This window comes from Amycolatopsis roodepoortensis (assembly GCF_014873915.1).
GTDB lineage: Bacteria > Actinomycetota > Actinomycetes > Mycobacteriales > Pseudonocardiaceae > Amycolatopsis > Amycolatopsis roodepoortensis.
In genome coordinates this window covers 111,991-226,069 of record NZ_JADBEJ010000004.1, presented here as the reverse complement: position 1 = coordinate 226,069, position 114,079 = coordinate 111,991, and the positions used below count along the sequence as shown (strand labels likewise).

106 protein-coding genes (2 of these 106 running past the window's edge) are annotated in these 114,079 nt (G+C 69.7%); 57 read left to right on the top strand and 49 right to left on the bottom strand.

Features of this window, described 5'->3' with window-relative positions; translation table 11 throughout:
* Nucleotides 1-303, top strand: partial view of an STAS domain-containing protein gene (locus tag H4W30_RS11525; RefSeq protein ID WP_192742840.1) — the 3' portion only. 42 nt of this gene lie to the left of the window's left edge; only the last 303 of its 345 coding nucleotides appear in the window; its start codon lies off the left edge, out of view; it ends in the stop codon at nt 301-303.
* Here the strand turns inward: H4W30_RS11525 and H4W30_RS11520 are convergent.
* Nucleotides 300-1,742: an aminotransferase class I/II-fold pyridoxal phosphate-dependent enzyme gene (locus tag H4W30_RS11520; RefSeq protein ID WP_192742839.1), complete on the bottom strand. Its 1,443-nt coding sequence runs from the start codon at nt 1,740-1,742 to the stop codon at nt 300-302. The genes H4W30_RS11525 and H4W30_RS11520 overlap by 4 nt on opposite strands.
* An 11-nt stretch (nt 1,743-1,753) precedes the next feature.
* Nucleotides 1,754-2,086: a plasmid stabilization protein gene (locus tag H4W30_RS11515; protein ID WP_125673425.1), complete on the bottom strand. Its 333-nt coding sequence runs from the start codon at nt 2,084-2,086 to the stop codon at nt 1,754-1,756.
* Between the two features lie 197 nt (nt 2,087-2,283).
* Here H4W30_RS11515 and H4W30_RS11510 point away from each other — a divergent pair, with 197 nt between their 5' ends.
* Nucleotides 2,284-3,069 (top strand): SigB/SigF/SigG family RNA polymerase sigma factor, encoded by a 786-nt coding sequence (locus H4W30_RS11510; RefSeq protein WP_192744057.1) that lies wholly within the window; start codon nt 2,284-2,286, stop codon nt 3,067-3,069.
* On the opposite strand, the gene H4W30_RS11505 is transcribed toward H4W30_RS11510, so the two are convergent.
* From H4W30_RS11505 to H4W30_RS11495, 3 genes are all read right to left on the bottom strand, one after another.
* The gene (locus tag H4W30_RS11505) at nt 3,059-3,796 is read right to left on the bottom strand and encodes a maleate cis-trans isomerase family protein (protein ID WP_192742838.1); all 738 of its coding nucleotides are present in this window, start codon (nt 3,794-3,796) and stop codon (nt 3,059-3,061) included. The two genes, H4W30_RS11510 and H4W30_RS11505, sit on opposite strands and share 11 nt — an antisense overlap.
* 52 nt (nt 3,797-3,848) lie before the next feature.
* Complete coding sequence (locus tag H4W30_RS11500; RefSeq protein ID WP_192742837.1) at nt 3,849-4,229, bottom strand: DUF6292 family protein; 381 nt, start codon at nt 4,227-4,229, stop codon at nt 3,849-3,851.
* A 73-nt stretch (nt 4,230-4,302) separates the two neighbouring features.
* On the bottom strand, nt 4,303-4,743 hold the full coding sequence (locus tag H4W30_RS11495) for an Hsp20/alpha crystallin family protein (protein ID WP_192742836.1): 441 nt from the start codon (nt 4,741-4,743) through the stop codon (nt 4,303-4,305).
* A gap of 105 nt (nt 4,744-4,848) precedes the next feature.
* On the opposite strand from H4W30_RS11495, the gene H4W30_RS11490 reads away from it, so the two are divergent.
* A complete protein-coding gene (locus H4W30_RS11490; protein WP_192742835.1) occupies nt 4,849-5,463 on the top strand; it encodes an HSP18 transcriptional regulator in 615 nt (204 codons plus the stop codon).
* A 63-nt stretch (nt 5,464-5,526) separates the two neighbouring features.
* Entirely contained in the window at nt 5,527-5,715 is a 189-nt protein-coding gene (locus tag H4W30_RS11485) for a hypothetical protein (RefSeq protein ID WP_192742834.1), read from the top strand.
* 213 nt (nt 5,716-5,928) lie between these two features.
* Here the strand turns inward: H4W30_RS11485 and H4W30_RS44175 are convergent, their stop codons facing one another.
* The gene (locus tag H4W30_RS44175; protein WP_007031507.1) at nt 5,929-6,054 is read right to left on the bottom strand and encodes a hypothetical protein; all 126 of its coding nucleotides are present in this window, start codon (nt 6,052-6,054) and stop codon (nt 5,929-5,931) included.
* A 56-nt stretch (nt 6,055-6,110) separates the two neighbouring features.
* Nucleotides 6,111-6,869: a nucleotidyltransferase domain-containing protein gene (locus H4W30_RS11480; RefSeq protein ID WP_192742833.1), complete on the bottom strand. Its 759-nt coding sequence runs from the start codon at nt 6,867-6,869 to the stop codon at nt 6,111-6,113.
* An 86-nt stretch (nt 6,870-6,955) separates the two neighbouring features.
* On the opposite strand from H4W30_RS11480, the gene H4W30_RS11475 reads away from it, so the two are divergent.
* Nucleotides 6,956-7,432, top strand: coding sequence for a TspO/MBR family protein (locus H4W30_RS11475; protein WP_192742832.1), 477 nt, complete (start codon nt 6,956-6,958; stop codon nt 7,430-7,432).
* Here H4W30_RS11475 and H4W30_RS11470 read toward each other — a convergent pair.
* Nucleotides 7,425-8,741: a type VII secretion protein EccE gene (locus tag H4W30_RS11470; protein ID WP_192742831.1), complete on the bottom strand. Its 1,317-nt coding sequence runs from the start codon at nt 8,739-8,741 to the stop codon at nt 7,425-7,427. The genes H4W30_RS11475 and H4W30_RS11470 overlap by 8 nt on opposite strands.
* A 127-nt stretch (nt 8,742-8,868) precedes the next feature.
* Here H4W30_RS11470 and H4W30_RS11465 point away from each other — a divergent pair, with 127 nt between their 5' ends.
* The 4 genes from H4W30_RS11465 to H4W30_RS11450 are packed head-to-tail and all read left to right on the top strand — an operon-like array spanning nt 8,869 to nt 15,246.
* Nucleotides 8,869-10,986 carry a fibronectin type III domain-containing protein gene (locus H4W30_RS11465; RefSeq protein WP_192742830.1) on the top strand — a complete coding sequence of 706 codons (2,118 nt, stop codon included), beginning with the start codon at nt 8,869-8,871 and terminating at the stop codon, nt 10,984-10,986.
* On the top strand, nt 10,983-11,936 hold the full coding sequence (locus H4W30_RS11460) for an AAA family ATPase (protein ID WP_126734414.1): 954 nt from the start codon (nt 10,983-10,985) through the stop codon (nt 11,934-11,936). The genes H4W30_RS11465 and H4W30_RS11460 overlap by 4 nt, the downstream gene beginning before the upstream one ends.
* 2 nt (nt 11,937-11,938) lie before the next feature.
* The gene (locus tag H4W30_RS11455) at nt 11,939-13,066 is read left to right on the top strand and encodes a DUF58 domain-containing protein (protein ID WP_192742829.1); all 1,128 of its coding nucleotides are present in this window, start codon (nt 11,939-11,941) and stop codon (nt 13,064-13,066) included.
* Entirely contained in the window at nt 13,063-15,246 is a 2,184-nt protein-coding gene (locus tag H4W30_RS11450) for a transglutaminase TgpA family protein (protein WP_192742828.1), read from the top strand. The genes H4W30_RS11455 and H4W30_RS11450 overlap by 4 nt, the downstream gene beginning before the upstream one ends.
* 48 nt (nt 15,247-15,294) lie before the next feature.
* Here H4W30_RS11450 and H4W30_RS11445 read toward each other — a convergent pair whose 3' ends face one another.
* Nucleotides 15,295-16,704 carry a serine/threonine protein kinase gene (locus H4W30_RS11445; protein WP_192742827.1) on the bottom strand — a complete coding sequence of 470 codons (1,410 nt, stop codon included), beginning with the start codon at nt 16,702-16,704 and terminating at the stop codon, nt 15,295-15,297.
* Between the two features lie 102 nt (nt 16,705-16,806).
* On the opposite strand from H4W30_RS11445, the gene eccD reads away from it, so the two are divergent.
* Nucleotides 16,807-18,189 carry a type VII secretion integral membrane protein EccD gene (gene eccD / locus H4W30_RS11440; protein ID WP_192742826.1) on the top strand — a complete coding sequence of 461 codons (1,383 nt, stop codon included), beginning with the start codon at nt 16,807-16,809 and terminating at the stop codon, nt 18,187-18,189.
* Nucleotides 18,190-18,193: 4 nt separating this feature from the next.
* Complete coding sequence (gene eccB / locus H4W30_RS11435; protein WP_192742825.1) at nt 18,194-19,627, top strand: type VII secretion protein EccB; 1,434 nt, start codon at nt 18,194-18,196, stop codon at nt 19,625-19,627.
* Between the two features lie 168 nt (nt 19,628-19,795).
* Here eccB and H4W30_RS11430 read toward each other — a convergent pair whose 3' ends face one another.
* The 5 genes from H4W30_RS11430 to eccCa all read right to left on the bottom strand — a co-directional run bounded on the left by H4W30_RS11430 (nt 19,796) and on the right by eccCa (nt 27,328).
* Nucleotides 19,796-21,001, bottom strand: coding sequence for a hypothetical protein (locus H4W30_RS11430; protein ID WP_192742824.1), 1,206 nt, complete (start codon nt 20,999-21,001; stop codon nt 19,796-19,798).
* A gap of 11 nt (nt 21,002-21,012) precedes the next feature.
* Nucleotides 21,013-21,423, bottom strand: coding sequence for a hypothetical protein (locus H4W30_RS11425; RefSeq protein ID WP_192742823.1), 411 nt, complete (start codon nt 21,421-21,423; stop codon nt 21,013-21,015).
* 11 nt (nt 21,424-21,434) lie between these two features.
* Complete coding sequence (locus H4W30_RS11420) at nt 21,435-22,811, bottom strand: hypothetical protein (protein WP_192742822.1); 1,377 nt, start codon at nt 22,809-22,811, stop codon at nt 21,435-21,437.
* A 31-nt stretch (nt 22,812-22,842) separates the two neighbouring features.
* Nucleotides 22,843-23,253 (bottom strand): hypothetical protein, encoded by a 411-nt coding sequence (locus H4W30_RS11415; RefSeq protein WP_192742821.1) that lies wholly within the window; start codon nt 23,251-23,253, stop codon nt 22,843-22,845.
* Between the two features lie 97 nt (nt 23,254-23,350).
* A complete protein-coding gene (eccCa, locus tag H4W30_RS11410; RefSeq protein ID WP_192742820.1) occupies nt 23,351-27,328 on the bottom strand; it encodes a type VII secretion protein EccCa in 3,978 nt (1,325 codons plus the stop codon).
* 132 nt (nt 27,329-27,460) lie between these two features.
* On the opposite strand from eccCa, the gene H4W30_RS11405 reads away from it, so the two are divergent.
* Both H4W30_RS11405 and H4W30_RS11400 read left to right on the top strand, forming a co-directional pair.
* The gene (locus tag H4W30_RS11405; protein ID WP_192742819.1) at nt 27,461-27,808 is read left to right on the top strand and encodes a hypothetical protein; all 348 of its coding nucleotides are present in this window, start codon (nt 27,461-27,463) and stop codon (nt 27,806-27,808) included.
* An 18-nt stretch (nt 27,809-27,826) separates the two neighbouring features.
* Nucleotides 27,827-28,129, top strand: a complete 303-nt coding sequence (locus H4W30_RS11400; protein ID WP_192742818.1) for a hypothetical protein — start codon at nt 27,827-27,829, stop codon at nt 28,127-28,129.
* Nucleotides 28,130-28,191: 62 nt separating this feature from the next.
* On the opposite strand, the gene mycP is transcribed toward H4W30_RS11400, so the two are convergent.
* Complete coding sequence (gene mycP / locus H4W30_RS11395) at nt 28,192-29,478, bottom strand: type VII secretion-associated serine protease mycosin (protein WP_225949284.1); 1,287 nt, start codon at nt 29,476-29,478, stop codon at nt 28,192-28,194.
* A 115-nt stretch (nt 29,479-29,593) separates the two neighbouring features.
* Between mycP and H4W30_RS11390 the strand changes: the two genes are divergently transcribed.
* Genes H4W30_RS11390 through H4W30_RS11375 form a run of 4 tightly spaced genes read left to right on the top strand, consistent with a single transcriptional unit; the run spans nt 29,594 to nt 37,139 of the window.
* Entirely contained in the window at nt 29,594-29,968 is a 375-nt protein-coding gene (locus H4W30_RS11390; protein ID WP_318780583.1) for a YbaB/EbfC family nucleoid-associated protein, read from the top strand.
* A gap of 5 nt (nt 29,969-29,973) precedes the next feature.
* Nucleotides 29,974-30,297 (top strand): hypothetical protein, encoded by a 324-nt coding sequence (locus H4W30_RS11385; RefSeq protein ID WP_192742817.1) that lies wholly within the window; start codon nt 29,974-29,976, stop codon nt 30,295-30,297.
* 28 nt (nt 30,298-30,325) lie between these two features.
* Nucleotides 30,326-36,676 carry a WXG100-like domain-containing protein gene (locus tag H4W30_RS11380; RefSeq protein ID WP_192742816.1) on the top strand — a complete coding sequence of 2,117 codons (6,351 nt, stop codon included), beginning with the start codon at nt 30,326-30,328 and terminating at the stop codon, nt 36,674-36,676.
* Nucleotides 36,669-37,139, top strand: a complete 471-nt coding sequence (locus H4W30_RS11375; RefSeq protein ID WP_091599085.1) for a hypothetical protein — start codon at nt 36,669-36,671, stop codon at nt 37,137-37,139. The genes H4W30_RS11380 and H4W30_RS11375 overlap by 8 nt, the downstream gene beginning before the upstream one ends.
* Before the next feature lie 5 nt (nt 37,140-37,144).
* On the opposite strand, the gene H4W30_RS11370 is transcribed toward H4W30_RS11375, so the two are convergent.
* Both H4W30_RS11370 and H4W30_RS11365 read right to left on the bottom strand, forming a co-directional pair.
* Complete coding sequence (locus tag H4W30_RS11370; protein ID WP_192742815.1) at nt 37,145-38,401, bottom strand: sensor histidine kinase; 1,257 nt, start codon at nt 38,399-38,401, stop codon at nt 37,145-37,147.
* Nucleotides 38,398-39,063, bottom strand: coding sequence for a response regulator transcription factor (locus H4W30_RS11365; RefSeq protein ID WP_185927194.1), 666 nt, complete (start codon nt 39,061-39,063; stop codon nt 38,398-38,400). Before H4W30_RS11365 ends, H4W30_RS11370 begins: the two co-directional genes overlap by 4 nt.
* A 159-nt stretch (nt 39,064-39,222) precedes the next feature.
* Between H4W30_RS11365 and H4W30_RS11360 the strand changes: the two genes are divergently transcribed.
* From H4W30_RS11360 to H4W30_RS11345, 4 genes are all read left to right on the top strand, one after another.
* Nucleotides 39,223-39,876, top strand: coding sequence for a helix-turn-helix transcriptional regulator (locus H4W30_RS11360; protein ID WP_192742814.1), 654 nt, complete (start codon nt 39,223-39,225; stop codon nt 39,874-39,876).
* Complete coding sequence (locus tag H4W30_RS11355; protein ID WP_192742813.1) at nt 39,876-41,525, top strand: right-handed parallel beta-helix repeat-containing protein; 1,650 nt, start codon at nt 39,876-39,878, stop codon at nt 41,523-41,525. Before H4W30_RS11360 ends, H4W30_RS11355 begins: the two co-directional genes overlap by 1 nt.
* A gap of 9 nt (nt 41,526-41,534) precedes the next feature.
* Nucleotides 41,535-42,197 (top strand): winged helix-turn-helix domain-containing protein, encoded by a 663-nt coding sequence (locus tag H4W30_RS11350; protein WP_192742812.1) that lies wholly within the window; start codon nt 41,535-41,537, stop codon nt 42,195-42,197.
* Nucleotides 42,198-42,300: 103 nt separating this feature from the next.
* A complete protein-coding gene (locus tag H4W30_RS11345; protein WP_192742811.1) occupies nt 42,301-42,693 on the top strand; it encodes a hypothetical protein in 393 nt (130 codons plus the stop codon).
* An 81-nt stretch (nt 42,694-42,774) separates the two neighbouring features.
* On the opposite strand, the gene H4W30_RS11340 is transcribed toward H4W30_RS11345, so the two are convergent.
* Nucleotides 42,775-43,476 carry an IclR family transcriptional regulator gene (locus H4W30_RS11340; RefSeq protein WP_007031477.1) on the bottom strand — a complete coding sequence of 234 codons (702 nt, stop codon included), beginning with the start codon at nt 43,474-43,476 and terminating at the stop codon, nt 42,775-42,777.
* A 79-nt stretch (nt 43,477-43,555) separates the two neighbouring features.
* On the opposite strand from H4W30_RS11340, the gene leuC reads away from it, so the two are divergent.
* From leuC to H4W30_RS11325, 3 genes are all read left to right on the top strand, one after another.
* Complete coding sequence (leuC, locus tag H4W30_RS11335) at nt 43,556-44,974, top strand: 3-isopropylmalate dehydratase large subunit (protein ID WP_192742810.1); 1,419 nt, start codon at nt 43,556-43,558, stop codon at nt 44,972-44,974.
* 49 nt (nt 44,975-45,023) lie between these two features.
* The gene (leuD, locus tag H4W30_RS11330; RefSeq protein ID WP_192742809.1) at nt 45,024-45,626 is read left to right on the top strand and encodes a 3-isopropylmalate dehydratase small subunit; all 603 of its coding nucleotides are present in this window, start codon (nt 45,024-45,026) and stop codon (nt 45,624-45,626) included.
* A 253-nt stretch (nt 45,627-45,879) separates the two neighbouring features.
* Entirely contained in the window at nt 45,880-46,545 is a 666-nt protein-coding gene (locus H4W30_RS11325; RefSeq protein ID WP_192742808.1) for an HU family DNA-binding protein, read from the top strand.
* A 734-nt stretch (nt 46,546-47,279) separates the two neighbouring features.
* Here the strand turns inward: H4W30_RS11325 and H4W30_RS11320 are convergent.
* From H4W30_RS11320 to cofC, 3 genes are all read right to left on the bottom strand, one after another.
* On the bottom strand, nt 47,280-48,215 hold the full coding sequence (locus H4W30_RS11320) for an NUDIX hydrolase (protein WP_192742807.1): 936 nt from the start codon (nt 48,213-48,215) through the stop codon (nt 47,280-47,282).
* Nucleotides 48,212-50,503 carry an RNA degradosome polyphosphate kinase gene (locus H4W30_RS11315; RefSeq protein ID WP_192742806.1) on the bottom strand — a complete coding sequence of 764 codons (2,292 nt, stop codon included), beginning with the start codon at nt 50,501-50,503 and terminating at the stop codon, nt 48,212-48,214. Before H4W30_RS11315 ends, H4W30_RS11320 begins: the two co-directional genes overlap by 4 nt.
* Before the next feature lie 66 nt (nt 50,504-50,569).
* Entirely contained in the window at nt 50,570-51,199 is a 630-nt protein-coding gene (cofC, locus tag H4W30_RS11310) for a 2-phospho-L-lactate guanylyltransferase (protein WP_192742805.1), read from the bottom strand.
* A gap of 57 nt (nt 51,200-51,256) precedes the next feature.
* Here cofC and H4W30_RS11305 point away from each other — a divergent pair, with 57 nt between their 5' ends.
* The 3 genes from H4W30_RS11305 to H4W30_RS11295 all read left to right on the top strand — a co-directional run bounded on the left by H4W30_RS11305 (nt 51,257) and on the right by H4W30_RS11295 (nt 53,752).
* The gene (locus H4W30_RS11305; protein ID WP_192742804.1) at nt 51,257-52,000 is read left to right on the top strand and encodes a lysophospholipid acyltransferase family protein; all 744 of its coding nucleotides are present in this window, start codon (nt 51,257-51,259) and stop codon (nt 51,998-52,000) included.
* Nucleotides 52,000-53,013: an NAD(P)H-dependent glycerol-3-phosphate dehydrogenase gene (locus H4W30_RS11300; protein WP_185927144.1), complete on the top strand. Its 1,014-nt coding sequence runs from the start codon at nt 52,000-52,002 to the stop codon at nt 53,011-53,013. The genes H4W30_RS11305 and H4W30_RS11300 overlap by 1 nt, the downstream gene beginning before the upstream one ends.
* Before the next feature lie 259 nt (nt 53,014-53,272).
* A complete protein-coding gene (locus H4W30_RS11295; RefSeq protein ID WP_192742803.1) occupies nt 53,273-53,752 on the top strand; it encodes a cysteine dioxygenase in 480 nt (159 codons plus the stop codon).
* A 73-nt stretch (nt 53,753-53,825) separates the two neighbouring features.
* Here H4W30_RS11295 and H4W30_RS11290 read toward each other — a convergent pair whose 3' ends face one another.
* The 6 genes from H4W30_RS11290 to H4W30_RS11265 form a co-directional block, all read right to left on the bottom strand.
* On the bottom strand, nt 53,826-54,839 hold the full coding sequence (locus H4W30_RS11290; RefSeq protein ID WP_192742802.1) for an asparaginase: 1,014 nt from the start codon (nt 54,837-54,839) through the stop codon (nt 53,826-53,828).
* Nucleotides 54,840-55,083: 244 nt separating this feature from the next.
* Nucleotides 55,084-55,905, bottom strand: a complete 822-nt coding sequence (locus H4W30_RS11285; RefSeq protein WP_192742801.1) for a class I SAM-dependent methyltransferase — start codon at nt 55,903-55,905, stop codon at nt 55,084-55,086.
* Nucleotides 55,902-56,282 carry a VOC family protein gene (locus tag H4W30_RS11280; RefSeq protein ID WP_192742800.1) on the bottom strand — a complete coding sequence of 127 codons (381 nt, stop codon included), beginning with the start codon at nt 56,280-56,282 and terminating at the stop codon, nt 55,902-55,904. The genes H4W30_RS11285 and H4W30_RS11280 overlap by 4 nt, the downstream gene beginning before the upstream one ends.
* A 42-nt stretch (nt 56,283-56,324) precedes the next feature.
* Nucleotides 56,325-57,062 (bottom strand): FAD:protein FMN transferase, encoded by a 738-nt coding sequence (locus H4W30_RS11275; RefSeq protein ID WP_192742799.1) that lies wholly within the window; start codon nt 57,060-57,062, stop codon nt 56,325-56,327.
* On the bottom strand, nt 57,059-57,469 hold the full coding sequence (locus tag H4W30_RS11270; RefSeq protein ID WP_192742798.1) for an FMN-binding protein: 411 nt from the start codon (nt 57,467-57,469) through the stop codon (nt 57,059-57,061). The genes H4W30_RS11275 and H4W30_RS11270 overlap by 4 nt, the downstream gene beginning before the upstream one ends.
* Before the next feature lie 17 nt (nt 57,470-57,486).
* Nucleotides 57,487-58,824: a ferredoxin reductase family protein gene (locus H4W30_RS11265; RefSeq protein WP_225949425.1), complete on the bottom strand. Its 1,338-nt coding sequence runs from the start codon at nt 58,822-58,824 to the stop codon at nt 57,487-57,489.
* A 145-nt stretch (nt 58,825-58,969) separates the two neighbouring features.
* Here H4W30_RS11265 and H4W30_RS11260 point away from each other — a divergent pair, with 145 nt between their 5' ends.
* Nucleotides 58,970-59,665 (top strand): response regulator transcription factor, encoded by a 696-nt coding sequence (locus H4W30_RS11260; protein ID WP_192744054.1) that lies wholly within the window; start codon nt 58,970-58,972, stop codon nt 59,663-59,665.
* Complete coding sequence (locus H4W30_RS11255; protein ID WP_192742796.1) at nt 59,662-61,098, top strand: sensor histidine kinase; 1,437 nt, start codon at nt 59,662-59,664, stop codon at nt 61,096-61,098. Before H4W30_RS11260 ends, H4W30_RS11255 begins: the two co-directional genes overlap by 4 nt.
* 44 nt (nt 61,099-61,142) lie before the next feature.
* Here H4W30_RS11255 and H4W30_RS11250 read toward each other — a convergent pair whose 3' ends face one another.
* A complete protein-coding gene (locus H4W30_RS11250) occupies nt 61,143-61,796 on the bottom strand; it encodes a pyridoxamine 5'-phosphate oxidase family protein (RefSeq protein ID WP_192742795.1) in 654 nt (217 codons plus the stop codon).
* 90 nt (nt 61,797-61,886) lie between these two features.
* On the opposite strand from H4W30_RS11250, the gene pdxR reads away from it, so the two are divergent.
* Both pdxR and H4W30_RS11240 read left to right on the top strand, forming a co-directional pair.
* Nucleotides 61,887-63,245 carry a MocR-like pyridoxine biosynthesis transcription factor PdxR gene (gene pdxR / locus H4W30_RS11245; protein ID WP_192742794.1) on the top strand — a complete coding sequence of 453 codons (1,359 nt, stop codon included), beginning with the start codon at nt 61,887-61,889 and terminating at the stop codon, nt 63,243-63,245.
* A 33-nt stretch (nt 63,246-63,278) separates the two neighbouring features.
* Nucleotides 63,279-64,247, top strand: a complete 969-nt coding sequence (locus H4W30_RS11240) for a zinc-binding dehydrogenase (protein ID WP_192742793.1) — start codon at nt 63,279-63,281, stop codon at nt 64,245-64,247.
* Here H4W30_RS11240 and H4W30_RS11235 read toward each other — a convergent pair whose 3' ends face one another.
* Together H4W30_RS11235 and H4W30_RS11230 are read right to left on the bottom strand one after the other, a co-directional pair.
* Nucleotides 64,248-64,790: a DUF3515 domain-containing protein gene (locus tag H4W30_RS11235; RefSeq protein WP_192742792.1), complete on the bottom strand. Its 543-nt coding sequence runs from the start codon at nt 64,788-64,790 to the stop codon at nt 64,248-64,250.
* Nucleotides 64,791-64,809: 19 nt separating this feature from the next.
* The gene (locus H4W30_RS11230; protein WP_007031456.1) at nt 64,810-65,043 is read right to left on the bottom strand and encodes an Lrp/AsnC family transcriptional regulator; all 234 of its coding nucleotides are present in this window, start codon (nt 65,041-65,043) and stop codon (nt 64,810-64,812) included.
* A gap of 133 nt (nt 65,044-65,176) precedes the next feature.
* Between H4W30_RS11230 and H4W30_RS11225 the strand changes: the two genes are divergently transcribed.
* The 4 genes from H4W30_RS11225 to H4W30_RS11210 are packed head-to-tail and all read left to right on the top strand — an operon-like array spanning nt 65,177 to nt 67,882.
* Nucleotides 65,177-66,133 (top strand): thiamine-phosphate kinase, encoded by a 957-nt coding sequence (locus tag H4W30_RS11225; RefSeq protein ID WP_126733582.1) that lies wholly within the window; start codon nt 65,177-65,179, stop codon nt 66,131-66,133.
* Between the two features lie 50 nt (nt 66,134-66,183).
* On the top strand, nt 66,184-66,654 hold the full coding sequence (locus H4W30_RS11220) for a GNAT family N-acetyltransferase (RefSeq protein WP_192742791.1): 471 nt from the start codon (nt 66,184-66,186) through the stop codon (nt 66,652-66,654).
* Nucleotides 66,655-66,662: 8 nt separating this feature from the next.
* Nucleotides 66,663-67,184: a gamma carbonic anhydrase family protein gene (locus H4W30_RS11215; protein WP_192742790.1), complete on the top strand. Its 522-nt coding sequence runs from the start codon at nt 66,663-66,665 to the stop codon at nt 67,182-67,184.
* Nucleotides 67,185-67,204: 20 nt separating this feature from the next.
* Nucleotides 67,205-67,882: a uracil-DNA glycosylase gene (locus H4W30_RS11210; protein WP_192742789.1), complete on the top strand. Its 678-nt coding sequence runs from the start codon at nt 67,205-67,207 to the stop codon at nt 67,880-67,882.
* A 341-nt stretch (nt 67,883-68,223) separates the two neighbouring features.
* Here H4W30_RS11210 and rpmB read toward each other — a convergent pair whose 3' ends face one another.
* Complete coding sequence (gene rpmB / locus H4W30_RS11205) at nt 68,224-68,415, bottom strand: 50S ribosomal protein L28 (RefSeq protein WP_007031450.1); 192 nt, start codon at nt 68,413-68,415, stop codon at nt 68,224-68,226.
* A 133-nt stretch (nt 68,416-68,548) separates the two neighbouring features.
* Here rpmB and H4W30_RS11200 point away from each other — a divergent pair, with 133 nt between their 5' ends.
* The 5 genes from H4W30_RS11200 to H4W30_RS11180 all read left to right on the top strand — a co-directional run bounded on the left by H4W30_RS11200 (nt 68,549) and on the right by H4W30_RS11180 (nt 75,268).
* Nucleotides 68,549-70,135, top strand: a complete 1,587-nt coding sequence (locus H4W30_RS11200) for a DAK2 domain-containing protein (RefSeq protein ID WP_192742788.1) — start codon at nt 68,549-68,551, stop codon at nt 70,133-70,135.
* Between the two features lie 4 nt (nt 70,136-70,139).
* Complete coding sequence (gene recG / locus H4W30_RS11195; protein WP_192742787.1) at nt 70,140-72,293, top strand: ATP-dependent DNA helicase RecG; 2,154 nt, start codon at nt 70,140-70,142, stop codon at nt 72,291-72,293.
* An 82-nt stretch (nt 72,294-72,375) separates the two neighbouring features.
* Complete coding sequence (locus tag H4W30_RS11190; protein ID WP_192742786.1) at nt 72,376-72,756, top strand: hypothetical protein; 381 nt, start codon at nt 72,376-72,378, stop codon at nt 72,754-72,756.
* Nucleotides 72,753-74,774 (top strand): caspase family protein, encoded by a 2,022-nt coding sequence (locus H4W30_RS11185; protein WP_192742785.1) that lies wholly within the window; start codon nt 72,753-72,755, stop codon nt 74,772-74,774. The genes H4W30_RS11190 and H4W30_RS11185 overlap by 4 nt, the downstream gene beginning before the upstream one ends.
* Nucleotides 74,771-75,268 carry a GNAT family N-acetyltransferase gene (locus tag H4W30_RS11180; RefSeq protein ID WP_225949281.1) on the top strand — a complete coding sequence of 166 codons (498 nt, stop codon included), beginning with the start codon at nt 74,771-74,773 and terminating at the stop codon, nt 75,266-75,268. The genes H4W30_RS11185 and H4W30_RS11180 overlap by 4 nt, the downstream gene beginning before the upstream one ends.
* Here H4W30_RS11180 and H4W30_RS11175 read toward each other — a convergent pair.
* On the bottom strand, nt 75,258-75,665 hold the full coding sequence (locus H4W30_RS11175) for a hypothetical protein (RefSeq protein ID WP_192742783.1): 408 nt from the start codon (nt 75,663-75,665) through the stop codon (nt 75,258-75,260). The genes H4W30_RS11180 and H4W30_RS11175 overlap by 11 nt on opposite strands.
* 205 nt (nt 75,666-75,870) lie before the next feature.
* Here H4W30_RS11175 and H4W30_RS11170 point away from each other — a divergent pair, with 205 nt between their 5' ends.
* On the top strand, nt 75,871-77,124 hold the full coding sequence (locus H4W30_RS11170) for an HNH endonuclease signature motif containing protein (RefSeq protein ID WP_192742782.1): 1,254 nt from the start codon (nt 75,871-75,873) through the stop codon (nt 77,122-77,124).
* A gap of 341 nt (nt 77,125-77,465) precedes the next feature.
* Here H4W30_RS11170 and H4W30_RS11165 read toward each other — a convergent pair whose 3' ends face one another.
* On the bottom strand, nt 77,466-78,074 hold the full coding sequence (locus H4W30_RS11165; protein WP_192742781.1) for a TetR/AcrR family transcriptional regulator: 609 nt from the start codon (nt 78,072-78,074) through the stop codon (nt 77,466-77,468).
* Between the two features lie 31 nt (nt 78,075-78,105).
* Here H4W30_RS11165 and H4W30_RS11160 point away from each other — a divergent pair, with 31 nt between their 5' ends.
* The 5 genes from H4W30_RS11160 to H4W30_RS11140 all read left to right on the top strand — a co-directional run bounded on the left by H4W30_RS11160 (nt 78,106) and on the right by H4W30_RS11140 (nt 86,222).
* Nucleotides 78,106-79,263, top strand: coding sequence for an erythromycin esterase family protein (locus tag H4W30_RS11160; protein WP_192742780.1), 1,158 nt, complete (start codon nt 78,106-78,108; stop codon nt 79,261-79,263).
* Between the two features lie 220 nt (nt 79,264-79,483).
* Entirely contained in the window at nt 79,484-80,383 is a 900-nt protein-coding gene (locus H4W30_RS11155; RefSeq protein WP_192744053.1) for a S8 family peptidase, read from the top strand.
* Between the two features lie 88 nt (nt 80,384-80,471).
* Nucleotides 80,472-83,849 (top strand): pyruvate carboxylase, encoded by a 3,378-nt coding sequence (locus tag H4W30_RS11150; protein WP_192742779.1) that lies wholly within the window; start codon nt 80,472-80,474, stop codon nt 83,847-83,849.
* 86 nt (nt 83,850-83,935) lie between these two features.
* Nucleotides 83,936-84,730: an arginase family protein gene (locus H4W30_RS11145; RefSeq protein WP_192742778.1), complete on the top strand. Its 795-nt coding sequence runs from the start codon at nt 83,936-83,938 to the stop codon at nt 84,728-84,730.
* Nucleotides 84,731-84,950: 220 nt separating this feature from the next.
* A complete protein-coding gene (locus H4W30_RS11140) occupies nt 84,951-86,222 on the top strand; it encodes a PucR family transcriptional regulator (RefSeq protein WP_192742777.1) in 1,272 nt (423 codons plus the stop codon).
* A gap of 23 nt (nt 86,223-86,245) precedes the next feature.
* Here the strand turns inward: H4W30_RS11140 and H4W30_RS11135 are convergent, their stop codons facing one another.
* The 3 genes from H4W30_RS11135 to H4W30_RS11125 form a co-directional block, all read right to left on the bottom strand.
* Nucleotides 86,246-86,758, bottom strand: a complete 513-nt coding sequence (locus tag H4W30_RS11135) for a hypothetical protein (protein WP_192742776.1) — start codon at nt 86,756-86,758, stop codon at nt 86,246-86,248.
* 68 nt (nt 86,759-86,826) lie between these two features.
* Complete coding sequence (locus H4W30_RS11130; RefSeq protein WP_192742775.1) at nt 86,827-88,203, bottom strand: DUF6801 domain-containing protein; 1,377 nt, start codon at nt 88,201-88,203, stop codon at nt 86,827-86,829.
* A gap of 70 nt (nt 88,204-88,273) precedes the next feature.
* Complete coding sequence (locus tag H4W30_RS11125) at nt 88,274-88,900, bottom strand: DUF6801 domain-containing protein (protein ID WP_192742774.1); 627 nt, start codon at nt 88,898-88,900, stop codon at nt 88,274-88,276.
* Nucleotides 88,901-89,245: 345 nt separating this feature from the next.
* Here H4W30_RS11125 and H4W30_RS11120 point away from each other — a divergent pair, with 345 nt between their 5' ends.
* Nucleotides 89,246-90,160 (top strand): RCC1 domain-containing protein, encoded by a 915-nt coding sequence (locus H4W30_RS11120; RefSeq protein WP_192742773.1) that lies wholly within the window; start codon nt 89,246-89,248, stop codon nt 90,158-90,160.
* Between the two features lie 216 nt (nt 90,161-90,376).
* Here H4W30_RS11120 and H4W30_RS11115 read toward each other — a convergent pair whose 3' ends face one another.
* The 12 genes from H4W30_RS11115 to H4W30_RS11060 form a co-directional block, all read right to left on the bottom strand.
* Nucleotides 90,377-91,033: a hypothetical protein gene (locus H4W30_RS11115; protein ID WP_192742772.1), complete on the bottom strand. Its 657-nt coding sequence runs from the start codon at nt 91,031-91,033 to the stop codon at nt 90,377-90,379.
* Nucleotides 91,034-91,083: 50 nt separating this feature from the next.
* On the bottom strand, nt 91,084-91,653 hold the full coding sequence (locus tag H4W30_RS11110; protein WP_192742771.1) for a hypothetical protein: 570 nt from the start codon (nt 91,651-91,653) through the stop codon (nt 91,084-91,086).
* Entirely contained in the window at nt 91,650-92,153 is a 504-nt protein-coding gene (locus tag H4W30_RS11105) for a hypothetical protein (RefSeq protein WP_192742770.1), read from the bottom strand. The genes H4W30_RS11110 and H4W30_RS11105 overlap by 4 nt, the downstream gene beginning before the upstream one ends.
* Nucleotides 92,138-93,331 (bottom strand): MCE family protein, encoded by a 1,194-nt coding sequence (locus H4W30_RS11100; protein WP_192742769.1) that lies wholly within the window; start codon nt 93,329-93,331, stop codon nt 92,138-92,140. The genes H4W30_RS11105 and H4W30_RS11100 overlap by 16 nt, the downstream gene beginning before the upstream one ends.
* Nucleotides 93,331-94,386 (bottom strand): MCE family protein, encoded by a 1,056-nt coding sequence (locus H4W30_RS11095; RefSeq protein ID WP_192742768.1) that lies wholly within the window; start codon nt 94,384-94,386, stop codon nt 93,331-93,333. The genes H4W30_RS11100 and H4W30_RS11095 overlap by 1 nt, the downstream gene beginning before the upstream one ends.
* Nucleotides 94,386-95,378 carry an MCE family protein gene (locus tag H4W30_RS11090; RefSeq protein ID WP_192742767.1) on the bottom strand — a complete coding sequence of 331 codons (993 nt, stop codon included), beginning with the start codon at nt 95,376-95,378 and terminating at the stop codon, nt 94,386-94,388. Before H4W30_RS11090 ends, H4W30_RS11095 begins: the two co-directional genes overlap by 1 nt.
* Nucleotides 95,375-96,364 carry an MCE family protein gene (locus H4W30_RS11085; protein ID WP_192742766.1) on the bottom strand — a complete coding sequence of 330 codons (990 nt, stop codon included), beginning with the start codon at nt 96,362-96,364 and terminating at the stop codon, nt 95,375-95,377. Before H4W30_RS11085 ends, H4W30_RS11090 begins: the two co-directional genes overlap by 4 nt.
* Nucleotides 96,361-97,368 carry an MCE family protein gene (locus tag H4W30_RS11080; protein ID WP_192742765.1) on the bottom strand — a complete coding sequence of 336 codons (1,008 nt, stop codon included), beginning with the start codon at nt 97,366-97,368 and terminating at the stop codon, nt 96,361-96,363. Before H4W30_RS11080 ends, H4W30_RS11085 begins: the two co-directional genes overlap by 4 nt.
* Entirely contained in the window at nt 97,365-98,630 is a 1,266-nt protein-coding gene (locus H4W30_RS11075) for an MCE family protein (RefSeq protein WP_192742764.1), read from the bottom strand. Before H4W30_RS11075 ends, H4W30_RS11080 begins: the two co-directional genes overlap by 4 nt.
* On the bottom strand, nt 98,627-99,490 hold the full coding sequence (locus tag H4W30_RS11070; protein ID WP_034320451.1) for an MlaE family ABC transporter permease: 864 nt from the start codon (nt 99,488-99,490) through the stop codon (nt 98,627-98,629). The genes H4W30_RS11075 and H4W30_RS11070 overlap by 4 nt, the downstream gene beginning before the upstream one ends.
* Nucleotides 99,490-100,284 (bottom strand): MlaE family ABC transporter permease, encoded by a 795-nt coding sequence (locus H4W30_RS11065; RefSeq protein WP_126733552.1) that lies wholly within the window; start codon nt 100,282-100,284, stop codon nt 99,490-99,492. The genes H4W30_RS11070 and H4W30_RS11065 overlap by 1 nt, the downstream gene beginning before the upstream one ends.
* A 358-nt stretch (nt 100,285-100,642) precedes the next feature.
* The gene (locus H4W30_RS11060; RefSeq protein WP_192742763.1) at nt 100,643-101,638 is read right to left on the bottom strand and encodes an LLM class flavin-dependent oxidoreductase; all 996 of its coding nucleotides are present in this window, start codon (nt 101,636-101,638) and stop codon (nt 100,643-100,645) included.
* Between the two features lie 165 nt (nt 101,639-101,803).
* On the opposite strand from H4W30_RS11060, the gene H4W30_RS11055 reads away from it, so the two are divergent.
* The gene (locus H4W30_RS11055; RefSeq protein ID WP_455423569.1) at nt 101,804-105,619 is read left to right on the top strand and encodes an nSTAND1 domain-containing NTPase; all 3,816 of its coding nucleotides are present in this window, start codon (nt 101,804-101,806) and stop codon (nt 105,617-105,619) included.
* A 493-nt stretch (nt 105,620-106,112) separates the two neighbouring features.
* Here the strand turns inward: H4W30_RS11055 and H4W30_RS11050 are convergent, their stop codons facing one another.
* The gene (locus H4W30_RS11050; protein WP_192742762.1) at nt 106,113-108,227 is read right to left on the bottom strand and encodes a HelD family protein; all 2,115 of its coding nucleotides are present in this window, start codon (nt 108,225-108,227) and stop codon (nt 106,113-106,115) included.
* Between the two features lie 122 nt (nt 108,228-108,349).
* Here H4W30_RS11050 and rsmD point away from each other — a divergent pair, with 122 nt between their 5' ends.
* The 9 genes from rsmD to rnc all read left to right on the top strand — a co-directional run.
* Nucleotides 108,350-108,904, top strand: a complete 555-nt coding sequence (gene rsmD / locus H4W30_RS11045) for a 16S rRNA (guanine(966)-N(2))-methyltransferase RsmD (RefSeq protein ID WP_192742761.1) — start codon at nt 108,350-108,352, stop codon at nt 108,902-108,904.
* Nucleotides 108,905-108,957: 53 nt separating this feature from the next.
* Nucleotides 108,958-109,440, top strand: a complete 483-nt coding sequence (coaD, locus tag H4W30_RS11040) for a pantetheine-phosphate adenylyltransferase (RefSeq protein ID WP_126733550.1) — start codon at nt 108,958-108,960, stop codon at nt 109,438-109,440.
* 89 nt (nt 109,441-109,529) lie between these two features.
* Nucleotides 109,530-110,216 carry a ribonuclease domain-containing protein gene (locus H4W30_RS11035; protein WP_192742760.1) on the top strand — a complete coding sequence of 229 codons (687 nt, stop codon included), beginning with the start codon at nt 109,530-109,532 and terminating at the stop codon, nt 110,214-110,216.
* A gap of 67 nt (nt 110,217-110,283) precedes the next feature.
* The gene (locus tag H4W30_RS11030) at nt 110,284-110,799 is read left to right on the top strand and encodes an RNA polymerase sigma factor (RefSeq protein ID WP_192742759.1); all 516 of its coding nucleotides are present in this window, start codon (nt 110,284-110,286) and stop codon (nt 110,797-110,799) included.
* Nucleotides 110,799-111,581, top strand: coding sequence for a hypothetical protein (locus tag H4W30_RS11025; protein WP_192742758.1), 783 nt, complete (start codon nt 110,799-110,801; stop codon nt 111,579-111,581). Before H4W30_RS11030 ends, H4W30_RS11025 begins: the two co-directional genes overlap by 1 nt.
* 117 nt (nt 111,582-111,698) lie before the next feature.
* Nucleotides 111,699-112,424 (top strand): DivIVA domain-containing protein, encoded by a 726-nt coding sequence (locus tag H4W30_RS11020; protein ID WP_034323487.1) that lies wholly within the window; start codon nt 111,699-111,701, stop codon nt 112,422-112,424.
* 125 nt (nt 112,425-112,549) lie between these two features.
* Complete coding sequence (locus tag H4W30_RS11015; RefSeq protein ID WP_126733546.1) at nt 112,550-113,167, top strand: YceD family protein; 618 nt, start codon at nt 112,550-112,552, stop codon at nt 113,165-113,167.
* A gap of 72 nt (nt 113,168-113,239) precedes the next feature.
* Entirely contained in the window at nt 113,240-113,422 is a 183-nt protein-coding gene (rpmF, locus tag H4W30_RS11010) for a 50S ribosomal protein L32 (protein ID WP_005160412.1), read from the top strand.
* A gap of 15 nt (nt 113,423-113,437) precedes the next feature.
* On the top strand, nt 113,438-114,079 hold the 5' portion of the coding sequence (rnc, locus tag H4W30_RS11005; RefSeq protein WP_192742757.1) for a ribonuclease III. The gene runs 105 nt beyond the window's last position; 642 of the gene's 747 nt are visible here — the first part of the coding sequence; it begins with the start codon at nt 113,438-113,440; the stop codon falls past the right edge of the window.

The window sequence follows — 114,079 nt, the reverse complement described above, 5'->3', positions numbered from 1 at the left end:
GTGGTCGAGGCGGCCCGCTCGAAAGCAGCGATCACCGTCCTGGTGGCGGGTGACATCGATATTTCGACCAGTTCCAGGCTCCGGACCGAGCTCTTCGAGCTACTGGGCGAGGCCCCGGGCGCCGCGGTGATCGACATGACCGGCGTCCGCTTCTGTGATTCCTCGGGCCTTTCCGTGCTGGTGCAGCTGAATCGTCACTGCCAGGAAGCCGGGATCGACCTGAGTTTCGCGCCGTCCAAGGTCCTGCGCCGGGCACTGGAGCTCACCGGGCTGCTGCCCACCTTGAAGGTGACCGGCGCCTAGGCGACAACGCGGACCGTGCCCAGCTCCGGATCCGCGGCGTCGTAGACGAACATGCCCGCACGGATGCCGGTGTGGAGATAATCGATGATCGCGTCGGTGAACACCTCACCGGGAGCGATCGCCGGGACACCCGGCGGGTAGGGGCTGACCATCTCCGCGCTCACGCGGCCCTCGGCCTTGTCGAGCGGCACATGCTCGGCGTCGGCGAAGAACGCGTCGCGGGGCAGCATCCGCATTTCCAGGGTCAGCTCGGCGGCCGAGGGCAGGTCGACCGCCGGCCGCCGCTCGAAATCGTGGCGGGTGAGCCCGCGTAGGCCGCGTACCAGCGCGGACACCGTCTCCTCGTCGTCGGCGTGGGTGATCTGCACCGCGATCCGCCGGTGGTCGGACAGCCCGGTGTGCAGATGGCGTTCGGCGAGATGGTCGGCCGCCTGGTAACCGGTGATGCCGAGCCCGGCGACGTCGATCACGATCTTGAGGGGGTCGTGTTCGAAGGCGAGCGGGTGGAATTCCCCGGCGAGCGCGTGCAGGCCGGGGATGTCTTCGATCTTCGCCCGCACGCGGGCGGCCAACGCCAGCGCGTCGCCCAGCAGTTCCTCGCCGTGCTCGACCATCTGCCTGCGCCAGCCGTCGAGGGAGGCGTACAGCAGGGCGGAAGTGCTCGTGGTGCCGAGAAGATCCTCCCTGGCCTTGAGCACGTCGGGGGAGACCCGCTCGCCTTGCAGGTGGAACACCGACGCCTGTTCGAGCCCGCCGCCCATCTTGTGCGTGCTCGTGACGCAGAGGTCGGCTTCGCCGTCCATCGCCCAGGTCGGCAGGTCGTCGTGGAACGGGTAGTGGGCGCCCCACGCCTCGTCGACGATCAGCGGCTTGTCCACCGCGTGGCAGGCGCGGGCGACACCGCGGATGTCGGCGCAGGTGCCGTAGTCGGTCGGGGTGATCAGCAACATGCCCTTGACGTCGGGCGCGTCCGCCAACGCGGCCTCGACCTCCTCCGGGCCGGGAGGATGCGCGAGATGGTGCTCCTCGTCGTACCGGGGGCGGACCCAGACCGGGTGCACACCGCTGATCACCAGCCCGGCGACGACCGATTTGTGAGCGTTGCGGGACACGAGGAGACGTTCACCCGGCCCGGCGACGGCGAGCATGGCGCTCTTGACCGAGAGTGAACTCCCGCAGGTGGAGAAGAAGGTGTGCTCGGCGTCCACCGCGTCGGCCATCAGTTCCTGCGCCTGGCTGAGGGTGCCGCGGGACATCCTGCGGTCGTCCAAACCGTTGAGGGTGAGCAGATCCGACGCGAACGCGTCACGGCCGAGCAGTTCCAGGACGCGCGGATCCGCGCCCCGCCCCTGTTTGTGACCTGGTGGGGTGAAGGCGAGCCCGCCCGCGCGGCGGTAGGCGTCGATGGCTTCCAGTACCGGTGCGCGCGAGTGGTCCATCCTGTCTCCGATCAGCGGCCGAGCGCGTTCTGCAGTTCCTTCTTGGTCATGCTGGACCGGCCCTTGATGTTGCGCTTCTTCGCTTCGTTGTAGAGCTGGTCCTTGGTCGGCCCGCCGGGACCCTTCCGGTTGCCGGACCGTTCGCCGCCGCGTTTCTGCGGCGACTTGTCCTTGGTCGAGCTCTTGCTCGCGGTCTTGGATTCACCGGACTGGGCGCGGTTCTTGTTCACCGTGCGGGCGGCGATCTCCTCGGCGCGGCCGCTGCTCGCGCCGCGTTTCTTCTGAGAGGACTTGATGTGCTCGTACTGACGTTCGCGTTTGTCGCTCCAGCTCTGTTCAGGCACGGTTCCTCCTTCGCTCGTGACCTGCGGATACCCGTTCGGCTCCCCGGTCAATCGCAAGATCACCCGTCCAGGGCAGGGGCGATGTTTACCGATTCCGCAGGCCGGGTATCGGTACGGCGACACGGGGAGAGGTGACTTTGGTGAACGCGACGTCGCTCATGGAAGACATCGATCACGCCGTCCTGCGGGAGGACGTGATGCCGGCTCCTCGCGCCCGCCGCACGCGGCGCAAGGACGATTACTCCCATTGCCGTCCCCTGTTCGACGAGCTGGCGGCTCTGCCCGCCGGTCACCCGGAACGGGGGCGTCTTCGGGAACGCCTGATCCTCGAACTGCTGCCGATCGCGGAGCACATCGCCGTCCGGTTCAGTGGACGAGGACAGCCGCGGGAAGACCTGATCCAAGTGGCGCGGATCGGCCTGATGAAGGCCGTGGACCGGTTCGATTCGGGGCAGGGCGGGGAATTCCTGGCGTACGCGGTGCCGACGGTGATGGGCGAGGTGCGGCGGTTCTTCCGTGACACCGGCTGGGCGGTCCACGTCCCGCGCGGGATGCAGGAACTGCGCACCCGGCTTTCGCGGGCGACCACGGAACTGACCCAGACCCTCGGCCGCGCGCCGACCCCCACCGAACTCGCCGGGCATCTCGACGTGCACGTCGACCAAGTCCGCGAAGGCCTGCTCGCCGCGAACAGCTACCAGACGTCGTCCCTCGACCGGCCGGTCAACGACGGCGAGGGTTCGCTTCCGCTGTCCGATGTGGTGGGGGAACTGGATTCCCGCTTCGAACACATCGAAGACCGGCACACCGTGGTCCCGCTGCTCGAAAAGCTGCCGGAGCGGGAGCGGGCGATCGTCACGATGCGGTTCTTCGAGGGGATGACCCAGTCGCAGATCGCCGAACGCATCGGGATCTCCCAGATGCACGTTTCCCGCCTGCTCACGAAGATCCTGCAGGATCTGCGCGGCAGGCTCAGCGGCTGAACAACGCGCCGAGCCCCGGCCGGACCGGCGGGGTGCCCAGTGCGTGCAAGGAATCCCAGAGGGTGACGGCGGTGGCCGTCAAGACGGGTTTGCCGAGGGCCGTTTCGAGGTCTTCGAGCAACGGCGTCGTGTGCAGGGCCGTTTCGGGGATCAGCAGCACCTCGGCCTCGTCATGGTCGGCCGCCGCGGCGAGTTCGGTGATGCGGTCGCCGTCCCAGGCCGCGAGCGCCCGGTCCGAAGGCGCGTCGGCGGACACCGAACGAACGGTGGAGACACCCGCCTCCGCGAGGAAATCGGCGAAAGTCGCGGTCGTGTCGCGGTGATAGACCGAGGCGAGCGCCACGCGCCCGGCACCCAGGTGGGCGAGCGCGGTGAGGTACGCCAACGAAGTGCTGCGCGCGGGAACGCCGAGCCGTTCGCCGAGTACACGCGACTGTTCGAGCGCGCCGTCGAGGCCGCGCGTGAAGCTGCAACTGGAACAGGCCCAGCTGACGACGGCCGGCGCCGGATCGAACCGTGCGGCGCTCACCAGACGGTCCGGTGCGCCGAGTTCGCGGACGGCCTCGTGTTTTCCGGCCGCGTCGAGGTCTTCGACGCGGCCGATGCCGGCTCCCCACGGGACGTAGGCGAAGTCCACGGCGAGATCCGGATTCAGTTTTCCCGCCAGGGCGAGGAAATCGTCCTCACCGCAGTCCCGCGTCGGGTACAGCAGGCCGATCCTGGTCACGGCTCACTCCTTCGGGTCGATGCCCTTCGGAGGTACCCGACGCGAGCCGCGGTCACTCGTGCGAGGCGGGCAGGACGCCGAAATCCGGCGGGGTGAGCTGCCCGACGCTGTGGTCGTCCTCGCGGACCGCCGTGAGGAAACGCGCGACCTGGGCCGGGCGCGGGGTGGCGGTCTTCCCGCCGAGGTAACGGAGAACGATGAGATCCTCGCCGGAGTGGGTCTCGATCGCCACGGCCCAGCCGTGGATCTCGTCCCACAGCAGGGCGACGTCGCGCTCCGGATGGGTGGGGAGCCGCTCGTCGAGCGCGACGTACGCCGAGACCGGGCTGTCGTGGTCGACGGTGCAGGATTCGAGGCCGACGCCGAGGGCCTCGGTGACTTCGGCGAGATACCCCCACACGGCGTCGCGGGTGTGCGGGTGACGGACAGGCATGGTGAGCAACGAGGACTTCCCTTCCTCCCCGGCCTCGTCCGGTGCGGGCGCGGGCCCGCACCGGACGGGACACTCAGGCCTGGATCTCCTTGCGGTCGGACGCGGAGCCGGTGATTTCGATGCGCCGGGGCTTGGCCTTCTCGGCGATCGGGATGCGCAGGGTCAGCACGCCCGCTTCGTAGCCGGCCGCGATGTGGTCGGTGTCGAGCGCGTCGCCGAGGAACAGTTGGCGGGAGAAGACGCCGAGCGGACGTTCGGAGACCTGCATCTGGACGTCTTTCCCGGCGAACGGCCGCCGCTCCGCCTTGACGGTCAGGACGTTGCGTTCGACGTCCAGCTCGATCGCGTCGGCGGAGACGCCGGGAAGATCGAAGCAGACGACGAACTCGTCGCCTTCGCGGTACGCGTCCATCGGCATGGTGGCCGGCTTGGACCAGGTGCCCGGATTCGCGGCGCCGAACATGTGCTGGGTCAGCCTGTCCAGTTCGCGGAACGGGTCGGTGCGCATCAACATCGGGTTCCACCTCCTGGGTCGTCGTCTCTGGTGTCAACACGCACTACTGTTCTAACATGTCATCGAAACGATGACAACCACCAAGTCGTCGATTGGATGACAACCATGGACGAAGACCCCACTCTGACCGTTCGCAGCGTGCGTGACGTGGTGGCCGAGGCCCGTTCCGGTGTCGCGGAGCCGCAGCGGGTCCTGGCGGCGCTGACCGCGTTGAAGACTGTCCGCGAGCAGCTGGCGGCTTGGGAGCCGGAGCTGATCGCGGCCGCTCGCGCGGGCGGCACCAGCTGGACGGCGCTCGCCCCGGCGCTGGGGGTCGCGAGCCGTCAGGCGGCGGAGCGGCGGTTCCTGCGGTTGCGGCCGTCCGACGGCGGGGAGAGCACGGGGGAGGCGCGGGTCGACGCGGAACGCGACCGGCGGGCGGGTGATCGCGCGGTGGCCGAGTGGGCGCGGCGCAACTCGGCGATCCTGCGGCAGCTGGCGGGCCAGGCGGGCGCGCTCGACGGGTTGAACGCCAAGGCCAGGGAAAGCGCCGAAAGGCTGAACGCGGTGCTCGGCGAGGACGATGTCACCGGACTCCTGGCGCCGCTCGCGGACCTGCGCGCCCATCTGCCCCGCGAGCACACCGGCTTCGCCGAACGGCTCGGCGAGATCGGCATGCACACCGAACAGGTCCGGCGGTCCGCCGTCGACGACCGGAGGGATCGCCATTCTTCACGGTGAGGTGTGAACACGGCGCGGGGCGGGTACTCGCTGCCGTCCCGCCGAGTGAGCCGGAGGTCTTCGATGCTGGTCCGACCCGATTCCCAGCCGGCCGCCGACGTCGTCGAGCTGGCGCTGAAAGTGCTCGCCGCGGAAGGGTTGCACGGACGAGCCGCGCAGGCGGCCCTTGAGGCGATGGCGCGGGAACGGGGTCTGCCGGTCAAGCGGTGCGCCGCGCTCATCGTGGCGGCCGTGGACGGGCGGGTGAACTGACGCCTGGCTCGCCGTCGGTGGTGGGGGCGCGATGTTGCGAAAGCCACTTTCGTAACCTTCAACGTTGCGAAAGTGGCTTTCGCAACCTCCGGTGGTGGCGTGCGGGGCCTCGGGTGCTGGTGCGGATGTCGCCACCCCGCCCCAAGTACGTGAAGGACCCCTTCCTTGCGTCAGGCGCAATGAAGGGGTCCTTCACGTACTCGGGCGGCCGCCCTACTGGCAGGCTTCGCAGTCCGGATCGTCGATGCGGCACGCGGCACCATCGGTGAGCGGGAAGTCGAAGTCGTCGAGAGCGGGGACGGCCAGAGCGGTTTCTTCCGGCGTGGCGGTGGCGGACATGTCACTCCCTTGGTACGGAACGGGTCTTATCTCTCTGTAGCGCTGAAGATCGCCCGTCATTCCGTGACGCGCGCCACATGGAGCAGCGCTTCCGCGTCGTCGACCGCCCTGGCGAGGGCGTCTGGATCCGCGCGCAGACCCGCGACGACCGTGTCGATCTCGCGCAATCCCGCGCGCTGCAGCAGCCGTTTCTCGTTGGTGACCCACTCGCCGCGGGCCGCGAGGATCGCGTGCGCGGTCTCCAACGCGGCGGTGGCCAGCGCGCCCGCGACCTCCGTGGCCTGCCCGCGCGGGACGAAGGCGCCGCGGGTGTACCGCAGGGTCAGGCCGGCGCGGCCTCGCCACATCGCCGGGGCCGTTTCCCGCAACGCTTCCGGGTAGTCCGGCCGCGGCAGGTCGCCGCGCAGCACGCGGTTGACCGCGAGTTCGGCGACGGGCAGGTAACTCGGGACGCCCGCGAGGTGGAACATCAGCGGTTCCCAGTGGAACCGGCCTTCCCGCGCCTCGGCGAGATGATGCTCGACGGAGCCGAGGTCGCGGTAGTGGACGTCGACGTGCCTGCCGTCGATCGTGAGCCAGGCGCCGCCGTTGAACACGCCGCCGCCCCACGCGCCGAGTTCGGAGACCTCGCCGTCCCAGCCGACGGCCCGCAGGTCGGCCGGGTCGAAGCCGCCGCGGTAGTAGACGGCGAAATCCCAGTCGCTTTCGGGGCTGTGGGTGCCTTGCGCGCGGGACCCGCCGAGGGTGACGGCGTGCACCGCGGGGAGTGCGGCCAGCGTGTCGGCCACGTGGGTAAGGAAAGTGTCGTCGTTCATCGCGCGGACGAGTTTAGGGTCGGGCGCGCGCGGGTGCGACCGGTTTTGAGCGCGCGAGAGCGTGTTCCCGGCCGTACGCTCGAAGGATGACCGCGATCCCAGGACGATTCCGCGCGCCGCTCGCGTTCCTCCCGTTCCTGGCCGCGGTCGCGGTGGTCGCGCTCGTCGGCGGGCTCGCCGCGGCCGGCGCCCGCTCTGTCTACAGTGGACTCGACCTGCCGTCCTTCGCGCCGCCCGCGTGGCTGTTCGGTCCGGTGTGGACGGTCCTGTACCTCGCCATCGCGGTGTCCGGCTGGCTGTACTGGAAATCCGGCGGCGCACGCGCGGGGCTGACCTGGTACGCCGTACAGCTGGCCCTGAACGCCGCGTGGACGCCCCTGTTCTTCGCGGCAGGCGCCTACGGCCTTGCCCTCGCCGACATCGTCCTGCTCGACGCAGCGATCGTCGTCACCGCCCTGTACTTCCGCCGGTCTTCCCGGGTTTCGGCCGCATTGCTGGTGCCGTACCTCGCCTGGACGCTGTACGCGACCGCGCTCACCGCGGCGATCGTCGTGCTCAACTGACCCCGAGCGGCAGCGTGGCCGCCACTCCCTTGGCGTGCCTGCCGTCGAGCCGGTCGAGGGTGAGCCCGCCCCGGCGGGCGGCGAGTTCCAGATCCCGCACCGCGTGTTCCACCGCGTGCGTCCCCGCGGCGGCGATCCGGATCGAGGCACTGACGTAGGGTTCGGTCTCGGCGGCGCTCCGGCGGGCGGTCACGGCGAGCGTCACCGCGGCTCCGGGGGCGGCGGCGAGCAGACGGCGCGAGAGATCCGCCGCGAGTACCGGGGAAAGCGCGTCCCAGCCGTCGAGGCGGAACGTCGCCTGGCAGATCGGTCCGCTGTGCCAGTACCGCCAGTCCTCGCGGATACGCGCCCGGCCCGCCGTGACGTGCGCCAGCGAGGCGAGTACGCCGAGGACCTCGTTTTCGGCGAGCGCCCGCACCGGCAGGCCGCCGCGACGGAGTTGCCGCCGCACCCGCCGGACCGTGTTCCCGAGCGCCTGCCGCACGTCCGCGTCGCGGTGGACGTCGACGGTGCGCAGCGCCTGCAACGCGACCCAGCCCCGCGGCGGCCGTGAACGGTCCGCGCCGACATGGTGGATGACCTGCGCGGCGACATCCGACGCCTGTTCGCGGGCAGGCGGCACCAACGTGAGCGGCGACGGCATCGGTAGCTCGCGTGCGGCCGATCTCGGTTGCAGCACAGCGGTGATCCCGTCGGCGCGGCTGACCATGAACACCGTCTCGTCGCCGATCTCACCGGCGGTCCCCGTCGCTTCCGGCGACAGCAGGCGCAGCAGCGCCCGGCCCGCCTCGCCCGCGTTCCGGAGATCCCGGTCCCGGTCACGCGTCAGATAGCCGGACGCCGAACCGAGCCAGGCGTAGAGCCAGCGTCCGCGGATCCGCACGGCGGTCAGTGCGAGGACCACGACGGCGGCGGTGACCACCGCGGCCGCCAGCGGCCATGGCCTTCCCGCGACCAGGACGAGCGCGACGAGGACGAGTTGCCAGCAGACGATCTGCGCCACCCCGATCCCCCCGAACCGGCCGGAACGCCGCGCTGGGACGGGTTCCGGTGGATTCGGCCGTGGCGCACCGGGCATCGGGGCGGGGACGGGTACCGCCGCGAACCCTCGCGGCCGCTGCTCCGCCTGGCGAGCGGCGGTGAGCGCGGCCAGCGCGGCCTCACGGGCGGCGGCCCGCGCGGCGGGGGCGGCGTAGGCGAGCGGATCGGGTGCGGCCGCGGTCCGCGGTACGGCAGGCCCCGCTTGGGGAAGCGGTGGAGGCGGCGCCTGGTACCGCCCGCCCGTCCTGGCCGCGCCGAGATCGGTCATCGTCGTGCCTCCTCAAGCCGTGTCGCCTCAGCGTCCCCGGCGAACATGAGGTTTCGATGACAAGCCACCGCGAGGCCGCGACAGGCTGTTTCATCGAAATTTCATGGTCGCTCTCTAGCTTGATCGCGTGAACACCGAGAAGCGGTTCAGCGCGGTGGCCAGGACGCGGATGGCCGTGGCGCTGGTGGTCGCGGGCTGCCTGGCGCTGGTCGGCCTCGCCGTGACCGGGCAGGCGGCGACCCCGGAACGGCTGGAGTTCGTCCAGGTCGGGCACTGGGTCTACAACGACGCCGCGCAGTCCGCGTTCCACGTCGACGGTTCGACCAACCGCGTCGACGCGCGCGCGGACGTGCCCGGCGCGAACGGCAGCCAGGTCGCGCAGGGGGACGGTTCCGGTTACGTGGTCGAGCGGAACCGCATCACGGAGTTCGACAAGGCGACCTTGAGCGTCGAGGAGTCCGTGCCGCCGCCCGCGCCGGAGACGCCGTTCGTGCTGGAGATCGCGGGCGGCCCGTACCTGGTCTACCGCAACGCCGGCCAGATCGTGCGGCTCGGGGACCCGGCCGCGACAGTGCCCGCAGGGGGGCCACTGTCCCGGCCGGTCGCGACGACCGAGGGAACCGTGTGGACGCATCGCGTCGACAACGGCTCGGTCTGCGAGCTCCCCAAGGGCGCCGCCGTCATGGCCTGCCCCGCGCAGCTCCCGCCCGGGCACGGTGGCGGGCTCACGCTCGTCGGCGACCGGCCGGTCGTGCTCGACACCACCGGCGACAGCCTCCACCGCGTCGGCCCGGACGGGCTCGGCGACGCGCTTCCGCTCGGTATCAAGCTTTCGCCGTCGGCGCAGGTCGCGAACAGCGCCGTCGGCGACCGGCTGGCCATCGCCGACCCGGAGCGCAACCAGCTCCACCTCATCGACATCAGCGGCCTCGACGAGGATCGCCCGTCCGCGAAGCCGATTTCGGTCGAGCTGTCCAAGGGCAGCCGGTTCAACGGCCCGCTCTCCTCGTCGAACGTGGTCGCCATGGTCGACGAGACCCGGGGCGAGGTGCTGACCTACGACGCCACCGGCAAGCTCCGGTCCACCACGAAGGTGCCGGGACAGGGAACGGCGCCGAGGCTGGCCAAGGGCGAGGACAACCGGATCTACGTCGACAGCTCCGACGGGTCGCACGTCCTGGTCGTCAACGGCGAGGACGGCACGGTGGTCGACGTCGACGTCGACAAGGCGGCCAGCAGCCAGACCGCGGGCGCGCCGTCGGCCGATCCGGAACCGTCCGGCAACCAGCCCGCGCCGCCGCCGCAACAGCAGCAGGCTCCGCCGAACACCCAGCAGGCGCCGCCCCCGCCGGTGGCGAAGGCGACTCCGCCCGGCGCGCCGAGGAAGGTGAGCGCGACGTCCGGGGACGGCTCGATCAAGGTCTCGTGGAGCCCGGCCGCGGACAACGGCGCGCGGATCACCGGTTACCGGGTGACCTGGACCGGAGGCTCCATGCGAGTCGGGGGATCGTCACGAGGGGCGACGATTTCCGGGCTGACCAACGGAACCCCGTACGTGATCACCGTGATCGCGGAGAACTCGGCGGGGGTCGGTCCGGGCGCCAGCGCCAAGGCTGTCGTCCCAGGGCCCGCGAACCGGCCCGCCGGGGCGCCGGTCGTCACCGCGAACGCCACCGCCGCCGGGAACGTTTCGGTGAGCTGGACCCAGCCCGACCTCCGCGGCGGCACCCTGGTGCACTACCTCGTCAGCGTGACAGGCAAGGGCCAGCGCACGGTTTCGGGCACGTCCGCGGACTTCACCGGGGTCACCGGCACCGCGACCGTCACGGTCCGCGCGGTGACGAAGTTCGGTTCGGGAGCCAACCTGAACGGCGCCACCGGCAGCAGGAAGGTCACCGTGCCGGTCGCCTCGGGCCCGCCGACCATCACGATCACCCAGGTACGGGGCAAGGACAGCACCCTGTACGTTTCCGTGAACGTCAACGCGAAGGGCGTTCCCGCGACCTGCACCGCCGAGTTCTTCAGCGAGACCAAGCCGACGGCCTGTTCCGGGGCCACGACCCTGACCATCCCCAGCGTCGCCTGGGTCGGTGCCATCACGATCACCGCGACCGTCAAGACCTCCGCGGGTACCGCGTCGGACACCTGGCGAGGTGTGCCCACGGTGAACGGCGGCGCGCTGTTCTGGCTCGGCCCGCTGGCACTGGTCGGCCTGCGCCGACGAAAGGAAAAGGAAATTCTGTGACGCTCACACCCAGGGTCGCCTACGAGCAGATCGCCGAGAACGTGCAATCGGTGGTGCGCGGTAAACCGGAGGTCGTCCGGCTCACCGTGGCGGCGCTGTTCGCCGAGGGGCACCTGCTGATGGAGGACGTGCCCGGCGTCGGGAAGACGACGATCGCGCGCTGCGTCGCCGCCAGCATCGGCGGCCGGTGGAGCCGGATCCAGTTCACCCCCGACCTGCTGCCCGGCGACATCACCGGCGTGATGGTCTACCACCAGAACGCCGAACGTTTCCAGTTCCACCCGGGCGGCATCTTCGCCAACGTGGTGCTGGCGGACGAGATCAACCGGGGCACGCCGAAGACGCAGGCCGCGCTGCTGGAGGTGATGGCCGAACGCCGCGTCACCGTCGATTCGGTCGGCCAGGCGGTGCCGAGGCCGTTCCTCGTGGTGGCCACGCAGAACCCGATCGAACTGGAGGGCACCTACCGGCTGCCCGAGGCGCAGCTGGACCGGTTCCTCATGCGTATCTCGGTCGGCTACCCGGATGTGGAATCCGAGATGCGCGTGGTCATGGGGGACTGCGCCGGGGTGACGCCGGACGAGCTCAAGCCGGTGCTGAGCATCGCCGACGTCCAGTCGGTCATCGACGAGGTCCGGAAGTCCCATCTGGCACCGGAAATCGTCAACTACGCGGTGCGGCTCGCCGCGTCGAGCCGGTCGCATCCGGACGTCCGCTACGGCGCGAGCCCGCGGGGCAGCATCGCGCTGATCCGTGCGGCGCAAGGGCTCGCGGCCACGTTCGGCCGCGACTTCGTCACCCCCGACGACGTCAAGGACGTCGCGCATCCGGTGCTCGACCACCGGCTCGTGCTGACCGCCGACGCGGAACTCAACCAGCGGCGGACCGCCGACATCGTCGACGAACTCCTGGGCGCGACGGCCGCTCCCATGGCCGCGATGGGGAGGTAGGCGTGCGGCTCACCCGCCGCGGCGTCATCGTGCTGGCCTTCGCCGCCGGGTCCTACGCCCTCGGCGAACTGGCCGGATACCCGTTTTTCCGTGCCATCGCGGGGATCGCCGCGGGCGCGGTGCTGATCGCGCTGGTCACCACCAGGTTCCGGCCGCGGGTGGAGATCGGCCGGACCGTCCAGCCGGACCGGGTCGAACGGGGGAAACCCGCGCTGGCCTCGCTCGTCGTGCGCAACCCCGGTTCGCGGCGGCACGGCGGTTTCGCCGCGGGGGACGGCATCGGGACCGAAACGCACCGCCTGCGGGTCCGCCCGCTCGCGCCCGGCGCCGAAGCGACGTACCACTACGAGCTTCCGACGACGAAACGCGGGAAACTGCGGGTCGGCCCGCTGCTGGTGCACCGGCCCGACCTGTTCGATCTCGCCCGCGGCGACCAGACCGTCGGGGATTCCGCGTGGTTGTGGGTGCACCCGCGACGGCACGCGGTGCGCGCGGCGCAGGCCGGGCACCCGAGGCATCACCACGAAGGCCCGATCACCGACCCGCCGCTGCGCGGTTCGGCGGATCTGCGCGCGGTGCGGGAGTACGTGATCGGCGACGAGGTCCGGCATCTGCACTGGAAGGCGACGGCAAGGACCGGACGGCTCATGGTGCGCGAGTACGCCGACCCCGCCCAGCCGCGGTTCACCACCGTGCTCGACACGCGGCCCGCGTCGATGACCCCCGCCGTTTTCGAAGAGGCCGTCGAGGTGGCGGCCTCCCTGTTCTACGCGTCGGCGTCGTCGGGGCAGCACTGCCGCCTGATCACCTCCGCCGGCGCGGACACGCTGACCGACAGCGGAGTGCGCGCGGCGAGGACGCTGCTGGACGAACTCGCGCTCGTCACGCAGGACGCGGCGGACGACGCCCCGTTGCTGCCCTCGGCCCTCGCCGCCGCCGAACGCCCCGGCGGGGTGCTCGTGGTGGTCACCGGCCCGGACGCCGACCTCGGGCACGCGGCCCGCTGGCGGCCCGACACGGTGGTCCGGCTCGGTGACCTCAGACCGTCGGCGGGCTCCGGCGGCGTGATCGTCGCGGTCGACGCCGCCGGTGCCGCGGCCCAATGGAACTCCTTGGTGGGGAAGGCATGAGCGCCCGATTCGATCGGCTCGCGGTCGCCGGGCTGCTCGGCGCGACGGGGGTCGCCGGGCTGCTGTTCGCGCCCGTGTTCGGCTGGGCGGAACTGCTCGTGCCGGTGCTCGTGGTCGTCCTGGTCGCGTACGGCTGTGTCGAATTGACCGCGAGATTCCCCAAGCTGACGCCGTATCGGCCGCTGCTCGTCGCGGTGCTCGGTCTGCTCGGGCTGATCGAGACGGTCTTGACGTCGACGACGCTCGCCGCGCTGCCGACCGGCGCTTCGTTGCGCGGGCTGGCGCGCGGCTTCACCGAGGGCTGGCGGCTCACGTTGCAGTCCACCTGGCCGGCGCTGCCGGTCCCCGAACAGTTGCTGTTCGTCCCGCTGACGGTGCTGCTCGCCGTCGTGCTCGGGCTGGAAGTGCTGCTGCGGCTGGACAAACCGCTCGTGGCGCTCGTGCCGAGCCTGGCCGTCGCCGGGCTCGCGCAGGCGTATCAGGCGTCGACAGGACTCATCGCGGTGGCGGCGGCGCTGGGGTACGCGCTGCCCGCCGGGCTCCTGCTGTGGTCGGGGCGCCGCGTCCGCTCCGTGAGCCGGGCACCCGGCGTGCCGCGTTCGTGGCGGGTGACGGGATCTGCGGTCTGGCCCGCACTGTCCACTGTGGTCGCACTGGTCGCCGGGTCGGTCGCGTTCGCCGCGCTCGATCCAGTCGGCCGGGATCCGCTGACGCTCAAGGACACCCAGGCCGCTCCGCCGCCGAGGAGCAGGGTCGGCAACCCGCTGGACGAGATCGCCCAGCGGCTCATCCAGCCCGGCGAGGAGGTGTTCCGCTACCGCGGCGACACCCCGGTCGACCAATGGCGCCTGATCGTCCTCAACGGTTTCGACGGCGCGAACTGGCTGTCCGATTCCCGGCTCCACCGGCTCGGCGCGGGTCTGGAGGGCGCTCCGGGCGGTGCGGGTGGCAGCGCCGAACTCACGGTGCGCGGGCTTTCGGGCCCCTGGCTGCCGAGCCATCAGGACCTGACCAGGGTGGACGGGGTGACCCCGTTGGTGGACCAGGCCGCGGGCACGCTGATGCTGGAATCGCCGTCGACGACGCCGGTGCGGGACTACCGGCTCACCTGGTCGTCACCCGAAGTCGATCTCGGCGCCGGCGAAGTCGACGCGCGGGCACCGGGCGGGCTCGGCGGACTCGGCACGGTGCCGCCCGACGTCGAGCAGGTGGCGAAGGACGCCGTGCGCGGGCTGCGCCCGACGTTCCAGTCCGCGTTGCAGCTGGAACGGTTCCTCAGCACGAACTACCAGGTCGCGACGGGTACGGAGGAGCTGCCGACCGGGCACGGCTGGCCGCAGCTTCGGCACTTCCTGCTGGAGAGCAAGCGGGGGACGAGCGAACAGTTCGCCGCCGCCTACGTCGTCTTGGCGCGGATGAGCGGTATCCCGGCACGGCTCGTCGTCGGATTCCGGGGCAACGCCGAGAAAGACGGCGACACGCACGTCGTCCGGAACCGCGATGTCCTGGCGTGGCCCGAAGTCGCGGTCGCCGGGGCGGGCTGGGTCGCGCTCGATCCCACCGCCGCGGCCGTGGGATCGAGCCGGAACCAGGCGGGCCCCGGCAAGGCGGTCGCCAAGGCGAGGGCCCAGCTGCCCGCCGAACAGCAGCTGCGGCCGCCGCAGCTCCCGCCGGGCACGCAGCCGGACTCCGCCGAAGACCAGAACGCGGAAGCCGGGGTGAGCTGGTGGTGGCCCGCCCTCGTCGGCACGATCGTCCTTTTAGGACTCCTGTGGCTGGTGGGGGTTCCGGTGGCGAAGGTGATCCGCGCCCGACGTCGTCGCCGCCGGTCCGGTGAGGAAGGCGTGCTCGGCGCCTGGGACGAGATCCGCGACCGGCTGCGTGCGCACGGGGTGCCGTTCCGGATCGGGATGACCCCGCGCGATCTCGCCGAATCGGCCGGATCGCTTGCCGGGGACGGGATCCGCGAGCCGGTCGCCCGGCTGGCCAAGGTCCTGGACGTGACGCTGTGGTCCGGCGTCCCGGTGGGCGACGGCGCGGTCCGGCGGGCGTGGCAGGAGGTTGCCGAGGTACGCCGGGGCCTGGCCACCAGACCGTTCGCGGCTCGGGTGCTGGCGGCACTCGAGCCGCGGACCCTGGTGCCGGTGAAGGGCCGTAAAGAGGGGGCCAAGACCTCGTGAGTGGTAAGGACGGTTAGAACCGTCCTTACCACTCACGAGACGAAACGCTCACGGGTTGCAGCGGGCGCCGCGGATCGCGACCGGTTCGGTGGTGTAGATGTGGCGGCCGTCGGTCGCCCTGAGCTGGAAGCAGTACCGGCGCGCCGGATCGACCGGGACGTCGAGGCTGCGCTGACGGTGGGCGACGAGCTGTTTCGTCTCGAGCCGCTCGCCCGCCATGATCACGACGAAGTCCAGTTCGCCTTCCGCGGTCCAGTTCAGCTGCACGTGGTCGCTCTGGTCCCGCGGCGGCGCGAGCGCCAGTTTGACGTCCGGTGCCGGAGCGGAAGCCGGTGCGGGCGGCGGGACCGCGGCCGCGACCGGGACGGCCTGCCCGCCGATCTCCGCCGGGCCGAGGACCAGCGGCACCACGGCCAGCCCGGCGGCGAGCACTCCGGCGCCCGCGAGCGCGACGGGCTTCCAAGGGAGCCGGCGTTCGGTCTTGAGCGGGCCGCTGAACTCGCGGATCAGGGTCCGGCCGCCCGAAGGCGGCGCCTGCACCACCTGGACCGGTGACGGGGCGGCGGCGGGCTGCTGCTGGACCACGGCGAAGTCGTCGAACTCGACGTCGGCGTCTTCCTCTTCGGCCGGTACGTCGACGGGTTCCGCGGTGACGACTTCGCCGCCGGGCTGCCGCAGCTTCGTGAACAACCTCGCCAGCGACGCGACATCCTGCGGGCGGTCGGCCGGTTCCTTGGCCAGCAACCGGAGGATCGTGGCGGAAAGCTCCCTCGGGACGCCCGGATCCTGGATCGGCGTGACCGGTTCCCGCAGCACCTGGAGGATCCGCTCGCCGGGCTGTTGCCCGGTGCGCCGGGGAAAAGGAGGTGTCCCGGTCAACGCGGCGTAGAGCACCGCGCCGAGTCCATAGAGGTCGGACGCGGGGGAAAGCGTGTCGTCGCGCAGGGTTTCGGGCGCGGTGTACTCGACCGCGTACATCGGATCGCGCGGGAATCGCCGCCGCAGGGCCACCCCGAAGTCGGCGAGCACGAATTCGCCGGACGCGCGGTACAGCACGTTGTGCGGGGTCACCCCGCCGTGCAGCACGTCCGCGCCGTGCGCCGCCGCGAGTGCCGACGCGATCGCGGCGCCGAGGGCGAGCACGTCGGGAACACCCAGCCTGGTACCGGAATCCAGCAGACCGGCGAGTGAACCCGGGCACAGTTCGCGGCGGATGCCGGACCGGCCGCCCGCGTCGGTCAGGACGTCGTCGATCTGCAGCACCGAGCGCGTCGAACGCACGGCGGCCAGCGCCTTCCGCTCGCGTTCCAGCCACGCGGAGGTCTCGCGGTCGAAGGCGCCGGGGAACATCTTGATCGCGAAGTCGTTGCCCCTGGCGGGATCCCGGCCCGCGTAGACGGTGGCGATGGGGCCCTGGGCGAGCAGCCTCGGTCCGCCGACTCCTGTCTCGATGCTCATGACCCCATTGTCGCGCAAGAAGACCGGATCCGGAGTACTTTCCCCGCGGCAGGTTCCTGCCGCCGGGGCCCGCCGGGCGGGTCGCTGGCCGACCCTTTTCCCATGCAGACTGCCGGCCTGGTCAGGGTCACCATCACCACTCCGCACCGGCGCATCGACATGGCGCTGCCGGAACACGCGTCCGTCGCCGAAATCCTTCCCGGCCTGCTCGCGCGGGCGGGTGAGGGGATGGCGGACGACGGGGTCGCCGGCGGCGGCTGGCAGTTGCGCCGCGCCGACGGGACCCCCTTCGATCTGGACCGGACGCTGGGCGCGCACCGGGTCCGGGACGGGGAGATCCTCCATCTGACGCCACGCCGCGCCGAATGGCCCGAGCCCGAGTACGACGACCTGGTGGACGCGATCGCCACCGGGTCCGGTCGCACCGGCAAGGCATGGGGGCCGCGGCACACGCGGCAGGCCGGACTGGCCGCCGGCGGGGTGGCGATGTCGTTCGGCCTGCTCGCCGTCCTGCGCGCCGGCCCGCCGTGGACGTCACCGGCGGCCTGGGCGCTGGCGGTCTCCGCGCTGCTGCTGGCCGCCGGTGTCCTGCTCGCGCGGGCACTGCGCGACGCCGGTGCCGGGGCGGTGCTCGCCGCCGTCGCGCTTCCGTTCGCCTTCACCGGTGGCGGGCTCCTGCTGGCGGGTGACGACCCGATCGGCGCGCTGTCCGCCGGCCATCTGCTGCTGGCGAGCGCGGCGCTGCTGCTCGCGGCCGTCGTCGGCCATCTCGGGGTGATCGCCGCGCCCGAACTGTTCGCGGGCGCCGCCACCGTCGGCCTGCTCGGGGTGCTCGGCGGCTGGCTCGCCACTTTCGACGACCTGGCCGGGTATCGATCGGCGGCCGTGATCGGCGGCGGGGTCCTCGTGCTCTCGACCACGTTCGCGCCGCTGGCGCTGCGGCTCGGCCGGGTGCCGATGCCGGTGCTGCCGCGCTCGACCGCGGACCTGGTCCGCGACGATCCCCAGCCGCCGCTCGAGCTCGTGCACGCCGCCGTCGCCAGGGCGGACGCGCTGCTCACCGGGATGCTGGGCGGCGCGGCGATCGTCGTCATGTACTGCCAGCTGCAGCTGATCCGCAGCGACAGCGAGGCCGCGGTCGTGCTCGTCGCCCTGCTCGCGGCCGGTTTTCTGGTGCGAGCGCGGTTGTACCCGATCCTGCGGCAGCGGCTGCTGGTGCTGGTGACCGGGATCTTCGGCGCCGGCTGCCTGCTGGCGGGCCCGCTCATGGCGGACCGCTCGCTGCTGCTCGTCGTGGCCGGGCCGCTGTCCTTGGCGGTTGCGGCGGGCGTGATCGCCTCCGGTGTCGTGCTGAGCACCCGCGCCGCCAACCCGTATCTCGGCCGGATCGCCGAATACTTCGAGATCCTGCTGACGATCGCCGTCGTCCCGGTGGCGTGTTCGGTGCTCGGGCTGTACGGCTACGTGCGCGGGCTGGGGGGCTGAAACCATGGCGTCCAAACGGGATCAACTGCAGGCGTACCAATTCCTGGTGCAGCGCGCCATCTCCGCGCTCGTGACGAGGGAGACCGATCCGGAGCAGCCACCGTTCCGGCGGCCGTCCGGTGCCGCGTTCGCCAGTGTCGCGCTGGCGATCGTGGCGCTGGCGTGCGTCGGGGTCTACGGGATGATCGTGCCCGGCGGGAACAACGCCTGGCGCAAGAACGCCGCCGTCATCGTGGAAAAGGAGAGCGGGACGCGGTACGTCTATCTCGACGAACGGCTTCACCCCGTCGCGAACTACGCGTCCGCCCTGTTGCTGCTCGGCGAACACGGCACCACGGAACGGGTTTCGCGCGATTCGCTCGCCGGAGTCCCGCGAGGGCCCCGGATCGGCATCGCCGACGCGCCGGACGGCCTGCCCGGCCCGGAAAAGCTGCTCACCGGATCGTGGTCGCTGTGCTCGGCGCCCGCGAGCGACCTGGCGGGCAGCCGGATCGAGGAATCGGTCCTGCTGGCCGGCGCGTCACCGTCGGGCGGCGCGGAACTGGGGGACCAGGCGCTGCTGGTGGAATCGACGTCGACCGGTGACCGGTTCGTCGTGTGGCGCGGGCACCGGCACCGGATCAACGACTACGGCGCCGTCGGCACCGGGCTCGCGCTGACCGCCGAGCCGTGGGCGCGGGTGGGCCGGGCGTGGCTCGACGTGCTCCCGGAAGGCACGCCGATCGGCCCGCTGCCGGTCGCGGCCGCGGGTGAGGTGTCCACCGCGGTGCCCGGCCGGACCGACATCCGGAACGGGATGCTGCTGATGGTGCAGACCTCCGGCGGCGGGCAGCAGCACTACCTCGCCGAGCGGGATGCCTTGCGCCCCATCACCGAACTGCAGTACGACGTCCAGCGCGCGAGCGCCCAGATGCTCGCCGCCTATCCCGGCGCCGAACCGAAGACCGTGCCGCTGCCGCCCTCGCTGGCGACCATGTCACGGCAGCTGGACCCGGTCCGCGCCGACGCGGGGGCCGCACCCGCCACCCGCCCGGCCATCGCTCGCCTGCGCGATCAGGACGCCACCGTGTGCGCCACCTTCGGCGACGGCTCCGCGACCCCCGCGCTGACCGTCGACCCCGCGATGCCCGCCGCGGACCCGATGTCCACCACCGCCCGCCGGACCGCCACCGGGACCCCGCTCGCGGACCGCGTCCACGTGCCGCCCGGCAGCGCGATCGTCGTCGAGGCGATGCCCTCGTCTTCTGCCGCCGTTGGAACGCTGACCGTCGTGACCGATATGGGGCGCCGCTACCCGCTGGCTTCACCCGACGTGTTGAAGATGCTCGGCTACCCGTCGGCGCGCCCGGTGCGCCTTCCCGCCGGTTTGGTCGCTCGGCTGCCCGAAGGCCCGAGCCTCGACCCGGCCGCCGCGCGGCGGCAAACCCTGGGCGGCTGACCGCGATTCGCGTGTCCCTAGGCGTAACTCGCGTGTTTGGAGGCGTAACTCACGAGTTACGCCTCCAAACACGCAAGTTGCGCCTTCAAGCACGCGACATACGCGAATACGTGAAGGCCCCCTTCACTGCGCTGGACGCAGTGAAGGGGGCCTTCACGTACAAGCGGTTCAGCGGGAGGTCGGCCGCCAGAGGTCTTCGTCGAGCATCTGCACCGAACCCGACTCCGACTCACCCGGCCGCTGGCCGCGCGTCAGCGTGAACCCCGCGTCGGGATTGCCGTTGGCGGCCCGGCCGCGCAGCTTCGCCGGAACGCCGTCGCTACCGCCGGACGACGTCCTGCGCGACGCACCGTTTCGTCCCGTCGGCTGGTCGCTCGAGCCGGGACGCAGCGTGCCCGCCGTGGACTGCCCGCCCGCGCTGGGCGGCATCATCGGCGACATCGGGCTGGCGCTCGCCTTCGCGCCGGACGACGCGGCGGTGCCCGGAAGGACCTCGGACGCGAGACTGGGTGCCTTCTTCGCCCCGACCGGCTTGGCCGCCACCGGTAGCCCGGCCATACCGCCCGCGACGCCGAAACCACCCAGCAATCCCGCCGAGACCGGCGCGGAGCCGGAACCACCGGGTAGCCCTCCGAGCGGAGAGAGCGCGTTCGCCGAGGGCGGCAGCGGAGCGAGGCCGGCGAGCGAAACACCGGAAGAGCCGTCGTAGCCAGGAATTTCCGGGAGAGAGACGGCCGAGCTGCCGCCACCGGCACCCAGTGACTCGCCCAGCCCTTGGAATTCGTTCAGCGTGTCCATGCCGGCTTGGGCGGCCGCGATGAAATCGGCAGGGGTGTTGCCTTCGGCGGAAGGGGCGGCCGTCGGCACCATATGGTCGGGCGACTTGATCCCGGACGCTTCGACCACCTGCAGCATCGACAGGTCGAACTCCCCGCCGAGCTGGGTCATCTTGCTCCCGGCGGCCTGCTGGATGGCCAGGGCTTCCATGGCGGCGAACGGATTGAGGAGCGACGCCGCGACGGCCGCCGAGTACGCGGCCTCCATCCCCAGCATCGTCGCGTGCGTCTCCGTGATCCCGGACGCCAGCGTCGTCAAGGTCTCCGCGGGTTTGGCCAGGTCGATGCGGTCTCCCCAGAATTTCAGCTCGGCGGCCGAGCGCTCCATCTTCTCCTGGAGCTGGCGGCCGTTGTTGTCTGTCCACTCAGGAGTGAGCTCGCTGATCCTGCTGTTGAGCTGTACTTGCGCTTCCTCGATCCACGCCCGTGCTTCGGTCCACATCCTCGCCGCGTCGTGAAGGGTGGAAACGTTCGCGAACTCGGCCCGGATCATCCCCATGAGAACTTCCATGGGGAACGCGTTGTAAACGGCGGTCATGGTTCGGCTCCTCAGACGGAGGCCGGCGGGTTTTCGCCGGAGGGTTCGGTGGTGGACGGTTTCTCTTCGCCGGGCTGGGCGGCCGAGGACTGTTTCACGAAGTCCACGCCCTGCTTGATGACCTTGGTCGCCTTGCCTGCCAGTTCCAGTGCGCTGGCCACGTCGGCGGCGCTGTAGGTGATCGCGGCCGTCCTGGTCTTGCCGGAGAAGGTCGCGATGTCCTCGGTCACCTTCCCCATGAACGCGCTCATGCTGGCGGTCGCGGCCTTGTCCAGTACGGACATCGCGATGCCCTCGAACAGTCCCGCGAGGCTGGGCATGGTGCCGAGCCTCGCCAGTGAAGGTGGCAGGTCCGGTGCGCTGAGTTGCTGGGACACCGCGCTCATCGCGGTGATGTTGCCGTTGATCTCGGTTCCGGGCATATGCCCCCTCCTCAGTGTCCGGCGCGGTACTTCGCCGGTTTGCCGTGCGAATCGGTCGTTTCCTGCACTTGCCACAGCTCGTCGTCGAGCAACTGGACGGTGTCGTTCTCGGTGTCCCACCGGCGTTGCGCCGTGGCCGGCCGGGTGCCGCCCCCTCGCGACCGGCCGAGGAGCGTGACACCGGGGGTGCCACCGCCCTTCGGCCCGCGCTGCCTGCTCGAGCCGGGGTGTTCCGCGTCGCCCGGTTTGATGCCCGATGGCGAGTTCTTCCCGCCACCGTTGGGTGGCACCATCGGTGGCGGCATTCCTCCGGCGCCCGAGGCGGAGCCGGAGCTTCCCGCCGTTCCCGCGGAAGCGATCCCGGGCATCGAGCCGACGCCTGCCGCCGCGCCTCCCGGTGAACCGTTCAGGTCCGGGATGGCGGGCATACCGCCGAGGCCGCCCAGCCCACCGCCGGAACCCGGCAAGCCGCCGCCACCCGCCAGGCTCGGCATACCCGAGCCACCCGGCGCGCCGAGAGGGTCTTCGAGCCCCGGATAGGCGGAGCCGTCGTAAGGCGGAAGCGTCCAATCCCCGGGATCGATCGCGTTGGGGTCGGGCAGGTTCACGGAGGAGCCGTTGCCCAGCAACTGTTGCGCGGACTCGGCGGCCTGGCTCAACGCGCTCAGCGCGTTCGAAGCCTGTTCGAGCGAGCTGGGGCTTTCTTGCGGATTCTGCGGGCTCGGCTCGCCCGGAACCTCGGGTGTGCCCGGGTCGACCGGCGCGCCGTTCTGGTTCGGACCGCCGGTTCCGGCTGCCGAAGGTACCGCGCCGTTGTCGGGGAGGCCGGAGCCGGCTTCGGCGCTCGGACCGTCCCAGGCGCGACCGCGGGCAGCGAGCATCGCCTGGGCGGTCACCCGATATTGGGTCGCGATTTCGTCCAGTTTCCTGCCGAGGTTCTCCTGGGCCTGAGGCGTGTAATCGGCGTTCTGCTCGACCTTGGAGATCTCACCCGCCGCGACGAAGGCGCCGACCACGAGCTGAGCGTCGGCCATGTCCAGCTGGGTGACCACACCCGATGCCGTGATGCCGCCGTCGACCGGCTGACCGAACAGCGTGCCCGCGAACGAGGGGAGTTTGGTGTCCTTCGACCCTTCCAAACCTCCCCACGATCCGAAGGAGTAGAGGCAGTTGGCCCTCAGCCGATCCACGAACTCTTCCCCTGGCCGGTCCAGCCAGCCCGAAGACACGACGTCCGCCGCGTCCCGGAGCATCATGTGTGTGCGGTCGATCCATCTTTCGGCGTCCGTCCACATCTTCTTGGCGGCATGGAGCCGGGGCCGGGTGTGCGCGATTTCGGCCCGGAGAATTCTCACCTGGTCTTTGAACGGGGTCTGGCAATAGCTCATCGAAACTCCCGGGTTGCTCGGCGCGGAGGAATCAATGCGGCAGGAGGTCGAGCACGGTGCCCGTTCCCGGCTGCAAGACCGCGACGGGCGCCAGCGGGCTCGGTCCCAGCGTGGTGGGCGCCAGTCCCTCGACAGGGACACGGGATTCGTCCGGCCGTGACCTCTTCGTCAGCTCCCAGACGGCGGCCTCGCTCGCGTTCTGGTAGGTGCTCAGGCTTTGCCGTGCGATGGAGATGTACCCACGGACACCTTTCTCGGCGGCGGTCAAGAAATTCCGCAGAGCCTCGGTGCTTTCCCGGTCGGCGGTGGCGAGCAGCCCGCATTCCGCCATTTCACCGCAGCCGTCGTTCAACGGCCGGTCGATACTCGGCGGGCTCGACGCCTGCTGCGAGACCGTGTCGGCGAACTTCTGGATGGCGGGCAAATAAGCGTTGATTCCCATGTTCCCTCCCGGAACAGCGGTGAAAACCCAGTCGTGCACCGAAAGCCAAACACCACCACGAGCCCCGGTGGGGCCTCCGGCAGCTTCCGGCCATACCTCAGGGATGCCGCGGCGGAAGCCACGCGAGCTGGACCAGGCCCTTGTGCCCACGACGGTCGATCAGCCAGCCGCGGCCGGGCGGCAGTACCTGGGCACGCATCCCGCCGAGCAGCGGACCTTCGTCGCGGTCGCCGGACATCATCAGGCCAGGGGTACCGACTTCCCTCAGCCGGGTGAGAAAGGGTTCGAACAGTCCGCGGCCGGCACCACCGGAACGGCGGGCGAGCACGACGTGCAAGCCGATGTCCGAGCCTTGCGCGACCAGCGGCAGGAGGGGCATCAGCGGGTGGTTCTCGTGGGTGGCCACCATGTCGTAGTCATCCACCAGAACGAAGATCTCCGGCCCGTGCCACCAGTTCCTGGCCCGCAGTTGCTCCGGTGTGACGTCCGGCCCCGGAAGCCGCTTGGCAAGCGAAGCGGCGACCTCGGTCATCAGCCCGGAACTATGCGAGTCGTTGGTGCCGTAGCCGAGAAGGTATTCGTCGCCGATCTCACCGAGGAGCCCGCGCCGGTGGTCCACCAGCACGATCCGGGCTTCCGAGGGCTGGTAGGTGGTTTCGATCCGGCGGGCCAGCGTCCGCAGGAAGGAGGTCTTTCCGCATTGGGTGTCGGCGAGCAGGAAGAAGTGCGGGTCCGCCGCGAAGTCGTGCCGCATCGGGGAGAGGTCGTGCTCGTGGATGCCGACCGCGAGCCCGGCCTCCGTCCCGGTGATCTCGTCCTTCGCGGGGAGTTCCTCATACGGGAACACGCCGGGCAGTAGCCGCACCGAAGGCGCGGGAGCGCCTGGCCACGCGGCCTTGACCGCCTCGACGAGTTCGCTCACACCCCTGGACAGGTCGTCCGTATCGGTGACGCCGTCGATCCTGGGCAGCGCCACGAGCATCTGATGCCCGCTCATGGAGATTCCGCGGCCCGGAGCGTCGGGCGGAACACTCATCGCCGCGCGTCGGTCGATGACGGAGTCGATGGGATCACCGATCTTCAGTTCCAGCCTGCTGGCGAACAGGTCCCGGACGTTCATCCGCAGATCGAACGAGCGCGAACAGGCCGCCACCACGTGCACGCCGTAGGACAGACCGCGCGCGGCGATGTCGCCGACCGTCTCCTCCAGATCGGGGAAGTCGTTTCGCAGTGTCTGCCAGCCGTCCACCACCAGGAAGACGTCGCCGTGCTGCTGTTCGGCGAACTGTCCCTCGGCTCGCAACCTCCGGTAGGTGACGATGCCGTCGATCTGGTGCTCGGCGAACATCCGCTCGCGTTGTGCCAGCAGGGTCGCGACTTCGGCGACGGTCCGCCGTACGGCACCGGTGTCGAGCCTGCCGCAGACACCGGCGACATGCGGCAGCCCGGCGATCGAAGCCAGGGTGCCGCCGCCGAAGTCGAGGCAGTAGAACTGTGTCTCGCGGGGAGTGTGCGTGAGCGCGAGACTGGTGACCAGCGTGCGCACCATGGTGCTCTTCCCGGTCTGAGGGGCGCCGATGACCAGGACATGCCCAGCGGCGCCGGAAAGATCCAGCACCAGCGGATCGCGACGTTGTTCGAAGGGCCGGTCCACCGTACCGAGCACCGGCCGGAGCGACCCCGCCATCGTGGTCGAGTCGGCGGTGAGACCTCGTTGCGGGTGGGCGACCAGCTCGGGCAGCAGACCGTCCAAAGTGGGCGAATCCGCCAGTGGCGGCAGCCAGACCTGATGCGCGGGCACGCCCTGGCCTGCCAACCGGTCGACCAGGATGTCCAGGAGGGTTTCGCCGACCGCGGCGTCGTTCTCCGCCGCTTGGTCGTCCATCTCCTCTTCGCCCGTGTCGATCTCGGCGCCGAGGTAGCTCGTTGTGTATTCCTGCAGCATCAGTTGCTCCCCGGTGGAAGCGGTGACACCGCCACCGGTGGCGCGCTGGTACACCCCGGAGACGTAGGCGGAACGGAATCGGTCCATCTGGTCGGTGCCGACCTTGAGGAATCCGTGCCCGGGTGCCCGCGGCAGCTTGAACGCGTCGGTGACACCCAGCACGGCCCTGCTCTCCATCTCGGAGAAGGTCCTCAGGCCGATCCGGTACGACAGGTGGGTTTCCAGGCCGCGGAGCCTGCCCTCTTCGAGCCGTTGCGAGGCCAGCAGCAAGTGGACACCCAGCGAACGGCCGACTCGTCCGATCTGGACGAACATGTCGATGAAGTCCGGTTTGGCGGACAGAAGTTCCGAGAACTCGTCACAGATCACCAGAAGGGTCGGCACCTCGGGAAGCGGGGCGCCCGCGGCACGAGCTTTCTCGTAGTCACGCAGCGAGGAGAAATTGCCCGCCGCGCGCAGCAGTTCCTGGCGGCGGATCAGCTCGCCGTTGATCGCGTCGGTCATCCGGTCGACGAGGTGCAGCTCGTCGGCGAGGTTGGTGATCACCGCGCTGGTGTGCGGGAGGGTGTCGAGCCGGGTGAAGGTCGCGCCGCCCTTGAAGTCCACCAGCGCGAAGTTCAGCGAACTGGGGGGATGTGTCACGGCGAGGGCGAGCACGAGGGTCCGCAGCAACTCGGACTTGCCGGAACCGGTGGCGCCGATCAGCAGCCCGTGCGGCCCCATCCCGTCCTGCGCGGACTCCTTGAGATCGATTTCGATCGGGACACCGTCGGCCTGGATGCCCAGTTTCACCCGCAGCCGGTCCCGGTTCGGCCGCGGCTCCCAGGTGTCGGCGGGGTCGAACTCGTACGGGTCACCCAGATCCAGAAGCTCGGCGAGGCCCAGCTCGGTGCTCATCGGGGTGTCGCCCCGCAGCCCGGCCGTCAGCCGTAACGGGGCCAGCTGCCGGGCAAGCCCCTCGGCCGCGACCACGCCGAGGAAATCGGCGCGCCCGAGCGGGGCTTCACCGTCACTGGTCTCACTGACCAGGTCACCGTCGGCGTCCACGTCGAGCACGACGGTGGTGCGATCCAAGGCCCTCGGCGGCATGGTGGTCAGGTCCACTATGGACACTCCCTCGACGCCGCCGCCGGTCATCAGGTGATCGGAGCCGGCGACGGCGCCACCGTCGAGCACGACCACCAGATGCGGGCCGGGTACGCGGATGTCGGCCTCCGGATCGAACCTCGGTCGTTTGGAGAGTTCCTCTTCCAGCATCGATTCCAGTGCCTGGACCGACGGCGCCACCAGCCGTAGCGCGCCGAGCGCGTCGGTCCGCTCGGGATGCAACGCGTGCGGCAGCCACTTGACCCATTCCCAGTCCGGACGGCGGTCTTCGCTCACGCAGATGGCGATCCGTACGTCGTCGGGTGACTGGAGGGTGACCAGCTGGGCGAGTACCGCACGGAGCAGACCGAGTGCGGCGGCGCGATCGCCGCGCAGGTGGATCCGGCTGAAACCGTTGACCGCGATGGCGATCGGCAGCCTGCCGACGGTGGAATAGGTGGCGATGAACCGGCGCAGCGCGAGCGCGGACAGCGGTTCGAGTTCCTCCAGCGGTTTGGTGTCCGGGGCGACGAGCGTGGCGGCCGGGGCCTGCGGTCCGGTCCCGATCCGGGCGATGGCGAAATCCTGGTCGTCCTTGCGCCGTTCCCACAGCCGGTAGCTCGCCGCCAGCGACCACAAAGACGCCGGATCCGGGTGCAGGTACTCCATCGTGCGGCGCTGGCCACGCACCGAACGGCGCAGCCGCAGGCGATGCTGGGCGAGGTGCCGCAGGTACTTGCGGCGGGCATGGCCCATTTCCCGTTTGCTCGGGCCGCCGCCCTGCAGAAAGCTCATGGCGACCATGCCGAGCATGCCGACGCCCATCATCCCGAAGATGACGAACCGCATCGAGCCGGCCATGCTGCCGGAGTACATCAGCAGCATCGCGGCCATCATGGCCACCATCGGCAGCACCGTGAGCACCTGGGTCCACTGCCGCCCCGGCGGGGGCGGGATCTCCGGCGGAGCCTGCAGGAGCAGTTCACCGGCCGGCATCTCCGGCGCCGGTTTACGGGCCGGCCTCTTCACCACGACTGTCGCCATACTCACCGATCGTTCGCGAACAACGGCTTCCGCCGGGGGCGATGGCAGGAACGTGCCGCACCGGTCGAATCCACCCGCTCCGGGGGGTTAGCTGATCTCCGTCAGGAAAGCGACTGAAGAAACGGAGGGGTGATGGGCAACGGCGGATTGGTCGATTTCGACTTCGGGATCGTGCAGAACCTGATCAACAACACCGACAGCAGTCAGCAGGACCAGCTCAGCGCGCACCGATCCCACCAGGGACGGGACTACGACAACATCAGTGGTGGCCTCGCGGGGATCGTTCAGAACGCGGCCTTGTCTCAGAATCAAGGGCGTTCCGAGATCTACGACCAGGTCCACGCCTTCGCGCAGTCACTGGTCGAAAAGGGCAATTCGGTGGTGAACGTCACCGGTGGCTTCCAAGGCGACGCGGCACAGACGTTCGCCAAGCAGAACTTCGCCGGCGGCGGCGCCATCGACAGCGGTATCAACCCCTAGGTCTGAAAGGACGGGCTTATGAACGGCGGAGATCACTTCAAGATCGTCTACGAGGCCATGAACACGGCCGGCCGGGACATCCAGAACACCGCGGCGCAGATCGGGCAGGCGGCCGAGGACCAGGTCGCCAGGATGCGCAACACCATCGGCGCGGGCTGGGGCGGGAACAACGCCGAGGAGATGGGCCAGCAGTTCGCCCTGATGCAGAAGCGGACCGGCTACCACGTCGACGGCATGAACCAGAGCGGCTGCGACTACGGCAACGTGTCACATATCGGCCAGAGCTGTGAAGCCCGGGTCAGCAACATCGTCAACTCCTAGCGACGAAACCGGTCGAAACGAAGCCCCGGCGCGAATCTCGCGCCGGGGCTTCGGTTTTCCGGTCATCTCCCGGAGATCAGGAAGATCTGTTCCGGCGGTTCGTCCACCTTCGGCTCAGCGGAGACGGGGGCCGCGAGGCCGGGCCGCCAGCCGCGACGGCGACCGCGTGGAAGCACCAGTGCCACGAGTGCGGCGAGCACGATCGCGCCGCATACCGCGGCGGTGAGCCATTTCGCCACGGTGCCCGTCTCTTCGCGCGCGGCGATCAGATCGAGCTGTGCCTGGTCCGGTGGCGCGGGGACGAACGCGGGCAAGGTGGCCGGGTTCGCCGTGTCCAGCCCATCGGTGACCGCCCGGTAGGGATCGACCAGGCCGGCGCCGAACGCCGGGCTGCCGAGGCCGCCGCGCGCCGGGTTCGCGGTCGCCATCAGCCGGCGCGCCACCTCCGGGGCGGACAGTCTGGGCCAGGCCGATCTGACCAGGGCGGCGGTACCGGAAACGAAAGGCGCGGCATAGCTCGTGCCGTCGGCGTACGCGTGCCCGCCCGCTCGTGTCGGGGCCAGCACCTTGGCGCCCGGCGCGACGAGGTCCACGTACCGGCCGATCTGGGAGCCGGACATCCTCGCCCCGTCGATATCGACGGCGCCGACGCCGAGAACCCCGTCGTAGGCGGCGGGAAAGGAGGGGATCTCGGAAGCCGTGTCGCGCTGCGTGTTGCCCGCGGCGGCGACCACGAGCGCGTCCCTGGCCACGGCGTGCGCGACCGCGTCCCGGATGACGGCGAAATCCTCGTGCCCGGCGAGGGACAGGTTGATCACCTTGGCGCCCTGGTCGGCGGCGTAGCGGATTCCGTTGGCGACCACCTGGGGATCGATCCGCAGGGACTCGCCCTGGCTGCCGACGTCACGGTCGCTGATCCGCACCGGCAGGATCTCCGCGTCCGGTGCGATCCCGTGGAAACCGATACCGGCCACCGGATCGGCGGCGATGATCCCCGCGACCCCGGTGCCGTGCGACACACAGTCGAACGTTCCCGGCAGCGAACCGGCGAGGTAGAAGTCCCGGCCCGCGCGCACCTTGCCCGGCCTGGCCAACTGTGGGTGGTCGGCGTCGACCCCGGAGTCGACCACCGCCACCAGCACTCCCGCGCCGCGGTTGTACGGCCAAACGCGTTGGGGAGCAAGAGATTGCTGAGCCCACGGCTGGACGGGAACCGCCGCTCGCGCGGGTTCCGGGTCCCGGCAGGCACCGGGCGGCGGTGCCGCGTGCGCCGTCCCCGCACCGGCGAAGGACTGAACGGCCGTCGCGGCCACCACGGCGGCGACGGCGGACATCCGGAGTCGTCTCATTCCGCCATCGTCGATCCGGTCATGAGCCGGAACGACGCGGTGGCCGCAAGCGGCCACCGCGTCGTTCGCGCTCGGTCCGGAGGCAAGACTGGCCGTAAGCGATCTAGGAGGGGCCGTGGAAGCGCTGTTTCCGGGGGCGGACATGTACGCCGACTACGAACGGCTTGCCGAGGACGTCCGGACGATGCAGGAACGGATGGCCGGGATCCGCGCCACCGCGGATTCCGGCGACGGGTTGATCAGTGTGACGGTCGGCGGCGCGGGTGAGCTGATCGAGCTGTGGCTGGACCCTCGTGTCTACCGGACCTTGGATTCGGCCGCGCTGGCCGAGAGCATCACCGAGACCATGCACCGGGCGGCGGCCGAGTCTCAGGAGAAGGGGCTGGCCATCGCCGCGGGCTTCCTGCCGGAGGGGGCGACTGCGGAGGGAACGGACCTGCGGTTCGGGCCGTTGCTGCACCGGCTCGACGAGCGCGCCGGCGGGCGGTGAGCGGCGTGGCGACGGACCGCAACGGTGATGGCCGGATCGACATCTACCTCGAGGAGACGAGGCGGGAACTGGACGCGCTGAGTGCCGCGGGGTCCGGCTTCCAGACGAAGTGGGCGCCTTTGCGCGGCACGATCGAAGAGCTCACGAAGCAACTGGGCGGCGGGAAGATGGGGGAAATGTTCCAGGACTGCAAGACCAACACCCCTCTCTTGCTCAAGAGCGCCGATTCCGTGTCGGTGAACTACGGGAACGTGGCGACCAACGGAAGAACCGGCGCGAACGTCTACGAGGACGGTCAGACCGAGGCGACCCAGATCCTCGGAAGCTGAGCGGGCGAAGACGATGTCCCATCCCTCCGTGAATCTCCCGTTCTCGGGCGTCGGCGAGGCGGCCGCCGGTGTCGGCGGCACTCTGTGGGATTGGACCGTCAGCGCGTGGAACGCGGCAGGCGGGGTCGTCGACGACATCTGGCCGCCCGACGATCCGGACACGGCCAAAGCGCTGGGCGACGCTTGGATCGCGGGGGCGGACGCCCTCGACTTGGCGGTGGGGGCCGCCGCCCGGGCGGGCGAGCGGATCAAGGAGACCTGGCCGGACGCCAACGGCTACGACATGTACGCCCTCATCCGTGAGGTCAACAAGGGCCAGTACGGAGGCGGCAGCGAAGGCTACGAGGACCTCGCCGCCAGCATGCGCCGGATCGGGGAGTTCTGCCACCAGTACGGCGAGCAGGTCGCGCGGGCGCGGAATCAGATCCGATCGGAACTGATCCACGCGGCGGTGGACTTCGCCCTGATGTTCGCCATTCCCGGCGGGCCGTGGCTGTTCGCGTCCAGGATGGCGCTCCGGCTCGCGAGCCTGGTCAAGATCGCGAGCCTGGGGGGCCGCCTCGGCAACTGGGCGGCCAAGGCCGGGAAGGTCGTGATGATCCCGATCAAGGAGGCGGGAGACGAGGTACTCACGAACGGTATCGAGCAGGGCCTCAACATCTCGCAGGGGTATCAGGACGGCTTCAACGTCAAGGAGAGCTTCACCAACGCCGTCGCGGGAGCGGTCGGCGCACCGGTGAGCGCCGTGGTCGGAACGCCAGGTGCGTTGCTCGGCAAGGGGATCCGCAAGACCGACGTCGGCAAGAACGCGCTGGACAACCCGGTCGGCAAACACGTTTCGACCGCCGTGAGCTCCTTCACCACGAACGCGATCTCCTCACCGATCTCCAGCTACGCGGCGGAGAACATGGTGAACGGGAACTGGGGCGCGCTGGACGACGTGTCCGGTTACCAGAAGTCGATCAAGGAGAACTGGCTCACCTCGGGGGCGATCGGCCCCATTCGGGGAAACGCTCACCTCGCCGGTGTGCAGGCGCACAACGCGGTCTTCGGTCAGGACGTCTCCACCGGACCGGGAGAAGTGGCGAAGACCGGGAACCCGCCCGGTGGTCCGACTCCGCCTTCGGCCATGGCTCCGGAAACCGCCGCGGTCGGTGTGGGACAGGGTGCCTCCGCCGCGGTCGCGGGGGAATCCGGTGCATCGCAGGCGACCGGCGCGGGCCAGGAGGCCGGTGCTCACCCCGGTGCCTCGACTTCGACGGGAGCCTCGTCGACAGGTTCCGATTCAGCCGCGGCGACGGGACCCGGCAGGGGCGCGGATGCTTTCAGCGGTGGTGAAAACCGGGCGGACACCGACACTTCATCGAGCGATCGGAGCGCCAGTACGGCAGCGTCGAGCCACTCGTCCTCGGCTTCAGCCGTGGAGCACACGTCCCGAAGCGGTACGAGTACGCCGGCGCAGACATCGGTGTCGTCCACGACGCCTGATTCGGCACAGTCCGGTGCTGGGCAAGCCTCGTCCGGGCACGGGGCCTCGACGCCCGCGGCTTCCACCCAGGCGACGGCCCAACCCGGTCATGCCCAAGCTTCGGGCGCCACCGCTCAACCGGGTCCGGCCCAGGGCGGATCGAGCCAGAGCACTTCCGCACCGGCCAATCCGGCGCAGCCGGGCCCTGCCAACGTTCCGGGAAGGACTCCGCACGCGAAGCCGACGGAGGGTGAACCGAACCGGTCCGAGCCGGGGACGGAGCCCGGCCAGGACGGGGAGACCACGCCGTCGGAAGTCCCGTCCGAGCCCGCGCCCGACGTACCCGTACTGCCCGCCGAGGTTCCCGACGAGCAGGGGCCACCGGACGACCCTGACGGTCCCGCCGAAGGTGATCCGGCGGAACCGGCGACTCCGGGGGAAGAGCCTGTCCTTCCCTCAGCACCGGTTTTCGTCCCGGCGTCGTCCCCGCGAGCGTCCGGCGGGAAGAACGGCCCGTTGCGGAACGAAAACGAGGAAACACCACCGGAGAATCCCGATGACCTGTCGCCCGAGGTGGAGGAGGCGTGGGACGGTCTGCCGCCGGACGTCCAGGAAGCCGTCCGCGAGGCCGGCCCGGCAGTCGCGGGCAGGAAACTGGAAGGCCTGCTCAAAAGTGTTCTCGCGCAACTGATTCCTCGCGACCGGACCACCCGTCCGCTCGAAGAGCAGCTCAAGGCCCTGTATGCCGAACAGATCCGGGCCATGCTGGCGAACCGGGCGACCGGGATGTCGCAGGTGACACCGCTGGAGGTGTTCACCGCCCGGGCCGGCGCCGCGATCCGCGAAGTGGCCGCGAAGAAGCCGCGTCCGTATGGCCGGGCGGTGGCCGAAACCGAGTTGCGGAAGCTCGGTGGGCTCAGCGCCGAGCTGACGGAGACCGCCGAAGCCGAGGGCAAGAACGCCGAATTGCCGCTGACGCTGGAAACCCACCTCCGCAAGATCCTCGATCATCTGGCCGTCAACGGGGTACCGGGTCTCGACAAGATCGGCGAAAGCGTCCGCAAGCATCTGCAGCGTGCCCTCGGCCTGCTGGCCGAGGGCGCCCCGGCGACCCGGGAACAGCTGAACGGTGACCAAGCGAATCTCACCGGCCTCGAAGGCGAGCTCCGGGTGGCTCTCGCCCTCACCGAGCTCACCCCGGACCAGCTCGCCGAGTTGGGCTTGACCGGCCTGCGGGTCACCGGGCTCGGCATCAAGACCAGTGACACCGACATCGATGTCCACGGAGTGCTCGAGGACAGCGCACACGAGGGAAACCCCGTCGAGGTCCGGTTCGAAGTCAAGAACGTCGGTGCGAACAGCGAAACGTCGATCGTCAAGCAGATCGAAAAGCACCGGCGGGACGCGGGCCCCGATGCGCTGGTCATCGCCGTGTTCAGCAACGAACTGACCGGCGAGGTCGACGGCGCGATCGCCGCCGGTGCCGACGCCGTCCTCCAGTGGAACGGCCTGCGGTTCACCGTCGTCGCCCGGCGGGATCCGGACGGACCGTCCGCCGCCGCCTCCCCGAATCCGCCAGGTCCCCAGGGGTTGCCACCCGCCGCTTCAGGGAATCCGCTGCCCGACGAAACCCGTGCCGGGCAAGAGGATCCGGAGGCCATCCGTCGGGCGATGGAGGCGGAGACCGCCGGCGCGATCTCGCTCCGGCGGCGGTTCCTCATGGGAGTGCTCATCGCCGTCCGGCTCCTCGGCCTGCCCAACACGATCGACAGCGCCATGGAGACCAAACCGCCCAAGAGCGGCCCGGTGGAACTGATCCGCAAACGTCATGAAGAAGAGGCGGACCCGGACCAGTCCGGTAAGCCGGGCCCTCCACCGGACGATCCCGAGAACCCACCATGGCGAGGCCGAGCTCGGTTCACCCTGGGCACCGGCGACGTGGACGTCGACATGTCGCCACCCGCGGGGCCGCCGAGCAACCCTCCCGGACCACCGCCGGGGCCGCCGGTGCAACCCTCCTCGCACGCGGAGCGGTTCTACCACCCGGGCAATCCGGCCCGGCAAGAGCATCCGTTGCCCCAGCACCCGTTCACGCGGAGCCAGTTGCTCCTCAGTCTCCGCAGCGAGACCGCGCTCCGCACGCTGATGGCCGAGGCGGGCTTGGCGTGGAACGACTTGCGCCTGATCCTGCTCGAACAAGGTTTGCTGCCCGCCGATTCGCGGCCGGTCCGCGTCCGCGACGTCGCCAGAATCCTGGAGGCCCACTGGGTTCGCTCGCGAATCCGGTCCGCGTTGCAGGAGACCGCCGACCACGCCGCCCGCGAATTCGCGAAGCTCGCGGAAGGGCTCGTTCCCGCCGAGTCCGAGCGGGCCCGCAAGATCGCCGAACACGTCAGGAACGGCTCGATGACCCCCGCGCTGAGGGGGATCTTCATCCAGCAGATCTTCGCAGAGGAGGTCGTCGCCAGGGAACAGGAGATCCTCGGCGACCACTTCGGACGGTTCCGGCTGCGCACCTCACCGTCGTATTCCCTCGACGGGCAGGGCCGTGCGCCGGGCGGACCGTCGCATTACTCCGGGTGGGTGGTCCCCAACCTCACGCTCGATTTCGTCGTGGACGGGCAGCCGGTGGTCGTGCACGCCTACGACCTCAACACCGGGCGCCGCACACCCGGCCGGGACCGGGTCCATCGCGGCAACACCTTCGCTCGCGGTCTCTTCGAGACGGAGACCCTGCGTCCGGGGGATCCGGCCGCGCCGCCGGGTGCCCTCCCGAGCCCATTGCCGGGGCCGTCGGGTGAGATTCCCGCGAGCCCGAACGAACCCGACGCGATCGAACGGGCGATGGAAGCGGCCAACGCCCCTGTGCTGTCCTCCGGGCGCCGCATCCTCATGGGGATCCTTCTCGCCGTGCGCCTCCTCGGAGTCCCGAACACGATCGACAGCGCCCTCGAGCTCAAACCGCCCAAGAGCGGGCCCTCCGACGTCATCCGGCCGCGGAACACCGACGAACAGGGCCCTCGCCGTCGTCGTCCGCAAGGTCTGCCACCCCGTGATCCGAACGGCCGGTACACGACCGCCCGGATCGATCCGGACACCGGGGAGATCACCTTCGGCGAGTCACCCGGCCCCGCATCGATGGGTGCGTCACGGCACGACGAAGTGGGCGGCTCACGGTGGATCGAAGCCCGGCGGAAGGTCGCCCCTGGGCCGTGGGACGGAGCCGTGGTCACCGGCGAGGGCGTTCTCTACGCGCCTGGCGGGATGTCGATCGGTGACGACATGACCACCCGTAACGCGCATATGCGGGTGATGATCGCCCAGCGCCCGGACGGCGCGCGAGCCTACGTGGTCACGTTGCACGGTAGCGGGAACGGCCACCCGATCCCCGGCCTCAGCCTGACCGTGGACAGCCGCCTGACCCAAGAGCAGATGCGGGCCATCGAAGAGATCTTCATGCTCAGCCCCGAGCAGGTGGCCGAGGCGACGCTGGCCAGTCCGTACTACACACCTGGGTGTCCGGTCCAGTTGAACTCCTGCCATTCCGGATCGTCCGGTTGGGCGCAACGGTACGCCGACGCGCTGGGTGCCGAAGTGATCGCGCCGATGGCGAGGCTGGACGTGATGCCGGACGGATCGTTGCGAGTGCACGGATTCCCCGGCGGCAAGGGGTGGGCCAGGTTCACGCCCGGTGCGTCGGCACCGGTCGAGGTGCCGGCGCCGGGCAACCTGCCGTCGGCGGAATCCGGGCCGGAGAGCGCGGGTACGCCCAGTTCCCTGGACGCGGTGATCAACCCCGGCCGGGACGAAACGGCGGAATTCCTCGGTCGCGCCGACGTCCAAGACGCGCTGCGGCGGGGAAACGAGATCAGCGGGCGGGACCCGGACTCGCGGATCAAGGTCGACGGTGTCCCATTCCACATCGGCGACGCGATCGCCAGGCTGCTGCCACGACATCCGGAGTTCGTGGAAACGCTTCTCCGGACACCGTTCCTGCTGAACTCCCTGCTGGCCAGGCCGCAGACGCTGGGAAATGTGCTCCAATACCCGGAGGCGGTCGAGATCGTCCTGGAATCACTGGCCGAACTGGAAGCCAGGGGCGCGGAGGACATTCTCCGCGAACACCGGGAGACACCGCGGCCCGGTCCGATCGAGCTGACCGATTTCCAGCGGCAGGCCGTGGAGGACGCGGTGTCCGGGATTCCCGAGCAGGACCGGCGGGTACAGCCTGGCCAGTTCGGTTACGCCCCACCCTCCGGTTCGACGCCGGCGCAGCTCCGGGCCTATCAGAACGAGTTCCTGTCCGGACTGGAGGCGTCGTGGCGCTCGAACCAGGACGAGTTGAACGAACTGGCGGACTGGCTGGCGGCGGAGGCGGGCGGGATCGCCAAATACCGGGACAAGGTCAAGAGCCGGGTGCGCGCGTTGGACAAGCTGGCGAAGGACGACGGCACGGGCTCCGTGCTGACCGACGTGGTCGGTGCCCTCGTGCGGTTCGACACCGTCGCCGACGTCTATCGGGCGCTGGCGATCCTGCATGCCCGGCTGGCCTCGGAGGGGTCGCCGATCAGCATCGTGTACCTGGAAGACCGCTTCGCCGGACCACAGAAGAGCGGCTACCGGGACATCCAGATGTCCGTACGCCTGTCGAGCGGTCATATCGCCGAATTCAGGCTGCATCTGAAGTCCATCGACGAGGTGGCACGCTACGAACACAGCCTCTACGAGGTGCGGCGGGACTTCGCGGCCGTGAGCAGGGAACAGGACCGCGCGGTGACTCCGGAGGAGACGGCGATCGAAGCACTGATACTCAGGCGTGAACGGGAACTGTTCCAGGAGGCGACGAACCGGGGCATGACCGCGGACGACGAAGACGGCCGCGAAGACGACGAAGGGAAAGACCGTGAGTGAGAACCCGCTGGCGGACGAACTGCCGATGTTCTTCCGCTACCACGGCTTGACCTACCGGGTCGACGGAACTCCGGAGGGTGGCCTGACCGGTCATCTTCTCAACCTGAGGACCGGACGGATCGACGAGGACGCCTCGCATGTCCACGAGGTGCTGTTCGCCATGGGAGAGGACGTCACGGTGCTGGACGAGGCCGGCTACGTCGAACTCACCGAGATCAAGCGTTCACGGGCACTTCGCGGTGACGGGCCGATCTTCGCGCTCTACGACGCCATCCAGGCCGTCTACGACAAGGCGAGGGAGGAGTCGCGGCGCCTCGAACCGGAGGAACACGCCCTCCTCCGCTCGATGTGGACGCGGACCTTCGCCCTTTGGGCGCAGGAATTCGCGCGTCGCGACGCGGGAGAACCGCCCTCATTCGAGTTCCGGTCGCTGCTGGGAGGTACCGCCGTCGAACCGGGTTAGCGCGCTCAGTTCGGGCTGACCGGGAACCGCAGTTCGAAGATCGCGCCGCCCTCGTCCGCGTTGTACACCGCGAGCGTGCCTCCGTGCGCCTGCGCGACCCATCGCACGATCGACAGCCCCAGCCCGGAAGACCCGCCGGTGCTGGCGAACCGGTCGAACGCCTCGCCCGCCAGCGCGGTGTCGATACCCGGGCCGTGGTCCGCGACGGTCACGGTGCCGCCGGCGACGGTCAGGTGCACGAACGCCTTCGAGCCCGGGTGGCGGCCGTAACGCATGGCGTTGTCGAGAAGGTTGCCGATCGCCCGTTGCAGCAGCGCGGGGTCGGCGTTGACCTTGGTGGGCGCGGCGGTGACGGTGACTTCGGCGCCGTCGGTCGCGGTGTCCTCGACGATGCCCACCACCAGCTGATCGAGCCAGATCGGCTGGATGCTCAGCTGTTCCACGCCGGCGGCCAGCCGGGCGCGGACGAGGAGGTCGTCGATGATCCCGCCCATTCTCGCGGCGAGGCGGACGGTGCGCGGCAGGAGTTCCGCCGACTGCGCGGGGTTGGCCATCGCGGTTTCGGCGAGCGCGCGCAGGGCGGCGACCGGGGTGCGGAGGTCGTGCGCGGTTTCGGCGAGCAGGACCTCCTGCTGCTGCAGGGCTGCGGCCGCGGGGCGGATCGAGCGCCCGGACAGCAGGTGCCCCGCGAAGCCCAGGATCGCCACCAGCAGCACGGTGCCGCCGATCACCAGCAGCGTGAATGTGGTGTGCGCGGAATCCTCGGCCTCGGTGGACTGCACCGCGACGACGGCCGCGAAGGTCTTGCCGTCACCGTCGCGCAGCGGTTCGGCGCGGACCTTGACCAGGTCGCCGTTCGACGCCTTTTGATGCCCCTGCACCAGCTTGCCGGTCTTCACCGCTTCGGTGGCGAGCCCGTTCAGCAGTTGCATGCTCATCGGGACGCAGTTCGCCCGCGAAAAATGCGGCTGGAACGCGGGCGCCCCGCCGGGCAGGATCGCGAACTGGGGGCAGCGGTCGTTCAGCACGTCGGTGTTGACCAGGCCGAACCCGATGGTGCCGTCCTCGTAGGCGACCTGCCTGCTGACCGACGAGGTGACCTGGGTCAGCGCGGCGTCGATCCGTTCCTCGCCCTGGTCACTGTCCTCGGCGATGAGCAGCCACGCGAAGACGACCAGCCCGAGGGTGTTCATCACGGTGAACAACGCGGTCAGCGTCCAGCGCAGCCTGCGCAGCCGATCGGCCGAGGAATGGGTGTTCACCGCGAGCCCAGCCGGTAGCCGAGGCCTCGGACGGCGTGGATCAGTTCGGGTTCCTTCAGCTTGCGGCGCAACCGCTTCACCACCACATCGACCACATTGGACATCGGATCGGCCTGCGCGTCCCAGCAGTGCTCGATCAGGTCGGCCCGCTGCACCGGCAGGCCCGCCCTGGTCAGCAGGTATTCGAGCACCGCGTACTCCTTGTTGGTCAAGGTGAGCAGCACGCCCGCCCGGCGCACCTCGCGCCGCGCGCAGTCCATCACCAGGTCTTCGTGGTGCAGCACCGAGGGCCGGTCGAAGGCCGACCGGTGACACAGGTTGGCCACCCGCTCCGTCAGTTCGGCCATCACGAACGGCTTCACGAGGTAGTCGTCGCCGCCGTGCTCGAACCCGGCCACGCGGTCGGCGAGCGCGTCGCGGGCGGTGAGGAACAGCACGGGCGCGCGCCAGCCCAGCTGCCGTCGCATGTGGACGTACTCGATGGCGTCGCCGTCGGGCAGCATCCGGTCGAGCACCACGCAGTCGTGGTGGGTTCCGCGCAGCAGCCGGTCCGCGGTCGCGATGTCACCGGCCTCGTCGACGGCGTAGCCGGCCGCGCGGAGCTGCGTGACCAGCGCGAGCCGCAGATTCTCGTCGTCTTCGACGACCATCACCCGTGTCATCAAAACCTCATGTTCGGACAGCGAAAGTAGACGCATGCAGTTCCCGGTGCCCCTGAACGCTAACGCGTCGGGTGCCCGCGGCCGCCCCGGCGGCGGGGAACTGGCATGAACAGGACGTCGTCGGCGGCACCGCGCCGGGGGAAGAGGGAGGTACCTGCGATGACCGTGCAGACCGGCCAGCTCAGCCTGGTCACGGGAACGGGCCCGGGCAGCGACCGGGCGGGGCTCGGCGAGCTGCTCGCGGAAGCGACGGGCGAGGTGCTCGTCATGAGCACGGGAACGGACACCGCGTTCCAGCGGATCGCGCTCGGAGGCGTGCGCCCCGGCGTGCGGCACAAGGTGCTCTTCCCCGATTCCGCGCGGATGTCCGGCGCGCTCAACCGCATGTCGCGGGCCGGCGCCGAGGTGCGGACCGACGCCGAGGTCCCGATGGACGCGCTGGTGATCGACCGGACCTCGGTCGTGCTCCCGGCGGAGGGCAGGCAGGCCGGTTCCGCGGTGTTCCGGCTGCCCGGCGTGGTCACCGCGACGGTCGGGCTGTTCGAGCGGATCTGGCAGGCCGCCGCCCCGCTCGTCCCGCTGGATCTCCCGGACGACGGGAACGCCTCGATCCTGACCTGCCGCGAGCAGGAGCTGCTGACGCTGCTCTTCTCCGGCACCACCGACGAATCCGCCGCCGCCCGCCTCGGTGTCTCGGTGCGCACGGTGCGCCGGATGGTCGCCGACATCATGAACCGGCTCGGCGCCCGCAGCCGGTTCCAGGCCGGCGCCAAGGCCGTCGACCGCGGCTGGCTGATGGCGAAGGCGGGCTGATGACGACCTCGACTCCCGGCCGGGTCCTGCTGGTGGCCCGGCGGCCGGGCGCGTACCCGACCATCGGCGATGCTTTGACGGAGGCGTCCGACGGCGCCGTCATCACCATCGCGGGCGGTGAATACGCGGAAACCGTCGAGCTGTCCGGCCTCCGGGTGACCTTGGCCGCGGCGGACGGCGCCACCGTCGTCGTCGACGGCCGGGGCGCGGAACGGCCCGTTTTCCGCGTCACCGGCGGAGCGCTCGTCCTCGAAGGGATCGAAGTCCTGGCGGGCGCCGCGTCCGCGATCCAGGCCGACGACACGGAACTCGCGGTCCGGGACTGCACCGTCTCCGGCGGGCGCGGCCCGGCGATCGCGATCCGCGGCACGACGGCGTTCACCGTGAGCGGGTGCGTGATCTCGGGGGCGGAGCAGGGAATCCTCGTCGACGGCTCGCCAGGGCGGATCGAGGACACCACCGTCGAAGACGTGACGGGCGACGGCATCACCCTCGGGCAGGGCGCCGATCCGGTCGTGCTCCGCTGCACGGTCACCGGTTGCGGGCTGAGGGGAATCTACGTCTACCAGTACGCGCGGCCGGTCGTCGAAGGCTGCACCGTCTCGCACACCGGTCACGAAGGCATCGCCGTCGCGCACCACGGTGTGCCGATCCTCAAGCGCTGCACGGTCACCGACACCCGGGGCCCGGGGATCGCCTTCGCGTCCGGTTGCGGTGGCGAGATCTCCGGTTGCCGGGTCTCGAACACCGCGGAGCCCGGTATCGCGATCGCCGAAGGGGCGACGCCGACGATCGGTGACACCGCGGACCCCGGCGCCGTGGGGGACGACGCGCTGGACGAGATGCTCGCCGAACTCGACGGGATGATCGGCCTTCCCGGCGTCAAGGAAGAGGTCCGCTCGCTGGTCGACGAGTTGCAGGTCAACGAATGGCGCCGCCGGGCCGGGCTGCCGGTCGGCGCCGCCGGGCACCATCTGATCTTCGCGGGCGCGCCAGGCACCGGGAAGACGACGGTCGCGCGGATCTACGGCAAACTCCTGAAGGCGCTGGGAGTCCTGCCGGTCGGCCAGTTCCGGGAGGTCTCCCGCCGGGATCTCGTCGGCCAGTACATCGGGCACACCGCGGAGAAGACCGCGACGGTGTTCGAGGAGGCCAAGGGCGGCGTCCTGTTCATCGACGAGGCGTACACGCTCACCCGGCTCGCCGGCTCCGGCGGCGATTTCGGCCAGGAGGCCATCGACACCCTGGTGCCGTTGATGGAGGAACATCGCGACGAGGTTGCGGTGATCGTGGCCGGGTACACCGGCGAGATGGTCGACTTCCTCGCCGCCAACCCCGGTCTCGCGTCCCGCTTCGGCAAGACGATCGAGTTCGAGAACTACAGCCCGGACGAACTGCTGGCCATCTTCGGGCGGATGGCGTCCGCCGGGGACTACGAACTCGATCCCGCCGCCGGCCCGGTGCTGACCGGCCACTTCCGGCGTGTTTCCGGCGACGTCAACTTCGGCAACGCGCGGGACGCGCGCCTGCTGTTCGAGAAGGCGCGCACGGCTCAGTCGCAACGTTTGCGGCTGCTGGGCCGGATGCCCGCGATCGAAGAACTGCGTGGGTTGCACGTGGCCGACGTGGAGGCGGCCATCGCGCGATAACGTGGTGATGTGCGGGTGCTGGTGACCGAGGACGACGAAAACTTGCGGGTGGCGCTGGAATTCGCGCTGCGCGGGGACGGGTTCGCGGTGGACACCGCCGCCGACCTGCCCGGCGCGGACGAGGCGCTGATGGTGAACGCCTACGACTGCGCGGTGTTCGACCGGATGCTGCCTTCGGGTGACGCGCTGGCCTATGTGCGCAACCGGCGCGGCGCCGGATGGCCGCTGCCCGTGCTGTTCCTGACCGCGCGGGACAGCGTCGCCGACCGGATCGACGGCCTGCGCGTCGGCGGCGGTGACTACCTGGTCAAACCCTTCGCGATGCCGGAACTGATCGCGCGGGTGCGCAGCCTGTGCCGCCGCGACATGGCCGGGCAGGCGGCGGTCCTGCGGTGCGCCGACGTCGAACTCGACACCGGCAGGCACCAGATCTCGCGGGCGGGCGTGCTGCTCACCGTGACGCGCAAGGAGTATCTCGTCATGGAGCGGCTGATGGCCGCGACCGGGCGGCCGGTCTCCCGGCGGGAACTGATCCGCTACGCGTGGGACGAGATGGCGGATCCGGCGTCCAACGTGCTGGACGTCGTGATCGCGCGGCTGCGGCGGAAACTCAAGGACCCGCCGCTGATCCACACCGTGCGGGGATCGGGTTACCGGATGGCGCCGCTCTGACCCCGGCTCGAACCACCCCCGAACGAGACCATCGCCACTCCGTCCGTCCCGGATGTGCCATGCTCGACAGCGCACGAGGCGGCGAAACCGAGAGGTGACGAGGGTGTCCATCTGGGCAGGCGTGATCAATTTCGTCCGGGCGCGGTACGAGGTGCTCGAAGAGCGGGGGGACTGGCTCCGGTTCCGGGTCGACACCGGCGACGGACGCGGCCAGCAGGTGTCCTTGCACCACCTGCCCGACCACGACGGCGCGGAGTGGGTGGAGATCTCGTCTCCGGTCGGCTGGGCGGACAAGATCGATCTGCGGCGCCTGCTCGAACTGGCGGGCGGGGATTCGGTCGGCGGCGCGGCGGTGGTCGACGGTGTCGCGCTGCTCAAGCACACGATCCCGCTGGTCGACCTGAACCTGGTCGACGAGTTCGAGCACCCGCTGAAGGCGCTCGTCACGCGCGCCGACACCTTCGAACACGAGCTGACGAAGGCCGACGAGTTCTGATAGGACCCTCCGGAAGTACGTGAAGGCCCCCTTCATTGCGCTAGACGCAGTGAAGGGGGCCTTCACGTACTTCGAAAAGGCTCAGAGACGCTCCTGGAGCGCGTCGGCGGCGGCGAGGAGGTCCGCCGCCCAGCGCGCCCCCGGTTTACGCCCTATCCGTTCGATGGGCCCGGAAACCGACACCGCGGCGACCACGGTGCCCGTCGAATCCCGTACCGGCGCCGAGACACTCGCCACACCGGGCTCCCGCTCGGCCACGCTCTGGGCCCAGCCGCGGCGGCGGACTTCGAGCAGGGTGCGCTCCCCGTAGACCGCCTCGGTGAGGATCGTGCGCTGGGTGTGCGGATCCGACCACGCGGCGAGCACTTTCGCGCCGGAGCCCGCGGTCATCGGCAGCCGTGAACCGATCGGCACCGTGTCACGTAGCCCGCTCGGCGGCTCCGCGGTCGAAACGCAGACGCGCTGGACGCCGTCGCGGCGGTACAGCTGAACACTTTCGCCGGTGATGTCGCGCAATTTCGGCAGCACCGAACTCGCCGCGTCGAGCAGCGGGTCGGTCGAACCGCCCGCCAGTTCCGCGAGCGCGGTACCCGGACGCCAGCGCCCGTCGGGGCCGCGGCGCAACAGGCGATGCACTTCGAGGCCGACCGCGAGCCGATGCGCCGTCGCGCGCGGCAGACCGGTCCGCGTGCACAGTTCCGCCAGGCCACAAGGATCTTCGGCCACGGCCTGAAGCACGGCCACGGCCTTGTCGAGTACTCCGATACCGCTATGCTGTCCCACAAGCCGATACTATCTTCCCGAAGTTTGAGATGTCCAGATGGTGGGAAGTACCGATTTCACCGCATGTGAGGAGCCGGAAATGCCCCGGACACTGGCCGAGAAAGTGTGGGAGTCGCACCTGGTGCGGCGCGGCGAGGGGGCCGAGCCCGACCTGCTCTACATCGATCTCCACCTGCTGCACGAGGTCACCAGCCCACAGGCGTTCGACGGACTCCGCCTGGCGGGCCGGAAACTGCGCCGCCCCGACCTCACCATCGCGACCGAGGACCACAACGTCCCGACGATCGACATCGAGCTGCCGATCGCGGATCCCGTGTCCCGCACCCAGGTCGACACCCTTCGCGCCAACTGCGCGGAGTTCGGCGTCCGGCTGCACCCGATGGGCGACGCCGAGCAGGGCATCGTGCACGTCATCGGCCCGCAGCTGGGCCTGACCCAGCCGGGGATGACCGTGGTGTGCGGCGACAGTCACACCTCGACGCACGGTGCCTTCGGCGCCATGGCGTTCGGCATCGGCACCTCCGAGGTCGAACACGTGATGGCCACGCAGACCCTGCCGCTCCGTCCATTCAAGACGATGGCGATCACGGTCGACGGCTCGCTGCGGCCCGGCGTCACGGCGAAGGACATCATCCTCGCGGTGATCGCGAAGATCGGCACCGGCGGCGGCCAGGGCTACGTCCTCGAGTACCGCGGCGAGGCCATCGAAAAGCTGTCGATGGAAGCCCGGATGACGGTGTGCAACATGTCCATCGAAGCCGGCGCGCGCGCCGGGCTCATCGCGCCGGACGAGACGACGTTCGAGTATCTGAAGGGCCGCCCGCACGCTCCGCAGGGCGCCGACTGGGACGCCGCCGTCGAGAACTGGCGCGAACTCCGCACCGACGACGACGCCGTCTTCGACGCCGAGGTGCGCCTGAACGCCGACGAGCTCACGCCTTTCGTGACCTGGGGCACGAACCCGGGCCAGGGTCTCCCGCTGGGCGCCGAGGTGCCCGACCCGGAGCGCATCGGCGACGAGAACGAGCGCATCGCCGCTGAGAAGGCCCTGTCCTATATGGACCTGAAGCCGGGCACGCCGCTGCGCGAGATCGCGGTGGACACCGTCTTCCTCGGCTCGTGCACGAACGGCCGGATCGAGGATCTGAGGGCCGCCGCGGACGTCCTGCGCGGGCACAAGGTCGCCGATTCGGTCCGGATGCTCGTCGTCCCCGGCTCGATGCGCGTCCGCCAGGCGGCGGAAGCCGAAGGGCTGGACCGGGTCTTCACCGAAGCGGGCGCGGAATGGCGTCAGGCGGGCTGCTCGATGTGCCTCGGCATGAACCCGGATCAGCTCAAGCCGGGCGAGCGCAGCGCGTCGACCTCGAACCGCAACTTCGAAGGCAGGCAGGGCAAGGGCGGCCGGACGCATCTGGTCTCGCCGCTCGTGGCGGCCGCCACGGCCGTGCGGGGCACGCTGTCCAGCCCCGAAGACCTGCAGCCCGCCGCCGCCCGCTGACGGCGCTGACGGCACTGACATCGCTGACATCCGCGAAGGAGTTCCCAACATGGACGCGTTCACCCACCACGCCGGCGTCGGGGTCCCGCTGCGCAGGTCCAACGTGGACACTGACCAGATCATCCCGGCGGTCTACCTCAAGCGCGTGAGCCGCACCGGCTTCGAGGACGGGCTCTTCGCCGCCTGGCGGTCCGACGAGTCGTTCATCCTCAACCAAGAGCCGTTCAAGAACGGGTCGGTCCTGGTCGCGGGCCCGGACTTCGGCACCGGCTCGTCCCGCGAGCACGCGGTGTGGGCCTTGATGGACTACGGATTCCGGGTCGTCATCTCCTCCCGGTTCGCGGACATCTTCCGCGGCAACTCGGGCAAGCAGGGCCTCGTCGCCGCTCAGGTCGAGCAGGCGGACGTCGAACTGCTGTGGAAGCTGCTCGAAAACGAGCCCGGGACGGAGGTCACGGTGGACCTCGAGTCGAAGACGGTACGAGCCAAGGACTTCACCGCGCCCTTCCAGATCGACGACTACACCCGCTGGCGGCTCCTCGAAGGGCTCGACGACATCGCCCTGACGCTCCGCCACGCGGAGGAGATCGACACTTTCGAGACCCAGCGCCCCTCCTGGAAGCCGGTGACCCTCCCGGCCGCCTCCTCCTAGGGCAGGCTGAAGGGGGCGGATTCCCTTGCTGAGCAGGGAATCCGCACCCCGGCCGGGGTCCTCCACGACAGCCCCGAAACCACACCGAACGGCACCTCGAGAGGCCCTGAAGGGGTCCCTCGGGAGGCGGAACAGCCCCCGAGACAAGGGAAATTTCCGCGCGTCGTTTGGAATTTGTGCTGCATTGGTAATACCGTGTGCGCTAAGTCGGCCGACGGGGCCGTGTACAAGTAGTTCTTCTTGGAGGACTGGAATGGCCAACAAGGCCCAGCTGATCGAGGCGCTGTCGGAGCGCCTGGGCGACAAGAAGGTCGCGTCGGAGGCCGTCGATGGCCTTGTCGACATCATCATCCGGACGGTCAACAAGGGCGAGAAGGTGAACATCACCGGCTTCGGTGTGTTCGAGAAGCGCGCCCGCGCCGCCCGCACCGCGCGGAACCCGCGCACCGGTGAGACCGTTCGCGTCAAGAAGACCAACGTGCCCGCGTTCCGCGCCGGCACGACCTTCAAGGACGTCATCAGTGGTTCGAAGAAGCTGCCGAAGGCCACCGCTGTGAAGCGCGCGACCGCCGGCACCTCCACCCGTGCCACCACCACCCGCGCGACGACGACCCGGACGGCCGCCAGCCGCCCGGCCGCGACGCGTTCCACGACCACGCGGACCCGCGCCGCCGCCACGACGACGCGTGCCGCCGCGAAGCCGGCCGCCAAGGCGACCGCGACCAAGACGGCGGCCAAGACGACCGCCACCAAGGCCGCGCCGAAGACCGCCGCCAAGGCGACGACTCGCGCCACCACGGCCAAGAAGGCGACCGCCACCAAGGCCGCCGCGAAGCCGGCCGCCAAGGCGACCGCCGCCAAGGCTCCCGCGAAGAAGGCTCCGGCCAAGCGGACTTCGGCTGCCGCGAAGAAGAAGTAAGCTCCCTCCTCAGGAGAGAGCCAACGGCAGGGCCCCGCGCACGGCGCGGGGCCCTGCCGCATTTCCAGGACCACCCTAGGAAGCCCTGTGTTGCCCTGACACGCTCGCTTGCGGGTCACTGGGGATCTTGGGCCGCTACGGATCCGCGGCCGCTCAGTGGCGTGTGTGACGCGATTCTCGCGGTGGTGGGCGGAGTTTCGGAAAAGAATCCGCTTCGACCGGGGTTTCCGCTGTCACCCCGATGGACGCGCCTTCCGGTGGGTGGCTCCACAGTGGAGCGATGAGGGCGGGTCCGCGTCGACACAGCCGGAGTAGGCGCGTCACCCACGTGGGGGAGCGGTGCTTCGGATTTCCTTGAGGGGCCAAGGCTGACGCGGGGGTTGCGAAAGCCACTTTCGCAACATGGGGGCGGTGGGCTCGGCTGAGGCTGGGCGCGCGGCCGTGGCATGTCGCGAAAGCCCTTTTCGCACCGTGAGGGGGTGCCGTGGCGTGGTTGCGAAAGCCACTTTCGCAACCTTCAACGTTGTGAAAGCCACTTTCGCAACCAACCCGGCGCGCGCCCCCGAGCATGTCCCGAAAGCCACTTTCGCGACACCAGACGTCTCGAACGTGGCTTTCGCGACACCCCACGGCGCGCAGATACCCCCAGCCAGTCCTCAAATGCCCCTGTAGCGCGTGAAGGCCCCCTTCCCTCGGCTGAGCCGAGGGAAGGGGCCTTCACGCGCGTTGAAGCCTCAGGGATGCGCGGGAGCCGGCGTGGGCAAAGGCGACGCGAAATAGTCCGCGGCCACCAGCACCGGCCCGTCCTGTTCGGTCGGGGGCCGGAACGACAGCACCCAGAATGACCCCTTCTTCGACGGCACCACACCGCCGCGCGCCGCGGTCAGGTCGACACCGTCGCGGTCGGCCAGCGCGCTGACGACGTCCGGGATCACCCCGCCCTGACTGGAGATCACCGGCGTCCCGCCGTCGCCGACGATGGCCAGCAGCCGCGCGACACCGAGCACCGGGTCCGGCCAGTAGCCCTCTTCCGACAGCAGCGGCTCGTGCCGGATCTCGACGCCGAGGTCTTCGGCGAGCCCGTTCACCGTCTGGACGCAACGAAGGCGCGGCGCCGAAAGGACCCTGCCGGGCGCGTAGAGCCGCAGCAGCGAACGCAGCGCTTCGGCCTGGCGCTGGCCCGCGTCCGACAGCGGCCGGAGGTCGTCGTCGCCGTTCCACTCGTCGCGTTTACCCGCTTTGGCGTGCCGCACCAGGATCACCGTGGCGAGTTCGGGCGGCAGCGCGGAGAACTCGCGCAGCACCCGGACGTCCTCGGGCCGCGTCAGCAGTTTCTCCGCCGCCTCGGCGTCGAGCCAGCGCAGCTCGTCGACTTCCTCGTTCGGCGCGAAGGCACCGGAGACGGCGTGCGCGGAGAAGTAGTCGACGGTCTTCGGCGCTCCCGCGACGGTGTATTCGGTCCGGACCAGATACCGGCCGAGGACCGCCTCGAAGCCGGTCTCCTCTTCGATCTCCCGGACCGCCGCGCCCGCGATGGTCTCGCCCGGATCCAGCTTTCCCTTCGGCAGCGACCAATCGTCGTAGCGTGGCCGGTGGACCAGCGCGACCTCGATCCGGTCCCCCTCCCGGCGCCAGAGAACGGCTCCCGCCGCCCGGATGACCCCGCTCATCCCGCCGCCCCGTGCCGCTTCGCCAGCTCGACCTGGTGGTCGCGGACGTCGTCGCCCGACGCGGGGGACGGGGACCACTCGCCGGTCGAGTTCAGCACCCAGCACCGGGTCGAGGGATGCAGCGCGGATTCGAAGATGTAGTCCAGCTGCGCGGTCAGCTTCGGGTCCTTGACCCGCACCAGCGCCTCGATCCGGCGGTCGAGGTTGCGGTGCATCATGTCCGCGCTGCCGATCCACCGCGTGCCGCCCGCGAGGAAGGTGAAGACGCGCGAGTGTTCCAGGAAGCGGCCGAGGATGGACCGCACGTGGATGTTCTCGCTCAGTCCCTCCACACCCGGTTTCAGCGAACAGATCCCGCGAACCACGATGTCGACCGGGACCCCTGCCTGGGAAGCGTGGTACAGCGCGTCGATCACCTGCTCGTCGACGAGCGAGTTGCATTTGATCCGGATCCCGGCGGTCTGGCCGGCGCGGGCGAGTTCGATCTCCTCGCCGATCGCGCGCACGATGCCGCGGCGGATCCCGTGCGGCGACGTGAGGATGTTGCGGTAGGTGTCCTGGCGGGAGTACCCGGTCAGCACGTTGAACAGATCCGTCAGATCCGCGCCGATCGTCGGGTCGGCGGTCAGGATGCCGAGGTCCTCGTACAGGCGCGCGGTCTTCGGGTTGTAGTTGCCGGTGCCGATATGGCAGTAGCGGCGGATGGTCGAACCCTCCTGGCGCACCACCATCGACACCTTGCAGTGCGTCTTCAGCCCGACGAGCCCGTAGACCACGTGCACGCCCGCGCGTTCCAGCGTGCGGGCCCAGGTGATGTTGGCCTGTTCGTCGAACCGCGCCTTGATCTCGACCAGCGCGACGACCTGCTTGCCGGCCTCGGCGGCGTCGATCAGCGCGTCGACGATCGGGGAGTCGCCGGAGGTGCGGTACAGCGTCTGCTTGATCGCCAGCACCTTGTCGTCCGCGGCCGCCTGTTCGATGAACCGCTGGACGCTGGTGGAGAACGAGTCGTACGGGTGGTGCACGAGGACGTCGCCCTCGCGCAGCGTCGCGAACACCGACTTCGGCGTCTCGCGCTCACCGAACGCCGGATGCGTGGCGGGAACGAAAGGGCGGTCCTTGAGTTCCTTGCGGTCGACACCCGACAACTGGTGCAGACAGGTGAGATCCAGCAGACCGGGGACCTCGACGACGTCGCGCGGGTCGACCTCCAGTTCGCGCAGCAGCAGTTCGAGCATGTGCTCGCTCATGTCCTGCGCCACTTCGAGCCGCACCGGCGGGCCGAACCGGCGCTGGGCGAGTTCGCGTTCCAGCGCCTGGAGAAGATCCTCGTCCCGGTCCTCTTCGACCTCGAAGTCCGCGTTGCGGGTGACCCGGAACGCGTGGTGCTCGGTGACCTCCATCCCGGTGAACAGCTCGCCGAGGTGGGCGGCGATCAGTTCCTCCAGCGGAAGGAACGTCGCGGTGCGGCTCTCCCGCGGCTGCTGCTCGATCCGCATCAGGCGCGGCACGTTGCTCGGCACCTTGACCCGCGCGAACCGCTCCGTGCCTGCTTCGGGGTCCCGGACGGTGATGGCCAGGTTGAGCGAAAGGCCGGAGATGTAGGGGAACGGGTGCGCGGGATCCACGGCCAGCGGTGTGAGCACCGGGAAGATCTGCTCGCTGAAGTAGTTGGACAGCCGGAGCTGGTCGGCGCCGGTCAGGTCGTTCCAGCCGACGATGAGGATGTCCTCCTCGGCCAGCTGCGGCCGCAGGTGCAGCTCGAAGGCGTTCGTGTGCCGCTCGACCAGGTCCTGGTTGCGTTTGGCGATGTAGGCCAGCTGCTCGCGCGGGGTGAGCCCGTCCGCGCTGCGGACCGGGAGGCCGGTCTCGTCGCGGCGCTTCAGCCCCGCGACCCGCACCATGTAGAACTCGTCCAAATTGGACGCGAAGATCGCCAGGAACTTGGCGCGTTCGAGCAGCGGCTGCGACTCGTCCTCGGCCAGCGCGAGCACGCGCGCGTTGAAATCCTGCCAGGACAGCTCGCGGTTGAAGTACCGGTCGTCGGGCAGGGATTCGACGGCGGTGGGCGCCGACGTCACCGCGGGCGGCGCGGCGGGCAGCGCGCGGAACTCCTGTGCCGGACGGCTCGCCGAACCGCCGCGCGTCGCGCGGACGGCCGTGCGCGGGGCCGGGCTGCTGTTCTTTCTCCTGGCGGGTTTCGCCGTGCCGCTGTCCGGCTCCGGTTTCGCGGCGGAGGTCTTCCGCTTCCTTGCCGAGTTCGGGGTGCCGCCGTCGTTTGTGCTCACGGCTTCATTGTTCACCACTCGGGGCGATTATGTGCGCCGCGCACGGGTCGCCAGGGTGAACTCTCGTCACATCGCCACGCAGGGTGTTCCCAACAGCGTTGAAGTGCGCTTTCCGGTACCGAGGGTGCGAACGTGAGCGAGATCATCCGCGGTGTCCACGTCGGCCCGGAGCGATTCCGCGGCGATCGTGAGCGGGGTCGCACCGGACGCGGTGTGCGCCCGCGCGGAACCCTCGCCGAACCGGGGTGCCAGCGCGTTGCCCGCCCCCGCGAGCAGCAGGGTCGTGCCCGTTCCCTGCCGGTCCGCGACGAACGCCCGTTGTCCGGCGGCCTCGGCGAGGGCGGCGGTGAGGTCTTCGGTTCGCAGCGCGGGCAGGTCGGCCTGCAACGCGCCGACGAGACCGGACGGCCTGTCCCGGCGCAGCAGTTCCTCGCCGTGGCGCAGGGCCGAGTTCAATCCGCCGCGCGACGGTTCGGTGACGATTTCGACGCCCAGTTCGGTGAGATCCGCCACCGACGCCGGGTCGGCGGCGACCACCAGCACCCGGCGGACCCCGTCCGCCGAGGTCGCCGCGGACAACGTGTCGTAGGCCAGCGCCAGCACCAGTTCGGCGTGCCGCTCGGGCACGACCGCGCCGCGAAGCCGCGACTTGCCCTCCGCCGGGCGTTTCATCGGCACGATCAGGTCCACATCCACATCTCACTTCTTACCCGACCCTCCCTGGACCGCGCTCGTACGCGCGCGGCAGGATCAGTGGCCTGGGACGACACGTGTGACTTCGAGGAGGACGAATTGGCCCGGCGTGAGAAGGGCGGCATCTGGGTGGGCATCGCCGCCGCACTGTTCTACCCGGCGACGGCCATCGGCAAGCGGGTCTACCGCAACGCCGAGCGGATCCCCCGCGAAGGTGGCGCGCTGCTCCTGCTCAACCACGTGTCCCACATGGACCCGGCGGTGGACGCGGTGTTCGTGCACCGCCAGAAGCGGGTGCCGCGGTTCCTCGGCAAGGAGAGCCTGACCAGGGCTCCGCTCTTCGGCAAGATCTTCGTCGGAGCCGGCCAGATCCCCGTCTCGCGCGGTTCGGCCGCCGCCGGTGACAGCCTCAAGGCCGCCCACCAGGCGTTGCGTGACGGCAAGGTCGTCGTGATCTATCCGGAAGGGACGATCAGCAAGGACCCGGACGGCTGGCCGAAGAAGCCGTTCACCGGTGCCGCGCGGCTCGCGCTGGAGACCGACGTGCCGGTGATCCCGATCGCCCGCTGGGGCACGAACCACATCTTCAACGGCTACACGAAGAAGTTCACCCCGTTCCCGCGCAAGACGATCACGCATCTGGTCGGCGAGCCGATGGATCTCTCCGCCTACAAGAACGGTTCGACCCGCAGCGCGTCCAAGCTGCGCGAGGTCACCGACCTGATGATGACCGAGATCACCGCGCTGCTCGCGGAGATCCGCCAGGAGGAACCGCCCGCGAAGAAGCCGGAGGACGACGCCTGATGGCCGAGGTCCAGCGGGTGACCGTGCTCGGCGCCGGATCCTGGGGGACGGCGTTCGCGAAGGTGCTCGGCGACGCCGGACGTGACGTGACCATCTGGGCCCGTCGGCCCGAGGTCGCGGCCGACATCCGGGAACGGCATCGCAATTCATCCTATTTACCCGATATCGAACTGCCGGAGCGGATCACCGCGACGGCGGATCCGGCCGAGGCCCTCGACGGCGCGCAGGCCGTGGTGCTCGCGGTGCCGAGCCAGACGTTGCGGACCAATCTGTCGGAGTGGTCCGGTCTGCTGCCCGCCGACGCGATCCTGGTGAGCCTCGCCAAGGGTGTCGAACTGGGCACGCTCAAGCGGATGAGCGAGGTCATCGCCGAGATCGCCCGCGTCGACGCCGGGCAGATCGTGGTCGTGTCCGGGCCGAACCTGGCGAAGGAGATCGCGCTGGGGCAGCCGGCGGCGGCGGTGCTGGCCTGCACCGACCACGACAACGCCAAGGCGATCCAGCGGGCGAGCTTCAACCAGTACTTCCGGCCGTACACCAACACCGACGTCGTCGGCTGTGAGCTGGGCGGGGCGTGCAAGAACGTCATCGCGCTCAGCTGCGGGATGGCGGCCGGGCTCGGGCTGGGCGCGAACACCGTGGCCACGCTGATCACCCGCGGGCTGGCCGAGATGGCCAGACTCGGCGCGAAACTGGGCGCCGACCCGCTGACCTTCGCCGGGCTCGCCGGCGTCGGCGACCTGGTGGCGACCTGCTCGTCGCCGTTGTCGCGCAACCGGACCTTCGGCGAACGGCTCGGCCGGGGCGAGACGCTGGAGCAGGCGCTCGCGGCCACCGGTGGCCAGGTCGCCGAGGGCGTCAAGTCGTGCACGTCGATCCGGGAACTCGCGATGGGCCTCGGTGTCGACATGCCGATCACCGACGCGATGCACCGCGTGTGCCACGAAGGCGTCGACCCGCGGCGTGCGGGAGCCGAGCTGCTCGGGCGGTCGCAGAAGCACGAGTGGTCCTGAGTAAGACCGCAATATCGCGACAGACCGGGGCGGATCCGTGTTGCGAGCATGGACGCCAGGTGCAGAACTCACGGTCCACGGTATGAGATCTGTTGACCGACGGGCTCCGCACTGGTTCGCTGGGCGCATGTTCGCACGTGGGATGACTGTGTCGCGGGGCCTCTCGGGTCTTGGTGCGGTCGCGTGCGCGTGTCGCTGTTGTCGGTGAACCCAGCCCCGGCCCAGCTCGACACCCACTTCCTTCTGCGAGGACCCCTTCATGTTCGCCGTCCCGGACAACACGCTCGTCATTCCCGAAAACCCCGCCTTGCGCCACCCGGTGCGCGTCGCGCTCGAATTCGCCGCGGACCGTGACCGCTGGCGGCACCTGCTGCGGTACGACCCCGACCAGCGGTTCTCCGCCCTCGTCGACTCGGACGAGCTGCAGGAGATCTGGCTCATGAGCTGGCTGCCCGGTCAGCACACCGACCTGCACGACCACGAATTCGCCGCGGGCGCGTTCACCGTCGTCAGCGGGAAGCTGAGCGAGACCGTCGCCCGGCGCGCCGTCGACGGGCGGGCCGTGACCGAGCTGCACTCGCTGTCGGAGGGCCAGTCCCGCGTCTTCGGCCCCGGCTACGTCCACGAAGTGCGCAACGACGGCCCGGATCCCGCCGTGAGCGTGCACGTCTACCGGCACCGGCCCCGCGCCATGCGGCCGTACCACCTGGACCCCGTCTCGGGCCCGGTCCGGGACTGACACCTCCCGCATTTCGTCCTCTGAATGCGTTCCTTGCGCGTGCAACTACCGCATTCAGAGGACGAAACGCGGCCTACGCGAGGTCGCCCCGGAGCCGGAATTCGGCCTCGACGCGGTCTCGCGAGGCGCCGGTGGCGAGCAGGGTGTGCAGCAGGAGCCGGGATTTGCGCGGATCCAGCCAGCCCGCCATGGTCGCGCCCATCGCGATCAGATCCGATTCGGAACCCCGGAAGCCGTAGGTACCACGGAACGTCGGCCCGGCGCCGGTGCGGCCGGCGACCACGATCGGCACTTCCGGCAGGACCCGCTCGATCACTTCGGCGGACCCCGCCGAAACGTGCCCGGCGCCGTTCGCGGCGAGCACCACCCCCTTCACCCCGGCCTTGACCAGCGTTTCCAGGAGCTCGCCGGTGTCCTCGACACCGCTCTCGACGATCGGCACCAGCCCGGAGAAGTCCGCGTTCGCCAACGACAACGCCGCCGGGCGGGCGGCGACCGGATGGAAGTAGTGCACCAGGCCCTCGCTGAGCAGCGCGAGCGGTCCGGCGGGATTCGAGGAGAACGCCTCGACGTGGCTCGAGTGCGTCTTGCGGACCCAGCGCGCGGCGTGGACGTCGTCGTTGAACGCGACCAGCGAGCCGCGGCCCCGGCTGCGGGGATCGGCGGCGACGGTCAGCGCGGCGAGGATGTTTCCCGCACCATCGGCGCTGGGCAGGCTGGGGTTGCGCATCGCGCCGGTGATCACGATCGGCGCTTCGGAAGCCCACGTCAGCTCGAAGAAGTACGCGGTCTCTTCGAGCGTGTCCGTGCCCTGGACCACGACGACGCCGGCAGCGCCTTCGTCGACCGCCTTGGCCGCCCAATCCCGCGTCCTGATCAGGGTCGCGAAATCCATCGAGGCGCTGGAAATCCCCGCGAGCGTCTCCGCGCGGACGTCCATCTCGAGGTTCTCGCCAAGGTCGCCGAGCAGGTCGGCGGCGGTGAGCCGGGGGACGGCGTGGTCCTCACCGTCGCCGGGGACCATCGAGATGGTGCCGCCCAGGGCGGCGACGGCGACAAGGGGCCGGTTCTCAGGGGAGACGCTCATGAGGCCATTCTTCCAAAACTCACGACACTCGACTGACCACGCCACCGCCGCCCTTTGCTCGCCGCTGAAGTACATGAAGGCCCCCTTCCTTGCGTCAGGCGCAAGGAAGGGGGCCTTCATGTACTGCTGGGTGCCGGGCCCGGGCGATCATGTCGCGAAAGCCACTTTCGAGACGTCTGGTGTCCCGAAAGTGGCTTTCGCGACACCACCTCTAGCACCCCAGGCCTGCACGGACCGACGCTCATCAGCCTTTCACGGCTTCAAGCGTGAAACTCGCCGCCAGCCGCCGCGGATCCTCGGTCAGCCGCCATTCCTCGGTCGCCTCGTTCAGGGTCATGAACCCGGGCAGCGCGTTCCACGGCACGCTGTCGTGCTCCACCAGCCGCGTCAGCGTGAGCCCGGCGTCGAGCAGCGAAGTGACGATCTCGCCGAGCCCGTGGTTCCACTCGTGCGTCCGGTTGTGCTGGAACGAAACGTCCGTGTCCACATAGGTCCCCGGTTCGTCGAACACCAGCGGTTCGGCATGCTCGAAGTACGGGTAGCGCGGCGTGATCAGCGGCTGCGTCTCGTCGAGAGTGCCCAGCATCGGGTGCATTTCCCGGATGAACAGCCGCCCGCCCGGCTTCAGCAACCTCCCGACGACCTGTCCCCAGCGGGCGATGTCCGGCAGCCAGCAGAGCGCGCCGATCCCCGTGTAGACGAGGTCGAATTCCCCGGCGCCCAGCACGTCGGCGGCACTGTACACATCGGACTCGTGGTAGTCGATCTCCGCGCCGGTCTCGGCGGCCAGCCCTCGCGCGATCTCCAGCGCGGGCGCGGAGAAGTCGAGGCCGGTCATCCGTGCGCCGAGGCGGGACAGCGAAAGCGTGTCCGTGCCGATATGGCACTGCAGGTGCACTCCCCGGGCGCCGGAGACGTCGCCGAGCAGCGGCCGGTCGAAGGTGACCACGCCGCTGAGGTGCGACGGGTCCGCGACGAACTTCTTGTAGCCGTAGTCCGCCGAAGCGGCGTGCGCCGGAGCGCGTTCGTCCCAGTTCGCCCGGTTGACGGTCAGGTAGTCCGTCATGCGGTGGCGGCCTTTTCGGCGGCGCTGCGCAGTACGCAGAATTCGTTGCCCTCGGGGTCGGCGAGGACCGCCCAGCCGGTGCCGTCCGGCTTGCGCCGGTCGTGCAGGAGGGTCGCGCCGAGTTTCAGGATGCGCTCCACCTCCTCGTCGCGTGGGATGTCCGGCGTGAGGCAGAGATGGATCCGGTTCTTCACCGTCTTCGGTTCCGGGACCTGCCCGAAGAACAGCGTGACTCCGTTGTCCATCTCGATGATCGTTTCGGGATCGCCCGGCACGTCGTCGTCGGCCATCGGTTTGCCGACGACGCCGCTCCAGAACCGGCCCAGTTCGTAGGCGTCGGCGCAGTCGAAGAAGAAGTTCTGTACGACAGAGGTCATGACGCCGAAGTCTGCCTGAGCCCGCGAAGCCCGGCCAACGGTTTAAGCGAGCCGCAGGCCTGGCGACCGGTGCACCTGCCGTTCCGCGTCGATGACCAGCACCTGGCAGCCCGGTTGCGAGGCGACCCAGGCGATCCCCTCGGTCCCCATCGCGAAGGCGGCCGTGGCGAGGGAATCAGCGGTGACGAGGTCGCCGGCGGCCACCGTGACGCTCAGCAGCCCGGCGGGCGGGCGCCCGGTCCGTCCGTCCAGGATATGCGCGCCACGCTCGTATTCCGCCGAGGTCGCGACCGCGCCACCGGACGATTCGACCACGGCGCAGATCGCGTCTGGCCGCTCGGGATGCCGGATGCCGACCCGCCAAGCGCGGCCGGGTTCCGGTTCGCCGGAGGTGACCACGTCCCCGCCCGCGTTGACACAGAAGACGTCCAGGCCCTCGGCCAGCAGCAACGCCGACGCCCGCTGCACCGCCCAGCCCTTCACCACCGCGTTCGGATCGAGCCGACGGCCGGGGAGACGGGCGGTGAACGCACCGCCGGACAACCGCTCATAGTGATCGCACAACGACAGGATCTCCAGAAGATCGTCGCTCAGCTCCGACGGCGTGAGTTCGCCGCGGTCGTAGCGGCAGACCTCGCTGCCTGCCTTGAACGGGCTGAACCGCGCGTCGACCTCCCGCAGCCAGCCGAAAACACCGTCGATCGCGTGATCGACGAGGTCCCCGCCCGCCCGGACGTCGACGGAGACCGGCAGCCCCATCACCTGCTCGACGCGGTTCATCTGGCGTCCAGCGCCGCCTGCAGGGATTTGACGTACGACTCGCTCGTCGACGTCGCCCCGGAGACGGTGTCGATGTCGGCGCTCTGCGCGGTCAGCGTCTCCGCCTGCAGGACCGGGATCGCCGCGACCCCGCGTCCGCTCGTCGGCCGTTGCAGCAGGCGGACTTCGGAGATCCTGTCCTCGGGCGAGATCACCAGCCGCACCTGGACGGTGCCGTACCGGTTGCTCTCCACCGAACCGTCGACGGTGCGTTCGGCGCCTTCGGAGGCGCCACCGTCCGAAATGGACGGGCTCGGCGCCGCGACCGCGACGGTTTCCGAGCCGAGCGGACCCGGTTCGTACAGCCAGACACCGAGGAAACCGGCGGCCGAAAGGGCGACCGTCGCGGCGACGATGGTCTTCTTCATGATCGGGACTCCCTGACTCAGGCGGCGAGACTGAAGCGTTCGGCGTGGACCTGCTGGGACGGCACCCGCAGCTCCCGCAGGCTGCGCAGCGTCGCCGAGGTCATCCCCGGCGGGCCGCAGACGAAGACGTCCCGGTCGGCGATGTCCGGCACCATCCGCCGCAGGTTGGGCGCGCCGAGGACCGGACCGGCCTGATCGGACGGTCCACTGAGGACCCGGACGACCGCGCCGCGCGCCCGCGCCAGCCCGATCAGCTCGGGCAGGAGGACGGCGTCGCGTTCGTCGCGGACGCGGTAGAGCACCACGACGTGGCCGGAGATCTCCTCCAGCAGCGCGCGGATCGGGGTGATCCCGACGCCGCCCGCCACGAGCAACGCGTTCGGTTTCCGTTGGTGCATCGTGGTGAACGCGCCGTACGGGCCTTCGGCGAACACCCGGGTGCCAACCTTCAGCGACCGCAGGGACGCGCTGCCGTCACCGGCGGCCTTCGCGGTCAGGCGCAGGGTGCGGCCGTCCGGCGCGGCCGACAGCGAGAACGGGTTCGCCTGCCACCAGCGATCCCGGGTCATGAAGCGCCACAGGAAGAACTGGCCTGCCCGCGCGGGCATCTTGTCGAGATGCTTCCCGGAGATGTACACCGAGACGACGTCGCGGGATTCGGGGACGACGGCGACGACCTTCAAGCGGTGACGCAGGTTACGCGCCAGCGGCAGCACCACCCGGCCCGCGACGACGGAGCCGAGCGCGACACCCCACACCGCCCACCAGTAGACCTGCGCCCCCGGCGACGACGCGAACGATCCGCCCAGCGCGATCTGATGGCTGAACGCCAGCACGACCGCGGCATAGGTGTAGAGGTGGATGAAATGCCAGGTCTCGTACGCCAGGCGGCGCCGGGCGAACCGGGCGGAAACGGCGCCGACGAGCAGGATCAGCGCGAACGCGACGACCGCGCGCAGGATCCCCTCGAGCTTGGTCACCATCGTGACGAACTCGACGGCCACGCCGGTGTCCTCGACCTGCGCGTAGCCGAAGACGATGAACACGAAGTGGGCGAGCAGCGTCCACAGCAGGGTGAACCCGGTCCAGCGGTGCCAGCCGGTGAGCCGGTCCATGCCGAGGCGGCGGTCGAACCACGGCAGCCTGGCGACCAGCAGCAGCTGGAACGCCATCGCCAGCGCCCCGTACAGCCCGGCGAGCCTGCCGACGCTGATGAGCACGTTGTCCGACGGCCCAGCGGCGAAGAAGAGCATGGTCACGGCGGCCACGTTGGCGCCGAGGAAGAGGAAGAGCCCGGCGCGCGCGGCGATCCTGGGACGGATCGCCGGGCGCGGTCTCGCGGCGGTCTGCGTCATGGTGGTCACACGTGGCCCCTTCCGGTCCGGTTCACGTACGGAGCCTGCTGTGCCAACCTGTGACCTTTCTTGGCGGAAGCTGTCGGCTTCCTGTCGTGTGCGCTCCCGCCTCGCCCTCGCGCGCGCGTTCACGGAGGATGGCGTGGTGAACACCGAGAACCCCGTCCGCCTGTTGGTGGTGGACGACGAGCCGCATATCGCCGACCTGGTGGCCACCGTCGCCCGCTACGAGGGCTGGCAGGCCGTCACCGCCGGATCGGGGGAGGCCGCGCTGGCCAAGGCCGCCGAATTCGGGCCCGACATCGTCGTGCTCGACCTGATGCTGCCCGGAATCGACGGGTTCACCGTGCTGGACAAGCTCCGCGAGTCGGGGACGGCGGTGCCCGTGGTCTTCCTGACCGCGAAGGACGCGACCGCGGACCGGGTCGCCGGGCTCACCCGCGGCGGTGACGACTACCTCGTGAAGCCGTTCTCCGTCGAGGAACTGATGGCACGGCTGCGCGCCGTCCTGCGGCGGAGCACCAACCAGGCCAAGGCGGCGGTGCTGCGGGTCGGTGACCTGACCCTGAACGAGGACACCCGCGAGGTCGCCCGCGGCGGCGAACCCGCCGAGCTCACCCCGACCGAGTACGAACTGCTGCGCTACCTCATGCGCCGTTCGCCTTCGGTGCTGACCAAGGCGCAGATCCTCGACCACGTCTGGGAATACGATTTCGGCGGCCGGTCCAATGTGGTCGAACTGGTCATCTCGCATCTGCGCCGCAAACTCGACACGGGCGGCGAACCGCTGATCCACACCGTGCGCGGTGTCGGCTACGTCGTCCGGCAGGCGGCGAGATGAAGATGCTGCGCCGGTGGTTCGACGCCTGGCGCCGGTCGAGGCTCGGCACCCGGCTGGCGCTCGGGCTCGGCGCGCTGGCGCTGGTCGTGTTCGCCGTCGTCGGGACCGTGATGGTCGGCATCATGAAGGGCTATCTGAACGACCGGCTCGACGAGCAGCTCGCCAAGACCCAGATCAGCCAGGTGCCGTCGCTGCGCACCACGCACGGCGGGAAACCGCAGCAGGCCTACGGCTGGTTCTCGGCGGTTTTCGCGGTGCGGGACGGCGACGCGCAGCCGCAGGCGGGTGGTTCCCTGCCGCCGGACACGAAGGCACTGGCGAAGGTCGCCGAGGACGCGACGCGGACCGAGGTCCTGCGCACCGTCTACATCGAGGACAAGGGCACCTACCGGGTGCGGGCCTGCCCGATCGAGCCGGCGCAGAACATCGTGCTGGTCAGTGCCGCGCCGCAGGCCGATCTGGACCGGACGGTCAGCCAGCTGATCATGGTCGAGGTCGTCGCGTTCCTGCTGGCGCTGGCGGTGCTGGTGATCGTGGGGCGGCTGGTGCTGCGGCGCGGGCTGCGCCCGCTGAGCGACATGGCCGGGACGGCGCACGACATCGCTTCGCACGACCTCACCACGAACGCCGACCTCCCGGTGCGCGCGCAGGCGAGCGGCGGCGGTGCCGAAGTCGAGGAACTGCGGACGGCGTTCAACGTGATGCTGGCGCACCTCGATTCCTCGCTGGTCGCGCGCCGGGAGGCGAACGAACGGCTGCGGCGGTTCATCGCCGACGCCTCCCACGAACTGCGCACGCCGCTGACGTCGATCCGGGGCTACGCCGAGCTTTTCCGCTACGCCGCGGCGAACGAACCCGCCGAACGCGAGGCGCACCTGTCGAAGATCCGGGAAGAGACGCAGCGGATGAGCGTGCTCGTCGACGACCTCCTGCTCCTCGCGCGTCTCGACGCGCCGGAGACTGAGGCACCGCTGCGGCTGGTCGACGTCGATGTCGCCGAGCTGGTCACCGACGCGGGAGAGGCCTTCGCCGCCGGCCGTCCGGAGCACCCGCTGAGCGTCGGCGCGCTTCCGGAAGGTGTTGTCCTGCAAGCGGATCCGGTGCGGCTGCGGCAGGTGCTGGACAATCTGCTCGCCAACGCCGCGGTGCACACCCCGCCGGGGACGCCGGTCACGTTGTCGGCCACGGCTTCGGACTCGGAGGTCGTCCTGCGGGTGAGCGACGCCGGGCCCGGGATCCCGCCGGAGGCGCGGGAGCGGATCTTCGACCGGTTCTACCGGGTCGACACCGCCCGCACACGCGGCAACGGCGGGACCGGACTAGGGCTTTCGGTGGTGCTGTCGCTGGTTTCGGCGCACGGCGGGACGATCGAGGTCGAGAGTGTGCCGGGGGCGACGACGTTCACCGTGCGGCTGCCGCGCCACCGCTCGTGAGTGGTAAGGACGGTTCTAACCGTCCTTACCACTCACGAGGCCCACTACCCGACCCGCCGCTTCACGTGGTCCGGCACCGTCCACTCACCGACGAGATCCGCCGACGGCTCCGGTTCACCGAACACGGTCCGCACCGGCAGCACCCCCGCCCACGAGAGATCGGCCGCGACCTCGTCCTCGGGATCGTCGGGACCCTCGCCGCGCATCTTCACCGAAGCCTCGGTGAGGTCCAGCTCCAGGACCGAAACGGACGCGAACTCCTTCGCGTTGACGTCCCTCGCGTGCTCCCACGAACCGGGCGCGAGGTGGTCGGTCAGCACGCGGAGCCCATGCATCTTCCGGTCGCGATCGGTGACCGCGGCCGCCCTGCCCAGGATCACCGCGCTGCGGTAGTTCATCGAGTGGTTGTTGACCGAGCGCGCGTAGACGATGCCGTCGAGCAGGGTCACCGTGACGCAGACCTCGACGCCGTCGGAGTCGCGCATACTCCTCGCGCCGGTCGATCCGTGCAGGTAGAGCGTGTCGCCGTCGCGTCCGTAGCCGGTCGGGATGACCAGCGGGACGCCGTCGCGCACGACACCGAGGTGGCAGACCAGGCCTTCGTCGAGCACCGAGTACAGCGCCGAGCGGTCGGTGAGGGCGCGGTTCTTCTTGCGGCCGAGGGTGGTCCGGTCGGTGGGAGAGAGCGGGGTCGACATGCGAGCAGTCTCACCCACGAGAGTGGCCTGTAATAATGTCCAATTCTCCTATACTTGAGAAGGCCACTTCCCGTAAGCGCGGAGTACACCATGTCCGACACCGCTCTGCCGGTCAGTCTCGACCGCGATTCGCTCGTCCCGCTCGCGGTCCAGCTGGCCGACGCGTTGCGCGCGGCTGCGGGCGACGGACATCTGCGCGGCGGCGACAGGTTGCCCTCGACCAGGGCACTCGCGAGCCGTCTCGGCGTCAGCCGCACGGTGACGTCGGCGGCGTACGAGCAGCTTCACGCGGAGGGCTGGATCGCCGGCCGCCACGGCTCCGGCACGTACGTCACCACCACGCCGCCCGCGGACCGGCCGTCGAAAGGGCCCGCTCCGGGCATCCCCGCCAAGCCGCCCTCGCTGGTCGACCTCACGCCGGGCGTTCCTTGGGCCGACGGCATCGAGAAAGCCGCTTGGCGCCGCGCGTGGCGGGCCGCCGCCGACCCGCGCCCGACCTATCGCGAGGACAGGGCCGGTCTGCCCGCGTACCGGGACGCGGTGTCCGAGCATCTGCTGCGCCACCGCGGCCTCGCCGCCGGAACGGTGCTCGCGACCGGCGGGACGACGGCCGCGGTGATCGAACTCGCGGGCGCGATGCTCTCGCGCGGTGACCGGGTCGCGATCGAGGAGCCGGGTTACCAGCGCGCGGTGCAGGCGTTCCGGCGGGCGGGGATGGAGGTCGTGCCCGTCCCGGTCGACGAGGAGGGCCTGCGCCCGGACGCCGTTCCCACGGACGTCCGGGCGGTGTACTGCTCGCCCGCGCACCAGTACCCGCTCGGCAGCCGGATGAGCGCGTCCCGCCGCGTCGACCTGGTCGAACTCGCGCGCGCCAACGGCATGCTGGTGATCGAGGACGACTACGACGGTGAGCTGCGGTTCGACGTCGCGCCGCTGCCGCTGCTGGCCGCGCTCGCGCCCGACGTCGTCGCGCATCTGGGGACCACGAGCAAGATCCTCACGCCTGCCCTGGGCGCGGGCTGGATGGTCGCGCCGTCGCAGGTCGCGGCCGCGGTGCTGGAGTACCGCGAAGCGACCGGGACACGCCCTTCGCCCGCCGGGCAGCGCGTGCTCGCCGAACTGGCGCGGCACGGCGATCTGGGCCGGCACCTGCGGAAACTCCGGCGGGAACTGTCGGAGCGCCGGTCACTGGTTTCGGCCGCGCTGACGTCGGCGGGGATCCCGGTGCTCGGCGACGACGCGGGCGCGCATCTGGTCGTCCCGTGCGGCTCGGCGGCCGACGAGGCGGCGCGGATGGCGGCGGCGGAACGCGCCGGGATCCGGCTCGACGGGCTGGCCCGGCATTTCGCCGGGACGCCGACGGTGTTCGGAAACCTCATCGGCTACGCGGGCTGCTCGCGCGAAGCACTCCATTCCGCGCTCAAACCGCTGATCACCGTGCTCGCTTGACCTCCAGCGAACTGGAGGTCATAGCTTGCGATCATGCGTGAGATCAGAGTGTCCCGGTTCGGTGATCCCGGCGTCCTGGAGCAGGTCGAAGTGCCGACACCCGAACCGGCGGAGGGCGAGCTTCGCGTCGCGGTGACGGCGGCCGGGGTCGGCTGGCTCGACGCCCTCATCCGGCGAGGTGACGGTCCCGACGTGTTCGCGGTCGAGCCGCCGTACGTGCCGGGCGGGTCGGTGGCGGGCACCGTCGACGCGGTGGGGGCCGGTGTCGACGCGGCCTGGCTGGGCAAGCAGGTCCTCACCCACGCGCCCGGTGGGTACGGCGGGGGATACGCGGACACGGTCGTCGCGCTGCCGGACGACACGTTCGGGATTCCCGACGGGCTGGATCCCTTGCACGCGGTGGCCCTGTTCGACGACGGCAGTACCGCGCTGGCGCTGCTGGAGAAGACCCCGGTCTCCCCGGGGGAGCGGATCCTGGTGGCACCCGGCGTCGGCGGGCTCGGCAGTGTGCTGGTGCAGCTCGCCCGCGCGGCGGGCGCGACCGTCTTCGCCGCGGTCCGCGGCGCCGAAAAGGCGGCGATCGCGCGGAAACTGGGAGCCGAGCCGGTCGACTACTCGGCGGCGGACTGGACGGGCGACGTCCTCGCCCTCACCGGAGGCCATCGGCTGGACGTGGTCTTCGACGGCGTCGGCGGGGAGCTCGGCGCCGCCTCGCTCGCGTTGCTGAGGAACGGCGGCCGCTTCTCCGGCTACGGCATGTCCAGCGGCGCGGAGACCGTGCTCGGCGACGCCGACCGCGCACGGCTGTCCGTTGTGGACATGGCGCAGCTGGTCGGGTTCTGGCCCGACAATGCGCGCCGCGTGCGGGAAGTGCTGCGGCAGGCGGCCGACGGGAAGGTGACGCCGGTCATCGGCCGCACGTACCCGCTGGCGGAGGCGGCCGCCGCGCACTCGGACATCGAGGCGCGGCGGTACACCGGGAAAAGTCTTCTGCTGCCTTGATCAGAAGCGCAGCGGCACCGCGGGGAGATTGGCGGCGATGACCTCGGAAACGGTCTGCAGCGGCCCGGTCCCCGCGGTGTCCGGCACGGTGAGCGCCGTGTAGACGGGGCGGTCCACCACGAACCACGTCGCGGTGCCCTCGCCCTCGACCTGCAGCCACTGGACGCCGTTGATCGTCCGCAGCTGCGAGGTCCGGGTGAGCTCCGGCGGCTTGCCGAGACCGCAGCGCAGGACCACCGGGTCGCCGGTGCCCCAGCCGATCGTCGCCTCGGGGGCGGGATCGGCCAGCTTCCGCCGGACCAGCGTGTTCCCGGACGACGTGAGCTCGTGCGGGAGCGCGCCGACGAGTTTCGCGCATTCGGGTGACCCCGACTGCGGTGCCGGGACCGGGACGAGCGGGAGCGGACCATCGGCGGCCGGGGCGCCGGATTCCGCGCCGCGGGTCAGCCCGAAGACGGCCACGCCCGCGACGAGCAGGATCGCCAGGCAGGCGGCCGCGATCAGCAGGGGTTTCGGCGGTGCGCCGGTGTCCGTGTCAGCCACCGGACAACTACACCACTCGTCACAGGTGGACGACCGGGCAGGTCAGCGTACGCGTGATGCCCTCCACGTTCTGCACCTTGGCGACCACGAGCTGACCCAGCTGGTCGACGGTGTCGGCCGCGGCCTTGACGATGACGTCGTACGGGCCGGTGACATCCTCCGAACTGGTGACACCGGGGATGGTGGAGATCTCCGCGGCGACCGCGGCCGCTTTGCCGACCTCGGTCTGGATGAGGATGTATGCGTGGACCACGGCGCGCCCCTTCGTAAAAGTCGGCTCAAGGTAGGAACGTTGTAGCAACGTATCGCCAGCCCCGGGAAAAACCTAGGGCATCCGACTATCGGTGATCGATATTTGTCCGGACAAGGGAAAGTGGAGGTGACGGGTGTCACCGAACGACGGCACGGTCGCCGGGACCGGTGAATTCCGGTTGATCGAGGCGGTGACCGCCGGCCGGAAACAGCCGGAGACGACACTGCTCGGACCGGGGGACGACGCGGCCGTCGTGGCCACCCCGGACGGCCGGACGGTGGCCACCACCGACGTCCTCGTGCAGGGCGTCCATTTCCGGCTCGACTGGTCCAGCGCCGAGCAGGTGGGGCGCAAGGCGGTCGCGGTGAACCTCACCGACATCGCCGCCATGGGCGCGCGCCCGACGTCCGTCCTCATGGGATTCGCGTGCCCGTCGGACACGCCGACGTCACTCGTCACCGAACTCACCCAGGGCATGTGGCTCGAAGCCGACCGCGCGGGGATCGGGATCGTCGGCGGCGACATGGTGCGCGCCGACCAGATCGTGATCAGTGTCACCGCCCTCGGCGACCTCGGCGGCCGGGAACCGGTGACCCGGTCCGGCGCGCGTCCCGGCGACGTCGTCGCGGTCTGCGGGCGGCTCGGCTGGGCCGCCGCCGGGCTCGCCGTGCTCGGCCGGGGGTTCCGCTCACCGGTCAGCGTGGTCAACGCGCAGCGCTGCCCCGAGCCGGACTACGAGGCGGGTATCCGCGCGGCCGACGGCGGCGCGACGTCGATGATCGACGTGTCCGACGGGCTCCTGTCCGACCTCGGCCATATCGCCGAGGCCTCCGGCGTCGGGATCGACGTGCGGACGGCGGACCTCGACGTGTCGAGCAGGCTGACCGAGGTCGGCACCGCGCTCGGCGCCGACCCGCTGAAATGGGTGCTCACCGGCGGCGAGGACCACGCGTTCGCGGCCACATTCCCGGCCTTCGCGGACCTCCCGGAGGGCTGGACCGAGATCGGCGTCGTCACCATGCCGGATTCGGGGGTGACGGTGGACGGGAAGCGGTACGGGCACGACAGTGGCTGGCAGCACTGGCGGTAGGGGTGCAATCTGCTTTGGGGATGGCGAGTCTTCTCGCTAATCTCGCGCCCATGGACCTTCGTGTGCTGGCCTACGACCACCCCGACGCGGTGAAACTGCTGGCCGAAGCGCAGCTCGAACTGGCCGCCCGGTACGGCAGCGAAGACGAGACACCGATGGACGCGGCGCAGTTCGCCCCGCCGAGGGGGCTGTTCATCGCCGCCTACCTCGACGACGTCCCGGTCGCTTGCGGTGCCTGGCGGGCGCACGATGGGCCGGAACCCCTGTTGCCGGGCGACGCCGAGATGAAACGGGTGTTCGTGATGGCTTCGGCGCGAGGCCGCGGATTGGCGAGGGCGATCCTCGCCGACCTGGAACGGACGGCCGCCGAGGCCGGACGGCTGCGCATGGTGCTGGAGACGGGTGACAAGCAGCCCGAGGCCATCGCACTGTACGAATCGTCCGGATACCGGGAGATCCCGGGTTTCGGGTACTACAAGGACGAGCCGGAAAGCATCTGCTACGGCAAGCCGCTGGTCTAGGAGAACGCATGCCGATCTACGCACTGGGCGACCTCGAACCGTCGATCCACCCGGACGCCTACGTCCACCCCGACGCGACGGTGATCGGCGACGTCCGGATCGCGGCGTTCGCGTCGGTGTGGCCGCAGACCGTGCTGCGCGGCGACCACGGGTACATCGAGATCGGCGAGCGGTCGAACGTCCAGGACGGCTGCGTCCTGCACTGCACTCGCAAGGAGCCGACGATCATCGGGAAGTCCTCCGCCGTCGGGCATTCGGTGCACATCGAAGGCGCGCGGATCGGCGAGGGCTGCCTGATCGCGTCGGGATCGGTGGTGCTGAACGGAACCGTCGTCGAGGACGGCGGGATGGTCGGCGCGGGCGCGGTTCTCTCCTACGGGTCCTATGTGGACAGTGGGCATATCGCGCTCGGCGTCCCGGCGAAGACGCGGCCGAACACTTCGTTCGGGCCGGACATGATCAAGCTGGTCGTCGACGGGTATGTCGAGCGCGCGGCTCGGTTCCGGGTCGAACTCCGGCGGCTCGCCTGACGTGAGTAAGCTCGCACGCCGTGACCGCACGACCGCTGCAGGACATCGTCGAAGCAGGCTGGGCGAAGGCCCTCGAACCGGTGGCGCCGCAGGTCGCCGCGATGGGGGAGTTCCTCCGCGCGGAGATCGCCGCGGGCCGGACCTATCTCCCGGCGGGTGAACACGTGCTGCGGGCGTTCCAGCAGCCGTTCCACGACGTGCGGGTGCTGATCGTCGGCCAGGACCCGTACCCGACGCCCGGGCATGCCGTCGGGCTGAGCTTCTCGGTGGCGCCGGACGTCCGGCCGATCCCGAAGAGCCTGATCAACATCTACAAGGAGTACTGCGAGGACCTCGGGCACCCGCTGCCGTCGAACGGGGACCTGACGCCGTGGGCCGACCAAGGGGTCCTGCTGCTCAACAGGTCGCTGACGGTGCAGCCGGGGAAGTCGAACTCGCACCAGGGCAAGGGCTGGGAAGCGGTCACCGAGCAGGCCATCAAGGCCCTCGCCGCCCGGGACGAGCCGATGGTGGCGATCCTGTGGGGCCGCAACGCGCGGAACCTGAAGCCGATGCTGGGGAAGGTGCCGTGCATCGAGTCGGCGCACCCGAGCCCGCTTTCGGCGCACGCCGGCTTCTTCGGGTCGCGGCCCTTCAGCCGGGCGAACCAGCTGCTGGAGCAGCAGGGCGCCGGTCCCGTGGACTGGAAACTCCCTTGATCCTCTTGTGTTGCGCGTGAAGGCCCCCTTCCCTCGGCTCAGCCGAGGGAAGGGGGCCTTCACGCGCATCCCGTGACAGCAGTGACCGGTGCGACTCCTGAGGTTTCGCCGAAGTACGTGAAGGACCCCTTCCTGTACCTAGGCGCAAGGATGGGGTCCTTCATGTACTCGGGAAGGTGTGAAGGTCGAGTTTCCTCGGCTCAGCCGAGGGAAGGGGGCCTTCACGCGCCGCCGTTGTGACTGGTGGTGCTACTGAGTCGCCTGGGGAATGTCTGAAACTCCGCACACATAAAAAATGGCGGGTGCTCCGGAGAGCACCCGCCATTCCCCAAAAACCCGGCTCAGCCGCGAACGACCTTGCCCGCCTTGATGCACGAGGTGCAGGCGTTCAGGCGCTTGCGCTGGGACAGACCGATCTTGGCGTGAACGGTCTGGATGTTCGGGTTCCACCGGCGGTTGGTACGCCGGTGGGAGTGCGAGACCGACTTGCCAAAGCCCGGTCCCTTGCCACAGACGTCGCACACGGCAGCCACGTCGAACTCCTCTGGATCTGGGACAAAGAATGACGCGCCCAGCATGCTGGGCAACTCGACCATAGTAACCAGTGGCTCAGAGCCCTCCGGCACCGGGTCGATACCCTCGCTGGAACAGCTAGGAGGTTACGGGGTGCGGGTGCTGGACGTGGCGGCGGTGTCGGCCTGGTCGGCGGCCTGTGTGCACAGCTTGGCGGTGCTCCGGCCGGCGATCGACGGCATCAACGTCTACCCGGTCGCCGACTCCGACACCGGCTCCAACCTGCTGTTCACCATGACCGCGGCCCGCGACGCGCTGGCCGACGCCGAGCCGGCGACGACCGCCGAGGCGCTGGCGGCGTTCGCCAAGGGCGCGGTCGCGGCGGCCAAGGGCAATTCGGGCGTGATCATGTCGCAGGTCGTGCGCGGGATCGCCGAGTCGGCGGCCGCGAGGGAGCTCGACGGGCCGGGGCTCGCGGAGGCGCTCGGCTGCGCGGACAGGGCCGCCACCGGCGCGGTCAGCCGTCCGGTGGCCGGGACCATCCTGACCGTCCTCCACACCGTCGCCGCGGCCGTCCGCGACGCGACCGGCTCACTCGAAGAGGTGGCCGCCGCGGCGGCGAGCGTGGCCGCCGAAGCCCTCGAAGAGACCCCGAAGCAGCTGCCCGTCCTGGCGGTGGCCGGCGTGGTCGACGCGGGCGCGCGCGGCCTCGTCGCGGTCCTCGACGCCCTGCACGGCGTGATCACCGGCGGCCTCACCGAGCCGGACCACCCGCTCGAGGCGCATCACCACCACCACACGATCGAGTCGCCGACGGCCTGGGAGGTCATGTACCTGCTCGACGGCGTCGACGAAGCCAGTCTTCCCGGGCTTCGCAAGACCCTCAGCGGCCTCGGCGACAGCGTCACGGTCGCCGGGGACGGCGCCGGCGCGTACGCCGTCCACGTCCACTGCGCGGACATCGGCGCGGCGCTGGAGGCGGGGATCGAGCTAGGCCGCCCCCGCCGGGTCCGGGTCGAGCCGCTGATCACGCCCACCCCGGTCGAGGTCGGCGGCGGGATCGACCGTTCGGTGGTCGCCGTGGTCCACGGCGGGCCGCTGGCCGAACTCCTCCGCGCGGAGGGGGTCGCGGTGCTTTCGGTCCCGCACGGGGTCCAGCCGACGGTCGAGGAGATGCTGGGCCTGATCAACGAGGCCGCCGGGCATCACGTCACCGTCCTTCCCGGTGGTCAGGAGCTGACGGCGGCGGCCGACGCGGCGGCGGGGCACGCGATGGCCGCGGATCGCGACGTCGTCGTCATCCCGTGCGTGTCACCCGTCCAGGTGCTCGCCGCGCTCGCCGTCCACGACCAGGGCCGCCGCACCAACGACGACGTGGTCGCGATGGCCGAGGCGGCCGCCGCCACCAGGCGTGGCGAACTGAGGATCGCGCAGGAGGAGTCGCTAACCTGGGTGGGCCGGGCGCAGGCCGGTGACGTCGTCGGCCTCGTCGACGGTGAGGTCGTGCTGATCGAGCCCGCGCCCGCCTCGGAGACGAGCCTGGTCGCGGCGGCGGTCGGCGTGCTGAACCGGATGCTGGCCCTCGGCGGCGAGCTGGTCACCGTGCTGACCGGGTTGGACGCGCCGGTCCGGCTTCCCGGTGAGCTGGCCGATCAGCTGCGCCTGGAGCATCCCGAGGTCGAAGTGACGAGTTACGCGGGCGGCCAGACCGACGCCGTGCTGCTGATGGGGGTGGAGTGACCGCATGACCAACCTGCGCGCGGACCTCAAGCTGGTCGTCGGCGCGGCGACGGCGAAGGCGCTCGCCAAGGGCCTCAAGATCGAGACGGTCAGCGATCTCCTGCGGCACTACCCGCGCCGTTACGCCGAACGCGGTCAGCTCACCGATATCGCCGGGCTCGAACTCGGCGAGCACGCCACCGTGATGGCGCGTATCGAGCGGGTCAACAAGCGCCGGATGAAGGCACGCAACGGCACCCTGCTCGAAATGGTGATCACCGACGGCAAACGCCGCCTGCAGTGCACCTTCTTCAACCAGGCCTGGCGCGAAAAGGAACTCGTGCCCGGCAAGAACGGGCTTTTCGCGGGCAAGGTCACCGCCTTCCGCGACGTCCTGCAGCTGGCCAACCCCGAGTACGAACTGTTCGACGCCGAGCGCCAGGCCGAGGCGATGGACGACTTCCTCGCCGAGATCATCCCGGTGTACCCGGCGGCGCAGGGGATCCCGACCTGGGTGATCGCCAAGGCCGTGCGGCAGGTGCTGGACGTGCTGGAGGTCGACGAGGACCCGATGCCGATCGAGCTGCTCGCCCGGTACGGCCTGCCCAGCCTGGAAAGCGCGCTGCGCGGCATCCACCGCCCGTCGAGCTGGCAAGCGCTGAACTCCGCGCGGGACCGGCTCAAATGGGACGAAGCCATGGCCGTGCAGCTGATCTTCGCGCAGCGCAGGCATTCTTTGGTCTCGCGGCCCGCGAAAGCCTGTCCGCACACCGACGGCGGCATCCTCGAAGCCTTCGACAAGCGGCTCCCGTTCGCGCTGACGGCGGGCCAGCAGGAGATCGGCGAGGAGATCGCCAGGGATCTGTCCACCGAGCATCCGATGAACCGGCTGCTGCAGGGTGAGGTCGGCTCCGGAAAGACCGTGGTCGCGTTGCGCGCCATGCTGCAGGTCGTCGATTCCGGGCGGCAGGCGGCGATGCTCGCGCCGACGGAGGTCCTCGCCGCGCAGCACGCCCGGTCGCTGCGCGAGATGCTCGGCGACCTCGGGCAGGCGGGCGAGCTCGGCGGCGCTGAGAACGCGACGCGCGTGACACTGCTGACCGGGTCCATGGGCGCCAAGGAACGCAAGAAGGCGTTGCTGGAGACGGTCAGCGGTGAGGCCGGGATCGTCGTCGGCACGCACGCGCTCATCCAGGACACGGTGTCGTTCGCGGATCTCGGCCTGGTCGTGGTCGACGAGCAGCATCGCTTCGGGGTGGAGCAGCGGGACGCGCTGCGCTCCCGCGGCTCGGACGAGACCAGCCCGCACGTGCTCGTCATGACGGCGACGCCCATCCCGCGCACGGTCGCGATGACCGTCTACGGCGATCTGGAGATCTCCGCGCTGCGCGAGATGCCGGTCGGCCGGTCGCCGATCAAGACGTCGGTGGTACCGGTCGCGGAGCGGCCCGCCTGGCTGGACAGGGCGTGGCAGCGGGTCCGCGAGGAATGCGGCAAGGGCCACCAGGCGTACATCGTCTGCCCGCGGATCGGTGACGAACCGGCGTCGGACAAGGGCGACAAGCGGCCCGCGCTCGCGGTCCTCGACGTGGCGCCCGAGCTGGCCGAAGGACCGTTGAAGGGCTTGAAGATCGGGGTCCTGCACGGCCGCATGCCTCCCGACGACAAGGACGCCGTGATGCAGGCGTTCTCCAAGGGCGACCTGGACGTGCTCGTCGCCACCACCGTGATCGAGGTCGGCGTGAACGTGCCGAACGCGACCGCGATGGTGATCATGGACGCCGACCGGTTCGGCATCAGCCAGCTGCACCAGCTGCGCGGGCGGGTTGGCCGGGGCAGCGTGCCGGGGCTTTGCCTGCTGGTCACCGAAACCCTGGACGGGACCACCACCCGCGAGCGGCTGGCCGCCGTCGAGTCCACGACGGACGGCTTCGAACTGTCCAGAATGGACCTGGAACTGCGCCGTGAGGGCGACATCCTCGGCGCCGCGCAGTCGGGGAAGAAGTCGACCCTGAAGCTGCTTTCGCTGCTGCGCGACGAGGACGTCATCGCCGAGGCGAGGGCCCGCGCGTTGGAAATCGTCGAAAAGGATCCTGCCTTGGGTAATTACTTGGGGCTGGCGCACATGATCGCCGACGTCGTCGACGAAGATCGCGTGGAGTACCTGGAAAAAAGCTGACGTGAACAGCTCTGCCCGATCGGACCTTGCCGCCGGACGGGCTTAGGGGCTTTCCTCTTCCGTACGGGCGAGGGAGGCCGGGATGACAGCAGCGGTACGGGTCCAGCTCGGCGAGGACGGGGCCGACGCGGAACGGGTCGACCAGCTCGCCGGATACCTTCGAGGGGAACTGGTCGAACGCGGGATCACCGACGTGAAGGCGCTGCCCGCCGGCCCGGCGCCGCCCGGCTCGCGGGGATTCGACGTCGCGACGGTGGGCGGGCTGCTGGTCACGCTGGGGCAGTCCGCGCAGGGTCTGCGTTCGGTCGTCGTGGCTGTGCGCGAGTGGCTTTCGCGCGGCGGACGGGTGAAGCGCACGGTGCGGCTGGAGATCGACGGCGACGTACTGGAGCTGTCCGAAGCGACGCTCACCGACCAGGACAAGCTCGTCGATCTCTTCGTGAGCAGGCATTCGTCGCCATGACCGGCGCGCGGCGTGCCCTCATCATCGCCAACGGGGAGTACGACAACCCCGGGCTGAGCGCGCTGCGGTCCCCGGCCGCCGACGCGGAAGCGCTCGCCGAAGTCCTCGGCGACCGCGCCATCAGCGAATTCGACGTCCAGGTGGTGCGCGACGAGACCGCCCACGTGATCGCGGGCCGCGTCGAGGACCTGTTCGCCGACAGCGCGCCGGACGACGTCCTGCTGGTGCATTTCTCTTGCCACGGCCTGAAAAGCGAGTCGGGCGAGCTGTTCTTCGCCGCCCGTAACACCCGGCCGGAGCGGCTCGCGTCGACCGCCGTGCCCGCCGATTTCGTCCAGCGCTGCCTGCGGATGAGCCGGTCGCGGAGCATCGTCCTCCTGCTGGACTGCTGCTACGGCGGCGCCTTCAGCCAAGGGGTCGCCGTGCGCGCCACCGGCGAGGCCAACGTGCTCGACGCGTTCCCGGCCGGCGGTTTCGGCGGCCGCGGCCGGGCGGTGATCACCGCGTCGAACTCCATCGAGTACGCCTTCGAGGGTGACCAGCTCGCCGACGACCACGTCCGGCCGTCGGTGTTCACCTCGGCACTGGTCGACGGCCTCCGCACCGGCGACGCGGACCGCGACGAGGACGGCTGGATCGCGCTCGGCGAGCTGTACGACTACCTGTTCGACAGCGTCCGGGAGCGGAACCCGAACCAGACCCCCAGCCGCGACATCGAGATGCAGGGCGAGCTGTATCTGGCCAGGAGCAGGCGCCGCCGGATCAAACCGTCGCCGGTCCCGGCCGATCTGCGCGCGGCGAGCGAGGATGCCAACATGTTCACCCGCCTCGGCGCGGTGACGGAACTCCAGCGGCGGCTGACGAGCGAGAACCTGTCCGTCGCCATCGGCGCGCACGAAGTGCTCACCACGATGGCGCAGACCGACATCCGGCATATCGCCGAGGCCGCCGACCTCGCCCGGCGGGAAGCGCGGGTGCGGGCCGAATCCGAGGTGGTCCGGTTCGGAGAGGTCGTCCGGGGATCGCGGCCGGCGGCGCGCATCCGGCTGGCGGGACCGCCGATCGCGCGGGCGTGCCGGTTCGCGTCGTCCCATTCCTGGCTGCGGGTGACCGAAGACGGCGACGAGGCCGAGATCGTGCTGGAGCAGGAAGAACTCGGGGCGTTCGAGGCGCGGGTCACCGTGACCGGGCCGACCGGCGAGGCGGTGGTACGGGTCGAGGGCCGGGTCGTCGCGGAGACCGCGCCGGTGCCCGAAGCGGCCCCTGAACCCGTTCCGGCCGTCCCCGCGCCGCCCGTGGCGCCGGTGTCGAAGACCGACCCGTTCGCCGTCGCCGCGGGGCTGCTCGCGATCGCGGCCGCGGTGTACCTCGTGGCCATCGCGTTCTCGCTCGGCAGCAGTCTGGAGGATTTCTTCGAAGACGGCGGCTGGGTGATGCTGCCGCTCGTCGTCTTCGCGAGCGCGGCGGGGATCGCGATGCTCCTGCGGAACACGCGCCGGATGGCAGGCCCGGGAGCGCTGTGCGGGCTGGCGCTGCTCTCGGCGATGCCGTACGGCCCGGCGCTTCTCGTCCTCACCGACGGATTCCTGCTCGCGGGAGCCGTCTGCGCGCTGATCGCGGTACGGCGTGACCGGAGTTTCCGGCTCGCGCTGGGGAAACCGCGGGACGCGCTCGGCGTCGCCGCCCTCGTGGCCGGGGCCGGTTGCGCGGCCGGGCTGGTGACGGAAGCCGTCGAGCTGATCGATTACTCGTCGAGCCGGGCCGACGAAGGAGCGATCCACCTCGTGGTCGCGGTGCTGCTCCTGGCCGGGACGGCGCTCGGGGTGCTGCTCAGGCCGGCGGCCTTCGGCGTCGCCTTCCTCGGCGGTGTGGCCGGAGGCGGCATCGTCATGGTGTGCGCGTTGTTCTACGCGATGCCGAGCAGTTCGAGCGTGACCGGCGCGGGCTGGGGGATCGCGCTGGCCATGGTGCTCGCGCTCGCGATCCTGACCGGTTTCGCGGCATGGAAAGCTCGATGATCCGCCCCGCGACCGTCGAGGACGCCTGGCCGATCGCCGAGGTGAACGTGCGGTCGTGGCAGTCGGCGTACCAGGGCCTGCTGCCCGAGCTCTACCTCCGCGATCTTTCCGTCGAGGGCCGGGCCGCCCGCTGGCAGCGGACCCTCGCCGACCCCGCCAACCAGGGCGACATCCTGGTCCTGGTCGAAGACGGAACGCTCCTCGGTTTCACCGCCGTCGACCGGATCCGCGGCGAACTGCGCGCGATCTACCTCGACCCGGAACGCTGGGGCACCGGGCTGGGCAGGCTGCTGCTCGACACCGCCGTGGCCGCGCTACGGGAATCGGGACACCGCGAGGCGACGCTCTGGGTGCTCGACACCAACAAACGTGCCCAGCGTTTCTACGCGGCCGGAGGCTGGGTGCCGGACGGGGCGACCAAGACCGACACCATGCCCGGCGAGGACGTCCAGCTGTCCGAAGTGCGGTACCGGATCGATCTCGTCAGCGCTTGAACCAGGCGCTTTCCTCGGGTTTGTTGAGGACGACGATCACGCCGACGGCGATGCCCATCCCGATCAGCTGGGTGATCGCCCCGCCGTTGACCAGGCTGACCAGTCCCATGACCACGACCAGTCCCTCCACCGCGACGATCGTCGGCCGCACCCAAGGCGAACCGCGGGAAATCCTTATCGCGCAAGCGATCAGCACCACGGCGACCACGAAACCGAGGATCGCCAGCGCCAGGACGAGACCGGCCTCCTCGTTGCCGTGCTCGAGCTCGTTGATCGCCAGGGCGGTCACGAGCGCGCTCGCGAGGACGTTGAGGACCGCCTGCACCCAAAGGAAACCGCGGACGAGCTTGAGCCTGCCCGGCATCTCCACCGGCCGGTTCCGGACTTCCTCGGTCATGACTGTCCCCTCTCTCGGTGCGGAGGGACCAGTCTGGCCGGGAAAGTCGTTGGCGCTGACGGTAAAACTGTCCTCATCTCGGAGCCGGGGGCTTCGGGGTGTAGCGGCGCTTTCGGAGTCGATCACCCTTCAGTGTTGTTTGCTGGTTTTCGCAGTCGCTTAAAATTACGAACATGTGTTCTATTTGTTCGGGTATTATTGAGGTGTGCCCGAGACCTTTCTTCCTGAGTTGCCGCAGGAGCTGTGGCGTGCCGGCAAGCTGGAGCTTGCCCATGGCGTGCTGCAGTCTTTGCGGGTGATTCGGGTGGCGACCGCTGGTTTGGGGCGGTTTTTGGCGGAGGTCGAGTCTCGGGGCGCCAAGGATTTGTTCGGGCATGGGACTACGGCGAGTTGGTTCGCGGAGATGGCGGGGTTGTCGCGTGGTGAGGCGGGCGCGGTGGTGAAGCGGGCGATCGCTTTGAATCCGACGCGGAACCTGGATGGCACCGAAGCCCCGGCCGTGGCACCCGAGACGGCCGCGGTCGCCGCCGAGGGGCTGGTCGGGGATGAGCGGATCGACCAGATTCTGGAGATCTTGAAGAGGCTCCCTGCCGACACCTCGGCTGAGGATCGGGCGGTCGCAGAGAAAATCCTCGCCGACCTCGCCCCGAATGCCGGTCCCCACCAGTTGGTGGACGCCGAAGCAAAACTGCTGGGCTGGCTCGACCCCGACGGCAACGAACCCAAAGACCCCGAACCCAAGGAACCACGCCGCGAAATCACGCTGGAACGCCGCCGGGACGGATTCTGGAAACTGACCGGGCTGCTGGATGATGAGACCGGTGCCCGCACCGCCGCTGCGCTGGAGGCGTATGCCCAGCCGCGGCCGGTGGACGAGTTCGGCCAGGCTGATCTGCGGATGAAATGCGAACGCCTGGGCGACGCCTGGGCCGAACTCCTCGACCTCGCGATCGCCTGCCCCGACCAACCCGGAACCAGCGGCTACCGCACCCTCGTCCACGTCACCATCGGGCTCGATGAGCTGAAGTCAGGTCTCGGGACTGCGTGCCTGGATTTCGTGGGGACGATGACCGCGCGGGAAGCCCGGCTCGCCGCTTGCGATTGCCTGATGCTGCCGGTCGTGATGAGCACGGCCGGAGAACCCCTCGACGTAGGACGACTCAGACGGTTCGTCACCCCAGGGCAAAGACGCGCGTTGAACATCCGGGACGGCGGCTGCGCGTTCCCTGGCTGTCATCGCAAACCCAAGAATTGCCACGCCCACCACATCATCCACTGGGCAGACGACGGCCCCACCGATCTCCGGAACTTGGTGCTGCTGTGCGGTTTCCACCACCGCCTGATTCACCACGGCGACTGGGAAGTACGGATGGCCGCCGATGGATTACCGGAGTTCATCCCACCCCAGTATCGGGATCCGCTCCGACAACCCCGGCGAAACACCCTGCATCACCGCTAAACGTCGAGGAGCCCGTCGGCCATACCGGCGACGGGCCCTTCGGCATGCCCGCCGGGCCCCTTCCTGTGTCGAGGCGCAAGGGAAGGGGTCCTTCATGCGCTCCGTTGTCACTGCTGGTACTCGGGTCATCCAGCGCGGCGAAATCCACAGTCCCGCATCGAGAGGGCTGTTGAGGGGTAAGGCAAAGGTGGCGTGTCGCGAAAGCCACTTTCGAGACGTGTGGTGTCCCGAAAGTGGCTTTCGCGACACGAACGCCGACGGGGCACCAAGCGGGCCACCCGCCCCACCAGACATGCGCTTACCTCAATAAATGCGAAACCGTCCGAAACCCGCCACAGGCGCTAAACGCCCGGCCGCACGAAAGCTCCCTCCCGCGCCGCGACCGCCACCGCCCGCGCAGTCACCCGCGCCTCCGCCACCGTGACACTCTCCCGCGACAGAAACAGCCGGTAGAAGATCGGCCCGCACACCGCTCGCACCAGCTCGTCGCCGTCCGTGCCGGCGGGGATCTCACCCCGCGCGACGGCCCGCTCCGCGATCGGCGCCATGCGCACGTGCCGGTCGGCGTAGAAGTCGTGCAGCGCCTCGGCCGCTTGCGGGGACTGGAACGCCGCCAGCACCGAAGCCGTGGGCAACTCTTTCAGCGCAGGCTCGGTGAAGTACCGCACGACCTCCGCGGCCACTTCGTACAGATCGTCCTCGAGCGAGCCGGTGTCGGGTGCCGTCCAGTCATCCTCGGCGCCCATCTGCAGCGCGGCGGCGACGAGGCCGTCCGGCGACGACCAGCGCCGGTACACCGTGGTCTTGTGCACCCCGGACCGTTCGGCGACCGCGTCCACGGTCAGTTCGCCGAACCCGCGTTCGGCCAGCAGATCGAGGGTGGCGTGCAGGACGGCCTGGCGCGTGCGTTCGGTCCGGCCGCCGGGCCGCTGGGTACCGGAGGTTGCCAATTGCTACTCCTGTTGCGTTAGTGTGGGCAGTATGTCAGACCCAGCGAAGATCGCCGAACTCATCGGGGACGCCAGGATCGTCGCCATCGGTGAGAACAACCACCACATCCACGAGTTCGGCGACCTGCGCAATCGTTTGCTCCAGCATCTCGTCGAGCACCGCGGCTTCCGGGTGGTGGCCTTCGAGTCCGGCTTCGCCGAAGGCAAGCTCGTCGAAGACTGGCTGAACGGCGGCCCGGGCGACGTCGCCGACATCGGCCGCGACGGCTTCACGTTCTCGCTCGGGGAGTCACCCGAGGCGCACGAAATGCTGACGTGGCTCCGCGAGCGCGGCGACGTTCGCTACTACGGCCTCGACGTGCCGAGTTCCGCGGGCTCGCCGGTGCCGTCGCTCGACGCGGTCCGGGCCTATCTGTCCACTATGGACGAAAACGCCGTGGCTCTCGTCGACGCGGCGATCGAGGCGACGAAAGGATACGCGTCGGTCAGTAGCGCGGAGGCGCCCGCCAAGTACGCCGCCCTCGACACCGCCGCCAAGGACAAGGCGACCGCGGCGCTCACCCGCCTCAAGACGCACCTCACCTCGCTGCGTCCCGTCTACGGGGACACCGCCGTCGCGGAGCACCACGTCGAAGGCGCGCTTCGCGTCGACGCGTACCTCGCCGAGGTCGCCGCGATGATGTCCGGCGACGCGCCCGCCCTGCAGAGCGGTTCGCGCGACGCGTACATGGCCGACACCGTCCGGCTGATCCGGCGGCTGCACGGTGACGACACGAAGATCGTCGTGATGCTCCACAACGGACACCTCCAGCGCGTCCCGTTCTCGCCGTTCCCCGGCCTCACCTCACCGTCGGCGGGCACGCATCTGGCGGCCGAGTTCGGCGACGACTACTTCGCGCTGGCGCTGACCGCCGTCGAGGGCGAGACCACCGGGCTCAAGCCGGATCCGGCCGCGCGGCTCGGGTTCACCGTGTACCGCCAGGAACTGGAAGCTCCGGCGGACGGCAGCGTCGAAGCCGAAGGCCCCGGGCTGGTGGATCTCCGCGCACGGCGGGGAACCGCGGGACCACAGAGCATCCGGCACGCGCATCTGTTCAACCCTGTCGACGTCATCGCCGCCTTCGACGCGCTGGTCTGCTTCCCGAAGTCGACGGTCAGCGCCCACATCGGCCAAGACTGTGTCGCTTGAAGCGCGCTTTCGGATTTTCGCAGCCGGGCCGCGGCAGCGGCTGGTCACGCACTCGGCCGTATCGGCGGCCCGCCTCCACAAATCCGAAGCCTCCGGCCGAAAGAGAGCGCGTGTCCTCGCCCACATCGGCCAAGTCCAGCCGAACGGGTGACACTCCGGGGTTGCCGCCCCCGGGGTACAGGCGTAGAGCCAAGGCATGATCATTCGACTGGTACGGGTCATGGCCGCGCTGGCGCTCCTGGTGCTGGTGGCGCCGCCCGCCTCCGCGACGGAAGTCCAGCAGAACCCGCCGAACTGGGGGCTGGACCGGATCGACCAGCGAACGGGACTCGACCAGCTCTACCACTACGAGACCGACGCGAAGGACGTCACGGTCTACGTGATCGACAGCGGGGTCGACGCGGCGCATCCGGACTTCGGCGGCCGGGTCAAGCCCGGTAAGGACTTCCTCAACGGTGGCACGGACACCACCGACACCAACGGTCACGGTACGTACCTGGCCGGTGTCGCCGCGTCGAAGACCTTCGGCGTCGCGAAGGCCGCGCAGATCGTCCCGGTCCGGGTGATCGACGCACAGGGCGGCGGCGCGACGGACAAGATCATCGCGGGTATCGACTGGGTGACGCAGAACGCACGGCAGCCCGCCGTCGCCGTCCTCGGTATCGGCGGCACGGCCAACGACCAGCTCGACGCCGCCGTCCGCGCGCTCGCGGCGGTCGTCCCGGTCGCCCTCCCGGCGGGCGGCGAGGCCACCGACGCGGGCAAGTTCTCACCCGGCCGGGTCACCGAAGCGCTCACCGTCGGCTCGACGGACGCGAGCGACCAGGTCGGGTCGACGTCGAACTACGGCGAGGTCGTCGACCTGTTCGCCCCCGGCGTGGACGTGCCAGGACCCAACGCCGGAGGCAACGGCGGCCGGGTGCTCAGCGGCACGTCGTCGGCCGCCGCGCACGTCGCCGGGGTGGCCGCGCTGTACCGGGCCCTGCATCCCGCGGTCTCCGCCCCGGACGTCGCGAAGGCGCTCGTGGACCTCGCCGCCGCCGACGTGCTGACCGGGGTCCACGAGGGCACCGCGAACCGGCTGCTCCAGTCCCCGGGCGCGCAACTCGGGCGGGGATGACGTCCATCACCTGGGCAACAACTCCCGCCCTGCGGGAGCGAACGGGTAACGTGCCTCACCTACCGATCCGATGATGGGAAGGACCGGCATGTTCCGCAAGGTACTGGTCGCCAACCGGGGTGAGATCGCCATCCGCGCGTTCCGCGCCGGATTCGAGCTCGGCGCGGGCACGGTGGCTGTGTTCCCGCACGAAGACCGCAATTCGCTCCACCGGCTGAAGGCCGACGAGGCCTACGAGATCGGCGAACCCGGTCACCCGGTGCGGGCCTATCTGTCGGTCGAGGAGATCGTGGCGGCCGCCAAGAAGGCGGGCGCAGACGCCGTCTACCCCGGCTACGGCTTCCTCTCCGAGAACCCGGACCTCGCGCGCGCGTGTGAGGACGAAGGCATCACCTTCGTCGGACCGAGCGCGGACATCCTCGAACTGACCGGCAACAAGGCCCGCGCGGTCAAGGCCGCGCGCGACGCCGGCGTCCCGGTCCTGGGTTCCTCCGAACCGTCCTCCGACGTCGACGCGCTGATCGCCGCCGCCGAGGAGATCGGCTTCCCGGTCTTCGTGAAGGCCGTCGCCGGCGGTGGCGGGCGCGGTATGCGCCGCGTCCAGGATCCCGCGCAGCTGCGCGAGTCCATCGAGGCCGCCGCGCGCGAGGCCGAGTCGGCCTTCGGCGACCCGACGGTGTTCATCGAGAAGGCCGTCGTCGAGCCCCGCCACATCGAGGTCCAGATCCTCGCCGACGGCGAGGGCAACGTGATCCACCTCTACGAGCGCGACTGCTCGGTCCAGCGGCGCCACCAGAAGGTCATCGAGCTGGCCCCGGCGCCGAACCTGCCGTCCGAGCTGCGCGACCGGATCTGCTCCGACGCGGTGAAGTTCGCCCGCCAGATCGGTTACCGCAACGCCGGCACCGTCGAGTTCCTGCTCGACCGGGACGGCAACCACGTCTTCATCGAGATGAACCCGCGGATCCAGGTGGAGCACACGGTGACCGAAGAGGTCACCGACGTCGACCTCGTCCAGTCGCAGCTGCGCATCGCCTCCGGCGAGACCCTGGAGGACCTCGGGCTGTCGCAGGACAAGGTGTACCTGCGCGGCGCCGCCCTGCAGTGCCGCATCACCACCGAGGATCCCGCCAACGGTTTCCGCCCGGACACCGGGATGATCAGCGCGTACCGCTCGCCCGGTGGCTCCGGTATCCGCCTCGACGGCGGGACGGCGTTCGCCGGCACCGAGATCAGCGCGCACTTCGACTCGCTGCTGGTGAAGCTCAGCTGCCGCGGCCGCGACTTCAAGACCGCCGTCGGCCGCGCCCGCCGCGCCGTCGCCGAGTTCCGGATCCGCGGTGTGGCCACGAACATCCCGTTCCTGCAGGCCGTCCTCGACGACCCGGACTTCCGCGAAGGCCGCGTCACTACGTCGTTCATCGAGGAGCGCCCGCATCTGCTCACCGCGCGCCATTCGGCCGACCGCGGGACCAGGCTGCTGACCTACCTCGCCGACAAGACGGTCAACAAACCGCACGGCGAGCGTCCGCGCACCCTCGACCCGCAGGTCAAGCTGCCGAAGCTGCCCAAGGGGCTCGAGCCGGCGCCCGGCTCGAAGCAGAAGCTCACCGAGCTCGGCCCGGACGGTTTCGCCCGCTGGCTGCGGGAGTCGCCGACCATCGGCGTCACCGACACCACCTTCCGCGACGCGCACCAGTCGCTGCTCGCCACGCGGGTGAGGACGAAGGACCTGCTGGCGGTCGCGCCGGTGGTCGCGCGGACCACGCCGCAGCTGCTCTCGCTGGAATGCTGGGGCGGCGCGACCTACGACGTCGCGCTGCGGTTCCTGGCGGAGGACCCGTGGGAGCGGCTGGCGAAGCTGCGGGAAGCGGTGCCGAACATCTGCCTGCAGATGCTGCTGCGCGGCCGCAACACCGTCGGCTACACCCCGTACCCCACCGAGGTGACCAACGCCTTCGTCGAGGAGGCGACGGCGACCGGGATCGACATCTTCCGGATCTTCGACGCGCTCAACGACGTCGAGCAGATGCGCCCGGCGATCGAGGCCGTCCGCGAGACCGGATCCGCCGTGGCCGAGGTCGCGCTCTGCTACACCTCGGATCTGTCGGACCCGTCGGAGAAGCTGTACACGCTGGACTACTACCTCAAGCTGGCGGAGCAGATCGTCGGCGCGGGGGCGCACGTCCTGGCCATCAAGGACATGGCGGGCCTGCTGCGGGCGCCGGCGGCGGCGCGGCTGGTTTCCGCGTTGCGCAAGGAGTTCGACCTCCCGGTGCATATCCACACGCACGACACCGCGGGTGGTCAGCTGGCGACGTACCTCGCCGCCGTCCAGGCGGGCGCGGACGCCGTCGACGGTGCCGTCGCGTCCATGGCGGGCACGACGTCGCAGCCGTCGCTGTCGGCGCTCGTGGCCGCCACCGACCACTCGGACCGGCCGACCGGGCTCGACCTGCAGGCGATCGGTGACCTGGAGCCGTACTGGGAGAGCGTGCGCAAGATCTACGCGCCGTTCGAGGCGGGGCTCTCCTCGCCGACCGGGCGGGTGTACCACCACGAGATCCCGGGCGGTCAGCTGTCGAACCTGCGCACCCAGGCGATTTCGCTCGGCCTCGGGGAGCGGTTCGAGGACATCGAGGCGATGTACGCGGCCGCGGACAAGATCCTCGGGCACCTGGTCAAGGTCACGCCTTCGTCCAAAGTGGTCGGTGACCTCGCGCTGCACCTCGTCGGCGCGGGCGTCTCGCCGTCCGATTTCGAGGCGGAGCCGAACAAGTTCGACATCCCCGACTCGGTGATCGGCTTCCTGCGCGGCGAACTGGGCGACCCGCCCGGCGGCTGGCCGGAGCCGTTCCGCACCAAGGCCCTCGAAGGCCGGGCGAAGCCGAAGCCGGTGCAGGAACTGTCCGAAGAGGACCGCAAGGGGCTGGCGGAGAACCGGCGCGCGACGCTGAACCGGCTGCTGTTCCCCGGGCCCACGAAGGACTTCGAGGCGCACCGCGAGCAGTACGGTGACACCTCCGTCCTGCCGTCCAAGGACTTCTTCTACGGCCTGCGGCCGGGCGAGGAGTACTCGGTCGACCTGGAACAGGGTGTCCGGCTGCTGATCGAGCTGGAGGCCATCGGCGAGGCGGACGAGCGCGGCCTGCGCACGGTGATGTCCACGCTCAACGGCCAGCTGCGCCCGATCCAGGTCCGCGACACCTCGATCGCGTCGGACATCCCGGCGACGGAGAAGGCCGACAAGAGCGACCCGAAGCAGATCGCCGCGCCGTTCGCGGGGGTGGTCACGCTGCAGGTGTCCGAGGGCGACGAGGTCGAGGCCGGTGCCACGGTCGCGACCATCGAGGCGATGAAGATGGAGGCGTCGATCACCGCGGCGAGCGGCGGCAAGGTGTCGCGGCGCGCGATCAACGCCGTCCAGCAGGTGGAAGGCGGGGACCTGCTCCTCGTCCTGGAGTGATCTTTGCGCGTGAAGGCCCCCTTCCCTCGGCTCAGCCGAGGGAAGGGGGCCTTCACGCGCTTGCGGCCGCCGCTAGCCTGGACCGGGTGCTGATCAACGCCGTACCCCAGTTCCAGGGCGCTCTGACCGAGCGCGCGCCTGAGTTGCCCGAAGGCTGCGTCGCGCTCGCCGAGCTCGCGGGCCACGTGCTGGGCGTGCCGGTGCACCACATCCGCCAGACGCGCGAGACGTCGCCCGTGGTCGACGGCATCGCCAACCGCGCGGTGCTCACCGGCGCGAACCGCGCGGCGCAGCTCGCCGCCCTCGAAGCGCCGGGCGGTCCGGTACTCACCATCGGCGGGGACTGCGGCGTCGAGCTGATCCCGATCGGGGTCGCGCGCTACCGCTTCGGGCCGGGGCTCGGCGTCGCCTGGTTCGACGCGCATTCCGACCTCAACACCGCGGAGACCTCGCCGTCGGGCGCGTTCCACGGCATGGTGCTGCGGTCGCTGCTCGGCGAGGGCGATCCGGAGTTCGCCGCGAATCCGCCGGTCGAACCCGGACGCGTCGTCCTCGCGGGGACGAGGGCGTTCGACGACGCCGAGCGCGCGGCGGTCGACCGCGGGCTGGTCGTCGAGGCGGCCGACGTCGCCGCCGGCCTGGCCGGTTCGGACAAGGTCTACGTCCATCTCGACCTCGACGTGCTCGACCCGGCGGAGTTCGACGGGCTGAACTATCCGGAGCCCGGTGGCTTGACGATCGAACGTCTGGTGGCGATGCTTCGCGGCCTGAGTGGTTTCGACGTCGTCGGCGCGGGGATCACCGAATGCGCCGGCACCGAGGTCCGCGTGCTGGAGCCCGTGCTCGAAGTACTCGGGGAATTGCTCACCGGAAAGCAGTGACGCTCCGTATTCATCGGCCGTTCGTACGTACCGCGCGAGGCGTTTGCCGGGCACTTGTCATCAAAATTCAGGGATGACCCGTGATTTTGTCACGATGGTGACAAGAAATCGGTTTCTTCTGCGACAGGTGACACATTTACGAGCGACTTCGCGATGTGTTCGTTGTCACCCCACGACGATCGTGGGGTGCCCGGACGCTGGGCGGAGCAAAGGAGCTGCGATGTCGGTGGAGCGCGGAATCGAACACGCTGCGCAGCCTCCTGCGGCACTTCCCCGCAAGCTCGCCGACATTTTGCGACCGGAACTCGGCAGTCTCGCCAACGAGATCGTCGACGAGATCCGGGCGACCATCCCCGCGTACGCGCGCCCGCTCGACGGCCCGTACGGCAAGTCGATCCGCGCTGGCGTCGAGTACGCGATCACGTTGTTCGTCGCCCAGATCGCGGATCCCACCGTCTCCAAGGAACAGTCGCACGAGGTCCACCACCGGCTCGGGCAGAACGAGATGCGGGAAGGCCGCAGCCTCGACACCCTCCAGTCGGCGTACCGGGTCGGCGCCAGAGTCTCGTGGCGGCGCATCATGCGGGTCGGCCGTCGCAGCGGTCTCTCGTCCGCGGTGATGTCGCAACTGGCCGACGCGATGCTCGCGTTCATGGACGAACTCGCGTCCGTCGCGCTGGACGGATACCTCGAAGCGAAGGCGCGTACCGCAGGGGCGCTGGACACCTGGCGCCGCAAACTGCTGCACCTGGTGCTGGAAACCCCGCCCGCGCCGTCGAAGGCGATCGCGGAACTCGCGCAGCTCACCGGCTGGACGGTGCCCGAGCGCGCGACACCGGTGGTGCTGCAGCCGATCGACGAAACCGTCAGACCCCGGCGGCACAACGCCGTGGATTCGGACGTGCTCGCCGAACTCGACTGCGCCGAGCCGCGTGTGCTCGTCCCCGGCGAGATCTCCGTCGCCCGCCTCGCCACCTTGCAGGCCGCGCTGCCGGACTACCGGCTCTCGATCGGCCCGTGTCGGCCGCTGGACTCCGTCGCCGATTCGCTCCGCTGGGCGCGCGAGGCCCTGCACCTGTCCGAACGCGGCATCATCCAGGCCCGCCGGGTGATCCGCGCCGAAGAACACCTCGCCACCCTGCTCGTGAACGCCGACGCCGCGCTGACCGGTCAGCTGCGCGACCGCCTGTTCGCCCCGCTTGCGGAGATGACCGGGAAGCAGCGGGAACGGCTGCTCGAAACCCTGCGAGCTTGGCTGGACAGCCAGGGCAACGTCGTCGACATCGCCGAGCGCCTCCAGGTGCACCCGCAGACCGTGCGCTACCGCATGCGGCAGCTGCAGGCGACCTTCGGCGAGCACCTGCGCGACCCGGGGGCGCGGTTCGAGATGGAACTTGCGTTGCGGGCCGGTGCCGCGCCCGCCGGTTACGCTTTGCCGGAGGTGCTTCCGGCGCCGCGCCAGAGTCCACAGTGGACACCGAGCGGGTCCTAGCGACGGCCTTCAGATGCGAGATCTCACAGCGTTTTCCATTGCTCGTAGCACTCCTTTTCTGCGGACGGGGGAAGGAGATGGTCGATCCGCCGGAGGTGCCAGAGCAGGCTCAGCCGTCCGACGATCGCGCGGGCTTCAGGTCCCGGTGTTGGGCCCACCAGGAGTTCGCGAGCTGTTTCGACCGGCGGCGAGTCGTGCAGGAGCTCGTGGAGTAGTCGCATCGGGTCGAGGAGAGCGATGTCCGTCCTGGGGCCGATGGCGAGGATCAGTGTCGTGGACAGATGGAACCTGTTCGCTGTCGCGGACAGCCAGCTGTAACCGCCGTAGGGCATCAGCCAGGAAAAGAACGTCTCGGCGATCTCGGCGCAGTGCCTCAACCGATCGTCGGTGAGTTCCCGGCAGTGCTTGATGAACCCGCCCCGGAAGTCCTCGTCGATCAACGCCCAGGGCGCCTCCAGGAGATCGATCGGATTCGCCTTCGCCAGCCGCGTGGGATCGACGGCCACCAACCTGTCGGTCAGGTCCTCGAAGGTCATCCACCTGACCTCCGAGAACGTGGGCATAACCGCCTGGTTTTCACCCATGAAAGAGTCCTCGCCGATCGTCAGCGGCGCGCCACCGGCGGATCCACGTTGGGGCACTTGCGCTCCAGGTCCCAGGGCAACCCGACCTGGTTGACCCCGACGCAAGCCTGGTTCCCCGGCCCCGACGCCATCCCGGTCAACAGCGAGTCGAGATCTTCCTTCACCCCACAGCCCGAGAACGGGGGCAGGGTGAAGTCCCGGTAGGCGGGATCCGTCCACTTCGGATCGGTGCGCACGACGCCACCGGTGAACATCCCGTACTTCTCCCCGCGGAGATTGATCTTGATCGGCTCGGCGGTGAGGCAGTTGTCGCCGACGTCGAGGCCGACCCCGTTGATGGTGACCCCGCTCAGTTTCCCGTAGACCTTGAGCGGGGTGAGAACGGTCGAGCTGCCCTCCGGTTCCGGGATCGATACGCCGTCGACGTCGATGATGTGATTGCCGGTCGCGTAGTCCTCCGGCAACAGTTCCATGGTCGCGGTGATCGGGACGAAGCCGAAACCGAGGAAGGTGATCGTGCTCGGCGGCATCATGACCGAGCCGGTGATCTTGCCGGGACCTTCGGTGTTCTCCAGGTCGACGTGCCACACCGCGTTGACCATGAACGCGGGCTTCAACCGGGCGAAGGCGCCGAGTTTCGTGATCGACGACGTGCCCTGCAGTTCGAACGGCTGCAACGCGATGGGATAGAGGGCGCTGGCGTGGACGTCGTCCGCGGTTCGCGCGTCGGCCTCGGGCCTCATCGGCTCACCGGGCTTGCCGGGCAGCGGTTCGGGCTTCCCGAGTGGCAGCAGCGCGACACTGCCGAGCAGTGTCTTCTGGTCCGGTGCCTGGACACAGGTGATCGGTTTGAGCGGCGTCTCGGCGGCGGTCAGCGCGAGCGACGGCGCGCCCGTGCTCAGGCGCAGCTCGGACGGCACGTTCAGCACGATGGCGGGGACGGTGCCCGTCGCGACCAGCTTCAGTTCGCCGGTCGCCGGAATTTTCGTCGCCGGGATCGTCAGTGTCACCGGGACCGGGGTCTTCTTGTCCCCGTTCGCGGCCGTGAGTTCGACGGTCGCACCGCCCGCGATCTCGGTGACGGCTCCGAGCGAGCCTTCGCCGATCGTGAAGGTCAGCGAGAAATCCTTGACCTGTACGGGCTTTCCGGTCTGGACGACCTTCGGCAGGGTCGCCTGGACGTCCATGGTGACCGGTCGCTCCCCGGCCGGATCCGGGAAGACGCAGGTGTTCGTGAGGCTCTGGTGCGCGGACGTGGCACCTTCCAGCGGTGCCGGCGGCGGAGTGGCCGGATCGGTCGCGGCCGAAGAGGACAGTGCGCCGCTCACCCCCACGAGCAGGATGACGCCCGCCAGAACGGGAAACCTCCCGAGTGCCCGGCGAACCTGCTGTGTCATGGGGATTCCCTTCGTGCCGTGAGGTGGAGACCGTGCGGGGCGGGCGTCCCCGCCCCGCACGGGTGGTTCATCAGGTGATCGGGATCGCCGGGCTGAACGCGCGGTTCTGCGCCGGGTTGGTGTTCTTCACGGTGCAGTTGAAGTTCCACGCCGTCCAGGTGCCGTCCTTCTTGTGGAAGTCCAGCGGCGCGTTGATCGTGGTGCCGAGCGAGGCGGTCGCCGAACCGGGAGCGCCGGCGGTGAACGTCGGGACACCGGTGCCCGCGTCCTGGACGATGTTGAACGTCCGCGGCCCCGGCACGTACGGGTTGATCTGCGTCGGGACGTTCAGGTTCGTCACCGTCGATGAAGCGGGCGTGGCGTTGGTGATGGTGATCGGCATGTTGGCCTTGCCGCGGACGCCGTCGTAGTTGGCGGCGTTGAGCAGCGCGTTGATGGTGGCGTTGATCGTCGCGGTCCCCGAGATGTTCGTCGGGGTGGCGGTGCCGCCAGAGGCGATCGACGTCGGGCCGTCGAACTGGGCCTTCACGTCCAGCTGCTGCTGGCCGATACCGGGGAAGTTGCACATGTAGGCGACGGTGCCGGTGGCGTAGGTGGTCGCGGCGGCGGCCGTGCCGGCGGTGAGCACGGCGACGGCACCGAGCACGATGCCGGTGGTGGCGACGCCGGCTGACAACTTGCCAAGTCTACGGGACATACCTGTCATCTCCTTTGATCCAGTTTACGTCTCGGGCGGCTTTCCCCATGCGCCTTTCGGCGGATTTTTCTGATCAAATATGCTCGACTCGAGCGGCTTTCTCGGTGGTGGGGTAAACCGAGGTTACCCGCGAGTTATGTACGTAACAAGGATTCATGTCGACATGTTTCGAAGTGGGTGAGACGCCCGTTCTTTCTTGTCAGCCCGCGCTGAATACGATTATGAAGTTTGTCCGCGGATGACAAAGAGGCGGCCGATCGGTGCAGCCGGGTTAACATTCGGCGCATGTCTTCCGAGAATCGACGATCGGCATCACGACGGGTAGCGGGCGTCGCGATTACCGTAATGATCGCAACGGTTTCCCTTTCCGGTACGGCGAGCGCCGCGCCGACCGGCGAAGCGCGGCCATGGGGGAGCAACGACTACGGGCAGGGGACCATCCCGGCCGCGGCGCTCGGCGCCAGCGCGGTCTCCGCGGGCGCGATCACCCACCTCGCGCTCAAGGACGGCGGGGTGATCGCCTGGGGGAACGACAGTTACGGCCAGCTGGCGGTTCCGGCGGCGGCCACTTCAGGGGTTTCGGCGATCGCCGCCGGCTGGGCGCACGAACTCGCGCTGAAGAACGGCGGGGTGATCGCCTGGGGCAACGGTTTCTACGGCCAGAACGTCGTGCCGCCGTCCGCGACGTCGGGGGTCACGGCGATCTCCACCAGCGCGTACTTCAATCTGGCGCTCAAAACGAACGGCAGCGTGGTGAGCTGGGGTTCGAGGACGGCCGTGCCGGCGACGGTTTCGTCCGGGGTCACCGCGATCTCGGCCGGGGGCGACCACGGGCTCGCGCTCAAGAACGGTGGCGTCGTCGCCTGGGGGAGCAACGGTAAGGGCCAGATCACCGTGCCCGCGGCGGCCACCTCGGGAGTGTCGGCGGTCTCCGCGGGGTTCCGGCACAGCATCGCGCTGAAGAACGGTGGCGTCATCGCCTGGGGTGACAACTTCTACGGCCAGGCGACTGTTCCGCTCGAAGCGCAGTCCGATGTCGTCGCCATCGACGCGGGCTTCAACCACAACGTCGCGCTGAAAGCCGACGGGAGCGTCTTCGCCTGGGGCAGCAACGTGAAGTCGGAAAGCCGTGACACCAGCACCGAACCGCCGACGGACTTCTGGAAGTTCTCCGGCGTGTGCGCTCCGGTCTACGCCGTTTCCGCAGGTGACAGCACCGGTGTCGCCTTGGTCGACCCGACGGCGCCGTACTTCTGCTGACCGTCTCGTGAGTGGTGAGGACGGTTAGAACCGTCCTCACCACTCACGAGACGCGAGGCTGAGCGGGCGGGCTGTTCAGTGCTTCCGATGGACCCGGCGTCGAGCTCTTATGTCGTGAAGGGCCCCTTTGAGACCTTCATCGTCTCAAAGGGGCCCATCACGACATCACCACGACCGCGACCACTCGCGTGAGCGCCTGTCCGGTGTCTTACGCCCTCAGAGGTTCGACTTCATGCTCAGGTTGATCGTGTTGTCCGGCCCCGAGATCAACGCCCCCAGCGCGAGGTCGTTGATGAAGCAGTCCTTGAACTCCGGGATGGTGAACGTTCCCGAAGACGGGATGGTCGGCGCGAACAGGTCGACGTTCTTCGACACGAGGGTCAGGTCCAGCGGTTTGACGGTCTTGCAGGCGTTCGGCACCGTCGGGAGCGGGATGACCGGCCAGAACAGGCCGACCACGATGTTGTCGATCAGCATGTTCGCCTGCGAGTGGGTGGTCAGGTCGCCGTTGGCGAGTGTGCCGGTGACCGGGCCGGTCGGCTCGATCCGCACGCGGGCCTTGATCTTGAAGACGCCCGAGACCAGCGAGATGTTCGCCGTCGAGGGCGGCAGGGCCAGATCGCCGCGGATGCCGACGTTGTCACCGTCGATGACGAGGGCACCATTGAGCTGGCCGGGGCCGAGAGTGAGACTTCCGCCGGTCTTCTTCACGGTGGTCGTCCCGGTGACTGTGTAGGAGACCGGGATCTCCACCGGGTCGTCCGCCAGGGCCGGGGTCGCGGCGAGGCTGCCCGCCATGGCGAGCGCGGAGGTGAGTGCGACGACCGTGCCGAGACGGCGGCGGGCGGTTTTCGGGCGCGTTCGACCGAACATGGGTTTCTCCTCGTTTTCTCTCCTGGTTTACAAAGCGGACGAATGAGGGTTTACCTGGGGACGAGATCGGTGATGACCCAGTTGTCGCCTTCGCGTTCCGCGGTGATCGAAAGCTGCGCCGCGGCCGTTGTCGAAGAATTGTTGTCGGCCCGGGTGGCCGCTTGATCGAGGAATACCAGCAGCCTCGCTTTACCGTCGCCGAGTTCTTGGACGGCGGATGAGGAGACGCGGGTGGTGAGAACGAGTTTCTGCGCCGGGGCCTTTTCCCGGACTTGGGCGAACAACTGGTGGTAGGACTCCAGTGCCTTGCCTCTGAGCACCGAGTCGGCCGCCTTTTCGGTGGCGTCGGTCCGGTCGTAGGAATAGGAGAAGATCTTGTCGAGCGCCACGGTCACCGCGGAGTTCACCTCGGCGGTCGCGCCGACGTCGGTGAGCGCGGTGTTGGCCGCCGACGGCGCCGCCGAGATCGACCTCGCCTCCAGCGTGAACCACACCCCGGCCGCCACCAGCACGGCGGCCGCGACCAGCAGGATCAGCGGTACTTTCGACCGGCGCGCCGGCGTCTCGGCGACGACCTCTTCTTCGACGACCTCGGTTTCGGTTTCGGCCGTGGCGGTCATCGCGCACCCACCGGCAGCTGGTCGAGCGCGCTGAGCTTCCAGCCCTCGGCCGTCCTGGTCAGCCCGGCGGCGAACCGGTTGCGCTTCGTCGTCGGCGCCGCGCCCTCCTTCGCCATCGTGATCTCCACCGACGCCAGCATCTTGGCCGTTCCCGCGTGGTCGTCCAGTTCGCTGATCGCCGCGTCGAGCACCTTCCCCGTCGAGACGGTCGCGTCCTTGGTGAGCGTCCGTTTCGTCGCGTCGTCGGCCTTGCCCAGCTGCTCGCGCAGCGGGCCGGTGGACGCGGCGAGCCAGTCGGCGATGCCCTGGTCGACGCGGTGGTGGTCGAGGCTGGTGAGCCGGGCGACGAGTTCGCGCCCGGACTTCAGCGCTTCGTCGCGCGAGTTCCCGTAGGCCACGGCCTCGGAACCCGTCGCGGTGAACCAGGTGTACCCGGCCCAGCCCGCGAACGCGCAGGCCGCGGCGAACACGGCGATCGCGATCTTCAGTTGCGCAGCCACAACATCTCCTCGAGGCTGGTGGACGTCGGCTGGCCGTCGGCGCCGAAGCCGCCGGGGATCGCGGCGGGCGGGACCCCGCCCTTCGGCGCGTTCTGCGAGCCTCGGACCGAACTCGCGTTGCCCTTTTCGAGCGTGCACGCGGCACCGGTGTTGAACGGCAGCGGCGAGAGTTCCGTGCTGCTGCGGATCTTCGTGCCCTCGTAGCCCTTGGTGCAGGGCATGGGGTCGAAGAAGGTCAGGACCAGGTCGGTCCTCACGGACCCCCCTTCGACGGCGGCGTCGACCGCGGACACCGCCTTCGGGGTGTTGATCAGCAGCTGCCGGAGGCCGTCGGTGCGGGCGGAGAACACGTGCGACGTGGTGAGCAGGTTCGCCAGCAGGATCGGCAGGCCCGGCTCGTTGTCCCGCAGCAGCCCGGAAAGCTGGGTCGCCGCGTCGGGCGCCGTCGCGATCAACCGCCGCAGGTCACCGTCCGAACGGGACAGCTGCTCGGCGAACTGCTTGGCGTTGCCGCTGAACTGCCGCCACGCCTGCGACGAGTCGACCTGCGTCTTCAGCACGGTCGAGCCGTCGGTGATCAGCTTCTCCGTCTGCGGCAGGTGGTCCGCGGCCTGTTTCGTGAAGTCGGTGGTGGAGTCCAGCAGCACCTGGAGGTTCGCGCCGGAACCACGCAGGGCGTTGTCGAGTTCGTCGACCACGGTCCGCAGATCCTCGGTCGGCACGGACGCGGTCAGCGAGTCCAGATCGGTCAGCAGATGCTGCACCGGTAGCGGAACGGCCGTCGCCTCGCGCGGGATGACCGAACCTTCGGCGAGGTACGGCCCGTCGCCGGTCCGCGGCTGGAGGTCGACGAACTGCTCGCCCACCGCGGACCGGTTCGCCACGACCGCCCGCGAGTTCGCGGGGATCGGCGGCGCGTCGTCGTCGATCAGCAGATCCGCTTCCATCCCGCCGTCGGTGAGCCGCAGTTCGCCGACCCGGCCGACGGCGACGCCCCGGTAGGTCACCTCGCCGTTGGTGAACAGGCCACCGCCGTCGTTCAGGGAGAGCTTCACGGTGTATCCGCCCGCCCCGAAGAGCCGGCCGAGGCCCGCGTAGTTCGCCCCGACGAACGCCGTCGTCGCCAGCGCGAGGATGACGAACGCGATCACCTGGATCCGGACACGGGTGGTGAGCATCAGCTACCTCCGGAGGACGGCAGCGGCAAGGTCGGGAGTTCCGGCGGAACCCCTTCGCCAGGGGGCGGGAGTTCGACACCCGGCGCGGGGATGAGCGAGGCGTAGACGTTCAGGTAGTCGCCCTTGATGCCGTCGCGGACGGCGTCGGTGAACGGGAACGTCGGCAGGATCTCCAGCGACTTCGGCAGGGCCTCCCCGGCGTCGGCCAGCCGCTTGAGGATCGGCGCGAGCGCGGTGAGGTCCGCGACGAGATCGGCCCGGCTCTTCTCGATCACGTCGACACCGACCCCGGAGAGCCGGTCCAGCGCCTGCAGCATCGAGACGAGCTGGGTGCGCTGGTCCGCAAGGCTCTGAAGGCCGGGGGTGAGATCAGTGAGCGCCCCCTCGACCTGCTTCTTCCGGTTCGCGAGTGTGGTCGAGAGCTGATTGAGCCCGTCGAGGGCGGAGGTGATGTCGGAGCGGTGCGTGTCCAGGTTGGACACCAGTTGTTCCACTGTGGACAGGAACGAGCGGATCTCCTCCTCGTTGCCGTCCATCACCTTCGACAGCTCGCGGTTGATGGTCTGCAACTGGCCGATCCCGCCGCCGTTGAGCAGCAGGGACAGCGCGCCGAAGATCTCCTCGAACTCCGGGTTGCGGTTGGTGCTCGCGACGGGGATCACCCCGCCGTCGCCCAGCCTGCCCTCGGCCTTCGCCGCGCTCGGGGCGAGTTCGATGAACTTCTCGCCGAGCAGGCTGGACTGCCGCAGCCGCGCGATGGCGTTGGCTGGCAGATGGACGTCGCCGTTGACCGCCAGGACGGTCTCGGCCGTCCAGCCGTCTTCGCCGAGCCGGATCGTCTCGACCCGGCCGACCGGGACGTCGCCGACCTTCACCGCCGCCTGCGGCACCAGGTCCAGGACGTCGGCGAACTGCACGGTCACCCGGTACGGATGGTCGCCGATGTCCGCGCCGCCGGGGAGCGGCAGGTCGTAGACGCCCTTGAAATCCGACGAACAGGCGGTGAGCGCGAGGCAGCATGCGGCGAGCGCGGCGATCTTGCGTTTCGCGGCCATCAGCGCCCCCCGGTGTAGGTGTCACCGGCGACGGGCAGCGGGAGCGGGGCGTATTCGAGCATGTTGCCGCGGCTCTGCAGCTTGCCGGTCTTCGGGTCGACGGCTTCGAGCACGTTCGTCACCGCCAGCGGGATCGTGTCGAGGGTTTCGGCCAGCGCGGCGCGTTTGTCGACCAGCGTCCCGGTGGTCACCGCGAGCTTGTCCACATTGGACTTGATCAGCGCGCGGTTGTCCTTGATGAACTGCTGGATCTCCGCCAGCGCGCCGCCGAGGCCGTTGAGCGCGCGGGCGAGCTCGTCCTTGTTCTGCGCGAGTGTGCCGGTCACCGAGGCGAGCTGCTTGTTGACCTCGCTGACGTTCCGGTCGTTGGTCGCCAGCATCGAGGTGAACCGCTGCAGCTCGTCGACGGTGGCGAACAGGTTCTGCGAGTTCCCGGACAGGGTCCTGGCGAGGTCGGCGAAGTTGCGCACCGACTCGTTGAACGGTTTGCCGTTGCCCTGCAGGTTCTTCGCGCCGGTGCGCAGCAGGTCCGAAAGCGCGCCATCGGCGTTCGCGCCGTTGGGGCCGAGCGCCTTGGCGAGGGTGTCGAGGCTGGAGTAGAGCTGGTCGAGTTCGACCGGCGTCCCGGTGCGCTCGACCGGGATCACCGCGCCGTCGTCCAGCCGGTTCCCCGCGCGGGTGAGCTTGGTGAACTGGACGTAGCGGTCGGCCACCACGCTCGGCGCCACGACCAGGACGTTCGTGTCGGCGGCGATCGGGGTCGACCCGTCGACGGTCAGCACGACCTCGACCTGTTCCCCGCGTGGATTCACCGATTCCACCTGGCCGACCCGGACGCCGAGCACCCGCACGTCCGATCCGCTGTAGACGCCGACGGCGCGCGAGAAGTACACGGTGACCCGGTCGAGCCCGCTGCCGGAGAAGATCCACCAGAGCCCACCGACGACGGCCAGCGCGAGCACGAGCGCGAGGGTGACGAATCTGCTGATCACCGGCCACCTCCCGGGATCGGCGGGGTGCAGGGATCCCGGTTCTCCGGGACGAGCCCGCACAGGTAGCCGTCCACCCAGCGCCCGTTGCCGAGCGAGTTGTTCACCACGCGGAAGTACGGCGCGGCGAGTTCGAGGCTCTTGGCGAGATTGTCGTTCTGCCGCTGAAGGATGTCGGTCACCTCTCCGAGCTGGCTGAGCGCTCCGCCGAGCTGGTCCTTGTTGTCCTTCACCAGCCCCGAAAGCTGGGTGGCGAGTTCCTGCGAGCCGGTCAGCAGGTCGTGGATCGCCTGCCGCCGCTTGTCCAGTTCGGTCAGCAGCAGGTTGCCGTCCGCGAGGAGTTTGGCGAAGTCGTCGTTCGAGTTCGCGAGCGTCGTGGTGAGACCGTGCGCGTTGGACAGCAGGCTGGCGAGCTCGTTGTCCCTGGAGGACACGGTCTTCGACAGCGAGGTCAGCCCTTCGAGCGCCTTCTTGATGTGCGCGGGTGAGTTCTTGAACGTGTCGCTCAGCGTGGTGAAGCTCTCCGCGAGCTGATCGGTGTCGATGGCGCCCGCGGTGTCGGCCAGCCCGTTGAACGCCTCGGTGACGTCGTACGGCGTCACGGTCCTGGTGCGCGGGATGACCTGCTTCGGGTTCTGCACCGTCTCGCCGGTCGGGCGCAGCGCGAGGAACTTCCGGCCGAGCAGGGTCTTGATCTTGATCTCGGCGGCGGTCCTGTCGCCGATCCAGGCGTCCTTGACCCGGAAGCTGACCACCACGTGGTCTTCGGCTAGCCGGACGTCGCTCACCTCGCCGACCTTGATCCCGGCGATGCGGACTTCGTCGTCCTGCTGCAACCCGGCCGCTTCGGAGAATTCGGCCTGGTAAGTCGTCCCGGAGCCGATGATCGGCAGGTTCTCGTAGTTGAGCGTCGCGGTCAGCACCGCGGCCGCGACGGCACTGCCGACGAGACCGACGACGATCGGGTTCCGCTCCTTGAAGGGTTTCACGACGTGCACCTCTCCGCCGTCGCCGGGACCCCGCGCGGAGGTTCGGTCCGCAGGACGGACGAGCACAGGTAGAAGTTCATCCACGAGCCGTAGGAGTTGATCCGCCCCAGGTCGTTCAGCTTCCCCGGGAGCACCGTGAGGACGCGGTCGACTTCGGCCTTGCCCTCTTCGGTCGTCAGCTGACCGGCGAGCAGGCCGAGCCCCTCGATGCTGTCCTTGAGCGGTTTCCTGCCCTGTTCGAGCAGACCGGCCGTGGCGGTGGTGAGGTCCGCGAGCCCGGAGACGGCCTCCCCGATCTCGGTGCGGTCACCGGCGAGCCCGGCCACCAGCTCCTTCAGCGTGGAGACCAAAGTGGACAGTGCGTCGCCCTTGCCGTTGATGCTCTTGAGCACCGTGTCCAGATTCGTGATCACGTCACCGATCACCTTGTCGCGGCCGGCGAGCGTGGTGGTCAGTGAACCGGTGTGCGCCAGCAGGCTTTCCACCGTGCCGCCCTCGCCCTGCAGCACCTGGACGATCTCGCCGGAGAGCTGGTTGACGTCCTTGGGCGACAACGCCTGGAACAGCGGTTTGAAGCCGTTGAACAGTTCCGTGAGATCCAGCGCGGGCGTCGTGCGCTCCAGCGGGATCTCCGCGCCGGGCTCCAGGAGTTCGGGGGTGCCCTTGCCGCGTTCGAGCGCGATGTAGCGCTGGCCGACCATGTTGCGGTACTTGATCACCGCGGTCACGTCGGCGGGCAGCCTGCGCTGGGAGTCGAGGGAGAACCGGACGCGCGCCAGGCTGTGGTCGGCGATCTCGAGTTCCTCGATCTGGCCGACCCGCACCCCGGAGATCCGGACGTCGTCGCCGACGTTGAGTGACGTGGCGTCGAGGAATTTGGCGCTGTAGGTCCTCGTGTCACCGAGGCCGGTGTTCGTGATGGACACCGCCAGCAGCACCGTGGCCAGCGTCGTGACGACGACGAAGATCAGCCCCTTGATCAGCGGGCTCACGAAGTTCCTCATCGCAGGGTCACCTCCGTGCCCCGGTAGAGCGGCCCGACGAGCACGCTGCCCCAGGCGGGGACCTGCGCCGCCGGGACGCCGATGGACGGCGCGACCAGCGTGGAGATCAGCTCCCGCTCCTGCGGCGAGTTCGCGAGGCCGAGATCACCCTGCGCGCCAGGGAGCGCCGCGGTCTGCTCGCCGGTCGCCACGATCCCTTGGCTCATCAGGCCGTTCGACGGGTAGCAGCGCGGTTCCCCGGTGGCGTCGTAGACCGGATCGTCCTTTCCGGGTACGTATTTGCCCCGGGGCTGGGAGATGGTGATCTCCGCGTGCAGGCCGGGCTCGCCGGTGCCGGCGCCCAGCGCCTGGTCCATCTGCGGCTTCAGCTTGGCGAGCGCGTCCAGCGTGCAGGCGAAACTGGGCGAGTACTTCGCGCCGATCTCCAGCGGCGCGCGGCTGTCGGCGGCGAGCGCGATGATGTTGGCGCGGTTGTTGGCGAGGAACGTCGTGACCTGCTGGGAGGACGACGTCACCTGTTGGTACACCGACGCCAGTTCGGCGCGTTTCTCCTCGACCGTGTCGAGCGTGACGGCCGAGGCGCTCAGCGCGTCGAGCAGATCCGGCGCGATGTCGCCGTACAGCTTCGAGACCGTCGCGAGGTCGCGGATGTTGTCGTTCAGCTTCGGCAGGTTCGGGTTGAAATCCTTCAGGTAGGCGGCCGCGGTGGCGAGCGTGTCGCCGATCTGGTCGCCGCGGCCTTCCAGCGCGGTGGCGACGGTGGTCAGCGTGGTCGCGAGTTTCTGCGGTTGCACGGCCTTGAGCAGGGGCAACAGGTTGTCGAAGACGCGTTCCAGCTCGATCGCGTTCGCCGACCGGTCCTGCGTGATCACGTCGCCGGAGGCGAGCGGCGCCGCGGTCGAACCGTCCGGAATGGACAGTTGCACGTACCGCTCACCGAACAGCGTCTTCGGCACGAGCAGCGCGGACACGTTCTTGGGCAGTTTCGAGACCTTGCCGGGCTCCATGGCCAGGTCGATCTCCGCGCCGCCCGGTGTCGCGCGGACGTCACGGATCTCGCCGACCACCACGCCACGCGCCTTGACCTGCCCGCCCTGGCGCAACTGGTTGCCGACGCGGTCCGCCTGCAGCGTCACCGGCACGGAGTCGACGAAATCCTTCCGGTAGATCTTAATCGACAGCAGCACGAGGGCGGACATCACCACGAGGAACAGCACCCCGGCCGTCCTGACCCCGGCTTTGCGCAGCCCGCGCCGGCTCATCCGGCCACCTGCACCGTCGTGGTCGCGCCCCAGATCGCGAGGCTGAGGAAGAAGTCCAGCACGCTGACCGCCACGATCGCGGTCCGCACCCCGCGGCCGACGGCGACACCGACGCCCGCCGGGCCGCCGCTCGCGCGGAAGCCGTAGTAGCAGTGGGCGAGCACGATCACGACGCTGAACACCAGCACCTTGCCGAACGACCAGAGCACGTCGCCCGGTGGCAGGAACAGCAGGAAGTAGTGGTCGTAGGTGCCCGCGGACTGGCCGTAGAACCAGACGGTGATCTGGCGTGACGCGAGATACGAGGTCAGCAGGCCGATCGCGTACAACGGGATGACCGCGAGGAAGCCCGCGATGATGCGCGTGGTCACCAGGTACGGGACGCTGGGGATGCCCATCACTTCCAGCGCGTCGATCTCCTCGGAGATCCGCATGGCGCCCAGCTGCGCGGTGAACCCGCAGCCGACCGTGGCCGACAACGCCAGCCCGGCCACGAGCGGCGCGATCTCGCGGGTGTTGAAGTACGCGGAGACGAACCCGGCGAACGCCGACGTGCCGACCTGGTTGAGCGCCGAATACCCCTGGAGCCCGACGACCGTGCCGGTGAACACGGTCATGCCGATCATCACGCCGATCGTGCCGCCGATGACCGCGAGCGCGCCGCTGCCGAAGCTGACTTCGGCCAGCAGACGGGTGATCTCGCGCAGGTAGCGGCGCACCGCGCGCGGCACCCAGGCGAGTGCCTTGAGGAAGAACAGGATCTGGTCGCCGAGGGTGTCCAGGAATCCGAACCGGCGATCGACGGCTTCGCGGACCCGCGTCGCCCGGGTGCTTGTAGGGGGAGGTGTCGTCGTGACCATCAGCTGCCCTTCGCCGGGACGAGCTGCAGGTAAAGCGTCGTCAGCACGAGGTTCAACAGGAACAGGAGCAGGAACGTGATGACCACGGATTGGTTCACCGCGTCACCGACGCCTTTCGGGCCGCCTTTCGGATTGAGCCCGCGATAAGAGGCGACGATCGCCGCGACGAAACCGAAGATGACCGCCTTGATCTCGCTGATCCACAGGTCCGGGAGCTGCGCGAGGGCGGAGAAACTGGCCAGATACGCACCCGGTGTCCCATTCTGCATGATGACGTTGAAGAAATAGCCGCCGAGGACGCCGACCACGCTGACCATTCCGTTGAGGAATGCGGCGACCCCCATCGCGGCGAGCACGCGCGGCACGATCAGGCGCTGGACGGGGGAGACCCCGAGCACCTCCATCGCGTCGATCTCCTCGCGGATCGTGCGGGACCCGAGGTCCGCGCACATCGCCGAGCCGCCTGCGCCCGCGATCAGCAACGCGGTCACGATCGGGCTGGCCTGCTGGATGATCGCCAGCACACTGGCCGCGCCGGTGAAGGACTGCGCGCCGATCTGCGCGGTCAGCGAACCGATGTGCAGCGCGATCACCGCGCCGAACGGGATCGCGACCAGCGCCGTCGGCAGGATCGAAACACTCGCGATGAACCAGAACTGCTGGATCAGCTCGCGGGCCTGGAACGGCCGCCGGAAGGTCAGGCGGACGACGTCGAGGCCGAGTGAATAGAGCCTGCCGGTCTCCCGGATCGCACCCGCGCCGGGGAATGAGGGTGCGTTAGTCCGGACGCCCACGCCGACCCTCCCGTTTTCCGGGCACGGCGAATACACCCCAGCTTGCGCAATTCCTTTGCTCCGAATGGCGGAACGGAATCGTTGAATAGGGTCAACGGGGTGTTACCGTGCTGTTTGCTACTGGTCGGTACGCTAATCACGCGCCTGCCTGGTGACAAGAACTTCGGTGTGATCAAGACGTCACGTCCTGGTAACCGGGGAATTCTTGTTCTTTTTTGACAAAGGCGGGCGGGGGTCTTGTCCGTTCTTTCGTGTCCGGTGGCGCGTTGGTCCATTCGGGGCGCGGTGGTGGCGCGTGAAGGCCCCCTTCCCTCGGCTGAGCCGAGGGAAGGGGGCCTTCACGCGAGACCGCCCGGCGTCAACGCGCCAGTTCGGAAACCAGCTCGTAGGACCGAACCCGGTCCGCCTGGTCGTGCACCATGGTCGTGATCATCAGCTCGTTCGCGCCCGTGTCGGCCAGCAGGGTTTCGAGTCCCTTGTGGACCGTCTCGGGCGAGCCGATGATGCTGCTCGCGGCCCGGTCCTCGATGAACACGCGCTCGATGTCGGTGTACGGATAGGCCGCGGCCTCTTCCGGCGTCGGCAGCGGGATGGGGCGGCCCTTGCGCAGGCTGAGGAACGTCAGGCCGCTCGGGGCGGCGAGGTACTGCGCGCGCTCGTCGGTCTCGGCGGCCACCACGGAGACGCCGAGCATCACGTACGGCTCGTCGAGGACGTCCGACGGTTTGAACGCGTCGCGGTAGAGCGCCACGGCGGGGAGCGTGTTCTCGGCGCTGAAGTGGTGCGCGAACGAGAACGGCAGGCCCAGTTCGCCCGCCATCCGCGCGCTGAAGCCGCTCGAGCCGAGCAGCCACACCGGCGGCTTGTTGCCTTCGGCGGTCACGGCGTTGACGGCGCGCTGGTCGGAGTGCTCGAAGTAGGCCAGCAGCTCCGCGAACTGCTGCGGGAAGTTCTCCGCGGTGAGTCCGCCGGGGCCGCGCAGGGCCAGCGCGGTCCGCTGGTCGGTGCCCGGGGCGCGCCCGATGCCGAGGTCGATCCGGCCGGGGTGGAACGCCTCCAGGGTGCCGAACTGCTCGGCCACCACCAGCGGCGCGTGGTTCGGCAGCATGACCCCGCCGGAGCCGACCCGGATGCGTTCGGTGGCGGCCGCGACCTGGCCGATCATCACGGCGGTCGCGGAACTCGCGATACCGGGCATGTTGTGGTGCTCGGCGAGCCAGTACCGGTGGTAGCCGAGGGCTTCGGTCCGGCGCGCGAGGTCGAGGGTGTTGCGCAGCGAATCCGCGACACCGCCTCCGGCCACGACGGGCGAGAGGTCGAGCACGGACAGCGGGATGTCAGGCAAAGAGGTCACGCGTCGGTACAACGCCGCGGGCCCCGGATCCCTTCCCGCGCCTGTCGATCGATCGAAATTAACCGACTCGATGTACCCGGTACTCGGCGGAGTCCCCCCCGTTTCCACGGTACGGTTGCCCCCTAATGCGAGCGTGGGAAAACCACTGAAAAGAAAGGATTAAGGGTGCCGCGTCCGGAACGACCGCTGGACCCCGGGGACGATCCGTTGCTGGGGTTCGCCGCCGATCTCCGGCGTCTGCGGGAGAAGGCCGGAAATCCGACGTACCGGGAGCTGGGCAGGCGTGCCCACTACTCCGCCGGCACCCTCTCCGAGGCCGCCGGCGGGAAGAAGATGCCCAGCTTGGCGGTCACGTTGGCCTACGTCCGGGCGTGCGACGGCCCCGAGGAGGAGTGGGAGGCCCGATGGCACGACGTGACCGAGCGGACGCGCGCCGGAGTCGATGATTCACCGGTTGCCCCGCTGAATGGGGAATCGGTCCCTTATATCGGTCTGGCCGCATTCGGGCCGGATGACGCGAGCCGATTCTTCGGTCGCGAACGACTTGTCGGAAAACTCGTCACGAGGCTTTCGAACCAACGATTCTTGGCCGTTCTGGGGGCGTCGGGTTCCGGTAAGTCGTCCTTGCTCCGGGCCGGTCTCCTCCCGGCCGTCGCCGAGACGTCGGTCACGCTGCTGATGACCCCCGGATCGCGGCCGCTGCAGGAGTGCGCCGTCCAGTTCGGCGCCGCGCTCGGGCTCGCGCCCGGCGGGCTGCTCACCGAGTTCACCGACCATCCCCGCAACCTCGGCCTGGCCGCCCGTCAGCTGGTCGCCGACCGCGAGGGCGACGTCGTGCTGGTCGTCGACCAGTTCGAGGAGGTCTTCACACTCTGCCAGGACGCCGACGAACGGACGGCCTTCCTGTCCGCGCTGGTCACCGCGACGACCGAGCCGGAGAGCCGGACCAGGGTCGTCCTCGGCATCCGCACCGACTTCTACACCCACTGCGCGCGGCATCCCGAGCTGGTCGAGGCCATGCAGGACGCGCAGATCCTCGTCGGCCCCATGAGCACCGAGGAGCTGCGGCAGGCCATCTCGCGGCCGGCGATCGACGCCGGGTACCGCGTCGAGAACGCGCTGGTCTCGCGGCTCGTCGCCGACGCGACCGGGCAGCCCGGCGTGCTCCCATTGCTCTCGCACGCGCTGCTCGAGACCTGGCGCCGCCGCCACGGCAACACCCTCACCCTCACCGGTTACGAGTCCACCGGCGGGATCGAACGGTCGGTCGCGCAGACCTCGGAGCACACCTTCACCGCGCTGACCGAACACCAGCAGCGGCTGGCGAACCAGATCTTCCTGCGGATGACCGCGCTCGGTGAGGGCACCGAGGACACCAAACGCCGCATCACCCGCGACGAGGTGGACGCCGACGACCCGGACGTTGCCGTCGTGCTGGACAGGCTGGCGTCGTCGCGGCTGGTCACGCTCGACGACAACGGCATCGAGATCGCGCATGAGGCGTTGATCCGGGGCTGGCCGCGCCTGCGCGAATGGCTCGCCGAGGACCGCGAAGGCCTGCGCGTGCACCGCCAGCTCACCGAGGCGACCGACGCGTGGGAATCCGTCGGCCGCGACGACGGCTGGCTCTATCGCGGCGCGCGCCTCGCCATCGCCAGGGAGTGGGCGGCGGAGCACGACAGCGCGCTTTCCCAGCGTGAACGCCGGTTCCTCGAGGCGAGTGTCGCGATCGAGAACCACGAGCAGGCCGTCGCCCGGCGCCGCACCCGGCGGCTGCGTCAGCTGGTCGCGCTCCTGGCCGTCCTGCTGGTGCTCGCGACGGCCGCGATGGCGTACGCCGTCCGTGCCGAGCAGACCGCGACCAGCCAGCGCAACAGCGCGCTCGCGCAGAAGGTCGCCGGGCAGGCCATCGAGATGCGGACGACGAATCCGGCGCTGGCCGCGCAGCTCGCGCTGGCGGCGTACCGCGTCGATCCGAGCGTGGACACCCGCGGCAGCGTGCTCGGGATGTTCGAGTCGCCGTACTCGACCCGCGTCCGCGGGCACGGCCACCGCGTCAACGCGACCGCGCTGCGCGGCGACGGCCAGGTGATGGTCACCGGCAGCTGGGACCAGACGGCCAAGCTGTGGGACATCAAGGATCCCCATCGCCCGGCCGAGCTGGCCACGCTGACCGGGCACACCGGCAACGTCAACTCGGTGTCCTTCAGTGCCGACGGCGCCGTGGTCGCGACGGCGGGCTGGGACAAGACCGCACGGCTGTGGAACGTCACCGATCCGGCGAAACCCGGGCCGGGAGTACTGGTCGGGGAGCATCCGAGCCGGGTCAACGCGGTGGCGTTCAGCCCGAAGGCGGCCGTGCTCGCGACCGCCGACGGCGACGGCACGGTGCGGCTGTTCGACGTCCGCGATCCCGCGAAACCCGTGCTCGCGGCCACGTTGACCGGGCACACCGGCAACGTCAACGGCCTCGCCTACGCCCCCGACGGGCGGACGCTCGTCTCGACCGGCGCCGACAAGACCGCGCGGCTGTGGGACGTCGCCGATCCGCTCCAGGCCAGGCCACTCGGCGTGGTGAACGGGCACACCGCCGGGATCCACTCCGCGGCGTTCAGCCCGGACGGCCGGACGCTCGCCACCGCGAGCATCGACCAGACGGCGCGCCTGTGGAACGTCACCGACCCGATGGCGCCGTCACCGCTGGGGACGACGGCCGCGCACAAGACCATCGTGCGGTCCGTGGCGTTCAGTCCGGACGGGACGACGCTGGCCACGACCGGTTTCGACCGTGCCGCAAGGCTTTGGGACATCACCGATCCGGCGAAACCGCGCGAGAAGCCGTCGCTCGTCGGGCATACCGCGGCCGTGGTCTGGGCGGTGTTCTCCCCGGACGGCCGCACGCTCGTGACCGCGAGCGACGACCAGACGGTGCGGATGTGGGATCTGCCGGGGCCCGCGATCAGCGGCCCGGCGCGGTCGGCCTGCCGGGCGGTGTTCAGCTCCGACGGGAAGCTGCTGGCCACCGGCAGCCAGGACGGCGTGGTGCGCCTGGTCGACGTCTCCGACACCCGGAACCCGCGTGAGGTGGGCAAGGTCGCGGGCTTCGGCCAGGGCGTCTGCGGTCTGGCCTTCAGCCCGGACGGGCGGACGCTCGCCGCCGGCTCCTGGGACCACACCATGCGGCTGATCGACGTCACCGATCCGCGCAAGCCGGTCGACACCGGCGTCTTCTACCGGCCGGCGGAGGAGATCGACCCCGTCGCGTTCAGCCCGGACGGCCGGACGCTCGCGACCGCGGGTTCCGGGCACACGGTGAAGCTGTGGGACGTCTCCGACATCCGGCGGCCCGTCGAACTCGCCACGCTGGCCGGGCACGAAGACGACGTCCATTCGATCGCGTTCAGTCCGGACGGCCGCACCCTGCTCAGCGGCGGATGGGACCACACCGCCCGGCTGTGGGACGTCTCGATGGCGAAGGCGCCGAAGCCGCTTTCGGTGCTGAAGGGACACTCCGACACGGTGTTCTCGGTCGCCTACAGCCCGGACGGCAAACTCGCCGCCACCGGCAGCGCGGATCGCACCGGCAGGCTCTGGGACGTGACGGATCCGGCGGCCCCGCGCGAGGCGGCGCTGCTGGCGGGGCACACCGACAACGTCATCTCGGTCGCGTTCAGCGGGGACGGGAAGACCTTCTCGACCGGCAGCTACGACCGGTCCGTGCGACTATGGGACGTCTCCGATCCGGGATCGGTCCGCGAATCGGCGAACCTGACCGACGACGTCGACCGGGTCAACGCCGTGGCGTTCGCCCCCGATGGGCACACCCTCGCGGGTTCGGTCGCGGACGGCAGCGTGCGGTTGTGGGAGACCAGCCCCGAACGGGCGGCCGAACGCATCTGCGCGACGGTGTACCCGCGGATCACGGCGGACGAGTGGGAACAACACCTGCCGGGGCTCGATTACGCGCCCCCGTGCCCGTGACCACGGCCGATACGTTGTTCGGCGTTGTTGTTCGGTGAGATCGCCGTGACACCGAACAACGAAGAGGCGCTAGAAATACCCCTGGACGTGCGATGCGTCCCCACATCGTTCACTCACCGGGGGTCTGAAGGGCTCCTTCAGGGCATTCACCAGTGTCCTGAAGGAGCCCTTCAGCTTTTTCGTGCGCGTTTCGCCCTCTGGATGCGTCCTCGCACGCGCAAGCACCGCGAGTCGCGCCCCCAATCACGCGAGTTGCGCCCCCAATCACGCGAGTGGCGCGCTCAATCACGCGTGTCGTCCATCTGATCACGCGTGTCGTCCGTCCGAACACGCGTGTCGTCCGTCCCGGACCGCCGAACTCGCGTGACCGAACTCCGAACTCGCGTGATCGGGGGCGTAACTCGCGTGATTGGAGGCGTAACTCACGTGATCGGGAGGCGAACTCACGTGATCAGATGGACGACACGCGTGATCGGGTGGACGACACGCGTGATCAGGCGGCCGGGATCCAGTCCGGGTTCGAGGCCAGGACGGTCAGTTGCTGGGTCGCGCGGGTCAGCGCGACGTACAGCACCCGGCGTCCGGTGGTCGACTCCGTGATGAGGTCGTTCGGCTCCACCAGGACGACGGCGTCGTACTCGAGGCCCTTGGAGTCGAGGCTGCCGACGACCTTGAGCCGCTCGTCCGACAGCCCGTCGAGCCAGCCCTCGATCTCGGGCACCCGGTCCATGGCGGTGATCACGCCGACGGTGCCTTCGACGACCCCCAGCATCTCCTTCACCGCGGCCTGCGTCGCAGCCTCCAGGCCGGCGGCCTCGACGGGCCGGACCTCCGGCGTGACACCGGTCTGCCGCACCGCGCGCGGAAGCTCGTCGGCCTCCGCGTGCCCGGCGACGACCTTCGCGGCCAGGTCGAAGATCTCCGCCGAGTTGCGGTAGTTGGTGCGCAGGGTGAACCGGCGACGCGTCGTCTTGAGCCCGAAGGCCTGGTCCCGCGCCATCGCGGCCTCGGCCGGATCCGGCCACGAACTCTGCACCGGGTCGCCGACCACGGTCCAGCTCGCGTACTTGCCGCGCCGCCCGACCATCCGCCACTGCATCGGCGAGAGGTCCTGCGATTCGTCGACGACCACGTGCGAGTACTCGTCGTAGTGCTCCGGCCGGGTCGGGGCGCCGCCGCGCTCCGGGTTGACCTCGACGTTCTGGCGGGCCCGGCGGCTCTTCGGCGGCGGCCCGATCAGGACGCGCAGCTCGTCGAGGAGTGCGACGTCGGCGATGGTCCAGCCGCGCGAGCGATCGGCGAAGTCGGCCGCGAGCATGCTGATCTCGCCGCGGTTGAGCAGGCCCTTCGCCGCCGAGGCGAGCCGTTTCTCGTCGCCGAGCCAGCGCAGGATCTGCGCCGGGTACAGGATCGGCCACCAGGTCACCAGGAACCGGTGGAACTCGATGCGCTCGCCGAGTTCGGTGATCAGCTCGGCCTTGTCGATCTGGCGGCCGTCGTCCTTCGCGTGCTGCTCGGCCTTCGCGGCGAGCGCGTCGAGCAGGAGTTCGGCGGCGCGGATCCGCGACCGGTTCGGCGGCCCGCCCGCGGTGTGCACCTTGCGGCGCACCTTGTCGAGCTCGCGCGCGTTGAGCCGCAGCACCTCGCCGCGGTAGACGATCTTCATGTCCTCCGGCGCGTCTTCCGGGGTGTCCCGCAACGCGCGCAGCAGGATCTTGCGCATCCGCAGTGATCCCTTGATCGCCGCCAGCGGCGCCGGGTCCTGACGGGTCGCTTCGAGGCCGTCGAGGACTTCGCCGAGCGCGCGCAGTTCGACGTTCGTCTCGCCCATCGACGGCAGCACCCGCGAGATGTAGCTGGTGAACACGCCGGACGGGCCGATCACCAGCACGCCCGCGCCGCCGAGCTGGCGCCGGTGACGGTAGAGCAGGTACGCCGCGCGGTGCAGCGCGACCGCGGTCTTGCCGGTGCCGGGACCGCCGGTGATCTCCGTGACCCCGCGCCACGGCGCCCGGATGACCTCGTCCTGCTCCTTCTGGATGGTGGCGACGATGTCCCGCATCTTCTCGCCACGCGACCGCCCGAGCGCGGCCATCAGCGCGCCTTCGCCGACGATCTGCATGCCGTCGGGGACCGCGTCGGCGATCAGGACGTCGTCGTCGACGTCGAGCACGTTCTGGCCGGAGCACCGGATCACCCGGCGCCGGACGACGTCCATCGGCTCCTCGGCCGTCGCCTGGTAGAACGCCGCGGCCGCGGGGGCGCGCCAGTCGGTGACGAGGTTGTCGAACTCGGCGTCGCGGATACCGAGGCGGCCCACGTAGATGTGGTCGTTGTCGAGGTGGTCGAGCCTGCCGAAGACCAGGCCCTCGTACTCCGCGTCGAGGGTCTGCAGGGTCTGATTGGCGTGGAAGACCATCATGTCCCGTTCGAACAGCATGGACGCCTGCTCGAAGATGGCTTCCCGGCCGGCGCCATGGCCGATCTCGTAGCCCTTGGTACGCATGGCCTCAGCCTGGGCTCGCAATTCGGCGAGCCGGGTGTAGACGGTGTCCACATGGGCTTGCTCGATGGCGATCTCGGCCCGTCTGACCCGAGGTTCGGACACGCAACGCTCCTAAACGCTTCTATCGCCTCCGAGGGCGAAGGACGACTCTACGCGAGCTGGGCGGCGGCTTCACCAAGTCCCGGCCAACGTCACGATGGAAGGCGTTGAGGCACGATGCACCCATGACCAGGATCGTGGCGGGGACCGCGGGCGGCAGGCGGCTGAAGGTCCCGCCGAAGGGCACCAGGCCCACGTCGGAACGCGTGCGCGAAGCGCTGTTCAACGCGCTCGAGGTCGCCGGCGAGCTGCAGGGGGCCCAGGTCCTCGACCTTTACGCCGGTTCGGGCGCGCTCGGGCTGGAGGCGTTGTCCCGCGGGGCGTCCGGCGCGCTGTTCGTCGAGTCGGACCGGCGCGCGGTCGAAGTGCTCAAGGGGAACGTCGCCGCGCTGGGGCTCGGCGGCGCGGTCCGGGCCGGGGCCGTCGAGTCCGTCGTGGCCGCTCCGGCGCCGGAAACGTTCGACATCGTCCTCGCCGATCCGCCCTACGCTGTCGATTCCACCCGCCTGGGGGAGGTCATGGCCGCGCTCGCGGCGGGCCGGTGGATCACGGACGGCGCGCTGATGGTGATCGAGCGGGCCGCGCGGGACGGCGAGCCGGACTGGCCGCCGGGTTTCGAGCCGATGCGGACGAAGCGCTACGGCGACACCGCGCTCTACTGGGCCGAATATCAGGTGTGACGCGGCACCGAATGAACGCGCAGCGGGCCCTCGGCCTTGGTAGCGTCCGCGCCATGCGGCGTGCGGTCTGTCCCGGGTCCTACGACCCGGCCACCAATGGACATCTCGACATCATCGAGCGGGCGGCCAAGCTGTTCGACGAGGTCGTCGTCGCGGTGGGGGTGAACAAGAGCAAGAAGGGCCTGTTCACCACCGAGGAGCGGATGGACATGCTCCGCGAGATCACCGCGAAGCTGCCGAACGTGCGCGTCGACTCCTGGCAGGGACTCCTGGTCGACTACTGCCGCGAAAACGACATCATCGCGGTCGCGAAGGGGCTGCGGTCGGTCAGCGACTTCGACTACGAGCTCCAGATGGCGCAGATGAACCGTGAGCTGACCGGGCTCGAAACCCTGCTGATGGCCAACAACCCGGCGTACGGGTTCGTGTCGAGCTCGCTGGTCAAGGAGGTCACCGCGCTCGGTGGCGACATCGAGCACCTGGTGCCGCCGATAGTGTTCAAACGCCTCTCGGAGAAGTACTCCGACCGAGGTTGACCCGAACGGCCGAAGCCTTCGGTCGGTAGGCGGCGAAGAGTTCATCTCGGCGCCTTCTGGTGAATACACGATCGGGTTACGGTCCGAAAATGACCAACAAACGATCGCGGATCGCCGCCGCGCTGCTCGTTCTGCTTGTCACGTTCTTCGGCGGGCTGAGTGCCGCGCAGGCCGCCCCCGTCTCGATCCAACAGAACCCTTGTGGAGATCTCACCGGGTTCAAGCACGTGTCGCTGTCGTCGCTGCCCGCCGAGGCGACGACGACCTACGACCTCATCCAGAAGGGTGGCCCGTTCCCGTACCCGGACAAGGACGGCACGGTCTTCTCCAACCGCGAGAACATCCTCCCGAAGTGCGCGTCGGGCTACTACCGCGAGTACACGGTCCCGACGCCGGGCTCGCCCGATCGCGGTGCGCGCCGCATCGTCACCGGTAACGCCGGCGAGCACTTCTACACCGCGGACCACTACAAGACCTTCTCCGTGATCGACGCCGACGGCACCCCGGCGCCGTCCTGCGGTGACACCTCGAAGTTGACGAAGATCGGCTACTCGACGCTGTCCTCCGCGGCGAAGTCCGTGGTGGACAAGGCGCGCGGCGGCGCGACCGGCACGGTCTACGAGAACCGCGAAGGTGGGCTGCCGAAGTGTGCCGCCGGCTATTACCAGCTGTTCCCGGTGGGCACGAGCGACCGCGTGATCTCCGGCAAGGGCGGCGAGATCGTCTACACGCCGGACCGCTACGCGACCTTCAAGCTGGTGAATCTCGCCGGCTGACCCGTCCGTGCAACATTTCGTGCCTCCCCGTCCGTGAGATACACCGGAACACGGACGAGGAGGCACGATGCGGTCTGGGGACGATGCGAGCTTCAGGGAGTTCGCCAGGGACAAGGCGCTACCGCTCAGGCGGACGGCGTATCTGCTCTGCGGCGACTGGCATCTCGCGGAGGATCTGGTCCAAGTCGCGCTCATCAAGCTCTACCGGGTCTGGCCGAAGGTCCGCCGGAAAGGGCCCGTCGACAACTACACGAGGCAGATCCTGATGCGCTGCTGGCTCGACGAGCGGCGACGTCCATGGCGGAGCAGAGAGAACCGCGACGGCGTCGTCCCCGAAGAGCCCGAGGCCCCGGCGACCGCCGGGATATCGGATTCGTTGCTTCGCGCCCTCGCCGAGGTTCCCCCGAAACAGCGCGCCGCAGTCGTGCTGCGCTACTGCGCCGATCTGCCGGTCGCGGAGGTCGCCGTCGCGCTGCGCTGTTCGGAAGGGACGGTCAGGAGCCAGGCCGCGCGGGGACTCGACGTCCTCCGCGCGGCCCTGCAGAGACAGCACGACGAGGCTGTCTCCGGGAGGAGCGCGTGATGGACGAACTCGAGAACAGGCTGCGCGGGATCACACTGGCCGAGCCCCCGCTCGGCTTCGACCCGGACGAGGTCGCCTTGACGGCGGCGAAGAAGGCGCGGAACCGGCGGGCGATGGCGGCGACGGGGGCTACCACGCTGGCGGTGATCGCGGCGGCGGCCGTGTTCGTGGCGCCCAGGGGCGGACCCACGCCGGCCGTGCCGCCCATCCCGGTCGCGCCGCCACCGAGTGGCGCGCCGTCGCCGGTTCCGGAGAACGGCGACCTGACCGCGCGGAAGGCGAGGATCTCCGGGCATTTGGCGACCGCGCTGCCCGGCGTGCTCACCGGGGCGAAGGACATCCGGATCCGCTCCGTGCATCAGCTGGGCACCTGGGACGCCCTCGTCTTCATGGTCGGCTACCGGGACGCCTCCGGCGCCGATCGTCCCCTCGTTCTCACTGTTCTCGGGGTCGATGCGGCCAAACGCGGGTTCTCGCTCGAAGACAGCTGTGAGCCCGGCCGCAAGCCCCGCGGCGGTTTCGACGCCGACCTCGGCGGGGTGACGAGCGGGGAACCGGTGGACTGCGTGAAACTGCTCCAACCGGACCGAAGCACCGTCGTCGTCACCGGGACCGTCCCGTCGTTGCCTCCCGGCGACGTCGAACCGGGTCGCGACGCGATCGCGTACCGGGCCGACGGCACGGTGGTCGCCGTGTCCACCGGCGCGGGCGACGGAGGCTCGCGTCCGCCGGACGACCAGTTGATCAAACTGGTCTCGGATCCTGAACTCGATCTCAGGTAGGCGACGCGCGGTACCAGGCGGGACACGCCCGGTACCGCGCGCTTTCACCCCTTACGGCGGCGATGAGGGCAAACTGAGTTCAGGGAATGTGGGGATCGCTGTAGGTAGGGAGTGGCCGTGTACCGGGTTTTCGAGGCGCTCGACGAGCTCGTCACCATCGTGGAGGAAGCCCGCGGCGTGCCGATGACCTCCAGTTGTGTCGTCCCGCGGGGGGACACCCTGGAACTGCTCGACGACATCCGCGACGCGCTGCCGGGCGAGGTGGACGACGCCCAGGACGTCCTGGACAAACGTGATCAGCTGATCCAGACCGCCCGCACCGAGGCGGCGGAGACGATCACCACGGCGAACACCGAGGCCGACCGCACGGTCGCCGACGCGCAGGCCGAGGCCGAGCGCATCCTCGCCGACGCCCGCGCCCGCGCCGAGCAGATGATGAGCGACGCGCACGCCGAGGCCGAGCGCATGGTCGCCGCCGGGCAGGCCGAGTTCCAGAACCTCACCGACCGCTCCCGCGCCGAGTCGGAGCGGATGATCCAGGCGGGACGCGACGCCTACGAGCGCGCCATCGAGGACGGCCGCGCCGAACAGGCCCGGCTCGTCGCCCAGACCGAGGTCGTCCAGGCCGCGCACGGCGAGGCGGCCCGCATCGTCGACGAGGCGCACGTCGAGGCCGACAAGCAGCGCGGTGACTGCGACGCCTACGTCGACGGGAAGCTGGCCGAGTTCTCCGAACTGCTGGCGACCACGCTGCGGACGGTCGACTCCGGGCGCAACCACCTGCGGTCCCCGGTCAACCTGCCGGGCAACAGCCGGACGTCGCTGTACGACTACCAGTCCTGATCGCTCGAGTACATGAAGGCCCCCTTCACCGCGCCAGGCGCAATGAAGGGGGCCTTCATGTACTTCACGGACTTCACGGACCGCGCCCGAAACCGAGTGGCGGGACCTGCGTACCCTGGTGACCGATGTCTGAGAACAAGTCGCCGCAGGCCAGGCCTGCGCAACTGGACGACCGGAACCCGTGGGTGCTCGACACCCGCGAACTCGGCCGTCACGCCGGCCTGAGCAAGGCCGTCCAACGCTCGATCCCCGTCGAGACCGCGCTCGGTGTGCCCGACGTCATCACCATCGACGCCGGTTCCACCCTCGAACTCGATCTCATGCTCGAGTCCGTCGTCGAGGGTGTGCTCGTCAGCGGCACGGCGTCCGCCGTCGCGACGGGGCACTGCTCGCGGTGCCTCGACCCGATCACCGAGGACGTCGAGGTCGACCTGACCGAGCTCTTCGCCTACCCCGGCTCCGCGACCGAGGAGACCACCGACGAGGACGAGATCCCGCGCCTGGTGGACGACCGGATCGACCTCGAGCCGACGGTCCGCGACGCGGTGGTGCTGGCGCTGCCGCTGGCCCCGCTGTGCGCCGAGGACTGCCGGGGACTGTGCACCGAATGCGGTGTCAAGTGGGCCGATCTCGAGCCCGGTCACGGGCATGAGAAGATAGACCCTCGGTGGGCCGCGCTGGTCGATCGTTTCGATGACGAAACGGGCGATGACCAGGCCGATGGCCCCGGAAAGCAAGCCTGACGAGCACCAGCTCGTTCCGGAGAAGCAAGTTCGCTCGCGACCGCGGGCAGACCGTCTGAAGGAGATCTACTCGTGGCCGTCCCGAAGCGGAAGATGTCGCGATCCAACACCCGCGCGCGCCGCAGCCAGTGGAAGGCGGCTCCGGTTCAGCTGGTGCCCTGCTCCAACCGCGCCTGCAAGCAGCCGAAGCTCCAGCACATCGCGTGCCCGGCCTGCGGCCAGCACAACGGTCGCCAGGTCGTCGAGCCCGCCTGATCGGCAGCCGACGACATGGGGGGCAAATCCGCCGGTGCACCACCCGCGGACCCCGCACCACTGCTCGAAGCTCTCGGGATCACGATCGAACCCGAGCTGCTGACGCTGTCGTTGACCCACCGTTCTTATGCCTATGAGAACGGTGGGTTGCCGCCGAACGAGCGGTTGGAGTTCCTCGGGGACGCGGTGCTGGGCCTGGTCGTCACCGACCACCTCTACAACACCCATCCCGAACTTGCCGAGGGGCAGCTCGCGAAGCTCCGGGCCAGCGTGGTCAACATGCACGCACTGGCCAGGGTCGCGCGCGGTCTCGGTGAGGGCGGGCTGGGCAAGCACCTGTTGCTGGGCAAGGGCGAAGAGCTCACCGGCGGCCGGGACAAGGCGAGCATCCTCGCCGACGGGCTCGAAGCCGTCATCGGCGCCGCGTACCAGCAGCACGGTATCGACGTCGCGCGCAAGCTCGTGCACCACCTGTTCGACGACCTGCTCGCCGAGGCGCCGCTGCGTGGCGCCGGCCTGGACTGGAAGACCAGCCTCCAGGAGCTGACGGCGTCGGCCGGGCTCGGCGTGCCCGAGTACAAGGTCGAGGACACCGGGCCCGATCACCGCAAGGAGTTCAGCGCCACCGTCCTCGTCGGCGGGCGCGAACTCGGCTAC

Coding starts and splice junctions, on each gene's coding strand:
- H4W30_RS11030 (WP_192742759.1), top strand. CDS start 110,284: ATGCGGTCTGGGGACGATGCGAGCTTCAGGGAGTTCGCCAGGGACAAG.
- H4W30_RS11080 (WP_192742765.1), bottom strand. CDS start 97,368: ATGAGGAACTTCGTGAGCCCGCTGATCAAGGGGCTGATCTTCGTCGTC.
- H4W30_RS11190 (WP_192742786.1), top strand. CDS start 72,376: ATGACAGCAGCGGTACGGGTCCAGCTCGGCGAGGACGGGGCCGACGCG.
- eccB (WP_192742825.1), top strand. CDS start 18,194: ATGGCGTCCAAACGGGATCAACTGCAGGCGTACCAATTCCTGGTGCAG.
- H4W30_RS11285 (WP_192742801.1), bottom strand. CDS start 55,905: ATGACGGACTACCTGACCGTCAACCGGGCGAACTGGGACGAACGCGCT.
- H4W30_RS11500 (WP_192742837.1), bottom strand. CDS start 4,229: ATGCCTGTCCGTCACCCGCACACCCGCGACGCCGTGTGGGGGTATCTC.
- H4W30_RS11425 (WP_192742823.1), bottom strand. CDS start 21,423: ATGCCCGGAACCGAGATCAACGGCAACATCACCGCGATGAGCGCGGTG.
- H4W30_RS11125 (WP_192742774.1), bottom strand. CDS start 88,900: ATGTCCCGTAGACTTGGCAAGTTGTCAGCCGGCGTCGCCACCACCGGC.
- H4W30_RS11520 (WP_192742839.1), bottom strand. CDS start 1,742: ATGGACCACTCGCGCGCACCGGTACTGGAAGCCATCGACGCCTACCGC.
- H4W30_RS11215 (WP_192742790.1), top strand. CDS start 66,663: ATGCCGATCTACGCACTGGGCGACCTCGAACCGTCGATCCACCCGGAC.
- H4W30_RS11115 (WP_192742772.1), bottom strand. CDS start 91,033: ATGTTCGGTCGAACGCGCCCGAAAACCGCCCGCCGCCGTCTCGGCACG.
- H4W30_RS11490 (WP_192742835.1), top strand. CDS start 4,849: ATGGACGAAGACCCCACTCTGACCGTTCGCAGCGTGCGTGACGTGGTG.
- H4W30_RS11400 (WP_192742818.1), top strand. CDS start 27,827: ATGAACGGCGGAGATCACTTCAAGATCGTCTACGAGGCCATGAACACG.
- H4W30_RS11160 (WP_192742780.1), top strand. CDS start 78,106: ATGTCAGACCCAGCGAAGATCGCCGAACTCATCGGGGACGCCAGGATC.
- H4W30_RS11100 (WP_192742769.1), bottom strand. CDS start 93,331: ATGCTCACCACCCGTGTCCGGATCCAGGTGATCGCGTTCGTCATCCTC.
- H4W30_RS11360 (WP_192742814.1), top strand. CDS start 39,223: ATGACCGTGCAGACCGGCCAGCTCAGCCTGGTCACGGGAACGGGCCCG.
- rsmD (WP_192742761.1), top strand. CDS start 108,350: ATGACCAGGATCGTGGCGGGGACCGCGGGCGGCAGGCGGCTGAAGGTC.
- H4W30_RS11135 (WP_192742776.1), bottom strand. CDS start 86,758: ATGACCTTCGAGGACCTGACCGACAGGTTGGTGGCCGTCGATCCCACG.
- H4W30_RS11415 (WP_192742821.1), bottom strand. CDS start 23,253: ATGGGAATCAACGCTTATTTGCCCGCCATCCAGAAGTTCGCCGACACG.
- recG (WP_192742787.1), top strand. CDS start 70,140: ATGACCAACCTGCGCGCGGACCTCAAGCTGGTCGTCGGCGCGGCGACG.
- H4W30_RS44175 (WP_007031507.1), bottom strand. CDS start 6,054: ATGTCCGCCACCGCCACGCCGGAAGAAACCGCTCTGGCCGTCCCCGCT.
- leuC (WP_192742810.1), top strand. CDS start 43,556: ATGCCCCGGACACTGGCCGAGAAAGTGTGGGAGTCGCACCTGGTGCGG.
- H4W30_RS11325 (WP_192742808.1), top strand. CDS start 45,880: ATGGCCAACAAGGCCCAGCTGATCGAGGCGCTGTCGGAGCGCCTGGGC.
- eccCa (WP_192742820.1), bottom strand. CDS start 27,328: ATGGCGACAGTCGTGGTGAAGAGGCCGGCCCGTAAACCGGCGCCGGAG.
- H4W30_RS11365 (WP_185927194.1), bottom strand. CDS start 39,063: ATGACACGGGTGATGGTCGTCGAAGACGACGAGAATCTGCGGCTCGCG.
- H4W30_RS11150 (WP_192742779.1), top strand. CDS start 80,472: ATGTTCCGCAAGGTACTGGTCGCCAACCGGGGTGAGATCGCCATCCGC.
- H4W30_RS11445 (WP_192742827.1), bottom strand. CDS start 16,704: ATGAGCATCGAGACAGGAGTCGGCGGACCGAGGCTGCTCGCCCAGGGC.
- H4W30_RS11405 (WP_192742819.1), top strand. CDS start 27,461: ATGGGCAACGGCGGATTGGTCGATTTCGACTTCGGGATCGTGCAGAAC.
- H4W30_RS11185 (WP_192742785.1), top strand. CDS start 72,753: ATGACCGGCGCGCGGCGTGCCCTCATCATCGCCAACGGGGAGTACGAC.
- eccD (WP_192742826.1), top strand. CDS start 16,807: ATGCAGACTGCCGGCCTGGTCAGGGTCACCATCACCACTCCGCACCGG.
- H4W30_RS11320 (WP_192742807.1), bottom strand. CDS start 48,215: ATGAGCGGGGTCATCCGGGCGGCGGGAGCCGTTCTCTGGCGCCGGGAG.
- H4W30_RS11035 (WP_192742760.1), top strand. CDS start 109,530: ATGACCAACAAACGATCGCGGATCGCCGCCGCGCTGCTCGTTCTGCTT.
- H4W30_RS11430 (WP_192742824.1), bottom strand. CDS start 21,001: ATGACCGCCGTTTACAACGCGTTCCCCATGGAAGTTCTCATGGGGATG.
- H4W30_RS11265 (WP_225949425.1), bottom strand. CDS start 58,824: ATGACGCAGACCGCCGCGAGACCGCGCCCGGCGATCCGTCCCAGGATC.
- H4W30_RS11480 (WP_192742833.1), bottom strand. CDS start 6,869: ATGAACGACGACACTTTCCTTACCCACGTGGCCGACACGCTGGCCGCA.
- H4W30_RS11250 (WP_192742795.1), bottom strand. CDS start 61,796: ATGTCGACCCCGCTCTCTCCCACCGACCGGACCACCCTCGGCCGCAAG.
- H4W30_RS11240 (WP_192742793.1), top strand. CDS start 63,279: ATGCGTGAGATCAGAGTGTCCCGGTTCGGTGATCCCGGCGTCCTGGAG.
- H4W30_RS11280 (WP_192742800.1), bottom strand. CDS start 56,282: ATGACCTCTGTCGTACAGAACTTCTTCTTCGACTGCGCCGACGCCTAC.
- H4W30_RS11450 (WP_192742828.1), top strand. CDS start 13,063: ATGAGCGCCCGATTCGATCGGCTCGCGGTCGCCGGGCTGCTCGGCGCG.
- H4W30_RS11300 (WP_185927144.1), top strand. CDS start 52,000: ATGGCCGAGGTCCAGCGGGTGACCGTGCTCGGCGCCGGATCCTGGGGG.
- H4W30_RS11510 (WP_192744057.1), top strand. CDS start 2,284: ATGCCGGCTCCTCGCGCCCGCCGCACGCGGCGCAAGGACGATTACTCC.
- H4W30_RS11180 (WP_225949281.1), top strand. CDS start 74,771: ATGATCCGCCCCGCGACCGTCGAGGACGCCTGGCCGATCGCCGAGGTG.
- H4W30_RS11355 (WP_192742813.1), top strand. CDS start 39,876: ATGACGACCTCGACTCCCGGCCGGGTCCTGCTGGTGGCCCGGCGGCCG.
- H4W30_RS11255 (WP_192742796.1), top strand. CDS start 59,662: ATGAAGATGCTGCGCCGGTGGTTCGACGCCTGGCGCCGGTCGAGGCTC.
- H4W30_RS11420 (WP_192742822.1), bottom strand. CDS start 22,811: ATGAGCTATTGCCAGACCCCGTTCAAAGACCAGGTGAGAATTCTCCGG.
- H4W30_RS11025 (WP_192742758.1), top strand. CDS start 110,799: ATGGACGAACTCGAGAACAGGCTGCGCGGGATCACACTGGCCGAGCCC.
- H4W30_RS11110 (WP_192742771.1), bottom strand. CDS start 91,653: ATGACCGCCACGGCCGAAACCGAAACCGAGGTCGTCGAAGAAGAGGTC.
- H4W30_RS11070 (WP_034320451.1), bottom strand. CDS start 99,490: ATGGTCACGACGACACCTCCCCCTACAAGCACCCGGGCGACGCGGGTC.
- H4W30_RS11155 (WP_192744053.1), top strand. CDS start 79,484: ATGGCCGCGCTGGCGCTCCTGGTGCTGGTGGCGCCGCCCGCCTCCGCG.
- H4W30_RS11095 (WP_192742768.1), bottom strand. CDS start 94,386: ATGGCCGCGAAACGCAAGATCGCCGCGCTCGCCGCATGCTGCCTCGCG.
- H4W30_RS11015 (WP_126733546.1), top strand. CDS start 112,550: ATGTCTGAGAACAAGTCGCCGCAGGCCAGGCCTGCGCAACTGGACGAC.
- H4W30_RS11495 (WP_192742836.1), bottom strand. CDS start 4,743: ATGTTGATGCGCACCGACCCGTTCCGCGAACTGGACAGGCTGACCCAG.
- coaD (WP_126733550.1), top strand. CDS start 108,958: ATGCGGCGTGCGGTCTGTCCCGGGTCCTACGACCCGGCCACCAATGGA.
- H4W30_RS11175 (WP_192742783.1), bottom strand. CDS start 75,665: ATGACCGAGGAAGTCCGGAACCGGCCGGTGGAGATGCCGGGCAGGCTC.
- H4W30_RS11290 (WP_192742802.1), bottom strand. CDS start 54,839: ATGAGCGTCTCCCCTGAGAACCGGCCCCTTGTCGCCGTCGCCGCCCTG.
- H4W30_RS11475 (WP_192742832.1), top strand. CDS start 6,956: ATGACCGCGATCCCAGGACGATTCCGCGCGCCGCTCGCGTTCCTCCCG.
- H4W30_RS11295 (WP_192742803.1), top strand. CDS start 53,273: ATGTTCGCCGTCCCGGACAACACGCTCGTCATTCCCGAAAACCCCGCC.
- H4W30_RS11485 (WP_192742834.1), top strand. CDS start 5,527: ATGCTGGTCCGACCCGATTCCCAGCCGGCCGCCGACGTCGTCGAGCTG.
- H4W30_RS11140 (WP_192742777.1), top strand. CDS start 84,951: ATGTCGGTGGAGCGCGGAATCGAACACGCTGCGCAGCCTCCTGCGGCA.
- H4W30_RS11275 (WP_192742799.1), bottom strand. CDS start 57,062: ATGAACCGCGTCGAGCAGGTGATGGGGCTGCCGGTCTCCGTCGACGTC.
- leuD (WP_192742809.1), top strand. CDS start 45,024: ATGGACGCGTTCACCCACCACGCCGGCGTCGGGGTCCCGCTGCGCAGG.
- mycP (WP_225949284.1), bottom strand. CDS start 29,478: ATGAGACGACTCCGGATGTCCGCCGTCGCCGCCGTGGTGGCCGCGACG.
- H4W30_RS11130 (WP_192742775.1), bottom strand. CDS start 88,203: ATGACACAGCAGGTTCGCCGGGCACTCGGGAGGTTTCCCGTTCTGGCG.
- H4W30_RS11270 (WP_192742798.1), bottom strand. CDS start 57,469: ATGAAGAAGACCATCGTCGCCGCGACGGTCGCCCTTTCGGCCGCCGGT.
- H4W30_RS11075 (WP_192742764.1), bottom strand. CDS start 98,630: ATGAGCCGGCGCGGGCTGCGCAAAGCCGGGGTCAGGACGGCCGGGGTG.
- H4W30_RS11120 (WP_192742773.1), top strand. CDS start 89,246: ATGATCGCAACGGTTTCCCTTTCCGGTACGGCGAGCGCCGCGCCGACC.
- H4W30_RS11220 (WP_192742791.1), top strand. CDS start 66,184: ATGGACCTTCGTGTGCTGGCCTACGACCACCCCGACGCGGTGAAACTG.
- pdxR (WP_192742794.1), top strand. CDS start 61,887: ATGTCCGACACCGCTCTGCCGGTCAGTCTCGACCGCGATTCGCTCGTC.
- H4W30_RS11470 (WP_192742831.1), bottom strand. CDS start 8,741: ATGACCGATCTCGGCGCGGCCAGGACGGGCGGGCGGTACCAGGCGCCG.